The following is a 113,484-nucleotide window of genomic DNA, read 5'->3' on the forward strand; positions in this document are numbered from 1 at the left end:
GCAGGCTGAAAACCTCCTTGTAGGGTTCTTCCAGCGCGTGCAGACACTGGTGCACCGTAAAGGCGGCATCCTTGTCCACCAGCAGCTGCGCGATATCCGGGCTGTCGGCGGCTTTTGTTTCGGCATCTTCCAGCGGGGCGGCGTGCTTTGCGCGGCGGCAGTGGTCGTAGTAGGCGTTGCGCGCCACCGTGAACAGCCACGCCCGCACATCCTGCTTGCCGTCATAGTTTTTCAGGCCGTCCAGTGCCCGGAAAAAGGTCTCCTGCGTCAGTTCCTCGGCCAGCGCTTCGCTGCGGGTAAGCCCCTGCAAAAACAGGCAGACGTCCCGAAAGTAGAGCCGGTAGATGGTTTCAATGTCCATAGTCAGCCCTTCTCAAACACGCCTTGTTCCTGCGTGACCACATCCTCGGATTCGTAAACATAGGTCTGCGTTCCATCCTCTTTTTTCAGGATGAACCGCTCCACCTGCTGACCGTCCCTGTAATAGCGGATCTCGTCGGCGCATTGCACCGTCAGCAGCTGCGTACCGGAGACTGTGATGCTGGTATCGGAAGCTGATGTGCCCAGCAGCCCTTCCAGCGCAGCATGGATGTGCGGGAAGGTATAGCGCATCGCCCGGACGGTAACGGATGGTTTGCCCCAGTTAAAGGAGCCTTCCAGTTCCAGCCGGACGTTTTTGCCCTGCACTTCCAGCACACAGAGGTTGGCCTCGTTTTCCTTTTTGTTGTAAGTCCAGATTTTCGCCTGTTCTGCCGTTACCGGCGTTTTTGCGCCGCCCATCCAGAACACCAGCCCAAAAGCGCACAGCACGGCCAGAACCGCTGCCGCCGCTATGCGGATGCTCTTTTTCTGCAAGGTCTTTCGGATGCCCAGCAGCGGTGCATCCGGCTGGGGTTCCGGCTGCACCGGCACCGGCTTTTCCATCTGTTCCAGCTCTGCACGGCAGGCGGGGCACTCTGAAAGGTGCTGTTCCACCAGCGCACTGCTGGCGGGGCTGGCAAGTTTTTCGGCGTACAGGGGCAGTAAGTCGCGGATCACGTCACATTCCAGTTTCATGGTCATTTTCTCCTTTGCGGGCTTTCGTGTGCCCTTTCACCTCAATAACGCACAAAGAGGAAAAACGTTACAGAAAAACCGCAAATTCACCGGACTGCGGTCTTTTCCCGCAGTTTTTTCGTTCCTTTGAGGAAGAGCCATACCAGCACTCCCAAAAGCAGGCAGATGCCAACGTGCATGGCTGCCATCATATAGTAGCCCTGAAAATCGAACCGCACCGTCCCGGCCATCAGGTAGGGCTGATGCCCCGCTTTGTACAGGGTGACAAAGCAGGAGATGACGTTGTACAGGCCGTACAGCCCTGCCGCTGCGCACACGATGACCCACAGCAGCTTGCTTGTGATGAATTTTACGAACATAATTGCAGCTCCGTTCTCTCTCCGTCCTTGTAGCAGTAGATGCCCCCTGCGCGGGAGAAGTCCTTGTCCACCTCCACGCAGTCGAAGGCGCTGAAGGCCTGTTCAATTTTTTCGGGCGTGCAGACAAAGCCCCGGATCTTCAACGCAGCATCCTCGCCCACCACCTCGTTCCTCAGATGGATCGACCAGTAGCTGCAATTTTTGTCCACCGTCCATTTATCGTGCTGTTCCATGTAGTCCTCAATGACCTTCAGCTGCTCCTCCCCGATATTGGTGCTCAGAGACAGTCTGCCGGTGTAGCGGCCGTAATTGGCGATATAGCACGGTTCCAGATCGAACAGCAGCCCCGAAAGCCCCGACACCGCCCAGACCGAGAAGGTGACCATCTCCCCGTCCGGAATAGCGCGATCCTTCAGGTAGACCGTATGTCCGGTGCGGTTGTCCAGCCCGATCCATGTATGCCCGAAACACTTGAGGAAGGGCTTGGATTCGCTCTTGCCGTCAAAGGTGGTGATGGAAAGGATAAGCCCCTCCTCTTCACAGGGCAGGGTGCGGGCAGCTTTGCCGGCGGCGGCGCTGCACCACAGCCCAAGGGCTGCTGCGCATACCGAGAGCAGCACCGCCCATGCAATGATCCTCTTTTTCAATGCAATTCCTCCTATATGTTACGGCTCAGCCGTTTTCCTTCCAGAACAAGCCACCGGAGGTCTGGAACAGCAGCCGGGGGTTCACGCTCCTGCTGCCCAGCTTGAAGTCCATGGTCAGCTCCTCGCCCAGTGCGCCCACAGCCTGCCCCTTTTCCACGGTCTGGCCCTTGCTGACCGAAAGCTCCTGCAAGCCGTACAGATAGCTGCGCAGCCCGCAGCCGTGGTCGATAACCACCGTGTTGCCGGTAAGCGCCAGATTGCCCGCAAACACCACCGTGCCGTTGGCCGCGGCGCGGCAGGGCGCACCGGGGATGGTGTACAGCTTTGTGGAGTTGGAGCGGCTGCCCTGCTGGCCGTTCGTTACTTTAATTTGCCCGTAGTCCACCAAGGTCATGGAGTCCTCGGCGGGGGGCACAAAGCCGCCCTGCCACTGCTTGGCGGTGGCGGCAGCCTCGTACAGCGGCCAGATGGCACTGCGGAACTGGGCGTTGGCACTGTCCGCAGCGGGCGCTTCGGCCTCTGCCTCCACCGTGCCAAAGTCCTTCGGCAGCACGGTCAGGGTGCGGGTGATGGTCTCGCCGTTCACCGTAATGTTTATCTCGTGCCCGCCGGAGGAGGCGTTATAGGCTGCCGGGATATAGGCACGCCAGCCCTCTGCGGCGCGCACACACTGCACGCCGCCAAGGTCGGTCTCGATGGTAGGCACAGCGTCCCCGGTCATACCGGAGATGCGCACGCCTACCGTGCCGCCCTGCTCCACCCGCTCGGCGGAAAGCTCCACCTCCGCGCTGGCCTGCAGGGTAAAGCGGAAACTGTACCGGTACCAGCCGGTGGGCTTTGCGGGGCGCTCCAGCCCCAGATTTTTGCGCAGCTGGCCGGTGCTGCCGCCCTCGAACTGGGTGATGACCCCGCCCTTGGGCACGCGCCACGCGGTCAGCTCGGCCTTATACTCGCCGTTCGCAGGGAAGAGGAAGTTCTGGTACTCCCCCGCGCTGCCCGCAAACAGCACATCCCCCGCCGCATTCTGGATGGTCAGGGCGGTGTAGCCGGTCCACTCCGGCAAAGAAAGTTCCGGGTGAGCGGTGTACAGCACACCCAGCTTCTGCACACTCAGGGTGGCGGGGCTGGCGAACACCTTATCCAGCTGACCGCCCAGCAGCGGCACTTGCCAGCAGGAGCCGTTGGCTTCCAGCGCCTGCCCGCCGAACTGTGCCGCATCGTCCGGACAGCCGCCCTCGGTGGTAAAGGCATAGCTTACCCCCATCACAGCCGCCAGCAGCACCACCACACCCAGCGCCACACTGATGATCCAGAGCAAAAAACGCTTCATGTTCCTTCTCCTTATGTACAAAAAGGGCGCACCGGGGCAGTCCGTTCAGACAGACTGCTCCGTGCGCCCCGATGTGCTCATCTTCCCGGCAGTTTCCGGTATTTCAGGATCATTCTGCCTCGGTCTCGTCCTCGGCAGCAGCTTCCTCCGGCTCTACGGTTTCTGCGTCATCCTCGCCGAACAGCAGGCGCTCGTATTCGTCCAGTTCCTTCTCGCGGCGGTTCAGGTAAAGTGCCACAGCAGCCAGCGCACCAGCCACAGCAGCCAGAACGGCGATCACAGCGACCAAGCAAGATTTTTTCATAGATTCAGTACACTCCTTTTTGCAGTTGAAACGTTGTTTCAGCTTGATTTTTCCAGCGGGCGTCCCGCAAAAGGATCTTGATGCAAGCGGCACCACTGCGCCGCTTTGTAGCTTTTATTATACCCGCTCCCGTCCAAAATTACAACCGTTGCGCCCCAATTTTCACGCCCCGAAGGTGCTGCGGGGCGCAGTTTGGGCAGTGTGCCGGTTTTGGCGCAGTGCTTTTCGGCAGAATGCCAAAATCACAGCAGCAGCGGCTTATACGCCCGGAACGCCCCGGGCAGGGCGTAGGTGGTGCGCAGCTGCTCCCGGCTTGCCCAGACATAGCCCGCCGGGGCACTCTGCGCCGGAACGCGCAGCTGCACGCCGGACATGAGCCATTCGATATGGGTAAAGATATGCTTTGCGGCGGGCAGGGCGGCGGGCTGCGCCGCGCCGGTGTCCAGTCCCAGTGCCGTAAGCCGCGCCAGCACCTCGGCCTGCAAAAGATGCTCGCCCTCCCACAAGACCGGCTGCCACAGCCCGGCCAGCAGCCCTTTTTGCGGCCGCTGCTGCACCAGAAAGCCCGCCGGGCTTTCCACCAGTGCCAGCGTTACCGGCACAATCTTGCGGGGCTTGGGCTTTGCCTTTTGGGGCAGCTGGGCGGTGGTGCCCGCCGCCCGGGCAAGGCAGAGCGCCGCCAGCGGGCACTGCCCGCACAGGGGCGCGCCGTTGGGCACGCAGACCAGCGCGCCCAGCTCCATCAGCGCCTGATTGTAGTCCCCGGCCTTTTCCGGCGGCTGATGCTCCATGACCCGGGCGGTAAAGGCTTTTTTTACCGCCGGTTCTGTAATCACACCGGGGTCATTATACAGGCGGGAAAACACCCGCAGCACATTGCCGTCCACGGCGGGCACGGGCAGGCCGAAGCTGATGGACGCAATGGCCCCGGCGGTGTACTCCCCGATGCCGGGCAGCGCCCGCAGGGCGGCGTAGTCGGCGGGCAGCTGCCCGCCGTACTGCGCACAGACGAGCTTTGCGGCCTTTTGCAGGTTGCGCACCCGGCTGTAATAGCCCAGCCCCTCCCACAGCTTATGCAGCTTTTCCTCCTCGCAGGCGGCAAGCGCCGGGATATCTGGCAGCTCCTCCAGAAAGCGGTAGTAATACGGCAGCACCGCCGACACCCGGGTCTGCTGCAGCATCACCTCGCTGAGCCACACATGGTAGGGGGTGGGGTCCTCCCGGAAGGGCAGACTGCGGCGGTTCTTGTAAAACCAGTCCAAGAGGGCAGGCGAAATATTTTCCACTTGTTTTGTGCTCCTTGTTGAAAAATGAAGAACAAGAAAGCCGCCGCAGAGGCGGCGGCTTTCTTTGATTACAGTATGTGCGCTTCTCAGAAGCCGTATGCGGTGCGGGGGAAGGGCAGCACGTCACGGATGTTCTGGATGCCGGTGAGGTACATGATCATGCGCTCAAAGCCCAAGCCGTAGCCTGCGTGCTCCACGCCGCCGAACTTGCGCAGATTCAGGTACCACTCGTAGTTGGTCTTGTCCATGCCCAGCTCGTCCATGCGGGCCACCAGCTTGCCGTAGTCCTCTTCACGCTGGCTGCCGCCGATCAGCTCGCCGATGCCGGGCACCAGCATATCTGCTGCGGCCACGGTCTTGCCGTCGGCGTTCTGCTTCATGTAGAAGCTCTTGATCTCCTTGGGGTAGTCGGTGACGAACACCGGCTTTTTGTACACCACCTCGGTCAGGTAGCGCTCGTGCTCGGTCTGGATATCCACGCCCCACTCCACGGGGTACTGGAACTTCTTGTTGTTCTTTTTCAGGATCTCAATGGCCTCGGTGTAGCTGATGCGGGCGAACTCGCTGTTTGCCACCAGCTCCAGACGCTCGACAAGACCCTTGTCGATGAACTGGTTGAAGAAGGCCATCTCGTCCGGGCAGTTGTCCAGCACATAGCGGATGACGTACTTGATCATAGCCTCGGCGTTGTCCATGTAGCCGTTCAGGTCGCAGAAGGCCATCTCCGGCTCGATCATCCAGAACTCCGCAGCGTGGCGGGTGGTAAAGCTCTTCTCCGCGCGGAAGGTGGGGCCAAAGGTGTACACCTTGCCAAAGGCCATAGCCATGGCCTCGGCCTCCAGCTGGCCGGAAACGGTCAGGTTGACCGGCTTTTCAAAGAAGTCCTTGCTGTAATCCACCGCGCCGTCCTCGGTCTTGGGCAGATTGTCCAGATCCAGCGTGGTCACGCGGAACATCTCGCCGGCGCCCTCGCAGTCGGAGGCGGTGATCAGCGGAGAGTGGGCGTAGACAAAGCCGTTCTCCTGGAAGAACTTGTGGATGGCGTAGGCAGCCACGCTGCGCACGCGGAAAGCGGCGTTGAAGGTGTTGGTGCGGGGGCGCAGGGTGGGCATGGTGCGCAGATACTCCATGCTCATCTTCTTTTTCTGCAGGGGGTATTCGTCGGCGGGGCAGTCGCCCAAAATCTCCACGCTCTCGGCGTTCAGCTCAAAGGGCTGCTTTGCCTGCGGGGTGAGCACCAGCTTGCCCTTGATGCGCAGGCTGCTGTACAGACCGGTGTGGATGACTTCGTCGTAGTTTGCCAGCTTACCGGCTTCCAGCACGACCTGCAGGGTCTTGAAGCAGCCGCCGTCCGACAGGGCGATAAAGCCGATGTTCTTGGAGTCGCGGATGTTCTTTGCCCAGCCGCAGACGGTGATCTCGGTGCCGTCCGCCGGGGTGCTCTTGAACAGCGAAAGGATCTCGGTACGTTCCATAGTAGTTCTCCTTTATAAACAAAAAAGACAGCTTTTGCCCTGAAAGTTCAGGGCGAACAAGCTGTCTTGTAATGTCCGCGGTGCCACCTGAATTACCGGATGTGTCCGGTCGCTCACGCGCTCTTTTGTTTAAGCGCTGTCCCTGTAACGCTGGACCTGCGGCGCACCTACTTAACGGCAGACGCACTGCCGTGTTCAGTTTGCTGCTCCCGGGTGTTCGTTCACGCGGCGCACGGGCGCGGCTCTCAGCTGTGCCGCACTCTCTGGGCCGGACGGCCCGCGCTACTTTTCCCGTTCCTTGCATTTGCTGTTTTAAAATAGCACGTTGGCGGCATTTTGTCAACCTTACCGCGCGGCATCGGGGAAAATTCTGTGTTTTTTCTTGTCAGGATGCGCATTCTCTGGTAAAATGGAAAAAAGCGACATTCCGCAAAAACAGATTCTGGAGGAGATCATGAAGCACACACACCGCATCATCCGTCTGCTGACCCTCGCTGTGGTCAGCTGCGCACTGGCCGCCCTGCTGAGCGGCTGCACCAAAGAGGAATTCATTGCCGGGTACAACGAGTTTTTGTTCGGCGACTGGTTCCCCTCTCCCCCAAGCGCCGGGGAGACCACCGCTGCGGAAGGTTCCGCATCGGGGGACTCCGGTCACGTCTACGCCGAGCCCAACCCCGAGTGCGACGCCAAGATCTCGTCGCTGATGAGCGAGCTGTACTCGCTGGAGTCCTCTGCACGGTCGGATGTCAGCAGTGCCATCCAGAGCGCAAAGGATGAATACCACGCTCTGCCCGCCTCTCAGCGGACCTTTGCCAATAAAGTCAGCATCGCCTACAAGCATCTTTCCTCGGTGGAGAGCACCTACGACAGTGCCGTCTCCTCGGTGGTCAGCGAGATGCGCAGTGTGCTGCGGGAGTATAACCAGCCCGAAACCATAGCCGATCAGGCCTGGAGTTACTATCAGTCTGCCAAGAGCAGCATGATCTCCAGCCTTGGCGGCTGATTCAGCCTAATAATGTTTCCACGAGGCCCTGTGCTGCCAGATATCCGGCGTACAGGGCCTCATTTAAGTTGTTGCCGTGCCCGCCGATCTCGATCAGCAGACTGCCGGTGGTCAGGTCCTGATTATAGAACCGGTAGCTGAACAGCACCGGGCGGGTAAGTCCGGGGTATTTTGCTTCCATGCTGCGCTCCCACGCAGCGGCAAAGCGCAGGTTCTGCCGCCATGCGGGCAGCTGCACGCTGGTGCCGTTATCGCACCCGCAGATGATCATCACCTGCGCCGCCTGCCGCCCGTCTATGCTGCACACCGGGGCGCAGCGGGTGCCGTTTTCCCGCTCGATGGCGTCCCGGTGGACGTCCAGCACCACCTTGATGCTGGGGTACTGCGCCAGATACTGCTGCACCACCGCCCGGCTGTTGGCATAGCTGCCGGTGTAGCTGGGGTAGTCGTTCAGGGTCTCGTCGTGCAGGGTGCAGATGCCCGCCGCATTGAGGGTATCGGCCATCACCCGCCCCACCGCGCACATATTGATGCTGCGGTCGGTGCTGCGGGCACCGTCCCCGGGGGTGAACCACAGCCCGGCAGAAAGGCGGTAGTCCTCGGTGGCGTGGGTGTGCATAATGAGCACCTGCGGCGCGGCGCTGTCCTTTTCGATGGCAAAGGGCAGGGGCTGCGCCGCCTCGGCGGCGATGTCTGCCGCCGTCTGCCGGGTGTTATTCTTGATGCTGCCCGCACCGCAGGGGATGTACTTTTCGCCGCTGCCCTGCCCGAACTGCTGCTCCGTCACCGTGCCTGCATCGGCGGGGCGGGCCTCGTCCGGCTGCAGCGCCACAAAATACTGCTCCACCCCGGTCTGTACCGGGGCGGCAGCTTCCTGCGCCGGAGAAGGTGCGGATGCAGCCTCCGCCGCGCTTTCCGCAGACGATTCTGCTGCCCGGCTCTCCACAGCCTGCTGCCCCAGATGCAGCAAAGTCTGCGCGGCGGGCACCGGCGCTGCCAGAAAGGCCGCCAGCACCAGCGCGGCGCTGCGGGCAAAGATGCACAGCGCTGCAAACAGCACCGCAGCCTGCAAAAAGGGCGCTGCCCTGCTCTGCCCCGCAGGCAGACGCCAAGGCTCTCTGCTGCGCATGGCAAGACCTCCTTTCTTCACCCCGTCAGCCAGCAGAGCTGCTGCACGGTAAGGCGGGGCTGCAAAGCGCGGTTGACGCTACCCGCCAGCAGGGCCGCGCCGTGGGCGATGACGCTGTCCAGCGCACGGGGCGTGACCACAAGATCTGCCCCCTCCTGCGCCTGCATCAGGGTGGGGATGCCCGCCGCCACCACCGGCACGCCTAAGGTGTCCCGGGTCAGGTGGCGGGTGTGGTCGGCCTGCGCCGGGTAAAGCCCTGCGTCCGAAAACTGCACCGTGCGCCCCAGCCGCTGCCCCTCGGCGGAGCAGAGACTGTCCACGCAGACCACCGCCGCCGGGCGCAGCTGCCCCACCAGCGCCGCCGCCAGCTGCTGCAGGGAAAGCCCGGTGGCTGCCGCCACCCCGGGCGCAACGGCTGCTACCGGGCGCAACCCCCGCACCGGCGGGGCAGCGCCCGCGCCCATGGTGACAAGGATGCGCTGCACCGTGCGCGGGCCAAGGGCATCGGCGGTGATGCGGCGGTTGCCCACCCCCAGCACCAGCACAGGCCCTTCCGGCGGCAAAAGGGCCCGCAGCTCCCGGGCGCACACCTCGATGACGGCGGCGTCCCGCTCGTCCAGCACGCTGACGCTGGGCATTTCCAACGTAACATACCTGCCCCGGGGGCGGCTGAGCCCCTCGCGGGCGATCTCCACCCTTGTCACCGTGACCCCGCCGTGGCGGGCGGTGGCCAGCCGCACCCCTGCGGGCAGCGGCTGCGTCGCGCCCGAAAACAGCTCGTCGGCCATATCCGTAGTACGCATTTTCCACACTCTCCGTTCCTTTTTGGGGCAAAAGCCCGCTTTCTTGCCGGAAAGTATGGGAAAAATAAAACTTTTCCAAACAAAAATCAAAAAAACGCTTGCGCTGGTACGCGAAATATGGTATCATAGGGTGCGCTGTTATAGGTAGCCAAGGAGGTGGAACGAATGCCTAACATCAAATCTCAGAAGGACCGCGTCGTGCAGGCTGCTGCAGAGCAGGCTCACAACAAGGCCATTAAGACCAACCTGAAAACAGTCGTCAAGAAGGCAGACGCTGCCATCGATGCGAATGCCGCTGACAAGGACGCAACCGTCCTGGCTGCTGTTTCCGCGATCGACAAGGCTCGCGCTAAGGGTGTCATCAAGAAGAACACCGCCAGCCGCAAGATCAGCCGTATGGCAAAGCGTGCTAACAAGAACGCTTGATCGCGCAGTTTGATTGACGAACAAAACCTCTGTACCGGGTAACCGGCACAGGGGTTTTTGTTTTTTCCGCTGTTATGTCCCGCACAGTACGGCAAGGCTTTGCCGCTGCACCGGTTCCAGCAGCTGCTCCGGCGGCAACGGCTGCGGCGGCTCCACCACCCACCACACCGCCCACGCGGCGGGCACGACTGCCGCCAGCATAAGCCCCGGGTACAAAAGTGCCGGCTCGTGCAGCCACGGACTGCCGGGCGGCAGCACCAGCGCCGTGCACAGGCACAGCGCCGCCCACAGCTCCCACAATACGGTCTGTCCGCTGTGTTTCATGCGCCTCACCTCCGTTTTGCCCCCAGTTTACCAGCCGCCGGGCGCAAAATGTGGCGAAACAGCGCGGGCAAAACATCAGTTCTGGTCGTGGCTTTTGCCCACAAGACTGCATACCACGCCGCAGACAAGGCTTGCGGTGATGCCCGCAGAAGCAGCGGTCAGCCCGCCGGTCAGGATGCCGATGGCACCCTTTTCCGCCACGGCGGTGCGCACCCCCTTTGCCAGCAGATGCCCGAAGCCCAGCAGGGGCACGCTCGCCCCCGCACCGGCAAACTCTGCCAGCGGCGCATACAGCCCCACCGCCGAGAGTACCACTCCCGCCACCACATAGCCGGTGAGGATGCGTGCCGGGGTCAGCTTTGTCAGGTCGATGAACAGCTGCCCCACCGCGCAGAGGACACCGCCCACTAAAAATGCCCACAGATAGTTCATTTCAGCTCTCCTTTTCCGGCGCGGTCAGCTCTACCAAGTGCGCCACCGCCGGGATGCTCTCCTTCTGCAAAAAGGTAGTCTGACTCATCAGTGCCCCGGTGGCGAGGAACAGCACCCGGCGGCTGCCACGGCGCAGCAGCTTTGGCAGGATATGCCCACAGAGCACGGCGGCGCAGCAGCCCGCGCCCGAGCCACCGCTCTTTACCCGCTGCTCCTCGGCATCGTAAAGCAGACAGCCGCAGTCCGCGTGGTTTTTCAGCAGCAGACCCTCTGCTGCCAACAGCTCCCGCAGCATCTGACTGCCCACCAGCCCAAGGTCGCCGGTGTAGATGCAGTCGAAATCCCGCAGTTCTGCATGGGTATCAGCAAGATAGTGCAGCAGGGTGGCAGCTGCTGCCGGTGCCATGGCTGCGCCCATGTTGTTGATATCCTTGATGTTATAATCCTGCACCCGGCCAAGGGTTGCGGCGGCAATGCCCACCCCCTGCCCTGCCGGACGCAGCAGGCAGCACCCGGCGGCGGTGGCCGTCCACTGCGCGGTAGGAGTGCGCACCGCGCCGTAACTCAGCGGGGTGCGGAACTGACGCTCTGCCGCGCAGAAATGGCTGGAGGTCATGGCCAGCAGGTTCTGCGCCGCCCCGCTGCTGCACAGCGCCGCGCCCAGCGCCAGTGCCTCCGCCATGGTGCTGCACGCGCCGAACAGCCCCGCAAAGGGCACGCCCAGCTCCCGCAGCGCGTAGCCGGAGGCGGTGCACTGCGCCTGCAAGTCCCCCGCCAGCGCAAGGTCTACCCGCTCGGCGGGCAGAGCCGCCTTTTGCAGGCAGAGCCGTGCCGCCCGCAGCTGCAGCTGCTTTTCGGCGGCCTCCCAGCTGCACTGTCCCAGCCGGTTGTCGGTGGTCAGTTCGTCAAAGCCCGCCGCCAGCGGACCATCGCTCTCTTTTTTGCCGCCAACCGCCGCCTGTGCGGCGATGACCGGCGGGGTATGGAACAACAGGGTATCGCCCCGGCGCTCTGTCATAAAATTTTCTCCTTTTTTCTACAAAAAATGCCCCGGCACGTGCTATACTGGTGCTGCGGCGCTGCAATATCCGGCGGAGCTGTTCCGTATTATAAAGCAGAGGCCCCCAGCAGCCAGAGCACAGCGCCGTACACCACCGCCGCCAGCGTGCCGTACACGATGACCGGCCCGGCGATGAGGAACATCTTGGCCCCCGTGCCCGGCACCCGTCCCTCGGCCTTGAACTCGATGGCTGCACTGACCACCGCGTTGGCAAAGCCGGTGATGGGCACCAGCGACCCCGCCCCGGCCTTTGCCGCCAGCTTCTGGTACCAGCCCAGCGTGGTCAGCACCGCCGAGAGCAAAATCAAGGTGCAGCTGGTCAGGGTTCCCGCCGCTTCGGCGTCCGCGCCCTGCCGCAAAAACAGCTGCCGCAGCCCTTCGCCCAGCAGGCAGATGCTGCCGCCTACACAGAACGCCCAAAGGCAGTCTGCCAGAAGCGGCGAGTGCGGCCCGGCCTTTTGTACCCGCCGTGCGTATTCCTGCGCTGTCATCTTCATCTTCCCGCGCCCCCTTTTGCGGATAGTCTGCCCGGGGCGGCGGGTGCTTATCCTTTTTTTGTGAAAGAAGGTAGATTCTATGCGTTCTTCCCATCACCATAACCATCACGCCCGCCGTCTGCTCTGCCTGACGGCGCTGGCCTGCTTTGTGGCGGGCGGCACCGCCTACGCCTGCACCCGCAAGGCTGCGGTGCCGCAGCTGCCGGAGCTGCCTGCCGAGAGCCTTGCGCAGCCCGCCGAGAACGGCACGCAGCAGAGCACCCTTACCGCCGCACAGGCACAGGCGCTGCTGGACGATCCCCGTATGATCCTTGTGAGCCGCACCCACCCGATAACGGAGGACTACCCTGTCGAGACCAAGGAGTGCGGCTCGGCTACCGCCATCAACAAGACTTTGCAGACCGAAGCCGCCAACGCCTTTCTCTCCATGCAGGCCGCTGCCGCCAGGGACGGTGTGGATGTGCGGATGCAGAGCGGCTACCGCAGCGTCAGCTACCAGAAAAAGCTGTACGACAACAAGACCCAGTACTACCGCAACAAGGGCCTGAGCGAAGCCGCCGCCCGGGAAAAGGCCGCTGCCATCGTCAACCCGCCGGGCTGCTCGGAGCACAACTGCGGCCTTGCCGCCGACCTGAACAGCCCGGAGCACACCACCCTTGACACCGGCTTTGCCGACACCGCCGCCTTCCGCTGGCTGTGCGAGAACGCAGAGCAGTACGGCTTTATCCTGCGCTACCCCAAGGAGGCGGAAAGCGTGACCGGCATCACCTACGAGCCGTGGCACTGGCGCTATGTGGGCGCGGAAAACGCCGCCCTGCTCAACCAGAGCGGCCTGTGTCTGGAGGACGCGGTAGCCGTTTTGCAGCGCATTGCCGCCGGGGAGACCGTGACCGGTTAAAATCCGATGAAAACTACCGGAAAACCCTGTGGGGTACGTTGCAATTTACCTGCTGTTATGGTAAGATAAATACAGTCTGCCCGTGTGCGCGGCGCAGCCCCGCACCCCGACAAACGAATTCAACAAAAGAAGGAATATTTTATGATAAACCGCACAAAACTCTCTGTGATCGCCGTCAGCGCCGTGCTGGCTGTTGCCCTGACCGGCTGCGGCGGCAGCGCTTCCTCCGCGCCGTCCTCCGTGTCCAGCGCCTCCGCCTCTGCACCGGTCTCCGATGCAGCTTCTCCGGCGGCGGATACCGCTGAAAACGGCACCGCCGATCTGGACAGCGCTGTGGAGACCCTGCTGGCTGCGGACCCCATCTCCAACCAGTTCGAGATCGCCGCCATGAACATCGAGTACGACTTCGGCCTGAAGGCCGAGGACGTAGCCGCCTACAAGGGCGTAAAGAGCAACGACAACGGCGACGCCGGCCTTGTGCTGGTGGTGGAAGCCGCTTCCGGCAAGGCACAGGACGTGGTGACTGCGCTGGAGAGCTACAAGCAGGATCAGGTAGCTTTCTATGGCAACTACGCCGAGTTTGCACAGGCACAGAGCAACGTGGAAAACGCCATCATCTCCTCCAAGGGTGACCGTGTGGTCATGGTGATTGCCTCCAACGAGTGCACCGCAGACCTGAACAGTGCTGTGGACAGCGCCCTGAACAGCTGAATCTGATCTTCTGAGCCGGTGCCATCTGCGGCATCGGCTTTTTTCAGTAGAAAGCCCCTGATGAGGGGGATTTCTGCTGAAGCTGCGCCCGCATCCGTCATGCCGCCTTCCCCCGGCCGGGGGAAGGCTGAGTCTGTAATTCCGTGTAAAAAAGGAGGCTGACCCCTTGGTTTTCAGCACCATCATCTTCCTGTTCCGCTTTTTGCCCATCACGCTGGCGCTGTACTATCTTGCCCCCGCAAAACTGAAAAACACCGTGCTGTTTTTGTGCAGTCTGGTGTTCTACTGCTGGGGCGAGGTGCGCTTTTTCCCGGTCATGGTGGCGCTTATCCTCATCAACTATCTCAGCGGCCTTGCCATCGAGCACTTTGATGCAAAGCCCGCGCTGCGCCGCTTTTTTCTGCTGGTAGCGCTCATTGGCAGCTTAGGGATGCTGTTCTACTTCAAGTACGCAAACTTTGTGCTGCGCAGCGTGAATGCCCTGCTGGGCACCGCCTTTGCCGAAATTCAGGGCATCGGCACCCTGCCGCTGGGCATCAGCTTCTACACCTTCCAGACCCTTTCCTACTCCATCGACGTCTACCGCCGGGATGTAAAAGCCGAGCGCAATATCATCGACTTCGGCGCTTATGTGGTCATGTTCCCGCAGCTCATCGCGGGGCCCATCGTCAAGTACCGGGACGTCTCCGACCAGCTGCACGTCTACAAGCACCGCTATAATTTAAAGCAGATTGAAGAGGGCATGACCCTGTTCACCTTCGGTCTTGCCAAAAAGGTGCTGCTGGCGGACGCTGTGGGCGCACTGTGGACGGATATCATCGGGGTGGCAGACAGCCCCTCCACCACCTTTGTGGGTCTGGCAAACGCCTCCACCCCGCTGGTGTGGCTGGGCATCATCGCATACAGCTTACAGCTGTACTTCGATTTCTCCGGCTACTCCCTCATGGGCATCGGCATGGGCAAGATGCTGGGCTTCGACTTCCCTGCAAACTTCAACTACCCCTATATCTCCGCTTCCATCACCGAGTTCTGGCGGCGCTGGCACATGACCCTGTCCGGCTGGTTCCGGGAGTATGTGTATATCCCGCTGGGCGGCAACCGCAAGGGCCTTAAGCGGCAGATTTTGAACCTGTTCATCGTGGAGTTGCTCACCGGCATCTGGCACGGCGCGAACTGGAACTTTATCTGCTGGGGTCTTTACTACTTTGTGCTGCTGGCGGCTGAAAAGCTGTTCTTGCTGCCCTACCTGAAAAAGGGTAAGGTGTGGCCGCATTTCTACACCCTGTTCCTTGTGGTGGTAGGCTGGGCAATGTTCGTGGGCAACGACACCGGCGTGTCCTTCGGGCTGCTGTTCCAGAAGCTCTTTATCCCCTCCGGCGGGGTATCGCCGCTGTATTTCCTGCGGAATTACGGCGTGCTGCTGGCGGTAAGCGTGGTGTGCTGCACCCCGCTGATCGAAAAGCTGTGGGATGTGCTGCGCAAGAACGTGGTCACCCGCTGCGCCGCCATCCTGACGCTGCTGGTGGTCTCCACCGCCTATGTGGTGGGCAGCACCAACAGCCCGTTCCTGTATTTTAACTTTTAAGGAGGCGGGAAGATGTCCAAACACGAGAAAAAGACCTCCTCCCTTTTGCACTACCCGGTGCTGGTGGTGTTCAGCCTGTTTTTCATCGGACTGTTCGCGCTGGATATGGTCACCCCGGACCGCAGTTACAGCGAGTTGGAGAACACTACCCTGAGCCAGCGTCCGGCGCTGACCCAGTTCACCGCCAAGGGGCTGAACAGCTACTTTACCGCCTACACCAAATACGTCAAGGATCAGGTGGCGGGGCGCGACCAGTGGATCAGCCTGCAGAGCGTGGTGGAGACCACTCTGCTGCAAAAGCAGCAGAACGGCGGCATCCTGCTGGGCAAGGAGCACATGATGTTCCCCCGCACCTACGGGCTGCTTTCCAGCGAGGAGCGCACCCTGCCCAAAAACACCGCAGCGCTCACCAGCCTGTGCCAGCGCTACCCGGGCAAGGTGAATGTGCTGCTGGCACCCGCCGCCAGCGATATCTATAAAGAAAACGTGCCCGCAAACGCCCCCCTGCTGGACGAGGACGGCTACCTTGACCAGCTTTCTGCTGCGGTGCAGGCGGCCGGCGGCAGCTTTGTGGACGTGCGTCCCACCCTTTCCGCCCACAAGAGCGAGTATATTTATTACCGCACCGACCACCACTGGACGAGCCTTGGCGCCTACTACGCTTACAGCCAGCTGTGCCAGACCCTTGGCCTTACCCCCTTTGATACCGCCGCCCACACTGCGCTGACTGCCGACGGCTTTTACGGCACCCACTACGCCAAGGCGCGCACATGGAACGCCGTGCCGGACGTGATCACCTACTACGACCTTGCCAACACCCTGACGGTATGGAACGTGACGGCGGCAGGCCAGCCCACCGAGGGGCAGACCACCGGCCTGTACGACACAGAGAAGCTCTCCGTTTATGATAAATACGCCATGTTCCTGCACGGCAACAACGGTTTAAGCCGGGTGCAGGGCAACGGCAGCGGGCGCATCCTTGTCATCAAGGACAGCTACGCCAACTGCTTTGTACCCTACCTGACCGCCAACTACGCCGACATCGACGTGGTGGACTTCCGCAACTACAACTACGGCTTGGACAAGCTGATCGCCGATAACGGCTACGACCAGATCCTTGTGCTGTACAACTTTGACAGCTTCAAGAGCGACCCCTACCTCTACCGCGCCGGGGTACAGGGCTAAACAGCCAAAAGCCTAAATTATTGCAGTCTATTTTCACAAATTTATAGCCGCAATTTCATGCGTCCCGCCAGTTTTTGCACAGATGTGCCAAAACCCCTTGATAAAATCCGACCACTGTTGTAGAATGGCCATATAGAGAACAATGCTCTATCAGCCTTTGGGTATAGACGCCGGGGGATCGGGATGCAATGCGGCATTTCCCTTTGACAAAGGAGTATTGATGATGAAAAAGATGAATTATCCCGCAGATTATGCGGTACTTTCCAACGAAGAAATGACCTATACCACCGGCGGCGGCGCAGTGGATGATGCTGCCAGTCTCGCCACTACTGCCGCAACGGTCGTAGGTGCTGTGGTGCTGGCCTCCAGCTACATCTGGGGCATCAAGCAGGCACGCACATGGCTGCAGCAGGACGGCAACAAGGACGGCAACTTCTTTACCGTGATGGGCCGCGCCACCGATGCCCTTGCCGCCGATATGGGCAAATCCGCCGGCAACTTTGTGCGGGATGCCGTTTCCACCATCATGGTGGTGGCACTGGCTCCCCTGAGCGCCATTCTGCTGGTCGTGCGCTGAGACCCTTTATTCAGAAAAAGCGGTGCGTTTTTGGGTGCACCGTTTTGGATAGCTTTGTTTCAAAAGGAGTGTTATTATGGAAAAAATGATGATGCCCGCGTATTACAACGTCCTGTCCACTGAGGAAATGACCTACACCGAAGGCGGCGCTACTGCTACCATGTCTGAGGCTCTGCTGTGCTGGCTGATTCCTCCGTACGGCTGGTTCAAAGGCGTGACCGCTGTCCGCGACTACCGCCGTAAGAACCCCAACACTTGGATGGAGAAGGGTCTGGATGCTCTGGCTACTGATATGGAGAAGAGCACTGCCAACACCATCCGCGACCTCGCCTGCGCTGCATGGTTCGTCACTTCAACCGCTTCTGGTGTCGGTCTGGTCATCAACGCAGCGATCATCCTGCTCTGATCCATCTTATCTCATAAGACCGGCTCGGAGTACACCAAAGAACAGTCAAAACCACCGGCTGAGCCGGTGGCTTGAGTAAGCCCTAGAAGGGCATAATACTAGCAAAGCCCCTTAAGGGGCCACGAATGGGTCTGCCAACTGCATTCCTGTCTCGTGGCAGGCCCCTCAAGGGGCCCTTTTATTTACGCCTTAGTTTCCTTGCTACCCGTAAACGGGTCCACGAACTCCTTAAGGCTCAACTGATCGGCAATCTGGTCCTGTTGCAGTTGATTTTTAATGTACTCTTGGATTTTCTTTTTGTTCTTTCCTACCGTATCCACGAAGTATCCCCTGGCCCAGAAATGCCGATTGCCATACTTGTACTTCAGATTTGCATGTCTGTCGAAAATCATGAGACTGCTCTTTCCCTTGAGATATCCCATGACATAGGAAATGCTGTACTTCGGCGAAAAACTTATCAGCATATGGATATGGTCAGGGCAGGCCTCCGCTTCAATGATTTCAATACCTTTTTGTTCGCACAACTGGCGCAGTATCTGCCCTATATCCTTTTTGATCTGACCGTAAATTACCATTCTCCGATATTTCGGTGCAAACACTACATGGTATTGACATCTCCACGTGGTATGGCTTAAACTATCTACGTCTTTGTTATCTTTCATTTCAAAGATAAACCTCCCTGTTCCTAGAATGTGGTTGGCAAACCCACACTCTATTCTACGGGGAGGTTTCTCTTTGTCTAGGGCTAAAGCCGTTTTTATTCCACCAGCAAAGCTGGTGGTTGTCGCTCGCTCAAGCTACCCAAAGCAGGCGGAGGCGCTGCCCGAAAGGGCAGCGCCTCCGCTGTTTTTGTAGGGTTCACACGCAAAAAACGGCGGCACGCTCCAATGGAACGCGCCGCCGTTTGGTTTTTATGCGTTGAACATATCCTTCAGCTTTTTGAAGAAGCCCTTACGCTTTTCGTAGTTTTCTTCTTTCAAAGTGCCCTCAAATTTTTTCAGGGCATCGCGCTGGGTCTTGTTCAGCTTTTTGGGGATCTCCACCTCGCACTTGACGTACATATCACCGCGGCCACGGCCGTTCAGGTACTGGATGCCCTTGCCGCGCAGGCGGAAGGTGGTGCCGCTCTGGGTGCCCTCGGGCACGGTGTACTCCACCTTGCCGTCAATGGAGGGTACGGTGACACTGTCGCCCAGCACAGCCTGACTGTAAGTGATGGGCACGGTGACCCACACATCGTAGCCGTCGCGCTGGAACACCTCGCTGGGGCGCACGCTGACCATGACGATGACATCACCGGCGGGGCCGCCGTTGGTACCGGCATCGCCCATGCCGCGCAGTGCAAAGCTCTGGTCGTCGTCGATGCCCATGGGGATGGACACCTCCAGCGTCTTTTTGGTAGCCACCTTGCCGCTGCCGTGGCAGACCTTGCAGGGGTTCTTTACCAGCTTGCCCTTGCCGCCGCAGCGGGAGCAGGGCTGCTGGGTCTGCATTACGCCAAAGGGGGTGCGCTGCTGGCGGATGACAAAGCCGCGTCCGCCGCAGTCCGGGCAGGTCTCGGGGCTAGCACCGGCGGCGCAGCCGGAGCCGTGACACTCGGTGCACTCCTGCTGACGGGTGATGGTAATGTTCTTCTTGCAGCCGTGCACGGCCTCGTCAAAGCTCAGGGTGATGCGCACCCGGATGTCCTGACCCTTGCGGGGGGCGTTGGGATTTGCCTGACGGGACGAGCCGCCGAAGCCGCCAAAGCCGCCGCCGAAGATATCGCCAAAAATGTCGCCCAAGTCCACACCGTCGCCGCCAAAACCGCTGAAGCCGCCGGGGCCGCCGCCGTTCTGTGCTGCGTAGGTGGGGTCAACTCCGGCAAAGCCGTACTGGTCGTACAGCTGGCGCTTTTTCGGGTCCGAAAGCACCTCGTTTGCTTCGTTGATCTCCTTGAACTTTGCCTCGGCGTCCTTATCGCCGGGGTTATAGTCCGGGTGGTACTTCATGGCAAGCTTGCGGTATGCCTTTTTGATCTCGGCATCGCTTGCGCCCTTGGATACCCCCAGCACTTCGTAATAATCACGCTTTTCCTGTGCCATATCCACTCACCTCTCCGGGAACGCCCTCCCCGGGTAACGCCCCGGTCGGTTCCTCCTGTTCAAAAGCTCCCGCTTTGGTCTTTCGCAGCTGTTGTCTGCGCCCTCATCCGTCATGCCGCTTCGCGTCATGCCACCTTCCCCCGTCCGGGGGAAGGCTTTTGCGGCAGCGAGAACTCTTTTACTTATAAACCAGCAAGAGCCGCCCCGGCCTAAACCGGAGCGGCTTTTGCTTTATTGCGCCTGTGCCCGCCGGTTTGGCCGGACACAGCGCTTTGTTTCAGACTTAGACTTCCTTGAAGTCGGCATCCACAACGCCGTCATCGTTGGGCTTTTCGTTGGCTGCGCCTGCGTCAGCACCGGGCTGTGCACCGGCGGCCTGCTGTGCGGCAGCGGCTGCCTGATACATCTTCTCGAACACCTGGCTCAGGGCTTCCTGCTTTGCCTTGATGTCGTCCACATTGCCGGACTGGACAGCGGTCTTCAGGTCAGCAAGCTTTGCCTCGGCATCGCTCTTCACGTCTGCGGGCAGCTTGTCGCCGTTCTCCTTCAGCATCTTCTCGGTCTGGAACACCATCTGGTCGGCACCGTTGCGGATATCGACCTCTTCACGCTTCTTCTTATCGTCGGCAGCAAACTGCTCAGCTTCCTTCACAGCCTTGTCGATGTCCTCCTTGGACATATTGGTGGAAGCGGTGATGGTGATGTTCTGCTCCTTGCCGGTACCCAGATCCTTGGCGCTGACCTTCACGATGCCGTTGGCATCGATATCGAAGGTAACTTCGATCTGAGGCACGCCACGGGGAGCCGGAGCAATGCCGTCCAGATGGAACACACCCAGGCTCTTGTTGTCGCGGGCAAACTCACGCTCGCCCTGCAGCACGTTGACCTCAACAGAGGGCTGGTTGTCGGCTGCGGTGGAGAACACCTGACTCTTGTGGGTGGGGATGGTGGTGTTGCGGTCGATGATCTTGGTGCACACGCCGCCCAAAGTCTCAATGCCGAGGCTCAGCGGGGTGACATCCAGCAGCAGCAGACCCTTCTTCTCGCCGTTCAGAACGCCGCCCTGAATAGCAGCACCGACAGCCACGCACTCATCGGGGTTGATGCCCTTGAAGGGCTCGCAGTTCAGTTCCTTCTTCACGGCGTCGTAGACAGCGGGGATACGGGTGGAACCACCGACCATCAGCACCTTCTTCAGGTCGGAAGCACGCAGACCTGCATCCTGCAGAGCCTTGCGCACGGGGGTCATGGTGCGGTCGACCAGATCAGCGGTCAGTTCGTTGAACTTTGCGCGGGTCAGGGTCATATCCAGGTGCTTGGGGCCGGTAGCATCGGCGGTGATGAAGGGCAGGTTGATCTGGCTGCTCATTGCGCTGGACAGCTCGATCTTAGCCTTCTCGGCAGCTTCCTTCAAGCGCTGTGCAGCCATCTTGTCCTTGCGCAGGTCGATGCCGTTCTCGGTCTGGAAGGCGTCTGCCATCCAATCAATGATGCGCTGGTCGAAATCATCGCCGCCCAGATGGGTATCACCGTTGGTGGCCAGAACCTCGGTAACGCCGTCGCCCATCTCGATGATGGACACATCGAAGGTGCCGCCGCCCAGATCGTAGACCATGATCTTCTGGTCATCTTCCTTATCCACACCGTAAGCCAGAGCAGCTGCGGTGGGCTCGTTGATGATACGGCGGACGTTCAGGCCTGCAATAGTGCCTGCGTCCTTGGTTGCCTGACGCTGGCTGTCGTTGAAGTAGGCAGGCACAGTGATGACAGCCTCGGTGACGGTCTCGCCCAGATAAGCCTCGGCGTCAGCCTTCAGCTTCTGCAGGATCATAGCGCTGACCTGCTGGGGAGTGTACTCCTTGCCGTTCAGGGTCACCTTGTGGTCGGTGCCCATCTGACGCTTGATGGAAGAAACGGTGTTGTCGGGGTTGGTGATAGCCTGACGCTTTGCAACCTGACCTACCAGACGGTCGCCGGTCTTGGTGAAGCCGACAACGGACGGGGTGGTGCGGGCACCCTCAGAGTTGGCGATGACAACGGGCTCGCCGCCCTCCATAACAGCCACGCAGCTGTTGGTAGTACCAAGGTCGATACCAATAATCTTACTCATAATGAAGTCTCCTCTCGAAAGAACAAATCTTGTTTATATGATGCTTATGATGATGTCAAGCGGATGTTATTGCAAACTCCCTTGCGGGAGGTTCGGCTTGTTTATTCGGCCACCACAACGGTTGCATGGCGGATGATCTTGTCACCCAGCTTGTAACCCTTCTGGAAAACGGTGACCACCGTGCCGCTCTCCTGCCCGTCCGGGGCGGGGATCTGCTGCACAGCATTCATAAAGTTGGGGTCAAAGGGCTTGCCCAGCACCTCGATCTCCTCCACATGGAGGGCTTCCAGTGCCTTTGCCGCCTTATCCAGCGTCATGACCACGCCCTTTTTGTAGTTCTCGTCAGTGGTGGGGGCGTTGGCAGCCATATCCAGCGTATCCAGAATGGGGATGATCTTTTCCACTGCATGGGAAACACCGTCGCCAAACTTCTGGTCGGCCTCGCGGGTGGAGCGCTTGCGGTAGTTGTCGTACTCGGCAGCCATGCGCAGCAGCTGATCCTTGGCCTGTGCAGCATTCTTTTCCGCTGCATCCAGCTTTGCCTTAACGGCTTCCAGCTCCCGGGCCTTCTTGTTGAACCAGCCGCCGTCCTTCTTCTTGTCCTCTTCGGTAGCGGCAGCCTCGGCAGCAGCCTGTTCGGGCGCTGCGGCAGCGGTCTTTTCCTCGGGGGCAGTCTCCGGCTGCTCGGTCTCGGGCACCGTGTTCTTTGCTTCTTCGCTCATTCCAGATCCTCCTTATAGATCACAGTCCGCCGTGGTACGGCAGCCTGCGGGGTGTCTTTTCGTTTGCCGCTCATGCCCTCGCCAAGCTGGTCTGCAAACTCGTGCAGCAGGGGCATCAGCTTCTGGAAGGGCATCCGGGTGGGGCCGATCAGGGCAATGGAGCCCCACAGCCCGCCGCCTACCAGATACCGGTCGCTCACGATGCACAGCCCGGGGATCTGCGGTTCCAGATCCTCGCCCAGCAGCACGCTTTCGCTGCGGTTTTCCGGGGGTGCGATCAGGCTTGCGGCCTGTTCCTCGTCGTTCAGCAGGGTAAGGATATCACCCACCCGGCCGTCCAGCTGCGGCCAGTCCAGCAGGTACTGCTCGCCGCCCAGAAATACATGGGGCTTTACGCTGTCCTGCAAAATTGCGGCTGCGGCGCTGACCACCGGCACAAGCTCCGGTGCGATCTGGCCGCACAGCTCGCTGAGCATCCGGGTGGAAAGATCCACCGGCGCCACAAAGGTAAGGTTGCGGTTGAGCAGCGCCGCAAGGGCAGCTGCATTTTCCCGGGAAAGCCCGGTGCGTACCCGCGCCACCCGGGTGCGGACGTAACCGGCGGTGGTCACAGCCAGCACAGCGGCTGCGCTGCGGCCCACCTGCACCACCTCGTAATGGGCGATGCACAGATCCTCGGCGCAGGGGGTGCTGACGGCGGCGGTGCAGCCGCTGATGGCGGCCAGCGCCTTGGCAGCGCCCTGTGCCAGCTTTTCCGGCTCGTGGTCAAGGCTGGCGAACACCGCATCTACCCGGGCGCGGGTAACGCGGTCCAGCGGCTGATCATCGGTCAGCAGGTTGTCCAGATAATACCGGTAGCCCTTGGCGCTGGGCACGCGGCCCGCGCTGGTGTGGGGCTGCTCCAGCAGACCCAGCTTTGTCAGCGCCGCCATCTCGTTGCGCAGCGTTGCGCTGGACACTGCCATGTCAAAGTAGTTTGCCAGCACGCTGCTGCCCACCGGCTCGCCCTCAAGGCCATACAGCGCCACGATTGCCTGCAAGACCCGTTGCTTGCGTGCATCCATCGTCATAGCGCCTGCCTCCTTTTTGTATTGCTTTTGTTTGTTTAGCACTCCTTGTTCCTGAGTGCTAAGACCATTATAACCGTTTTTGCCCTGCTGTCAAGCCCTTTGCAAAAATGTTTATAAAGATTCATAATTCTGTCATAAAGGGGATGTGCGCCCTAGGTGGGGCGGGGCTGAACCCTCTCAGTCACGCCTGACGGCGTGCCAGATTCCCCCTTTTGTCGCTGCGCGACATCTCCCCCCGGCCGGGGGGAGTCTTTCCTCTCAGGGGGAGCCTTTGGCATGGTGGCACAGTTTCCGGCTCAAGCGCAAAGTTTGCGGGCGTGCCCGCTCCCCCTTGGGGGAGCTGTCGCGCAGCGACTGAGGGGCTTCAAATCGGCGGAGCCGGAAAAAACGGTTAAAAGATCTTCACGCCGAACAGGCGTGAATCTTCAGTTTTTTCCGGTGCAGCCCACCCCTTTGGGGTTAAAAGGGGCGAGCAGCCCCTTTTTCGTGGCTCCAGCGCGTCGAAATCGCTGGCACTTTTCTGGTTCTCTTTTGGTGTCAAAAGAGAACATCCCCGGGCAGCAGTGTTTTAGTTTTCCCCCCTTTTTCAGCTATTCGCGCAGTTTTAACCCCCATTCGCGCAGAATTTCTTTTGTTTTTGCCTAGTTTATGGTATATTTATGGTAACGACACCCCGTATAAAACCCACACGAAAGGAGCGAAACTTTATGAAAGCCAAACGCATTGTAAGCATCCTGCTGACCGGCAGTATGCTGCTGTCCCTGCTGCCGGTGTCTGCACTGGCAGCCGCCCCGGTGTTCGATGCACCCGCCCAGACCACGGCCAAAAAGGCTGCACCCCTTGTACAGGAGGCCGACGTCTCCCGCAGCACCGAGGAGGAAGCCGCCACCCGCAGCAGCCGTGATCTGGACGCAGAGAACAACACCGCCGAAAGCATTACCATCGATCTGGACGCCAAAGGCAATCCCACAAGCCAAGGTGACGTTGCCCATTGGTACTACAACGCAACCGCCTTGTTCTTGAACTCCGGCACCTTCACCCTGCAGCCCTCCTCGGAGCCCGGGGCAGCAAGCGCATTGCAGCCGGGTCTCTTTATTAAGAGATCTGCCGAATTTAAGGGCGGCACCGCCGGCAATTGGACCACCAACCGGGGCACCATCTCCGGCGGCACCTTCCAAGGAGAAGCGTCCAACCAGGGCACCATCTCCGACGGCACCTTCCAAGGGGCTATGTCCAACGACGGCACCATCTCCGGCGGCACCTTCCAAGGGGATGTGAACAACAACTACCGGGGCACCATCTCCGGCGGCACCTTCCAAGGAGAAGCGTCCAACCGGGGCACCATCTCCGGCGGCACCTTCCAAGGAGAAGCGTCCAACCGGGGCACCATCTCCGGCGGGACCTTTGAAAAGAAAGTGCTGCTCATGAATGGTGACGCTTCCATCACCATCAGCGACGGCCTGTTTGACGGCGTGGTTGTCAACAAAGGACGTTACGGCTCGCTTTCCATCACCGGCGGCCTGTTTACCAAAGATGTGGATGTATACACCATCAGCACGGGCAATCTTTCTATCACCGGCGGTTATTTTGTGGCAAAGCCTATCATGCCGCAAGGCAGCAACACCGGCTTTGCCACTGTGCGCGATCAGAATGGCAGAACCTTCCAAGTGCCTGTAAATGAAGACTTTTCTGAAAACGGCTACGGAACCCTTTATGTGCCTCACGGTACATCTGAGCAGGCAAACCCCATTACCGTAAAGACCGATACCGTATTGACCGACTGCCTTGCAGACGGCGAATCCATTATGGATAGCGTACAACAAAACGCGGACGGCAGTTACACCATCGAGGTATCCCAGCCGAAGTCCATCGTGCTGGTGACCGCGGAGCCTACACCGCCTACACTGGATGACTCCGAGATCGACTCGGCGTTCTCCTCCGGTGCAGCCGCACTTGGCATCGTGCTGGGCGCTGCGGGTCTGGGTTACCTTACCTATGCCTACGGTTCTTCCCTGTATCTGCACTATGCGCTGCCGGGCGGCTTTATCCCCTCCACCCGTCAGGAGCTGGCAACCGTCCTGTGGACGACTGCCGGCAAGCCCGACCCCGTAAGCACCGCCCTGTACACCGATATCCCCGCTGACGACATCGAGCAGCAGAAGGCTGCCCGCTGGTGCGTAGAGCAGGGTCTGATGTCCGACTACGGTGCAACCTTTGGCCCGGACACCAAGGTGACCAATGCACGCATCATCCGCGCATGGAACAGCCTGAAAAAAGTGCCCGTGACCATTAACTAATCATTTTCTCATTCATCCTTTCATGTACACCGCCGCCCGGCTTGCTTTCACAGGCCGGGCGGCGGTGTTTTTGCGGGTGAAACTCCCTCATAAAAATGCGTTTAATCGTCCCGCCTTACTCCTCCATCTGCTTTGCCAGAAAGGCCGCCGCCACTGCCACGGCCTTGCACTGGGCGTCCTCCGGGCAGGCGGCGCGGTCCTCGGTCAACAGACCCACCGCGCCGGTCACGTCCCCGCCCGCCAGTACCGGTGCGGCGCATAGCAGCACCCGGGGTGCGCCCTCGCAGGGCAGCAGGGTCTTTTCCGGTGCGCCGGGGCTCTGGTAGGGCTTGCGGGCTTCCATCAGCTTTTCCAGCGGCTGGCTGATGCTGCGGTCGGTCAGCTCCCGCCGCCCGCTGCCGCTGACCGCCAGAATGCGGTCCCTGTCGCACACAAAGGCGGTCAGCGCAAACTGGCGGCTGAGCACCTCTGCCAGCTGGGCGGCAAGGGTGTTCACCTCGCCCATGGGCGAGTACTTTTTAAAGATCACTTCCCCATCGCCGGTGGTAAAGATCTCCAGCGGGTCGCCCCGCCGGATGCGCTGGGTGCGGCGGATCTCCTTGGGGATCACCACCCTGCCAAGCTCGTCGATGCGGCGCACGATACCGGTTGCTTTCATTATTTTGCCCTCCTTGCGGTTTCCTTTGTATGTAGTATCTGTCAGCGGCGGCAAATTATACCGGCAGCACATTTTTTGCTTTGCCCGCCGCATTGCGTTCCGGGCGGGGTTCTGCTACAATAAATAGGAATAAACCCAAAGAAAGCAGGTGTCCGCATGGCACACATCCTTATTCTGGGCGGCGGTGCCGCCGGACTGGCCGCTGCGCTGGCGGCTGCACAGGCCGCGCCCGCTGTCCGCGTCACGGTGCTGGAGCGCAACCCCAAGGTGGGCAAAAAGCTGCTGGCTACCGGCAACGGCCGCTGCAATCTGGACAACACCGCCATTGCGCCGGAAAAGTACTTCACCGCCGACCCCGCCGCACTGCGCCCCCTGCTGGCGGCGGTGGATGCCGCCGCGCCGCTGGCGTGGTTTGAGCAGCTGGGGCTGTACACCCGCACCGATGAGGCCGGGCGGGTGTACCCCTATTCCAATCAGGCCGCCGACGTGCTGGCGCTGCTGGAACTGCATTTGCAGCGGCACACCGTACAGCTGCGCACCGGCTGCACGGTAAGCACCCTGCGGCAGAGCAAGGGCGGCTACGCGGTGCAGTTTACCACCGCCGAGGGCGGCACCGAAAGCCTGCGGGCAGATGCCGTTATCTGCGCCATGGGCGGCGCCGCCGGGCCGCAGTTCGGCACGGACGGCTTCGGCACCCGCTTTGCCGCCGACTGCGGCGGGCAGATGCGCCCCCTTTACCCCTGCCTGACCGCCCTGCAATGCGCAAAGCCGAACAAGAGCCTTGCGGGCATCCGCGCCAAAGCCGCCGCCCGCCTGCTGGACGGCGACCGGGTGCTGGCAGAAGAAATGGGCGAGGTACAGTTTACCGACTACGGGCTTTCCGGCATCTGCATCATGCAGCTGTCCGGCCTGCTTGCCCCCGGGCGCAGCCCGAAGCACCCGGCGGTGGAACTTGATCTCTTCCCCGCTGTGCCGGAGACAGAGCTTGCCGCCCTGTTTGCGGCGCGTGCACCGCTGCTTGCCGAGGACACGGCGGCGGCGTTCTGGCTGGGGCTTTTGCACGGCAAGCTTGGCCGCGCCCTCTGGGCTGCCGCTGCCCTGCCGGATACTGCCCCCCACGCCCTGCCCGCAGGCAGCTGGCAGAAGCTTGCCCACACCGCCAAGCACTGGCGGTTCGAGGGGCTTGCCCCCTGCGGCTGGCGGCAGGCACAGACCACCGGCGGCGGGCTTGCCCTGACCGAGGTGGAACCCACCTTCCAGTTCAAGGGCTGTCCGGGGCTGTACTTCGTGGGTGAAACGCTGGACTGCGCCGGCAGCTGCGGCGGCTTCAACCTGCACTGGGCGTTCGGCAGCGGCCTTGCCGCCGGGCGGGACGCCGCAAAGCACCTTTGCAACCGAAAGCGGTAACAAAAAAGGGATCCTGAAGCGCCAGCTGGCGCTTCAGGATCCCTTTTTATTTTTACTCGCCCTTGGAAAGCAGCTTTGCACGCTCCAGCGCGGGGCGCAGTGCCAGATACAGCACCACGGCGCAGGCAGTGGAAGCCACACTGTTCACAAAGGTGACGCCGCCGGCAATTTTGGTCAGCGCCTGTGCCACGGTGTACTCCTGCCCAAAGATGTACACGTTGCGGAAGTAGCCAAGGAAGGGGTCAGTGAACACGTTCAGCAGCAGACCGGAACCCGCAGAAACGATCACCTTGACCAGATACCCGGCGCTGTGACGATCCTGATCCCGCAGCTTGAACACCTTATGTGCCACGGCACCGCAGGTGATGCCGATGATGAACTTGAGCACGAAGGTGGTAATAGCGTAGCCCGGGTCACCGGCAAGGATATCTGCCAGCGCCAGACCGATGGCACCCGCCAGACCGCCGGATACGCCGTCCAGCAGCAGCGCCGTCAGGGCGGTAAAGGTGTTGCCCAGATGGAACGAGGAGCCGCCGTAGAACGGGATGCGGAAGAACAGGTAAGCTACAAGGCTCAGCGCAGCCATCACGCCGGTAAGCGCCAGCTCGTGCACCGTAAAGCGGCGCTTGTACAGCACACTGAAAAACAGGATCAGGATAACGACGACTGCCAGCAGCAGCCACATTGCAGTAGTAGACATGATACTTTCCCTCCAATCGTGCCGATAACCCCACAAAACTACTTGACATTTGGGTGTCCGGCGGGTATGCTCCTATTATACGCAGAACTGACCCCATGAAAATACCCAGAATAAAGTTTTTTTATGGGGTCAGTTTGACGCAATGCCCAGACAGGAGGGACATTCTATGGTACATCTGACCACGGCGCTGGACCCGGCTTCGGCGGTGCCGCTGTACGAGCAGCTCTACCGCAGCCTTGCCGCCGAGATGCGGGCGGGCACCCTGACGGCGGGCACCCGGATGCCCGGCAAGCGGCGGCTGGCGGCGGAGCTGTCGGTCTCGGTGAACACGGTGGACACCGCCTACCAGATGCTGGCAGCCGAGGGCTACCTGACCGCCCGGGAGCGCAGCGGCTTCACGGTGCAGGAGTATCTTGCCCTGCCGCAGGGGGTGCAGCCGCCCGCCGCGCCCTCTGCGCCGGTGGCAGCGCACCCCGCCGACACCGCCCCGCCGGTGCAGTTCGATTTATCTACCCGGGGCGTGGACCCGGGGCTGTTCCCCTTCCGCACATGGGCACGGCTGCAAAAGGAACTGCTCTATTCCGCGCCGGAGCTGCTCACCCCCGGGGATGCCCGGGGCGACGCTGCTCTGCGGCAGGCGCTGGCAGAGTATCTGGCCGAGTACCGGGGCGTGCAGTGCGACCCGGAGCAGCTGGTGGTGGGTGCAGGTCTGGAATATCTGCTGGGGCTGCTGGCACCGCTGCTGCCCGGCCCTGCTGCCGTGGAGACTCCCGGCTACCCCCGCGCCCGGCAGGTGCTGGAAAACAACGGCGTGCCCTGCCGCTGCCTGCCGGTGGACGCGGACGGCCTGTCGCTGACGGCTCTTTCCGCCAGCGATGCGGCGGTGTGCTACGTCACTCCCAGCCACCAGTTCCCCACCGGGGTCACCATGCCCGCCGGACGCCGGGCCGAGCTGCTGCACTGGGCAGCCCGCGCCCCGGGGCGGCGGTACATCATTGAGGACGACTACGACTCCGAGTTCCGTTTCGACACCCGTCCGCTGCCCAGCTTGCAGGGCATGGCGGGCGCAGACGGCCCGGTGGTGTACCTGTCCACCTGCTCCCGCAGCCTTGCCCCGGGCATCCGTATCGCCTACATGGTACTGCCCCGGCAGCTGCTGGGCGCATGGCAGGCCAAGTACCGGCTGTACTCCGGCACGGTAGGGCGGTTTGAGCAGCAGACCTTGGCGCGCTTTATCACCGGGGGGTATTTCACCCGGCACTTAGCGCGGGAGCGCACCGCCTACAAAGCCCGCCGGGATGCGCTGGTGGCGGCGCTGCGCACCTCCTTTGCACCGGAAGAGCTGACCCTTGCGGGGCTGCACACCGGCCTGCACCTGCTGGCGCAGCTGAAAGACCCGCCGCCGGACGCCGCCCTGCGGGCTGCTGCCCGGCAGTACGGGGTGCGCTGTTCCCTGCTGAGCGACTACGATTTGACCGGCACGGCGCATTCTGCCGCCGGGACGCTGGTGCTGGGTTACGGCTCGCTGCCGGACGCGGACTGCGCCGCCGCCGGGGAGAGGTTGAAAAAGCTCTGCACCGCCGCCCGGGAGGCATCGGACACCGTATAGTGTCCGCCTGCCCAGTCCCCGGGCAGGGCGTCGGCGGTGATATCCACCGGCTCGGCGCTGGTGGCTAAAAATTCCAGCGTGCGTTCCAGTGTAGCAAGGTCTACGGCGGTCAGGCTGGTCAGCAGGCTGCTGCTCACCTCCCGCAGACCCTGCGGCAGGGTGGTGGGCAGCAGCTCCAACGCCTGCCGGAAAAACGCATCCCACACCGCCGCCCGGGCGGCGGCGCTGCGCCGGGGCGAAAGAGAAGTGTCGGCATCCAGCGCCGCTAAAAAGCTGTGGGCATCGGCGGCAGAAATGCCCTGCACCCCGGTGCCCTTGCCGTACCGCGCCAGCTGCTCCGGTGTGAGCGCCCCGGTAAAGCCCACCCGCACTGCGCCGTACCGCGCCGCAAGCTTTGTCAGCACCGCCGGGGCGATGGCAAGATAGTCGGTATCCTCCGGCAGAGCGAACACCTCGCTCAGCGCTTCCCGGCAGCGGGCGGGGCCCGCGGCGGCGTAACAGTCCGCAAGAGGGACGTTCTTGCCCCCAAAGGGCACTTCCAGCGCGGCGGGCACCGCCAGCAGATGGATGCAGTTCTGCCCGGCGTTCAGGTAGGCCAGCACAAAGCCCGGGGTCTCGTCTGCCACGCACAGCAGCACGGTGCACCGGTCGGCGGCTTTGGGCAGACGGATGGGCACTCCGCTCTGGCTTTTTGCGGCCTGCCGCAGACTGCTGCGCAGCTGGGCGCGGCTGAGCAGCACTGTGCCGCCCACCAGCGGCAGCAGCACCAGCAGGGCGGCGCACAGCGCCGCCCAGAAGGGACGCCAGCCGCTGCGTTTTGCGTGTTTCATGGCTCTGCCTCCTTTTTGTGCATAAAGCATAGCCCAGCGGGCGACCCTTTATGCAGAAAGGCAGGGATGCTGCATGGATCAAACAGAAAACCCCAACAAAAAAGACCGCGAGGAACAGGAGGACTTCTGGCTGACGCTGGAACCCCTTCCCGCACCCGCCCCCGAAAAGCCCTCCGCACCGCATGAGGAGTAAGGCTGCTGCATAGGATACGGTAAAAAAGGGGGGATGGGATGCCAGAGCGGTTCATGCGGGGAATCGAGGCCGTAAACGGCATCGTGTGGGGGCCAATGGGGCTGGGGCTGCTCTTCGGCACCGGGCTGCTGCTGACGGTGCGCACCGGGGGCTTCCAGCTGCGGCGGTGGGGCTACTGGATGCGGCACACCCTCGGTGCCATCCTGACCGACCGGAGCGTCACCGCTCATACCGCCCGCGAGGAACAGGCCATCAGCCAGTTCCAGAGCCTGTGCACCGCGCTGGCGTCCACCATCGGCACCGGCAACCTTGTGGGGGTGGCTACCGCCATCCTTTCCGGCGGGGCGGGGGCGGTGTTCTGGATGTGGGTCATGGCACTGCTGGGCATGATGACCAGCTACGCCGAGAACGTGCTGGGCATCTACTACCGCCGCAAAGACCCGGCGGGCGGCTGGCGCGGCGGGCCGATGTACTACCTGCGGGACGGCCTTGGCGGCAAGCCGGGGCGGGTGCTGGCGGTGCTGTTTGCTGCGTTCTGCGCGCTGGCAAGCTTTGGCATCGGCAACCTGAGCCAGCTCAATTCCATCGCAGGCAACCTGAAAGCGGCGTTTGGCGTGCCGGAGGCCGTTACCGGCGCAGTGCTGGCGGCAGTGTCGGCGGTGATTTTGCTGGGCGGGCTGAAACGTGTGGCTGCTGTGGCAGAACGGCTTGTCCCCGCCATGGCGCTGCTGTACATCGTGGGTGCGCTCACCGTGGTGGGGGTGCACATCACTGCCGTCCCGGCGGCGCTTGCCGCCATCGTAAAGGGCGCATTCGGGCTGCGCGCCGCCGGTGGGGGCATGGTGGGCTACGGGCTGTCCCGGGCGGTCACTTGGGGCTTCAAGCGGGGTGCTTTTTCCAACGAAGCCGGGCTTGGTTCCTCGGTGATGGTGCACGCGGCTTCCAACGTAAAAGAGCCGGTACAGCAGGGCATGTGGGGCATTTTTGAGGTGTTTGCAGACACCATGGTGGTGTGCACCCTGACGGCGCTGGTGGTGCTGACCTCCGGCTTTGTGGATCTGGACACCGGGCGCATTGCCGCCGGGGCGGCGGGCAGTGCACTGGTGGGGCATGCCTTTGACGCCGTGTTTGGCGCGCTGGGGTCCAAGCTCATCGCAGTGTGCATCCTGCTGTTCGCCTACTCCACCGCGCTGGGCTGGAGCTGCTACGGCTGCAAAGCCGTGGAGTATCTCTTCGGCGCGGGGGCTGGGACATTTTACCGGGTGCTGTTCGTAGCGCTGATGCCGGCGGGCGCAGTGATGCGGCTGGACCTTGCATGGACGCTATCCGACACCTTCAACGGCCTGATGATGCTGCCGAACCTCATCGGCGTAGTGGCGCTGTCCGGCACGGTGGTGAAGATTACCCAAAACTACCTTGCCCGCAAGCTGCACGGCAGCGCCGCGCCGCCGCTGTTGTCTGCGGGTGAGACGATTTAGAATGGCTTCCGCTGCGCTCTAGCCATATTCAGCGGAAAATTATTTTTTATTTCGGGTTTCAGGAAAGTCTGCGGACTTTCCTGAAACCCTTTTTCACGGGAAGGGTTTGGAACGAACTCCCTCAGTCAAAACCTGACGGTTTTGACAGCTCCCTCTGGGAGGGAGCCTTTGGCATGACGGGAAAGTTTCCGGCTCAAGCACAAAGTTTGTGGGCGTGCCTGCTCCCCCTTGGGGGAGCTGTCGCGCAGCGACTGAGGGGCTTTGAATCGGCGGAGCCGGAAAAAACGGTTAAAAGATCTTCACGCCGAACAGGCGTGAATCTTCAGTTTTTTTCGGTGTAGCCCTCTTCTTTGGGGTTAAAAGGGGCGAGCAGCCCCTTTTTCGTGGCTCCAGCGCGTCGAAATCGCTGGCACTTTTCTGGTTCTCTTTTGGTGTCAAAAGAGAACATCCCTCGGCTAGCAGAATCTTTCCCTGCGGAGCGCACACTCTCAATCGTCAGCCCCGCCCCTTGTCCAAAGGCGTGGTTTGTGCTATGCTAGGGGGTACAAGCGATTTTTTGCGCTGAGAGGAGGAACCCCATGGCCGCCGTAAAAACACGGAATACCGCTACCCTTATGACCGAGGGCAGCATTGTAAAAAGCCTGCTGCTGTTTGCCCTGCCGCTGATCTTCGGCAACCTGCTGCAGCAGATGTACAACACCGCCGACAGCATCATCGTGGGCAATTTTGTGGGCAGCAATGCCCTTGCCGCCGTGGGCTCCAGCGGGTCGCCCATCTATCTGCTCATCGGCTTCAGTCAGGGGCTTGCCGTGGGCGCGGGCGTGGTGGTCTCGCAGTATCTGGGCGCGGGCGACCACAAGGAGACCCGCGAGGCGGTGCACACCTCCCTTGCCATTGCGGTGGTCATGGGGCTTTTGCTGACGGTGGGCGGCGTTGCCTGCGGGCGCGCTTTGCTGGTGGCCATGAACACCCCCGCCGAGGTGCTGGCCGATGCCGTGACCTATATCCGCATCTACTTCGGCGGGGTGCTGTTCAGCGTGGTGTATAACATGACCGCCGGCATCCTGAACGCCGCCGGCAACTCCCGCCGCTCGCTGGTGTATCTGGCATGGGCGTCGGTGACCAACATCGTGCTGGACTTTGTGTTCATCGTGGGGCTGCGGATGGGGGTGGCGGGCGCTGCCATCGCTACCGACTTAAGCCAGCTGGTGTCCTGCGTGCTGAGCCTGCGCTTTTTGATGAAAAGCGAGGACGCCTGCCGGGTGGAGCTTTCCGCCATCCGGCTGCACCGCAAAATGGCAGGCCGCATCATCCGGGTGGGTCTGCCCACCGGCATCCAGAACATGGTCATCTCCTTTTCCAACGTGCTGGTGCAGGCCAGCGTGAACAGCTACGGTGCCGCCGCCATGGCGGGCTTTGCGGCCTACATGAAGATCGACGGCTTCAACATCCTGCCGGTGAGCAGCATCAGCATGGCTGCCACCACCTTTGTGGGGCAGAACTACGGTGCGGGGCGTCTGGACCGGGTAAAGCGCTCGGTGTGGGTCACCCTTGCTATTGGGGTCATCTACACCCTTTGCACCGGCGCGGCGCTATTGGCCGGACAGGACGCCATTCTGCACCTGTTCACCGCCGACGAGGCCGTGGTCACCTACGGCAAGCTGGCCATGCGGTGGTTCTGTCCGTTCTACTTCCTGCTCAGCATCCTGCACGGCCTTGCCGGTGCCGTGCGCGGCACGGGTGCCAGCATCCCGCCCATGGTGGTGCTGCTGGTCTCGCTGTGCCTGTTCCGTGTGGTATGGATCCAGTTCCTGCTGCCCTTCTTCTCCGGCATCGAGGGCGTATTCATCCTCTACCCCGTCAGCTGGGGTCTGGGCGCATTGCTCATGATCCTGTATGCGTGGAAGGGTAAATGGATGGAGTATCATACATAACATTTTTACAAACAACGACCCGCCGCACTGAAAGAGATGCGGCGGGTCGTTGTTTTTCAGGTACTCCTGTCGGGGCAGCTTACCATGCAAAGCCCACGGAGTCCATGTCGATCTTCTTTTCCATCAGCCCCAGACGGCTCTCGATGAAGTTGACAGCCATATCCGGCCACTGGGCGATCTGGGTGTAGTAGTCCACATAGCCCTTGGTGCCAGTGCCCAGACCCACACCGTGGGGCGCATCGGGTGCCAGATAGAAGCTGAAATCCTTGAAGATATCCGCGCACTCCGGCAGAGAGGGCAGCATCATCGCACTCAGGCCATCTTTCTGACCCACAACACCAAAGACCGGAGGCAGGTTGGGGTTCTTCGTGAAGTTCAGACCGGTGACGAACAGGCCGTAGATGGGAATCGCCACATTCAGGTCGGCGCTCTCATGGTCCACAGCATCGCAGACGTAGCTGGGGTAGACCTTATCCGGGGTATTCGTAGTGCCGAACTGGTCGGCCACCACCTGCATCACATTCATGCCGCCGGCAGAGAAGCCCACAGCGATCATGATATCGGTCTTGCCGATGTGTTTTTCAGAGGCGTTGTGGCGGATGTAGCGGATAGCACGGGCCAGATCCAGCTGCTGATCCACAGCGGCATAAGGGTTGACGCGGCGCTGCAGCACAAAGGCGTTGTAGCCGTTCTTGTTGAAGAACTCGGCCACCGGGTAGCCTTCCACCACGTTGTTGCGGTGGGTGCTGCCGCCGCCTGCAATAATGATCACGTTGCCCTTCACCTTGCCCTGATCTCGCAGCAGGTACGGGTTCAGGAAGGGACGGAAGCCCTCGTTATCGTAGCAATTTTCCCAGTTGGTGGGCAGCGGAGATTCCACGGCCATCTGATCTCCCCAAATTTCCCAAACGGTGCTCTTGGGGTCCTTGATCTGGCGCAGCGCCTTGCGGGCATTGGTCAGGGCAACACACATATCGTAGTGAGAAGCATTGATGCCGGGCACAGCTGCACCGTCCACCTTCTCGTACTGAGCGCGGGACAGCTTGTGGAACAGCACATAGAACTTGTCAAAATCGCCCCGGAAAGCAGCCGGATAAAAGGCTACCTCGCGGGAGAGACGGAGTTCCTCTGCCACCATGGCCTGCACCTCGGCATCGGTGTGCACGCCAGCGTTTTCAGCAAAGGATGCAGGTGCCATGCCAGCCACTGCGCCCATGGTCACGGCAGAAGCGGCGGAAAGCTTCATAAAGTCTCTTCTGTTCATCATCATTTCTCCTTTTAAATGCAGACGGCTCATTTGTGCAGAACAAAGCCGCCCAAAGCTGTGCAGCAAACGCCCTGCTGCCGGGCCCGATAGACATTCCAGTTGTATCACGCCATCGAAATCCGCACAAATCGTACCACAATACAATGCACTTGTAAATAGATTTTATTGTTTTTGTGCGAAATTGATATATTAGTATGTCAGTTCTTGTGAAAATCAACAAGCATGAGAATGGGTACAAAAAAGGACTGCCATGCACTCTGCACGGCAGTCCTTTTTATCTTATTACAGCTTTTCAAACACCAGAAAGCGGAAAGCGATGGTAGTGGTCAGCTGCGGCAGAGCCGCAAGGCGGGCAGCACCGTCGCGGGGCGTTTTCCAGTAGTAGGGGGTCATGGCAAACAGGGCTTCCAGCTGGGCGGCGGGCACGGTGATGGTTCCCTGCACCTCCCGCTCATCAATGGCGCGGAAGCCCGGGTACTCCACCTGCTGCACCGGGTTTTTGTAGGGCTTTTCGTAGAGCACGGCCTTCATCTGGTACAGATGCTCTGCCCCCGGCACAACGTAGATCATGCGCCCGCCCGGGCGCAGCACCCGGCTGAACTCCTCCTGTGCAAAGGGCGAAAAGCAGTTCAGCAGCACGTCTGCCCAGCCGGTGCGCACCGGCTGGCTGAAGCTGGACGCCACCGCGTACTGCGCGGCGGGCAGCGCCTTTGCCGCCAACCGCACCGCGGGCTTTGCGATATCGAACCCGGCCAGCTGCAGCGGCTTTTCTGCCGCCGCGAACTGCTGCGCGATGCAGCGGTCGTACCAGCCCTCGCCGCAGCCTGCATCCAGCAGATGCAGCGGGGCGTCCTTCGCGGCGGGCACGCCGTGGGCAAGGCACAGCTCCCCCAGCGCCTGCCCGAAGATGCCGTAATATCCGGCGTTCAGGAAGGCGCGGCGGGCAGCTACCATCTCCTTGCTGTCCCCGGGGGCTTTGGTTCGCATACTCTGCACCGGCAAAAGATGCCAGTAGCCCTCCCGGGCGCGGTCAAAACAGTGGCCTTTTTCACATTTCAGATCGTTCTCCCCTTGCAACGCACCGCCGCACAGGGGGCACCGCCACGGGGTAAAGGCTTCGTTCCGGCTCATACTTCTTCGCTGTGATCCTCAATGGGTGCGGTGGCACCGCCGTGGGCGTCCATATACTCCTCAAAGCTGGTATACTTCTGCTGGGGCGGGCGGCGGCTGATGAGCATCAGCCCCGGGTCCTCGTCCCGGGCGGCGGCATTGCGGCCGCGGCGGGCAGGCTCGGCCTTGGGGGCACGGGGTGCGCTGCCGGTGCGGCTCTGGCTACCGGCATTGCCGCGCTCGCTGCGGGCAGGGCGGGCGTTATTGCTCTGGGCCGCAGGGCGGGCATTGCGCTGTTCACCCCGGTCGCTGCGGTCGTTGCGGCGGCTGCCGCTGCGGTTTGCGTTCTGGTTATTCTGGAGCTCCTGTGCGCTGCGGATGGCGGGTGCTGCCGGGGCGGCAGGGATCTTGCGTGCCGGGCGCAGCGGGGTGGCCTCCGGGGCGCTGACAAAATGGGGGTCAAACTTGGGCTGGGCGTTGCTGCCCCGGGCGGGGGCGGCATTCTCGCGGCGGGTGCGGGGCGCTGCCGCCTCCTTGGGGGCGTTTGCGCCCCGGTTGTTGGCGCGGCGGTCGTTGCGGACCCCGCGCTTTGCGTTGCTGTCTTGCATCAATGTTTCCTCTTTTTTCGGTTTTGCAGGCACCGCGTTCTTTGCGGCCTTCGGCTCCTGCTTCGGCGCGGGCGCAGCTGCCTTTGCAGCTTTTGCGGGCGCAGTTTCGGCCTGTTTTTTCGGTGCTTCGGCCGGTTTTTCTGCTTCGGGGCGGGGCTTTTTGCCGCGCACGGGCAGCACCGGGCGCACCGGGGCGGGCACACCGTCCCACGGATGGCCGGATACCACCGGGATCTTGCGGCGGTTCAGCTTTTCGATGCCTGCCAGATACTCCTGCTCCTCCGGGGCGCAGAAGCTGACGGCGGTGCCGTCCGCACCGGCGCGGGCAGTGCGCCCAATGCGGTGCACATAGGTCTCCGGCACCTCGGGCAGGTCGTAGTTGAACACATGGGAAAGCTCGCTGATATCAATGCCGCGTGCGGCGATATCGGTCGCCACCAGCACCCGGGTCTTGCCGGACTTGAAATCCTCCAGCGCGGTGACGCGGGCGGTCTGGCTCTTGTTGCCGTGGATGGCGGCGGCGGGGATGCCCTGCTTGGTCAGGTCCTTTGCGATCTTATCCGCGCCGTGCTTGGTGCGGCTGAACACCAGTGCGTTGACCACCGGCGGCTGCAAATTTTTGATGAGCCACGGCAGCAAAAGCTTTTTGTTGCCCTTTTCCACATAGTACAGGCTCTGCTGGATGCGGTCGACCGTGCTGGACACCGGGTCCACCTTGACAAAGGCAGGCTCGTGCAGGATGCCGGCGGCCAGCTGCTCGATCTCGGCGGGCATGGTGGCGCTGAACATCAGGTTCTGGCGCTGGGCGGGCAGCTTTGCAATGACCTTTTTCACGTCATGGACAAAGCCCATGTCCAGCATCCGGTCGGCCTCGTCCAGCACAAAGATCTCCAAAGCGGACAGGTCGATAAAGCCCTGCCCGATCAAGTCGTTCAGCCGTCCCGGACAGGCGATGAGGATGTCCACGCCCTTTTTCAGCGCTTCCACCTGCGGTGCCTGTCCCACGCCGCCAAAGATGACGGTGCTGCGCAGCTTCAGGTACTTGCCGTAGGCTTCAAAGCTTTCGCCGATCTGCAAAGCCAGCTCCCGGGTAGGGGTCAGGATCAGCGCACGGACAGCGCCCTTGCGGCGGGGTGCGTTGGCGGTGAGCCGATCCAGCATGGGCAGCGCAAAGGCCGCCGTCTTGCCGGTGCCGGTCTGGGCGCAGCCCATCAGATCCCGGCCAGCCAGCACCGGCGGGATGGCCGCTGCCTGAATGGGCGAGGGGGTCTCGTAGCCCGCTTCCTGCACAGAACGCAGCAGCGGGGCGGACAGATTCAGTTCTTTAAATGTCATGGTTCTCCTATTTTATTCTGTGATCTTCCGGCACTCGATGTAGTAACGCTTTTCCTCCGCGTGTCCCATGCTGAAGGTCTTGCGGGGCAGCACACCGCCCATCACAACGCCGCGGAACAGGTCGCTCTTGGCGAAGGGCGGCATCAAAAACGCCACCGCGCCCTGCTTGCACAAAGCGCGCACAGCCGGTTCGTCATGCACATAGTCCACCTTTGCTTCCGGGTGGCGCTCGATATAATCCGAAATAAAATCGTCGATGGTGCCCACGGTCAGCGGCTCGGTGGGGTCCTCAAAGCTGAGCACATTGGCCATGTGGGGGCCTGCCAGCGTAAAGGGCTGCTTTTTGCTGCCGCCAAAGCAGCAGCCTACCATGTTGGAATCGCTCCATGTAATCAGGCTCAGCAGTACAGTGGCGCAGTCCACGTTGAACAGTACCCGGTGGATGGGCTCGATCTCAATAGCCGGGGAGTGCACGTTGCACACCTCTGCCAGACACCAGCGGGCGGGGTGATTTTCTGCCTGCTCCGGGGTCAGGGTCTTTTTCAGCTCCTCCCAGCAGGCTTTTGCGGTAGCCAGCGAATGGTTGCCGTCGCCCACGGCCAGCGTCAGCGGGTCGCGGCGGGTGGCATCGGGGTATTTCTTGTCAAATTCTTCCTGACTGCCCAGCACGGTCAGCGCGTTTTCGATCTGCGCGATGAGGGCGGGATCCTCCACCGCCCAGCCTGCCACATGGCCGCCGCCCAGCATCAGCTCGCCCTCGTACACCTTGGGCAGGCTGTCCTTGTGGGCGGCAATGGGCTCGATGAGGGTGCAGTCCGGGTCATCCGCCAGCATCATGATGTGGGGCGTTTCCAGCGCAGCGCCGGTACGCACCTTCATGCGGGGCGGGATGCGGCTTTCCACGGTGCACTCGCTGGGGCGCACGGTGCATTTTTCGCCCCGGCGGTAGCTGTAAGCCTCCAAGTCCACACGTCCTACAAGACCCTGCCGCACCCGGCCGCTCTGCTCGGTGCGCTCTACATAGATAAAGCCGTCCACCGCCCGGGTGAGCACATTTTTGGCGTAATCCTGCATGGTGGCGTGGATCTTTTCCACCCGCGCGTCGGCGTCTCCGTCCTCCAGATACACCTCCGGCAGGATCAGGTTCAGGGTGCTGGGCGCACCCGCAGCGGTCTTTTCTGCCCGCTGCCAGTAGCTGCGGTCACTGGTGAACTGGTCACAGGCAATGCATCCCCACTGCTCCAGCGGCACCTGCTCCGAAGGCAGCAGGATGTGTGCGGGTGCAAAACAGGTAGTCGGTTTCATAGTCATTTCCTCCCCTCTTTATTGCAATTCAACTTTTTTAATGCAACAGCAACAACGTTGAATTGCATATCGCAAATATGCTGTTTGAATGTTGCGCTAATTTTTGACTTGCGATAAAAGCCGCTTCTCAGCGGAACGCTGCGGTATCGTGCACCACAACGTGCTTCACACCGGCGTCGGCAGCGGCCTGCTCCAGCGCAGCGCGGCTGTCCGCATCCAGTGCGGTGCTGCTGGTGACCAGCAGGTTTTCCATGCCAAGGGACGTGCCGGTGGTGCCAATGGCATCGGTAGCGGCGGTGCACAGTGCGTCCGGGTAGCTGACCCACAGGGTCACGCTGCCTGCAAAGCGGGTCTGCCATGCGGCGATATCCGCCGTCAGCTGGGCGGCGCGTCCCTCCCGGCTCTTGCCGCCGGAGGCACCGAAGTCCTGCTTGCGGGTGATGATATTGGGGAACTGCACCCCGGTAAGCACCACCTGCTCGTAGCCCATGCCCTGCACCTCCTCAATGAGGTCGCCGACATACTGCACCGCGCTTGCGGCAAAGGGGTTCATCCATGCCTTGCCGCCCTTGGCTGCGCTGACGTTGTCCAGCCAGAGGCTGTTGCCATCGTAGTGCACGCCCATGCTGCGGTCGGTGTACACCGACACCGGGTCGGTAAAGGCGGCAAGCTGTGCCGCCGGGATAATGCCCTCCTCCCGCAGGATGGCGGCGATATTGGCCGCATCCACCGGGTTTTCCGTGATGCTCTGGGCAGCGGCTGCCACCCCGGAAGCGTAGTACACCGTGCCAGCGGCGTCCTTCAGAGTGACAAGGGCGTAGTCTGCGCCCTGCTGCTTCAGCTGCCGGGCGGCGGTGCGGATGGCGGCTTCATCGGTCAGGGTGGTCACGTCCAGCTCTGCCCAGCTGCCGCCGGTAATGGCCTTGCCGTCCAGCGGCTTTTCCTCCTCCGGCTCAGACGCTGCCTGCGAAGCAGCAGCGCTGCTTGCCGCCGCAGAGGAGGCGGCTGCCTCGGCGCGGGAAGCGCTTTCGGCCTCTAAGTCCCGATCCTTGACCACGGTATACCAGGTGTGGGTGGCCCAATCCAGCACATGGGGTGCGGCAAACCATGCGGCTGCCAGCACTGCCGCCACCAGCACCACGATGCCGATGCCGCGCTTGACGCGCATTTCACGGCTGTAAAAGCTGCGGTGATAATGCTTGACCTTCTGACGTTTATACTTAGCCATGGTATCTTTTCCTCCCTGTCTGCATTACAGGATGACGGAATGTCCGGTAAAGCCATAGATTGCCAGCGCCAGCACGCCGATATACACCAGCGTGATGGGCAGGCCGCGGAATGCCTTGGGGATGGCTCTGCTGCGCAGGCGGTGGCGCGCCTCGGTGACCAGCAGCACCGCCAGCACATAGCCAAGGCCGCTGCCAAGGCCAAAGCCAAGGCTCTGGCCAAGGGTAAAGGACTGGGTGCGCTCCACCAGCACCGTGCCCAGCACGCCGCTGTTCAGCGCGGCCAGCGGCACGATGCGCAGCAGCTGGGCGCGGCGGGGCAGGCTGCGCAGCAGCCACAGCACCAGATGCTCCGCCAGACACACCACGGCAATGCTGGCAATATACACCAGCGGGCGCAGCTGGGCGCGGTTATCCAGCGGGGCAATGAACCGCCCGGCAAGGAAAGCCACCGGCGCCACCAGCACCTGCGTGATGCACAGCATCATGCCGAACAAGGCGCTGCTGGTGCGGTCGTCCCCCACCAGCTGCACCATGCGGGACACGCCCAGTGCACGGGTAAAGACAGCGTTCTGTGCAAAAATGGCCAGCAGTGCATAGCTGAAAAACACTGCCGAGCTGCTTACAACTTCCTTCACGGTTCGCGGTTCCCCTCCTTCTGGTAGTGCACGGTCAGGGTATCCCGTGCTTCCTTTTTCAGATATTCCTTGCGCTTTGCAGCCGCAGCGCGCCAGATGGCGCACAGGATGCCCAGCACGATAAAGCCGCCCGCCGGCATCTTGGCCAGCGGCAGCAGCGCCCAGCGTCCCACCGGGGCACCAAACACGGTGCCAAGGCTGAGCCACTCGCGCACGATGCCCACCACGAGCAGCAGCAGCGCGTAGCCCACGGTGATGCGCACGCCCTTGGAAACAGCCTTGTGCACTGTCTCCTGCACGCGGCCGAAGCGGTAGGTCAGAAGCGGCTCCACCACCAGCATGGGCAGGTAGATGCCAAGGTTCAAAAGCCCGGTGCCAAACACGAAGTTCAAAATGGGATATGCCGCCAGGTACACCACAGCGGCGCTGGCTGCGTACAAAAGTGCGCGGGGCAGCAGCTTTTTTTGCAGCTGCTCCGGGGTAGGCTCCTCGTCCCGCAGGGGTACAAGGCGGCTGAGCAGGCAGGCCAGCACGCGGGAGGGCACCAGCAGCAGCGTCACCGCCGCCGCCAGCATCAGGCCGTTCTGGCCGGTGGTAGCCACGACCACCAGCGGTGCCAGACCCATGCCCTGCATGACCACCGGGTTATTCAGGAACACGCGGTCGTGATGGGCAAACTTTTCGGGGTCCTTTAAAATCAGTTCCGCAGTACGCTTTTTCATTCCGCAGCCTCCTTTCGTTCGGACGGCAGACGGTGCAGCAGACGGTACAGCCGCTCCTCGGTGCGGTCAATGAGCGCGGACACGCTGTTGACGGCCAGCAGTGCAAAGCAGACGCCGGTCTCGTACACGCCGAAATAGCGGAAGCCCATGGTGGCAGCCCCCACCAGGGCGCCGTACAGGATACGTCCAAGCCGGTGGTGGGCACAGGTGTAGGGTTCGTTGAGCAGGAACACCGCACAGAACAGCACCGCACCGGTGTGCAGCTCGTCCCGGATGCCCTGCAGGCGGGGCAGCAGGCTGCTGAAGAGGGTGCTGTCCGCCAAACCCACCTGACGCGGGAAGAAGAAGGCGATGAGCCCGCAGGTGATCAGAAAACTTGCTGATGCGCCGATGTGCACGTCCTTCTGGGTCCACAGCACAAGGCCGCAGGCCAGAATGACCAGCGCCGCGCCGGTGCCCATGGGGGCGGCAAACTCGCCCAGCGCGATGGCAAGGGCGTTCAGGTTCAGGATACCGCCGCTGCGCAGGGTATCCTCGATGGTGCTGCTCACCGGCACAGCAGAGGCGTTCCACAGGGGCAGCGGCGTATAGGGCTGCGGGTAGCGCACCACCTGCTCCGGCCACGATACCGCCGCCACGGCGTAGCCCACGGCAGCGGGGTTGAAGGGATAGCTGCCGTAGCCGCCAAAGACCTCCTTGCCGATCAATACGCCCGCCAGCACTGCCACCACCAGCACATAGATGTCCACAGTGGCGGGCATGAGCAGGGCGATGATCAGGCTGAAGCTCTCGTTGGAGAGATCTTTATTGGTGTACACCCGATGGCGCAGCAGCGCCACCAGACGGTCGCACAGGTTGCCGGTAAGCAGGGCGATGCCGCACAGCAGCAGCGGACGCGCCCCATAGAAATAGCAGGCCATGCACAGCAGCGGCACACACAGCCAGAAAACGTGCTTATAGTACCGGCCGGTCTTTTGCAGCTGCCGCTCCTGCTCTTGGATCAAAGCTTCATCCATATACGGGCCTCCTTACAGGCTGGCCAGTGCGCCCACAGCCGCAGCAGGGTCGGCGGCGCCGAACACGGCACTGCCTGCCACCAGCACGTCGGCTCCGGCTTCCACGCACAGGGGTGCGGTGGCGGCATCCACGCCGCCGTCCACCTCCAGCAGGTAGGAAAGGCCGCGTGCTTCCCGCTCTGCCTTGAGCCAGCGGAGCTTGTCCAGCGCCGAGGGCATGAACTTCTGCCCGCCGAAGCCGGGCTCCACGCTCATCACCAGCACCAGATCCAGCTGGTCCAGCCACGGTGCCAGCGCCTCGGCCGGGGTGCCGGGCTTAATGGTCAGACCCACCTTACAGCCCAGCGCACGCACGGCGTCAATGGTGGCCTGAATATCATCTTCGCACTCCAGATGGAAATTATACAGGGTAGCACCAGCCTTGATAAAGGGCTCGGCGTATTGCAGCGGGTGGCTGATCATCAGATGCACGTCATAAAAGGCATCCGGCAGCGCCTTGTGCAGGCTTTTGAGCACCGGCACGCCAAAGCTGATGTTGGGCACAAAATGCCCGTCCATCACGTCATAGTGCAGCATCTGTGCGCCGGCGTCCAGCACCATGCGGCAGTCTGCACCCAGCTTGCCAAAATCAGCAGAAAGAATCGAAGGACTTACCATGGCCATAATATTTCATTACGCTCCGTTATTTTTAGCAATTTTTATCCCATGCGTTGCACGTTTTGCAGGGTTCTGCCGGGCAAAAAATACGCGGGCATGGTTATCTTTTAGTTTACATGAAAACGGCCAAAAAATCAAACCCGCAGCCGTTTTTTTCACTGAAAAGTCGTAAATGGCGCAAAAAGTCCATTGCGCGGCAGCATCTCCATGTGCCGCGCAGCTGCCGCCGAAGGCTTGCCATTTTGCAGCAGCTTTCTTTGAAGCAGGACGATTTGGAATGGCCTCCGCTGCTTCCGGGTTGCGGCACCCAGCATCCGCTTCGTGCCTTGGGCGGCACTCGCGTCTTGCTGGCCGCTGCCCCAACAACTCCTCCCTGTTTCCGCCGCTGGCGGCGGTCGTCGTCGTTGCTAGCCATATTCAGCGGAAAATAGATTTTTAATTCCGCGTTTGTCGCACTCTGCGGAGTGCTCCAAACGCATTTTCACAAGAGGGGGTCACAGCGGTAAGCAGAATTTTTATTCCAACAACGCCAAAGCAGCCAGACCGCCCGGGCGGGGCAGTCTGGCTGCGGGGTCTTATTCTACCGGCTTCATGCTGGCGGGGTCCTCTACTGCGCCGGGCTGCCCGGCGGCGTCCGGCAGGCGCTTCATGCCGCCGGGGTTGGGGGAGCAGGTGGGCAGGGTGAACACAAAGCGGCACCACTCGCCCTGCTGACTCTCCACGCGGATCTGCCCGCCGGCCAGATTGACCAGCACCTTGCAGATGTTCAGCCCAAGGCCGGAGCCACGGGCGTGCAGGCCGCGGGAGCGATCCTCTTTATAGAACCGCTCGAACACATAGGGCAGCGCCTCCGGGCTGATGCCCTGCCCGGAGTTCCAGATGGAGATCTCGGCTTCGGGGCCAAGCTTTTCTACGCTGAAGCGGATGGTGCCGCCCGCCGGGGTGAACTTGATGGCGTTGTCCAGCAGGTTATACGCCACCTGATGGATCAGGTCGGGGTCGGCGTAGACCAGCACCTTTTCATCCATGGTCAGGCCTTCCAGCTCGATCATGCCGTCATTGATGCGCTGCTCTGCCGCCAGTGCCACGCCGGTCAGGGTCTCCCAGATATTGAACATCCGGGCGTTCACCTGATACTCGCCGCTTTCCAGCTTGGAGAGATCCAGCATATTCTGGATGAGCCGTGCCAGACGGCCGGTCTCCTCGCTGACCAGCTGCAGGTAGTGGTTCTGCATCTCGGGCGGGATGGTGCCGTCCAGAATGCCGTCCACAAAGCCCTTGATGGTGGTCATGGGGGTGCGCAGTTCGTGGGCGATGTTGCCCATGAACTGACCCCGGGAGTTATCGTTGGACTGGATATTCTCCGCCATCTGGTTGAAGGTGCGGGCAAGGTCTGCCACCTCGCCATCGCCCTCCACGCCCTCCACGCGGACAGAGAGGTCGCCGCCGCCAAAGCGCTGGGCGGCATCGGTCACCTTCTGCAGCGGGTCGGTGAGCTGACGCATCAACAGGCGGGTCAGCACACTGGCGCACAGCAGCATCACACAGGCGGACATGAGGAAGTTCGACCAGAACTGCTGCTTGAAGTCGGTGAGCTGCGCGCCGGAGGAGCACAAAAACAACCAGCCGCTGAACAGGCTCTGGTCGTCGATGGTCTCCACCGCCGCGATATAGCTTTTTTCGGTCAGGGCACCGCCCAAATCGCCGAAAGCGTGGTAGTGCCGGGCGTCCGGGTCAGCCACTGCGTTGGCGCGCTGGCAGATATCCAGCGGCACGGTGGTGGTGGTAAGCTTGTCCGGGTCGGAGGCGATGAGCACATTGCCCTGTCGGTCGGTGAAAAACAGATAGGCCTCGGCGCTCTCGCCGATGATCTCCAGTTTGGTGTTCAAAGCGTCCAGCTCTGCACCCTGCGGCATGGTCTCGCTGTTTACCAGATACTCTGCGGTGCGCTTGGCAACGTTTACCACCTGATCCAGTGTTTCGTAGCGATCCTTCGCAAAATAATTCTTGAACAGCACCCACTCCGAGCAGCCCATCAGCACGATGCCCAGCACCATCAGGGTGGACACCATGGAGAAAAAGGCCGTGGAGATACTTTTACGCATTATTGACGCACCTCGAACTTATAGCCCACGCCCCAGACGGTTTTCAGTTCCCACTTATCGGAAGCACCGGCCAGCTTTTCGCGCAGGCGCTTGACGTGGACATCAATGGTGCGGCTGTCGCCGTAGTACTCAAAGCCCCACACCTCGTCCAGCAGCTGGTCGCGGGTGTACACGCGGTTGGGGTGGGAGGCCAGACAGTTCAGCAGTTCCAGCTCCTTGGGGGGAGCCTCCACCACCTTGCCCTTGACCCGCAGCTCGTAGCTGTTCATATCCAGCCGCAGGTTGTCGAACTCAATAACGCCCTCGGTGCTCTCGGCGGCAGCGGAGGTAGTCTGGCAGCGGCGCAGCACCGCCTTGATGCGTGCCACCACCTCTTTTGCGTCAAAGGGCTTGACCATGTAATCGTCTGCGCCCAGCTCCAGGCCCAGCACCTTGTCAAAGGTCTCGCCCTTGGCGGTAAGCATCATCACCGGAGTGTTGCCCGCCTTGCGGATGCGGCGGCAGACCTCAAGACCGTCCATGCGGGGCATCATCACGTCCAGCAGCACCATATCCGGCTTGACCGCGTTGAACTTTTCCAGTCCTTCTTCGCCATCGTTTGCCACCGTGACCTGATAGCCCTCCTTGGTCAGGTACAGCCGCAGCAGCTCGCAGATGTTGGCGTCGTCGTCCACCACAAGGATCTTTTCGTTTGCCATAGGTATTTCCTCCCCTTTTATGCAGGTTTTTGTTGTATTTGCAGCCCTTCCGGGCGTTTTGGCAGTCTCTTACTCTTCTATTATACGGGACAGTTATGACAAAATAAAGAAGGAAGTGTAGTTTTTTTCACATTTCTGCCCGCGCGGCGGCAAAAAGCCCCTTGGCGCTGCCGCGCCAAGGGGCTTTTGTTACGGTTCTTCTGCCGGGTCGGGGTCTACACGCCAAAGGCGTCGTCCAGTTCCTCCGGCAGGGGGTCGGGGTCTATGCCAAAGGCATCGTCCAGCGCCTCCGGCTGGGCGGCGGGGTCTACGCCAAAGGCATCATCCATGCCCTCCGGCAAGGGGTCAGGGTCTGCGCCAAAGTCAGCGTCAAAACCATCGTCTACCCGCTCCGGCGGGGTATCGGGGTCAGTCGGGACAAAGGGTTCGTTGTCTACCACAGGCTTCAGGTGTTCGGGCTTTTTCCACTGGGCGTAAAGGTCTACCGTATCGCCATCTGCCCAGTCGGTCACGGGCACGCCGTTTACCCTGTACAGTCTGCCTGTGCCGTCCGGTTCTGTGTTCCAGCCCACAAAAACGTAGCCGCCGCGCTTAAACATACAGTTGCGCAGCACAACATCCTCGCCGGGCTGGTAGCGCACGGTCTTTACCGCTTCCTCAAGGGCATCGTCTACGTCCTCCGGCAGGGGGTCGGGGTCAAAACCAAAGGTATCGTCCATATCCTCCAGCAGGGGGTCGGGGTCAAGGTCAAGCGCAAGTTCCTCTGTCGGATCAAAATTTGCATGGTAGCGCAGGGTCAGGGCTTTCTTCGCCGGGGTAAGGCTCGGCCCGGGCATGGGGGTGGTGGAGCCGGGTTTTGTAGTTGAGGTATAGAACATAAACGCCACTCGGACAGGGTCGCCGGTGTAACCATCATCTTTAAGGGCACCTGTGTCCTTATAATAGTGAATCCCTTTTTCCTTTCCGGTCATGTGGCTCGTGTACGACTTTATGCCAGTCTTCATGGCATCGTCGCCAAACAGCTTCGTTATTTCATCTCCCGCCTTGAGCGATTTCAAAATAACAGCATCCATTGCTTGGTACAAGTCAATTCCGGTCATCATATCAACCGTATATTTTGCGCCGTAGTTCAGACCCACCTGACAATGGGACTTTTGGGTCACACCCAAATCGGTTTTGCCATCATTTATCGTGACATCAAACGTTCCAAATTCCAGTTTGCCCGCTTTTGTTGCAATTCCTACAACATCATCTGTACCAGCGATATTTGTGCTAATGACCGACAGCAAATAGCGCCTGCGCTGGATCGTCAGCGTGCGTGTGCCCGTTTTCAAGTCCGCTGCACTGATCGTGCACTCCTGCGTGAAGTCATAACCATGACCATCTTCTGTGTACTGGTCTATCTTCCAAATCTTTCTTTCAAGGTCTATCCCGGTTTTTGTATCGTCGTCTTCTGCGTCAAATTTTGCTTGCTTGGTTGCCTTATCAATTGCCGCCGTTACCTTAGGGTCGGTCAAATCCAGCGTCCAGCCCTTGTCCTCATCCACCGCTTGACCTTCGAGGGTAAAAGAGTAGCCTACCATCGTACCGCCACGCGTGGCAACGGGGCCCGTACCATCGTTCGTGGAGTAGCCCTTTTCGTCCTCAAACTGCACGGTGATATCATAGCCCCAAATGGCGTAAAAATGTTTGGGGGTAGCCGTAGTTCCCCAATTGACCTGCGTTACCGGCGTTCCGGGCTGGTAGAGTTCGGTTTTGCTGGTGGGTTTTTGCTTTGTGCTCCATCCCGCAAACTTCATATCGGCGTGCGTACTACCGTTAAACAAGGCATCGTACTCCGGGAGCACATCGGTCTCCTTGTACTCTTTGGTCACACTGTCCTCAGTGCCATTGTTTTCATGGTAAATAATCGTGTCGTTCCGGAAGCAGGGGTTAAAGCAGTAGCGCTGGCAGTTGCCCGGGGCATGGAAGTTGCCGTCGCCACCCGTAGGTCTTGTATCCGCCTCCTGCGGTTCATCTATCAGCTGACCTTTAAAGATTTTGTACGCCTTACCATCGACCGTTCTATCCTCTGTGGTGCAATCATCGTTGCCGTTTGCAATGACCTTCACGTTTCCTTCTTCGTCTGTATCGTAGAGGTAGCCCGGCTTGGGGTTGTAGAAGCCAATTTCAAAGTTCGTTCCATACGGGAAAGTACCCCAGTAGTCGTCACCGTTCTTATAACTGAACCATTCCGACCAACTGTTTTTCTCATCCACAGAAACGTGGATGTCCAGATAACAGCCAACTCCATCTGCCGCTAACTGGTTGCCGTCTGTCTTGTGTTTAAGAGTTCCATCATAGCCAACAATGCCGTTCACATCCAGCCAGTACCACTTGCGCACAAGGTTCAGGTTGATGGTCTGGGTTTTATGGTTTGCTTCAAAATCCGCTTTGGGGGTCAGGGTGCGCGACAAATCCTCCCAGCAGCGGGTATCTTCCTCCCCCTCTGTTCCGTCAGGTCGGGGGCGCGTCCATACCTCAGAAGTAACAGCAGTTTCCAAAGGCATTCCCCACGCATTTGCACAGCCGTACTCCAAAACATAGGTTTCCTTAGGCTTAGAATTTGCGTCTGTCAGCTGCCCGGTGGCGTCATCGACCCGGTTCGTTGCCGTAACATGGGGCGTATTATTCCTGTTGTTGATTTCCAGCTTCTGCTCATACACGTTGATGGTATAGGTAACGCACTGTTTTACCAAATCAAAAGTAAAGGTAAGCGTATCGGAGTAAGTACCGCTCATGGTAGCTTGGCTGGGGTCTGTCACGTTGACAGAAAGGGGGATGGTTGCTGTGTGAAAGTCCGTAACAGCGGATGTTGCATACATAATTTCATGCGTGCTTTCATCATAATGCCACATTCCTCCGGGCGTGTGTTCCCCACCAGCTTCAATTTTATTTTTCAGCGTATACTCCACCGTGGGCGCATTTGCAATGGCTGCACCCTTTGCGTCATATTTCAGTTTCCAATTATTTGGCGATTCAATGCCGATATTCAACGTGCGGTACTGCTTCAGCTTTGCATTAACTTCCAGCTCACCCTTATTCTCCCCGCTCTCCACCGTCACGGTAGTGGGGATGGTCACCTGATAGCCATTGGTTGCAATATCACCGATGGTGGTGGTGTCCTCTGCCATGGCAACATTCGGCTCGTAGGCAAGCATTTCCTGCTCCGGCAGGGCGGCGAGCACATCGGCAAATTCCGGCGTTTGGGCAAGCGCAGTTCCACCCACCGCAAGGCACAGAGCCAGCGCAAACGCAAGGCCCAGCAGTTTTTTTGCACAATGCTTCATGGTGTATCCTCCTTGTGTGGGGTGGCTGTTTTTTGCCGCAAAAATCAAAAAAGGGGAGAGGGAACATCTCCCGTCTCCCCTTTGGGCTCAGGTATTATTTAGGTGGGGTGGGTTAGGTGGCGATGCTTGCGGTAAACTGTACATTGCCCGTGTAAGTACCTGCCTTCTCGGAAGTGCCAGTCGTTGCCGTAGACAGCTCGAACTTTAACTTTGCCTCAGCGGTGTTTGTGCCAGCCGGAACTGCCAAAATTGTCTTTTCGGTTCCGGTTGTACCGATTTTCCTGTTGAGCGTTTTAACATCGCTTCCAATCGTCGTATCGGTCAGCGTAACAGTATATTTCAACTCAACACCCTCGTCGTTCTTTACACTAAAATCAGTCGAACCCCCTGCCGGTTCCAACGTAATTTTCAAGAACTTACCACTAATAACATTCTTAGTAACAATAACTTTGGGTGCTGTACCGTCAGTACCAGTGGAAGGTGTATTAGTACCATCTTTATCCAAGGTAGTATTGACCTCTCTCTTCTCATTGACGCCTGCATCCTTACCAAAGTCGATCAATGCCGGAACTGTCCACTCATAAGCCTCAGTTACCACGTACTTAACCTCTGTCATACTCGGTCCAGACCCCTTGCTGCCAGGAAGAGAAGTACCAGTCGCAAACACCGGCATTGCGCAGACGGACACCGCCAGAGAGGCTGCGAGGAGCAGGGCGGCCGCTTTCTTCGTCAATTTCATAATCCTTATTCGGCAATGGGGCCCGCAGCTGACGGTCAGCCTTGGATTTGCCTACTCCTTTCACACCATATGGTTTGTTGATCCCCAATTCAGTTCTTTTTTTATTGTCAACACTGCCTGTCTTGCCCACCGCAAGGGGGCTCAGCCCACGGTCAGTGTCAGCTTTACGATGCCGCTGTTGGTCTTGGTGGTGCGGTCCGAAAGATAGGGCTGGCACACCACATAGGCCGGGTACTCGCCGGGGGCAAGGGCGCGGGTCATCTCCATCTTTTGCACATACAACCCGGGCGCTACAAGGCCGGACTGGAACAGCAGCTCGTCGCCGTCCTCTAAATACAACCCAAAGGCGATGTAGTAGCACTCCTCCTTGCCGGTCAGGGTAAGGGTGTACTGCTTGCCGTCATCGGTCTGCACGGTCAGGGTCTTTTCGCCCTTATAGCCCTTGACGGCCTCAATGGTGTACGCCCCGGCGTCGGTCTTTTGGATCTCAAAATAGGCGGGGTCGGCGTCCAGCACCTTTGTTACCTCGGCCTGAATGCCCGCCAAGCGCAGGTAATGGCTCAGTTCTGTGGTCTGGCCGCTGTCCACCACCAGCTTTTCCAGCGTGGTGCCGTCAAGGCTTACCCAGTCCTCGTACCAAAGGTTCTCGGCGGGGTTATGGAACTCGAACCCCTGCGTGATCTTTTTGGTCTTTGCGGGGATGGTAAAGCCGCCCCAGCCCGGCAGGGTGACGTTTTTGCTGCGGTCGATGGGGGTCTCCGGCTTGACGTACTGCGCCTGATAAGTCTCCATGGGCAGCGCGGCTGCTTCGGACGCGCCGTTGGCCGTGGCAGCGGACTTGCCGCCGGACACTGCGATGTAGCCGCCCAGCAGCAACACCAGTACCACCAGCACCCCGATGACTACTCTGCTTGTGTTTTTGTTCTCCATGGGCTCCACGCTCCCTTTCCATCAGAACAATAAAAAAGCCGCCCGACCTTGTGGGCAGCTTTGATGATACGAGCAAAATCCGGCGTGCCCTTGAAAAGAACACACCTGTGGTTTTGGACGATTCCGGTATGCAGAGTATTTCCGCAAAAAAACCGGAAGCAACCGGCTGGCATCATCCGGGAAATGCCCCGAACCTTAGCCCCTATGGCTTTGCGTCCTTGCCTTTCGACAAGTTTGCCAAAAAATTGCCCAATATTTTTAAAGATTGATACGTTAGTTTTGTCGACAATAGTTTATCATACCCCCCCCCGGTGTCAACCGGTTTTACCGGGGTTTTGTTTATATTCTATGTTGTATTTTTCAGTAATGCGGCCGAAAACGTTTACATTTTGATGCTCTCTTTGTTTCATTTCCTTTTTTTGTAAAGTCCGGAAGAAAGTGGCTGGGGAGCCCTTTCAGGCGCTGCGCGCCGGATCTCCCAAGGGGAAAAGGCTCTTGTCCCGGTTCAAGCCGCAAAAATTGATTTCCGTGCCCCTCCCCCTTGCGCTGGCGGGGTTCAGCGCGTATAATGATAGATGTATCGTTATGCCAAAAAACGTGTAAGGAGCGTATTTTATATGAAGTTAGGTATCGTCGGCCTGCCCAACGTGGGCAAGTCCACTCTGTTCAACGCCATCACCTCCACCAAGAATGCGGAGGCTGCAAACTATCCCTTCTGCACCATCGAGCCGAACTCCGGCATCGTGGCAGTGCCGGACAAGCGGCTGGACAAGCTGGCCGAGATCTGGCAGACCAACAAAAAGACCCCCGCCATCGTGGAGTTCGTGGACATTGCAGGTCTGGTGAAGGGTGCAAGTCAGGGCGCCGGCCTTGGCAACAAGTTCCTTGGCCATATCCGCGAGTGCGACGCCATTGTGCACGTTGTGCGCTGCTTTGACGATGACAACATCATCCATGTGGTGGAGGACGTGACCAAGGCCGAGGCCGTGGACCCCATTGCCGACATTGACGCCATCGACTACGAGCTGATCCTCTCCGACCTTGAGGTGGTGCAGAACCGCGCAGGCCGCATGGCAAAAGCGGCCAAGAGCGGCAACAACAAGGGCGCTGCCGCCGAGGCCGCATGGCTGCAGCAGCTGGCCGACCATCTGAGCACCGGCAAGCCCGCCCGCAGCTTCGATTTTGATCCCACCGACACCGAGCAGCAGACCGTGCTGCACGAGATGGGTCTGCTGAGCGCAAAGCCGGTGCTGTACGCCTGCAACGTGGGCGAGGATGACCTGATGGAGGGCATCGAGAACAACAAGTACGTTCCGCTGGTGGCTGCCCGCGCCAAGGAAGAGGGCGCCCGCTACATTCCCATCTGCGCCAAGACCGAGGAGGACATTGCGGATTACAGCCCCGAGGAAAAGAAGGCATTTCTGGCCGAGATGGGCATCGAGGCCAGCGGTCTGGACAACCTGATCACCGCCAGCTACGACCTGCTGGGTCTGATCTCCTTCCTGACCGACGGCAAGAAGGAGTGCCGCGCATGGACCATCCGCAAGGGCACCAAGGCTCCGCAGGCTGCCGGTAAGATCCACAGCGACTTCGAGCGCGGCTTCATCCGCGCCAGCGTCATCGGCTACGATGATCTGGAAGCCAACAACTTCGACTACGCCGCCGTCAAGGCCAAGGGTCTGCAGCGCACCGAGGGCAAGGAGTATGTTGTGCACGATGGCGACGTCATCGAGTTCCTGTTTAATGTTTAAAGGAGTCCACCATGATCTTTGGTATTATGGGCGCTATGCCCGATGAAGTAGACCAGCTGTGTGCAAAGCTGGAAAATGTCACCGTTGAGCCCTACGGCGGCGTGGAGTACCACAAGGGTACGCTGGCCGGCAAGCAGGTGGTGGTGTGCTGCGCCGGTATGGGCAAGGCCAACGCCGCCGCTACCACGCAGGTGCTCATTACCAAGTTCGGCGCGGAGAAGATCATCTTCTCCGGCATTGCAGGCAATATGACCAGCAAGATCGGCATCGGGGATGTGGTCATCGGCAAGACGGTGCTGTACCACGACGCCCAGCTGGATATGATCTGCCAGAACCCGCCGTTCCTGAAGGAATACACCGGCGACCCGGAACTGATCGCCGCTGCCGAAGCCGCCTGCGCCGAAGCCGGGGTAAAGGCACTGGTGGGCAAGATCGCCACCGGCGATTTGTTCGTGGGCGACAGCGAGACGAAGGCCGCCATTGAGGCCAAGTGTGCCCCGGACTGCGTGGAGATGGAGGGCGCGGCGGTAAGCCAGATCGCTGCCAAGAACGGCGTGCCCTGCGTCATCCTGCGCGCCATGAGCGACAACGCCGACGAGGACGGCCACGAGGTACTGGTGGTGAAGAAGTTCAGCATCAGCGAATATGTCGCCACCGCCACTAAGATCGTAGCAGCGATGGTGGAAAAGCTGTAAATTTCCCCAGTCAAAACCACCGGCTGAGCCGGTGGCTTGAGTAAGCCCTAGAAGGGCATAATACTAGCAAAGCCCCTTAAGGGGCCACGAATGGGTCTGCCAACTGCATTCCTGTCTCGTGGCAGGCCCCTCAAGGGGCCCTTTTATTTACGCCTTAGTTTCCTTGCTACCCGTAAACGGGTCCACGAACTCCTTAAGGCTCAACTGATCGGCAATCTGGTCCTGTTGCAGTTGATTTTTAATGTACTCTTGGATTTTCTTTTTGTTCTTTCCTACCGTATCCACGAAGTATCCCCTGGCCCAGAAATGCCGATTGCCATACTTGTACTTCAGATTTGCATGTCTGTCGAAAATCATGAGACTGCTCTTTCCCTTGAGATATCCCATGACATAGGAAATGCTGTACTTCGGCGAAAAACTTATCAGCATATGGATATGGTCAGGGCAGGCCTCCGCTTCAATGATTTCAATACCTTTTTGTTCGCACAACTGGCGCAGTATCTGCCCTATATCCTTTTTGATCTGACCGTAAATTACCATTCTCCGATATTTCGGTGCAAACACTACATGGTATTGACATCTCCACGTGGTATGGCTTAAACTATCTACGTCTTTGTTATCTTTCATTTCAAAGATAAACCTCCCTGTTCCTAGAATGTGGTTGGCAAACCCACACTCTATTCTACGGGGAGGTTTCTCTTTGTCTAGGGCTAAAGCCGTTTTTATTCCACCAGCAAAGCTGGTGGTTGTCGCTCGCTCAAGCTACCCAAAACAACAACAGCCAGACCGGCAGTGCCGGTCTGGCTGTTTTGCGTTTATGTCAGTTTTTGGTCAGATCCTTGGTATACAGGGCGCGGGTGGCGTTGAGCACGGCAATGACCATCACGCCCACGTCCGCAAAGATGGCTGCCCACATTCCGGCAATGCCCAGTGCACCCAGCAGCAGGCACAGCGCCTTGATGCCCAGCGCGAACACGATGTTCTGGTGCACAATGCGCAGGGTGCGGCGGGCAATGCGCATAGCCAGCGCGATTTTGGCGGGGTCGTCATCCATCAGCACCACGTCTGCGGCCTCGATGGCAGCGTCCGAACCCAGCGCACCCATGGCGATGCCCACGTCTGCGCGGGAAAGCACCGGCGCGTCGTTGATGCCGTCACCCACAAAGGCAAGGTTCTCCTTGGGCTGCTTTTCAGCCAGCAGCTTTTCGATCTGGTCCACCTTGTCACCGGGCAAAAGACCGGCGTGGTACTCGTCCAGACCCAGCTGCTGCGCTACAGCCTGTGCCACCGGCTGTGCATCGCCGGTCAGCATGACCGTCTTGCGCACACCGGAAGCCTTCAAAGCGCGGATGGCATCGGCGCTGTGGGGCTTTACCACGTCCGAAATCAGCAGATAGCCCGCATAGCTGCCCTCCACGGCAACGTGCACGATGGTGCCCACGCCGTCCACGGCGGGGACGGTCAGCCCCAGCTTTTTCATCAGGCGGGCGTTGCCGGCAGCAACGGCCTTGCCGTCCACCTTCGCGGTCACGCCATGACCGCCCAGCTCCTGCACGTCCGTGACCCGGGCGGCATCGATGGGCTTGCCGTAGGCAGCTTTGATGCTCAGGGAGATGGGGTGCTTCGACCAGCTTTCCGCCAGCGCAGCGGCTTCCACCAGTGCGGCGTCGGTCACGCCCTCGGCGGGGTGGATGCCGGTGACCTTAAAGGTGCCCTGCGTCAGGGTGCCGGTCTTATCGAACACCACAATACCGGTGTTGGCAAGCTCTTCCAGATAGGTAGAGCCCTTGATGAGGATGCCGCAGGAGGAAGCGCCGCCGATGCCGCCGAAAAAGCTCAGCGGGATGGAGATGACCAGCGCACAGGGGCAGCTGATGACAAGGAAGGTCAAAGCGCGGTAGACCCAGTCGCCAAAGCGGGCGGGCTGTCCCATAAGCAGCAGCACCACCGGCGGCAGAAGCGCCAGCGCCAGTGCGCCGTAGCAGACAGCGGGGGTGTACACCCGGGCAAAGCGGGTGATAAAGTTTTCTGCCCGGGCTTTTTTCATGCTGGAATTTTCCACAAGGTCGAGAATTTTAGAGACGGTGGACTCGCCAAATTCCTTGGTGGTGCGCACCTTCAGCAGGCCGGTCATATTCACACAGCCGCTGATGACCTCGTCCCCGGCGTTCACGTCCCGGGGCAGGCTCTCACCGGTCAGGGCGGCAGTGTTCAGGGCAGAAGCGCCCTCCACGATGACGCCGTCAATGGGCACCCGCTCGCCGGGCTGCACCACAATGACGGTGCCCACCTCGACCTCGTCCGGGTCCACCTGTTCCAGCTTGCCGTCCTCGCCCTCGATGTTGGCGTAGTCCGGGCGAATGTCCATCAGGCTGGCAATGCTCTGGCGGCTTTTGCCCACGGCAACGCTCTGGAACAGCTCGCCGATCTGGTAGAAGATGATAACGGCGCAGCCCTCCACATAGTCGCCCAGTGCAAACGCGCCCACGGTGGCCACTGCCATTAGAAAGCACTCGTCAAAGGGCTGACGGTTCTTGATGCCCTTCAGCGCCTTGCGCAGCACATCCCAGCCCACCACAAGGTAGGGGATGCAGTAGAGCGCCAGCTCCACCGGCATGGGCAAGGCGGGCAAAAGCTTGAGCACGATGACCAGCGCCACGGCGATCAGAATGCGCTCAAGGGTCTTTTTTTGTTTCTTGTTCATAAGCAACGCTCCTCAGTTTGCGGTGCAGCGGATGAAAAACGGGTGGTTTTCCACAAGTTTTTCGGCAAAAAATGGGTATTCCACAGTTTTACCCGCGTTTTCCACACAGTTTTCCTGTAAAAAAGCGCTTTTCCACGCTTCTTTTTCGGTTTTTTCGCAAAGTGTGTTGAAAACCCGGTGGAAATTGTTGAAAAGTGGCGGATTTTTCCACAGAAAAACTCCCCCAGTCCACACCGACCGGGAGAGCTTTGCCGTACATCAGATATCAAAGATCTCGCAGTCGTCCTCTACCTTCTTGCAGGCAGACAGCACGTTCTCCATGGTGTCGTGGGGGTCTGCACCCTCGGCAAACTCCACCTTCATCTTCTGGGTCATAAAGCTGACGGTCGCCTTTTCCACACCGGCTACGGTGTTGGCGGCATCCTCCATCTTCTGGGCGCAGTTGGCGCAGTCCACTTCGATCTTGTAGGTCTTTTTCATAATAAGTACCAGCCTTTCTTTTTCTGCGGGCGTGTGCCCGGTCATTCTTCGATATGGTCCATCCCCATGGAGAGGATGCTGCGCACATGGTCATCGTCCAGTGCGTAGAAAACAGTTTTGCCTTCCCGCCGGAAGCGCACAAGCTTGGAATCCTTGAGCACCCGCAGTTGGTGGCTGACGGCAGACTGGCTCAGCTGCACGGCGTCCGCGATATCCTGCACGCAAAGCTCGCTGTCGTGTAAGGCGTACAGAATTTTGATGCGGGTGGAATCGCCGAACACGCGGAACAGGTCCGCCAGTTCGTACAGCACCTCGTCATCCGGCATCTCCACCGGCTGAGTCTCCTTTTCCGGCGCGGCTTGTTCTAGCCCGGTCATGCTGTCATCCCCTTTCGTTTCGATATATGAGCATCTGTTCATGTGTTCATGATAGCACGCAGACAGCCCCCTGTCAAGCAAAATCCGCAAAGTTTTTTACATTGCCGTAAAATTGCTGAAAATCGCCGTAAAACGCAAAAAAGATGCAATTTAAATTTGCAAATGGGGTGCGGGTTGGGCAGCAGAACGATTTGAAATGGCTTCCGCTTCTTCCGGGTTGCGGCACCCAGCATCCGCATCGTGCCTTGGGCGGCACTTGCGTCTTGCTGGCCGCTGCCCCAACAACTCCTCCCTGTTTCCGCCGCTGGCGGCGGTCGTCGTCGTTGCTAGCCATGTTCAGCGGAAAAATTATTTTTAATTTCGCGTTTGCGGAGCGTAGCGCAGCAATGAAAGCCCCAGTGGGGCTTTTAAGCGGCAGAGCGGTCTGCGTTAGCAGATGGAGGGGCTTTGCCCCGACAAGCTCTGCGGAGCGCTCCAAACGCTATTTTCACGGGAGGGGTCGTAGAGGGAAACGGCATTTGCAGCGCCGTTTTCTGCGAAAGCGCAGCGCTGCGGGCGCTCGCTCGCTCCCCCGGGGGGAGCTGTCGCGCAGCGACTGAGGGGCTATGGATGGAGAAGCGAAAAAAGCGTTAAAGCGATAGCGCCGACTGGCGCAGCGCTAGCTTTTTTGTGCTTCGACTTCTTCTTTAGGATCGTCAAGGGCGAGTAGCCCTTGGCCCGTTGCGGGGTGGGTGGAGTCCAGAGGTAGGGAGGGGGGAGTCGGAACACCCCTCCCTGCCTCTGGCCCAGCGGAGCGTCCCTGCACGCTGCTGGCAGGCAGGAACTTTCCCCGCGGAGCGCTGCGCATTCCAAATCGTCCGCCTTCCGGGTGCTCCCCTGAAAAAATATGCAAAAAATAGTGCATTCCGGTGCGTTTTGTGATATCTTATAAAAGTGTGTAACCACAAATAACACAACTGCGTCCATAGGACGCATAAGGAGGAACTGTATATGAAGTTGGAAACCGGAATCTGCGGCGAGCAGAGCGTGCGCGTGAGCGCAGAGAATACCGCAAAAACCATGGGCAGCGGCACGCTGGACGTGTTTGCTACCCCTGCACTGGTGGCACTGGCCGAAAAGACCTGCTGGCAGAGCGTTGCCCCTGCGCTGGAGGCAGGCAGCGGCACCGTGGGCACCAAGCTGGAGCTGGAGCACACCGCACCCACCCCTGTGGGCATGACCGTGACCTGCCACAGTGAGCTGGTGGCCGTAGAGGGCCGCAAGCTGACCTTCAAGGTGACGCTTGCGGACGAGAAAGGCCCTGTGGGCGGCGGCACCCACGAGCGCTTTATCATCTTTGAAGAAAAGTTTGCCGCTAAGGCCGAGGCCAAAAAGGGCTAAGGATCGTCCGGTTCTGTTTCGTCCAGCCGCAGCGGCGGCAAGTCTGCGGCCAGCAGCTGCTGCTCGGCGCGGGTCTGCGCGTCCTGCAAAAGCTGCACGGCCTGCACGCTGGCGCGGAACAGTTCAAAGTACATGGCCTTGTAATCCGGCACGGTGCACACCCCCTTTGCATTTCTGTGGGTAGTCTGCCCCGCAGCCTGCGCCCCGATACGCCGGAGCGTTTTTCACAGAAAATGACTGATACTTGATATGAGGAGCTTATGAAAAACAAAAACTTATCCTGGGTGGGGGCGTTGTTCGTCTTTGCCCTGCTGCTGTGGTGCACGGCGGTGACCCCCGGCAAGGTGGCCGACCCCGCCACCTACACCTGTGCGGTGTACAGCACCTTCTTTTCCCTGCTGCCGCCGGTCATTGCCATCGTGCTGGCGCTGAACACCAAGGAGGTGTACACCTCGCTATTGGTGGGCATTGCCTCCGGTGCGCTGCTGTATGCCAACGGCAATCTTGAGCTGGCGCTGAACACTCTGTTCTTCAACGAGGACGGCGGCATGATCACCAAGCTGTCGGACTCCGGCAACGTGGGCATTCTGGCCTTTCTGGTGATGCTGGGCATTCTGGTGGCACTGATGAACAAGGCGGGCGGCTCGGCGGCCTTCGGGCGCTGGGCCTCCACCCACATCCACAGCCGGGCGGGCGCACAGTTTGCCACCCTGCTGCTGGGCGTGATGATCTTTGTGGACGACTACTTCAACTGCCTGACCGTGGGCTCGGTGATGCGCCCGGTGACCGACCGGCAGAAAGTGTCCCGCGCGAAGCTGGCCTACCTGATCGATTCCACCGCTGCGCCCATCTGCATCATTGCGCCGGTGTCCAGCTGGGCGGCTGCGGTCACCTCCAGCGTCCCGGCGGGTTCCGGCATCAACGGCTTTACCATGTTCTTGCGTACCATTCCTTATAACTATTACGCCGTCATGACCGTGGTGATGAGCCTGTTCCTCATCTTTACCGGGGCAGAGTTCGGCCCCATGAAGCTGAACGAGGACAACGCCAAAAACGGAGACCTGTTTACCACCGCCGACCGTCCCTATGGCGACGATGTGGACGATGGTAATGATACAAACGGCCATGTCATCGACCTGATCGCGCCGGTGCTGGTGCTGATCGCGGCCTGTATCTTCGGCATGGTGTACACCGGCGGCTTCTTTGAGGGCGTGGACTTCATCACCGCCTTTGCGGACTGCAACGCCTCGGCGGGTCTGGTGCTGGGCAGCAGCATCGCTTTGCTGTTCACCTTTGTATTTTACCGGGTGCGCAGCGTGATGACCTTTCAGGACTTTGCCGCCTGCATCCCCGAGGGCTTCAAGGCCATGGTCAGCCCCATGCTGATTTTGTCCCTTGCATGGACGCTGTCCGGCATGACCGGCCTGCTGGGTGCAAAGTATTATGTGGCAAACCTGCTGGGCAGCTCTGCGGCGGCTTTGCAGTATCTGCTGCCGTTCATCATCTTCCTTGTGGCAGTGTTCCTTGCCTTTGCCACCGGCACTTCCTGGGGCACCTTCTCCATCCTGATCCCCATCGTCTGTCAGGCCTTCCCGGACGGCGAGATGCTGGTGGTGTCCATTGCCGCCTGCCTGTCCGGCGCGGTGTGCGGCGACCACTGCTCCCCCATCTCGGATACCACCATCATGGCCTCGGCGGGCGCGCATTGCAGCCATGTGAACCACGTTTCCACCCAGCTGCCCTATGCCATTACGGCGGCGGCCTGCTCGGCGGTGTGCTACATCATCACCGGCCTTGCACAGGCAGTGCTGGGCAACCGCGCAAGCCTTGTCACCTCGCTGGTGCTGCTGGTGGTAGCCATCGTGCTGGAACTGGCGGTGCTCAGCGTCATCCGCGCCCGCACCCGGGCAAAAACTTCCGGGGATGCTGCGTAAAATTCCGCTATGCAGCGGGGCATTTTCGTGGTATACTAGCCGTATAGCAAGAAAACTAAAGCATTGGAGGCGCATGACCCATGCTGGAAAAAGCTTTTCAGGACGTCTACACCAAATTCAAGCTGCATTTTTATCAGAACGTGTTCCAGCGCTTTGCCACCCGTGAGGCTACCCTGACCACGGTGGAATCCTTCTGCATGGAGGGCATCATGGCCATGGGCGAGCCCACCATTGCGGAGTTTTCCCGCATGATGCAGATCTCCACCCCCAATGCGGCGTACAAGATCGGCAGTCTGGTGAAAAAGGGCTATGTGGAAAAGATCCAGTCCACCACCGACCGGCGGGAGTACCATCTGCGCCCCACCCAGAAGTATATCGACTACTACAACATCAGCTACTCTTATCTGCACACCGTAGTGGAGCGTGCCCGGCAGCGCTTTACCCCCGAGGAATGCGCCAAGCTGGAACAGATGCTTACCATCGTGAGCACCGAGCTGATGCCGGAACTGGACATACTGAAAAAAGGCGAGGACTAAAAACGATAAAACGGCTGCTGCACAAAAACGTGCAGCAGCCGTTTTGCATATCTCGTTACAGCACCATAAACAGTGTGCCGGCGGTGATGAGGGCACAGCCGATGAGGCTTTTGGCGGTAAAGGGCTCGTGCAGCACCACAAAGGCCAGCGCAAGGGTGATGACCACGCTGAGCTTATCAATGGGCACTACCTTGGACGCTGCACCGATTTGCAAAGCGTGGTAGTAGCACAGCCAGCTTGCGCCGGTGGCAAGGCCGGACAGCACCAGAAACAGCCAGCTGCGGCGAGAGATGTCCGCAATGCCGGTCTGGGTGCCGGTGAGGAACACCATGCCCCAGCTCATCAGCAGCACCACCGCCGTGCGGATGGCGGTGGCAAGGGTGGAGTTGACCCCCTCGATGCCGATTTTAGCCAGAATCGAGGTAAGGGCAGCGAACACCGCAGACCCCAGCGCGTAAACGAACCACATGGCAAACGCCTCCTTTTTGCCCCAGTATACGCTTTTGCGCGGCGGAACACAAGGCTGCCAGGAGGAGGACGATTTGGAATGCGCTCCGCGTTTTACGGGTTGCGGCACCCAGCATCCGCTTCGTGCCTTGGGCGGCACTCGCGTCTTGCTGGCCGCTGCCCCAACAACTCCTCCCTGTTTCCGCCGCTGGCGGCGGTCGTCATCGTTGCTGCGCATGGTCAGCGGAAAGAATATTTATAATTTCGGAGCACCGGAGCGTCTGCGGACACTCCGGTGCTCCATTTTCACGAGAGGGGCTGATGGGTTGAAAAATTTTCGCCTTTCTGTACAAACGCACTGAAAAATTGTAGGATAAGAATGGAAAAGACGTCACTTTCACGCTTTACAACTTTACCCAGATAAAGTAAAATAAAAACAGAAGCCTTTCATTCTATGGTGCGGAGGATGCCGCGCCGGATGTTTTTGTGTATAGAGACGCCGGAATTGTGCCGGTGCAGGGAAAGAAACAAGGGAAAGGAAACGAGGGAGCGAAATGGAGTTCAGTCTGGAGCATTTGCAGCCAAAGGAGCGCGCCTCCTTTGCGCTGCGCAGCCTGTACGAGACGGCAGGCTGCCGCAAGTACCACATGGGACGGTTCGAGGAGTACAGCCTGTATCAGGAGAACCGCAGCTTTCTGTCGTCGGAGCAGGTCATCACCTTTACCGATTTGGATGGCCGTCTGCTGGCGCTCAAGCCGGATGTGACCCTGTCCATCGCCAAGACGGCGCAGCCCGCGCCGGGCGAGACGCTGCGGTACTACTACCACGAGAACGTCTACCGCCCCTCTGCCGAAAGCCACACCTTTAAAGAGATCTCCCAGATGGGTCTGGAGATGCTGGGCGCTGTGGGCGAGGCTGAGGTGCAGCAGGCGGTGTGTCTGGCGGCGCAGTCGCTGGCGGCGCTGGGCGCAGAGTGGGTGCTGGAAGTCAGCCACATGGGCTACCTGTTCGGCCTGTTCGATGCGCTGGGCGTGCCGGAAGCCGCCCGGGCGCAGCTGCTGGAAAAGCTGCGGCAGAAAAACGCCCACGAGCTGCGCGCCGCCGCGCTGGCTGCGGGGCTTTCCGAAACGGCGGCAGACGCTTTGTGCGGGGTGCTGGAGCTTTCCGGCGGGTACGCTGCCACCCTTTCCAAGGCGGCAGCGCTCTGCCGTAACCCCGCTATGACTGCCGCTGTGGCAGAGCTGACCGCCCTAGCGCCCACGCTGGGACACGCGGGCGGCAGCATCCGGTTAGACCTGACCTTAGCCGGTGAGATGGAATACTACAACGGCCTTGTGTTTCAGGGCTATCTCAAAGCCCTGCCCCGCCCGCTGCTGAAGGGCGGGCGGTACGATTTACTGCTGCAAAAGTTCACCCCCGGGGCGGGCGCCATCGGCTTTGCGGTGTATCTGGATGAGCTGGACCGGCTGAACGCGATGCCGCCGGTGCAGCATCAGGACACCGGCAAGGTGATGCTGAACGTGGCGCTGCCCAAAGGGCGGCTGGGCGACAAGGTGTATAATTTGCTGGCGGGCATCGGCTACGGCTGCCCGGAGGACTACAACGCCACCCGCAAGCTGGTGGTGGAGAACCCGGCAGCGGGCATCCGGTATTTTCTGGTCAAGCCCAGCGACGTGGCCATCTATGTGGAGCACGGCGCTGCCGATGTGGGCATCGTGGGCAAGGACATCCTGACCGAGGCCGCCGCAGACGTGTACGAGCTGCTGGACACCGGCCTTGGCCGCTGCCGGATGTGCGTAGCCGCCCCGGCGGGCTACCGGGACGACCCCAGCCGCCCGGTGCGGGTGGCCACCAAGTTCGTCAACATTGCAAAGCGCTACTACGCCTCCATGGGGCGGGATATCGATATCATCAAGCTGAACGGCTCCATTGAGCTGGCCCCCATCCTTGGGCTTTCGGATGTCATCGTGGACATCGTGGAGACCGGCACCACCCTGCGGGAGAACGGCTTACAAGTGGTCACCGAGTTCATGCCCATCTCGGCGCGGTTCATCGCCAACAAGGCCAGCTACCAGTTCAAGCACCGGCAGATGGACACCATGCTGGAAAAGCTGCGCGACACCTTGCACAAGCAGGAGGAAGAGAAATGATCAAGCTGTATAATTTTGATGAGCTGAAGCCGGAGGAAATTCTGAACCGGGACATCCGCGCCGAGAAGAATGTGGAGGACGTGGTGGACGCCATCATTGCGGACGTGCGCGCCCGGGGCGACGACGCCCTGAAGGACTACGCCCTGAAATTTGACGGCGCAGCAATCGAAAATTTACAGGTGACGCAGGCCGAGATCGATGAAGCCTTTGCGGGCATGGACCCCTATTTCCTCGAGACCCTGCGGCAGGCGGCGGAGAACATCGAGCAGTTCCACCGCCAGCAGGTGCACAAGAATTTTGTGATGAACGACCGCCCCGGCATCGTACTGGGGCAGAAATATACTCCCATTGAAAAGGCCGGTGTCTATGTGCCCGGCGGCACGGCGGCGTACCCTTCCACCGTGCTTATGGACGTTATCCCCGCCAAGGTGGCGGGGGTGTCCGAGATCGTCATGACCACCCCCGCCGGGAAGGACGGCAAGGTGAACCCGGTCATTCTGGCCGCTGCCGCCACCGCCGGAGTAACTAAAATTTTCAAGACCGGCGGCGCACAGGCCGTGGCGGCGCTGGCCTACGGTACCCAGAGCATCCCGGCGGTGGATAAGATCGTAGGCCCCGGCAACATCTACGTTGCCACCGCCAAACGCAAGGTGTTTGGCAAGGTGGGCATTGATATGATCGCTGGCCCCAGCGAAATTCTGGTGCTGGCAGACGGCAGCTGCAATCCCGCGTGGGTGGCGGCAGACCTGTTAAGTCAGGCCGAGCACGACAGGCTGGCAAGCCCCGTGCTTGTCACCGACAGTGCAGCCCTTGCCAAGGCGGTACAGGCGGAGTTGGAAGTGCAGATCCCGCAGCTGCCCCGCGCCGCCATTGCCCGCGCCAGCGTGGACGACAACGGCAAGATCATCCTCTGCACCGACCTGCACAAGGCCATCGAGGCCTGCAACATCATCGCACCGGAGCACTTGGAGGTCTGCGTGGAGGACCCCTTCGGCGTGCTGAACGAGATCCGCAACGCGGGCAGCATCTTCCTTGGCCGCAATGTGCCGGAGGCGCTGGGCGATTACTTTGCAGGCCCCAACCACACCCTGCCCACCAGCGGCACCGCACGCTTTTCCAGCCCGCTGGGCGTGGACGACTTCGTCAAGAAGTCCAGCTTCATCTACTACACCCGGGACGCGCTGGAAGCCGTTGCACCCCGCATTGCAGACTTTGCCGAGCGCGAGGGTCTGCACGCCCACGCCCGCAGCGTGACCATCCGGTATGAGAAGTAAGAGGAAACCATTATGAGTCGTTTTCTTTCCCCTGCCCTGTCCGCTGTCACCCCCTACACGCCCGGGGAGCAGCCGCAGGATCAGCAGTACATCAAACTGAATACCAACGAAAGCCCCTATCTGCCGTCTCCCCGGGTGGTGGCAGCCGTGAGCGAAGCCGAGGTGGAAAAGCTGCGCCTTTACTCCGACCCCGCCTGTGCACAGCTGCTGCGCACGGCGGCGGCGCATTTCGGCTTGCAGCCTTCCCAAGTCATGCCCGGCAACGGCAGCGACGAGAACCTGTTCTTTGCGCTGCGGGCTTTCTGTGACGAGAGCCACCCGCTGGCCTTTGCGGATATCACCTACGGCTGCTACGGCGTGTGGTGTAGCCTGCTGCACATCCCCACCCATATCATCCCCTTAAAAGAGGACTTCACCCTTGACCCCGCCGATTACCACGGCCTGCACGAGACCATCGTCATTGCAAACCCCAACGCCCCCACCGGGCTGTGCCTGCCCCGGGAGGCCATCGAGGGCATTTTGCGATCGAACCCGGACAGCGTGGTCATTGTGGACGAAGCCTATGTGGACTTTGGCGGCGAGAGCTGCGTGCCCCTCATCGACCAATACGAAAACCTGCTGGTGGTGCAGACCTTCTCGAAATCCCGGCAGCTGGCGGGTGCGCGGCTTGGGCTTGCCATGGGCAACGCGGCGCTGATCGCCGATTTGAACCGGGTCAAGTTCAGCCTGAACCCCTACAACATCAACCGCCTGACCCTGAAGGCCGGGCAGGCTGCGCTGGAAGATACTGCCTACTTTGAAAAGACCCGCGCCGCCATTATGGACACCCGCGCATGGACGATGCAGCAGCTGGCCAACCGGTGCTTTACCGTGCTGGACAGCCGCGCAAACTTTGTATTTGCCAGCACAGAGCGGATAAACGGCGGCAAGCTATACAAGGAGTTAAAGAAAAACGGCATTCTGGTGCGGCATTTTGATGCGCCGCGCATTGAAAACTGGCTGCGCATCACCATCGGCACGCCGGAGCAGATGCAGGCGCTGATGGACGCCGTGGACAAAATACTGGAGGTGTGACAATGGCAGAGCGCATGGTAACGCTGGAACGCAACACCAACGAGACCCAGATCGAGCTGACCCTTGATCTGGACGGCACTGGCCGCTACGAGATTGACACCGGATGCGGCTTTCTGAACCACATGCTGGAGCTGTTTGCCCGGCACGGACGGTTTGATCTGGTGCTCACCTGCCACGGCGATGTGCAGGTGGACTACCACCACACCACCGAGGATGTGGGCATTGCGCTGGGGCAGGCCTTTGCCCGGGCGCTGGGCGAGATGCGCGGCATCTGCCGCTACGGCAGCTTCTACCTGCCCATGGACGAGGCGCTGGTGCTGTGTGCGGTGGATCTTTCCGGGCGCTGCACCCTGAACTGGGACATCCGCTGCCAGACCGAAAAGGTGGGCGATTTTGACGTGGAGTGCGCCAAGGAGTTCTGGTACGGCTTTGCCCGCTGCGTGCCCGCAACCGTCCACTTTGTGCAGTTTGCGGGCGAGAACACCCACCACATTCTGGAAGCCTGCTTCAAAGGCGCGGGCCACGCGCTGGCCGAAGCTGTGCGCATCGACGCGGCACACCGGGACGAGATCCCTTCCACGAAAGGACTGCTGGTATGATCGCCATTCTTGATTACGGGGTGGGCAACCTGTTCAGCCTGCGTTCCAGCTTACAGCAGCTGGGGCTGCAGGCGGTGGTCACCGCCGACGCCGATGCCATCCGCGCCGCCGACCGGCTTATCCTGCCGGGGGTGGGCGCATTCGGGGATGCCATGGCAAAGCTTACCGCCACCGGCCTTGTGCCGGTGCTGAAGGAGCAGGCGGAACAGAAGCCCCTGCTGGGCATCTGCCTTGGGATGCAGCTGCTGTTTGAAAAAAGCTACGAGTACGGCGAGCACGCCGGGCTGGGCTTTATCAAAGGCGAGGTCTGCCCGCTGGGGCCCGACCTCGCGGACAAAAGTCTGAAAGTACCGCAGATGGGCTGGAATGCCTTGCACATCGTAAAGGACGACCCCCTGTTCCGCTACATCCGCGAGGGCGAGTATGTGTACTACGTCCACAGCTACTACGGCAAAAACTGCGCCGAAAGCACCCTTGCCGTCAGCGATTATTCCATCCCGGTCACCGGCGCGGTGCGGGCGGGGCGGGTGTATGGCACCCAGTTCCACCCGGAAAAGAGCGGCGACACCGGGCTCAGAATTCTGAAGGCGTTCAGCGAATTGTAACCCTCTCAGTCAACGCCTGCGGCGTTGCCAGCTCCCCCGAGGGGGGAGCTTTTACACCGGAAACCGTAGGATGCAATAAAGCTCCCCCTTCGGGGGAGCTGGCGAGCGAATGCGAGCCTGAGAGGGTTCGTTTCTAAGGGAGAAACAACTATGCAGCTATTTCCAGCCATTGACCTGCGCGGCGGGCAGGTGGTGCGCCTGACACAAGGCGACTACGACCGCATGACCGTTTACGGGCAGGACCCCTGCGCACAGGCACGCAGCTTTGTGGCCGCCGGGGCAAAAAATCTTCATGTGGTGGACTTGGACGGTGCCAAGGACGGCACCCTTTCCAACTACGACACCATTGCCGCACTGGCAAAGCAGGGCGGTTTGTACATCGAGGTAGGCGGCGGCATCCGCACCGAGGAACGCATTGAAAAATACCTCTCCCTCGGGGTGGGGCGCTGCATTCTGGGCAGCGTGGCGGTGACGGATTTTGCCTTTACCGCCCGGATGCTGCAAAAATACGGCGATAAAATTGCCGTGGGCGTGGACGCTAAGGACGGCTATGTGGCCATCCACGGCTGGAAGGAGGTCAGCGCCGAGCCGGGCGTAGCCTTCTGCAAGCGGCTGGCAGAAGCCGGCTGCACCGCCATCATCTATACCGACATTGCCTGTGACGGCGCGATGCAGGGCACAAACCTGAGCCTGTACCGTCAGCTGGCGGCAGAGGTGCCCGGGGTGGCCTTTACCGCCAGCGGCGGCATCTCCTCCGAGGCAGAGCTGCTGGAATTGCAGCAGATGGGCACGGCAGCGGCGATTCTGGGCAAAAGCCTGTATACCGGCGCGCTGGACCTTGCCCGCTGCGTGCAGCTGGTGCAGGACTGAGAAAGAGGGAGCTTTATGATAACCAAACGCATCATCCCCTGTCTGGACGTGCGCGACGGCCGGGTGGTCAAGGGCACAAACTTTGAGGGCATCAAGGACGTGGCCGACCCGGTAGAGATGGCACGGCTGTACAACGCCGCCGGGGCGGACGAGCTGGTGTTTTACGATATCACCGCCAGCTTTGAGGGACGCGCCCTCTTTACCGATATCCTGACCCGGGTGGCGGGAGAAATTTTTATCCCCCTGACCGTGGGCGGCGGCATCAACACACTGGAGGATTTTGACCGGGTGCTGAAATGCGGCGCGGATAAGGTAAGCGTCAACTCCGGCGCGCTGAAAGACCCCGGGCTCATCCCCGCCGCCGCGCAGCGCTACGGCAACCAGTGCGTGGTGCTTTCCGCAGACGTGAAGCGGGTGAACGGACAGTTCCGGGTATTCGCCAAGGGCGGGCGTGAGGATACCGGCCGGGATGCGCTGGACTGGATCAGCTGGTGCGCCGCCCACGGCGCGGGCGAAATATGCCTGAACAGCATCGACACCGACGGCGTGCGCCACGGCTTCGACCTTGAAATGCTGGACGCGGTGGCTGCCCGGGTGAATATTCCCATCATTGCCAGCGGCGGCGCGGGCAAAAAAGAGGATTTTCTGGAGCTGTTCCACCACAAGGGCATCGACGCCGGGCTGGCGGCGGGCATCTTCCACCAGAAGCTGCTGGGTATCCGGGAGCTGAAGGAGTACCTGAACGCAAGCGGCGTGGAGATGCGGCTGTGAAAACGCATAAAACCCTTGCATTTTTGTCTTGAATACGATAAAATACACAATATCCCCATCCGGGGAGGGAGAACCGTCATGGAACTGAAATTTGATGAAAAAGGCCTGATCCCCGCCATCGTGCAGGATCACTACACAAAGCAGGTGCTCACCCTTGCCTACATGAACGCTGAAACGCTGGCGCTGACCATTGCCGAGGGGCGCACCGTATTCTGGAGCCGCAGCCGTCAGGAGATCTGGCGCAAGGGCGAGACCAGCGGCAATGTGCAACGGGTGGTGTCCATTACCGCCGACTGCGATGCCGACGCACTGGTGGTAGAGGTGGTGAAAGACGGCCCCGCCTGCCACACCGGGGCAGAGAGCTGCTTTTTCAACGAGGTATACGTCTCCCCGGAGCTGAAACAGTTCAGCTGGCAGGGGCTGTATAACCTCATCAAGGGCCGCAAGGATACCCCCACGGAGGGCAGCTACACCACCTACCTGTTTGAAAAGGGCAAGGAGAAGATCCTGAAAAAGGTGGGCGAAGAGTGCACCGAGGTCATCATTGCGGGTGAAAAAGAGGACAAGGCTGAGACGGTCTACGAGATCAGCGACCTTGCCTATCATGTGCTGGTGCTGATGGTCAGCGCGGGCATCACCGTAGAGGATGTGACCCGGGAGCTGGAAAAGCGCCATGTCATCGACCACAAGGTCAAGCAGGAAAGGATGCAGTGAGAAGCCTATGGCAGATTACAGAAAATCCAGCGTACATTGCCACTCTACTTTGTGTGACGGCAAGAACACCCTGCAGGAGATGGCCGGTGCCGCCTGTGCGCAGGGGCTGACCACCCTTGGGTTCAGCGGCCACAGCTACACAAAGCCCGACCGCGAATACTGCATGACCCCCGGCCGCACTGCGCAGTACCGCGCCACCATTGCCAAGCTGAAAAACGAGTACCGGGGCAAGGTGGATATCCTGTGCGGCATCGAGTGGGATTTGCTGAGCGAGGGCACGCCCAAGGGCTTTGATTACTGGATCGGCAGCGCACACCACCTGTACGGCAAAAATACCGGCAAATACTACGAGATCGATTTCCGCCCCGAGGATCTGCGGGACTGCATCAACAACGATTTTGACGGCGACCCGCTGGCAGCGGTGGAAGCCTATTTTGCCGAGGTGGAGAAGATCGCCGCCAAAAAGCCGGACATTCTGGGACATATCGACCTTATCAAAAAGCTGAACGCGGACGGCAGCTTCTTTGATGAGGAATCCCCCCGCTACAAGGCCGCAGCGCTCAGGGCGCTGCACGCCGCCCGGGAGAACGACTGCGTTCTGGAAGTGAACACCGGCGGCGTATACCGGGGCTACCGCAAGGACTTCTACCCCGGCGCATGGCTGCTGGGCGAGTGGAACAAGCTGGGCGGCAGGGCGCTCATCACCGCCGACGCCCACGACACCGCCGCGCTGACCTTCGGCTTTGACGAAGCCGCCGCCGCCATCAAGGCCGCAGGCTTTACCGCCCTGACCGTGCTGACCGTCAACGGGTTTGAGCAGCAGGAATTATAAAAAAGCAGTTGCGAAACACCTACGGTGTTTCGCAACTACACAAATAAAATTTTTTTAAATCGTTTTACCGCAAAAGAGGCCACTGCACAGTTTTTGTGCAACGGCCTCCTTTTTGCGCGAAGAAAGGAACCCTATGACCCAGACGCGACCCCTGAAAACAAACCTCTTTAACCGGAATGCAGACCTGCTGCACGGGCCTATTTTCAAGAATCTTTTTCTGTTCATGCTGCCCATTCTGGTGTCCAATTTATTCCAGCAGCTGTATAATACCGTGGATACCATGATCGTGGGCAACGTGCTGGGCGATACCGCACTGGCTGCCATCGGCTCCTGCGGGTCCATCTACGAGCTGCTGGTGGGCTTTGGCATCGGCATCGGCAACGGGCTTTCCATCGTGGCTGCACGCTCCTACGGGGCACAGGACGAGGATCTGCTCAAAAGGACGGTGGCCGGGGCGCTGGTCATCGGGCTTTGCGCAAGCTTTGTCATTACCACGGCGGGCTTTTTCGGCCTGCGGCCGCTTTTGCAGCTGCTGGACACCCCCGCCGAAATTTTAGAGGACGCCTACCGGTATATCATCGTCATCGATTTGGGCGTGCTGGTGATGTTCTTTTATAACCTGTGCGCCGGGCTGCTGCGCGCCATCGGCAACAGCGTGATGCCGCTGGTGTTTTTGCTCATCAGTTCGGGGCTGAACGTGGCGCTGGATCTGTGGTTCATTGCCGGGCTGGGCATGGGCGTGCAGGGCGCGGCGGTGGCTACCGTCATTGCGCAGGGCATCTCGGTGGTGCTGTGCATTCTGTATGTGATGCGCCGCGTGCCGCTGCTGCTGCCCGCCCGCAAGCACTGGGCGGTGGGACAGCATTTGTACTGGGAGCTGTTCAGCCAGAGCATCTCCATGGGGCTGATGAGCAGCATCGTGTCGGCGGGGTCGGTGGTGCTGCAATACGGCATCAACGGTCTGGGCACACTGACCATTGCAGGGCACACCGCCGCGCGCAAGCTGTTCTCCTTTACCAGTATGCCGCTGATCTCCATGGCAAACGCCGGCTCCACCTTTGTCTCCCAGAACCGGGGCGCAGCCCAGCCGGAGCGGGTGCGCAAGGGAATGCGCACCATGTACCTGTGCTCGGTGGTCATCATGGCGGCAGAGGTGGTGCTGATGCAGCTTTTTGCCCGGCAGTTGGTGCAGCTGATCTCCGGTTCCTCCGCGCCCCTCGTGCTGGAAAACGGCGCACGGTATCTGATGTGGAACGCGCCGTTCTACGCGGTGCTGGGAGTGCTGCTGTGCACCCGGTACGCTTTGCAGAGCCTTGGGCAGAAGGTGCTGCCGCTGTTTTCCAGCGTCATCGAGCTTGTGGGCAAGGTGATCTTTGTGCTGGTGTTCATCCCGCGCTACGCCTACAACGCCGTCATCCTGTGCGAGCCCATCATCTGGTGCTTCATGGCGGCATATCTCGTGGCGGTGTACCGCCGCGACGCCTTTGTGTATCCAAGAAAGAATCAATAAATAAACAAAAACAAGCACCGGAGCGTCTGCGGACGCTCCGGTGCTTGTTTTTATGATGTTTTTACCATGCGGAAGGTCTTTCCGCGCTTAATGCAGTCCAGCAGCAGGTCGTATTCTGCGGGCACTTCACCGATGACGTTTACCTTTTCGTCTGCGGGCAGGTCAGCGCGCACAAGCTGGATCTCGCCGGAGTAGCGCCCGTAGCCGATGTTGTCCATGGTCACGCAGCGGCGGCGGCGCTCCACGCAGTTGTCCGGCTGCACGCTGTTGCCAAAGCAGGAGTAGAGCCGGGATTCCTGATACCGCACAAGCCCCTTGGGCGAGTCCGGGCGGCAGGTAAAGGTGCGGTCGTACAGGGTCTCATAGCCGGGGCGCAGGGCGACCGGCAGGCAGAGCTCGCCGGTGGTGCAGAAGTGCCGGATATACTCCTGCTCCCGCGCGCTGACCTCCGGGTCGCCCGCAAAAATGCCGTCCAGCCCATAGTTCAGCGCCAAGTCCGCAAAGGCCGCCGAGGGGGCAGCGGTGCGGTGGGCTTCCAGCGTGGGCAGACCCGCGTACAGCGGCCCGCGCAGCAGGGCGTCGCCGGGGATAAAGCCGTACACCTGCAAGCCCTCCGCCTGCAAAGCTGCGGTGCTCTCGCGCAGAAATTCCGGGTCAAGACCGGTCTCCGGGCGGGGGTAGAAGTTGTGCATGGCGATGACCGTGCCGCCGCCCGCCGCCAGCTGCCGTGCCACCTCCGGGGTGGTGGTGGAGGCGTTGACGGCAACGGGCAGCTGCTGCGCAAGGGCGCACATCTGCTCCAGCGAGAAGCCGTAATCCAGCCGCAGACCCCACAGGTGCAGCCGCTTTGCCAGCGCGGTCAGGTCGGCACAGCCGAACTGCCGGATGGTCTTTTCCGACACATCTGCCAGAATGCGCCAGCCCTGCGCGGAGAGAAAATCGCACATTTCCTGCACGCGGGCGCAGTAAGCGGCATCAAATTCTTCGCTGATATGCAGTGAGATAAAAACAGGCGCGCCGCCTGCCGCAAAAGCGGAAAGCGACGCACGCTGTTCCTCAAACTGCGTCAGATACACTGACCGTCCGAGTGTTTTAAGCATTGGCAACGTCCTCAACAGAGACCATTGCGTTGGTCACGATAAAGCCCATGATGTAGCAGATGACCAGACCCACTGCGTAGCAGCCAACGGAAGCAGCCACACCGTGAGGGCCGGCGGTCATGACGAACAGAGCCAGCAGACCGGAGGGGCCCCAAGCGGTAGCAGCCACCTGCATGGCCATGACGAAGGCACCGCCGAAGCCGGCACCCAGACCGGCGCTGATGAAGGGCTTGCCCATAGGCAGGGTGACACCGTAGATCAGCGGCTCGCCGATGCCCAGCAGACCTGCGGGCAGTGCGCCGGTGATAACGTTCTTCAGGCGGGTGTTGCCGCACTTCTTAGCCTTGAAGTAGATAGCGACAGCAGCGCCAACCTGACCTGCACCGGCCATAGCCAGAGCGGGGTACAGGGTAACGTAGCCAAAGCTCTCCAGCTGCACGGAGTACAGAGCAACCAGACCATGGTGCATGCCCATAGCGACCATGGGCAGGAACAGAGCGGTGGAAATATAACCGGCAATGATGCGCACGATCAGGATATCGCTCATGCACAGCTTTTCAACCACCCAGCACAGCGCGGTGGAAACATAGCCGGTAGCGGGCATGATGATCAGGATATAGGGCACGAGGCACAGGATCATGGTGATCAGCGGGGTGAACACGATGTCCAGAGATTCGGGCATCCACTTACGCACCCAGCGCTCGATCTTGACAAGGCACCATGCGCCCAGCACAACGGCCAGCACGCCGCCGCGGCCTGCACGCAGGATGGAATCCAGCGGCACAGCCTCGTTGAAGAGACCCAGAATGGAAGAGATCTTGTTGATACCGTCCAAACCGGTGATCATGCCCAGCATACCGCCCAGAATGGGGGTGCCGCCGAACTTTTCGGCTGCGCGGTAGCCGACCCATGCGGTCAGGTAACCAAGGAAGCAGGTGTTCATCAGACCCAGCAGGGTGCTGATCAGAGCCAGTGCGGGGATGTCAGCGTAGTTCGGCACCACCTGACCGATCAGGGAGTTGATGCCGGCGCACAGACCGGAAGCCACAACGCCCGGGATCAGGGGGATAAAGATATCGCCGAAGGTCTTGAACAGCTCCTTGACCTTGCTCTGCTTCTGCCCGGCCTTGACTGCGGCCTTGTTGGTCTGCCAGTCGTTGGCGGTGGAAGCGGCGGCGTCCGCCGGGATGCCCATGTCGCGGCAGATATCTGCGCACTTGCGGCACTTGCCGGGGCCGACCACGATCTCCACATAGCCGGTACGGTCATGCACGATGCCCATCACGCCCTCGATGGCCTTCAGGCCCTCGTCGTCGATCTTGGCGTCATCTTTAACGCGCACCCGCAGGCGGGTCATGCAGTTGGTTGCGGTGAGAACGTTGCTCTTTCCGCCGACCTTCTCCAGCGCCGCGCGGACCAGTTCTTCATTCGTCATAAGTGGGTCCTCCTTTAAAACAGGTGTATATCCGATGCGGCCTTTGCCGCTAAGGAACTTAGAGATATCTTACAGCACTTCCAGCCGGATGGCCTCCCGCACATGGCCGCGGGCCTTTTCCAGCCGCCGGGCGGCTTCTGCGGCATCGCAGTCTGCCAGCAGCATGGTGATGGCGGTCTTTACGCTGCCGCCCGCTGCGTCAATGGCGGCGCGGGCTTTCTCCCGCTCCACGCCGGTGGCGTCAATGACGATATTCTCGGCGCGGGTGTGCAGCTTTTCGTTGGTCTGCTGCACGTCCACCATCAGGTTCTGGTAGGCCTTGCCGGTGCGCACCATAGAGCCGGTGGAGATCATGTTCAGGATCAGCTTCTGTGCTGTGCCGGACTTGAGCCGGGTGGAACCGGTCAGTACCTCGGGGCCGCAATTCACCTCAATGGCAAGCTCTGCGGCCTTGCCGATGGCGCTGCCGATATTGCAGGCAATGGCGGCAGTGTGGCAGCCCACGCTCTTGGCGTAGTCCAGACCGCCCAGCACATAGGGCGTGCGGCCGGAGGCGGCAATGCCCACCACAAAGTCATTCGCGGTCAGGCCGTGGGCTTTCAGATCCTCAACAGCCAGCTCCCGGCTGTCCTCTGCGCCCTCCACAGCCTCGATAAAGGCTTTTTCGCCGCCGGCGATGAGCCCTACCACCATCTCCTTCGGCACACCGAAGGTGGGCGGGCACTCGGCGGCATCCAACACGCCTAAGCGGCCGGAGGTACCGGCGCCCATATAGAACAGCCGTCCGCCTTTTTCAAAGGCTTCTGCTGCCCATGTGACCGCCTGCGCGATCTGCGGCAGGCACTTGGCAATGGCCAGCGGTACCCGGGCGTCCTCCTCGTTCATGACAGTCACGATCTCCAGCGGGGACATCTGGTCCAGCTGCATCGTGCGCGGGTTGCGGGTCTCGGTGGTCATCCCACTCAGATTCAAACCCATATCCTGCACCTCCAGTTTCCGCCGCACCCCTTGCGGCGTGATTGTGACCAAAGTATAAACTTTTTCAAACAAAATGTCCACAAAAAGACTATTTTGTGGTACAATGTTTTATGCAAGCATTGTTTTTGAAATTTTTGCGTACAAGTACGACTTTTTTGTGCAGCTTGTTCAATCCATCCTGAAATACAACAGAGGTATCTATATGCAGAACGTTCTTTTACGCCTGCGGGAGGTGCAGCCCTCCCTCAGCAGCACCGAGCGGCAGATCGCGCAGTTCATTCTGGAAAACCCGGACGAGACCACCACCCTTACCATCCGGGATCTGGCGCGGCGCTCTTTCTCCTCCCCTTCCAGCGTGGTGCGCATCTGCCGGGTCATCGGCTTTCAGGGCTACAAGGAACTGCGCCACGCCCTGACGCTGGAGCTTGCCACCCTTGGGGAGAACGGCAGCCACCGGGAAAAGGACATCACCCCGCAGGACAGCCTGCAGGAGATCGTGGACAAGGTGACCCACAGGAACATCCAGAGCCTGCTGGACACCCAGCGGTTGCTTTTGCTGGACGAGCTGGAGCAGTGCGTGGAGCTGATCGCCAATGCCCGCACGGTGCTGCTGTTCGGCATCGGCTCCTCGCTGTGCGTGGCAAAGGACACCTACCTGAAATTTCTGCGGCTGGACAAGCCCTGCGTGGTCAACGAGGACTCCCACTCGCAGCTTTTGCAGGCGCGCAACGCCACTGCGCAGGATGTAGGCATCGTGTTCTCCTACTCCGGGCAGACCATGGAGATGATCCAGTGCATCAAGGAGATGAAGGCGGGCGGCGCACCGGTCATCGCAGTGACCCGCTACTACCCCTCCGAGGTGGCACAGCTGGCCGACCATGTGCTGTATGTGGCCGCCAACGAGAGCCTGTTCCGCAACGGCGCCATGTCCTCCCGCCTTTCCCAGCTGAACGTGGTGGATATCCTGTACACCGCCTACGCCAGCCGCAACCACGAGGACACCATGCGCCGTCTGGCCAAGACTCATATCTATAAGCCCGGTGACCCGGAGGTGCTCACCCAGCCGTAAAGCGGAAGCCGCGCCGCAGGGTGCAATAACCAAAGCCCCCGGCCTGACAGAGCAGACCGGGGGCAAGGAAGTATCTCCGGGAATGTCACATGGTAAACTGGATGGCGCAGAAGGCAGCGTAGATGCACAGCAGGATAATGCCCTGTGCACGGGACAGCCTGCCGCGCTTCAGCGCGGGAAGGGTCATGATCATCATGACAGCCAGCATGACCGGGATCTCCAGCACAAGGCTGGAATTGATGCCGAACAGGGTGGAACTCTGCGGCACGGTGAAGGGTGCCAGCGTGACGGACATACCGCTGACCAGCACCAGATTGAACACGTTTGCGCCCACGATGTTGCCAAGGGACAGATCGCTGCAGCCCTTGACCAACGAGGTGATGGCGGTGACCAGCTCCGGCAGAGAGGTGCCCAGCGCCACAAAGGTCAGCGCGATGACCGACTCCGGCACGCCCAGTGCCTGTGCGATGAGGGTGCCGTTATCCACCAGCAGGTTTGCGCCCAGTGCGATCAGCACCGCGCCCAGCACCAGCAGCACCAGCGTTTTGGTAAGGGACATCTCTTCCCCGGCATTTTCGGCCTCGGCCTCCGCTTCGGCGGCGGCAGGGGCTTTTTTCATCTGCAATACGTTTGCCACCATGTAAGCCACGAACATGGCCAGCATCACAAAGCCCAGCGGGCGGGTGAACTCGCCCATGGCGTAGGCAGCCACGCAGTAGATGGCGGCTGCGGCAAAGAAGAAGGCTACCGGCACCCGCAGGGTCTTGGGGTCTACCTTGCCCGGACGGACGGCGATGGTGATGGCGGCGATCAGGGCAGAGTTGCAGATGACCGAGCCGATGGCGTTGCCGTAGGCGATCTCCCCATGGCCGGACACGGCGGACATGGTGGACACCATGACCTCCGGCAGAGTGGTGCCGATAGATACCACCGTTGCGCCGATGAGCAGCTCCGGCAGGTGGAACCGCCGTGCCAGTGCCGAAGCACCGTCCACGAACCAGTCGCCGCCCTTGATCAGGAACAGCAGACCGACGATAAATAGCAATACAGGAACCAGCATAATTTTTCTCCTCTGAATTTTCGCGGGGCGTGAACCACAGAACCGGGAACGGATCGCTCCATCCCCGGTTCTGCACAAGATCGGTCAGTTGGCGTTATTTCTGCATGATGTGGATGGCAAAACCGCCGTACTCGCCCTCAAGATACACATTCTTGATGCGGCCGTCCTCAAAATAGGCGGCAGTCTCCATGCGGAAGCGGAAGCCATTTTCCTCCAGCTCCTCCATCGCAGCCTTCAGGTCGGGGGTGCGCATTGCGATGTGGCCGTTCTTGCCCAGAAAGGGGCTCTTCATGCACTCGAAATAGTTACCGGCAAACTCGGACTTCTGTCCGTGGCGGGGCTCCAAGTTGAACAGCTTGCACAGCAGCAGCGCCAGCTGCTCGGCCTCGCCTGCGTTGTCGGTGTTGATGCCGACGTGCTCCAGCTCAAACGTGTTTTTCATTTGGTGTTTCTCCTGTTACTTCATGGGGAAGATCAGCACAGCACCCACCGTCAGCGCCAGCAGACGGATGAAGTACTGCGGAATGGTGAACTTCCAGAACTCGGTGATCTTGTAGTCGCCGGCGCCCATGATCATGGCGGGCATACCGTCAATGGGCAGGAAGTGTCCGCACCAGCCGGAGACCACGATAGCGGCAGCGGCTGCGGTGGGATCCAGACCCAGATTGACGCAGGTGGCAATGGCCATGGGAGCAAAGACGTACACGGTGCCGATGGTGGAACCGGTCAGGGTGGCCAGCACACTGGTCAGGATGCAGAAGGCGAAGATCAGCACGAAGGGGTTGACGTTGGTGCCCAGCATCTTGGCAACAGTCTCGCCGACCAGACTGGTCAGGCCGGTGTTGCCCAGAGCATCGGCAATGCCGATGACGCCTGCGGACATCAGGATGATGGGTGCGCTGATGGAGTTGCGGATCTCGTTGAAGTCCATGACGCCGGAGATCAGGATGACGCCCACGGCCAGACCGGTGATGGCGTAGCCTGCATCACCGATCTTGCTCTGCAGGATCATGCCCACAACGGCGAGCACAAAGCTGAAGTAGGTGATGAGCTCCTGATTCTTGGTCAGAGCGACCTTCTGCTCACCGGCGTGGAGAGCCTCTTCCTTGGCCTCGGCAATGGGGTGGTCCGGCAGGATCTTGTAGGCCAGGATGCACCACACCAGGAAGCCGATGGACAGGCACAGGTTGACCAGAGAGAACTTGACCAGATTGACGTTTGCCGCAACGCCTGCGCTTTCCAGAACGGCGATCACGATGCCGTACTGCAGAGCGGTGTTGAAGGGCAACAGCGGGTGGTTTGCTGCAAAGCCCGCAGGCATCAGAACCCTGGACGGGGGCAGCTGCTTGGAGTAGGGCAGAGTGGACAGCAGGCCGATGACCAGCACATAGTAGGCGGTGGAACCGGTGCCGAACAGGCTGCAGCCCAGCATAACGATGAGGATCAGCAGGACGTAGGCCTTAAAGCCGCCCTTGCTGGCCATGTTGAACATGGTCTGCTTGAACTTGACGATGAAGCTGGTCTTCTGCAGGGCCGCAATGATGGCCATGAAGGATGCCAGCATGACGATGGTGGGGTTTGCGAAACCGCCGAAGGCGGTCTTAATGTCGGTAACGCCGAACACCACCAGCAGCAGCAGCGCCAGCAGCGGGGGTGCACCGAAGGGCAGTTTATCCACCATGATCAGGATGATCATGAGGACAGTCACTGCCAGAGCAATGATCATGGGAAGTGTCATAGAACGTTTCCTCCTTTTTTGTGTCCGCAGTACCTGTTGCGCAAGAGCCCGACCCTTTGCACAATTCCGATGCGGCTTTCTTGATTAAAAGTATATAGTTTTCCGCTGTGCGTCACAATCATTTTTGGGCTCGTTGTGTTCTTTTTTGAAACATATTCAGAATTTGTTCAATTCTTTTGCCGCAATGTGTCGCTTTTTGAAACATATTGCGGTTAGTTTCGGCTGATTTGTTGCTTTTTGAAACAGGACAAAACCAGAAAAAGCCGCCGCACCGTACGGGGTGCAGCGGCTCTCTCTGGAAGAAAATGAAGAATTGGTTGGGATGGGGATAACTTAGTTGGCGCGGCCGGTCATTTTGACCGCATACTTGATGGCGTTGACAAGGCTCAGCTCGTTGCCGTTGCCCTTACCGGCGTGGTAGAAGTCGGTGCCGTGATCCACGCTGGCGCGGATGATGGGCAGACCCAGCGTGACGTTGACGCCCTCCACGGCCTTCCACTCCTGCTTTTCGCGGTCGTAGACAAAGCCCACGGTCTTGAGCGGGATGTGACCCTGATCGTGGTACATACACACCACGATGTCGTACCAGCCGCCGATGGCCTGCGAGAACACGCTGTCCGGCGGGCAGGGACCCACGACACCGGTGATGCCCTCGGCCTTGGCAGCCTCAATGGCGGGGGTGATCTCCTCGATCTCCTCCCGGCCGAACAGGCCGTTCTCACCGCAGTGGGGGTTCAGACCTGCCACAGCGATGCGGGGGTTCTCGATGCCCATATCCTTGCAGGCCTTGTTGGCGATCTCGATGACCTCCAGCACGCGATCCTTCTTGACCCGGTCGCAGGCTTCCCGCAGGGAAACGTGGGTGGAAACGTGCACCACGCGCAGGTCGTGATGAGCCAGCATCATGGTGTACTTTTTGGTGTGGGTGTAGGTGGCGTAGATCTCGGTATGGCCGTCAAAGTGGGTGTAGCCGTCCGACTTTTCGCCGTGGTAGTACTCCAGTGCCTTGTTCATGGCTTCCTTGTTCAGGGCGTTGGTGCAGGTGGCATCCACCTCACCGGCCATGGCAAGCTCAATGACCTTTTTCACGCACTGGAAGGCTGCGTTGCCGCCCTCCACGCTGACCTTTGCTATCTCGAACTTGCTGATGTCCTCGATCAGATCCAGATGCAGCACGTCGATGGTGCCGGGGGTGAACAGGGCATCCGACACCTTCTCGCAGCGGTGGATGACGATGTCCTCGCGGCCAACGAACTTCTTGGCCTGCTCCATCACCTTCACATCGCCCACCACGATGGGGCGGCAGTAGCTGTACTGCTCCGGGTCAGCCAGAGCCTTGATGGTGATCTCCGGGCCGGAACCGGCGGGATCGCCCATGGTAATACCGACAATGGGTTTATTCATAGCAGCCTTCTCCTTGCTTCAGCGCGTTTCAGTGCAGACCCTTGGCCTCGTTCTCTGCCAGAACCTTCTTGATGGCCTCCATGCCCTCTTCCGGCACATAGTTGAAGGGTGCGCGGCACTTGCCAACAGGGTGACCCTGCAGGGCAACGGCAGTCTTGATGATGGTGTTGGGGTTGCCGTACTTGAAGGTCTGCTGCAGGATGGCAATGGCGTCCTGTGCAGCCTGTGCGCCCTCCAGATCCCCAGCCTTGAAGCAATCGTAGATCTTGGCAACGGTCTCCGGCCAGATGTTGGCGCGGCCTGCAATGCCGCCTGCGCCGCCCTCTTTCAGGCAGGTCAGGATAGCGCCGTCGTTGCCGGCCAGAATGGCAACTTCCTTGTCCAGCTCACGGGTCAGGCGGATGTAGGCCTTTAGGTTCTCGATATCGCCGCTGGAATCCTTTGCGCCTACGATGTTCTCCACGTCACGGCACAGTGCCTGCACGGTCTCGGGCAGCAGCTTGTTGCCGGTGCGGGCGGGGATGTTGTACAGGATGATGGGCAGGTTCACGGCCTTTGCCACGGCGGTGTAGTGATCATACAGCTCCTTCTGGGAGGCCAGTGCAAAGCTGGGGGTGATGATGGACAGTGCGTCTGCGCCCAGCTCCTCGGCACGCTTGCTCAGGCGGATGGTCTCGGCGGTGGTGATGCAGCCGGTGCCTGCGTAGACCGGTACGCGGCCCTTTACCTGATCGATGACAGTGGCAAGGATCTCTTCCTTCTCCTGGAAGGACAGGGCGTAGGCTTCGCCGTTGGTGCCCATGGGGAAGATGCCGTGCACGCCGCCTGCCAGCAGGCGCTCCACCTGCTCGCGCAGAGCCTGATGGTTGACCGTCTGCTCAGGGTCGTTGTTCATGGGGGTGATTACGGGAGGGATGATGCCCTTGATATCGCTGGTTTTCATAAGTCTTTACTCCTTTTCTGTTACATGATCTCCTGATACAGCTTGCGTGCGTCGTCGGCGGTAACGGGGCGCATATTGTTCACCAGCAGGCGCTGTACCTGCATACCGGCGTTGACCAGACCTTCCAGATCCTCGGCAGGCACGCCGAACTCCTTGAGGCTGGTGGGGATATCCAGATGCTTGACGATGTGCTCCAGACGGGCGATCATCCATGCAGTCTTTTCCTCCACGGTGGTGCAGGTCTTTTCCTCGTGGCAGCAGCGGTCATAGGCGGCAGCCAGACGCTCGCGCACGGCGGGGTGCTCGCTGTTGAAGCGCATGACCGGTGCCAGCAGGATGGCGTTGGACACGCCGTGTGCAATGTGGTACTTGCCGCCCAGCGGGTAGCTCAGTGCGTGCACAGCGGTGGTGCCGGAAGCGGTGATGGCCAGACCGCCGTAGTAAGCTGCGATCTGCATCCGGTTCTTCTCTGCCATGGCTTCGGGGTCATCGCAGGCTTTTTCGATGTTGTTCAGGATCAGGTCCAAGCCTTCCAGTGCGTACAGATCGCTGAAGGGGTTGGCCTTGTTGCTGGTAAAGCACTCGATGCAGTGTGCCAGCGCATCCACGCCGGTAGCGGCTGCGATCTTGCGGGGCAGGTTCTTGATCATGCGGGCGTCCAGAATGACGTAGTCCGCGATCATGTTCTCGTTGACGATGCCCACCTTCAGCTCCTTTTCGGGCACAGCCACGATGGCGTTGGGGGTGACCTCGGCGCCGGTACCGGCGGTGGTGGGGATCAGCACGATGGGCACGCACTTCTGTGCCATGCCGGGGTTATCCAGCAGCTCCTTCACGCCGTAGGCGTCGGTCACCAGCACGCTTGCCAGCTTGGCAGCGTCCATCACAGAGCCGCCGCCGCAGGCCACGATGAGGTCTGCACCGGAGACCTTGAACTCGTCCACCAGCTTCTGCACAGCCATGTAGCTGGGCTCCGGGGGCAGCTCGTCCAGCACATAATACTCTGCGCCGGAGGCCTTGACAGCCTCTTCCGGCAGGGCGAACAGGCCAGCGCCCTCAATGCCCTTATCGGTGAACATGGCTACCTTTTTTGCGCCGCGTGCCTTGATGATGGCGGTGATATTGTCCATGGCGTTCTCGCCGCCGTAAACTGCGTGCGGCATTTTAAGATTGTACTGGGTCAACATACTGATCAACCTCCTGAATGATGTTCTGATCTATAAAAAGGATGAAAATTCCGAAAAGCTTTTTCAGCGGCTCTGGGCTGCGGTGGGGTTATACAGACCCACGGTCTCCCGCTTTGTGCCCAGAACGTCCTGCTCCGAGAAGCGGACATACTTGATGCCCTGCCGGGTGCGGGCGGCGTAGGCCAGATGCAGCATGCCGTCCCGTCCCTGCATCAGGTAGGGGTACTCGTACTGCTTGTTGTTGGTCTTGTTCTCATCGCCCATGTAGCCCTCGCCGCGCTCCATCCAGCGGATGATGGGGAAGGTCAGGCCGCCGTCCTCCGAGAGCGCCACCGCCACCGGGCAGCGCAGGCCGGGCCATGCAGCCTTGCCGGGCACGGGGTTGGGGGTGCAGGTGGGGTTGTAGGCAATGGCGATGCGGCCGCTCTGCAGCTTGACCGCACTGATGCTGGAGTTGTTGTTGGGCAGCGGGGTGGGTGCGGGCACCGTCCAAGTTTCGCCCCAGTCAAAGGACTCGCTGCGGTGGATGCGGTAGGCTTCGCGGTTGCGCATGAACGCCACCAGATGCCCCGGCTCCAGCTCGATGACATTGGCGTGGACGTGGCCGTTGCTGCCGGGCATCATGACCATGCGCCAAGTTTTACCCTCGTCGTCCGAGATGCGGAAGGCGGTGGGGTCGCCGGACAGACCCTCGGCAGAGTCGGTGCACAGCCAGTTGGCAAAGATCCAGCGGCCATTGGACAGCACCTGAATGGGCTGGCGGCAGAAGGTGCCCTCCTCCGGGAACACGGTAGTGTAGTCGCCCCATGTTCTGCCGCCGTCGGTGCTCTTCTGGCAGCGCACCACGGCGGTGAACTGCATATTGTCCTTGCCCTCTACGCGGTCCAGCTGGGCGGTGTACATCGCCCACACGGCGTTGTCCGGGCCGTAGAACAGCGAGGGGTTCTGCTCGCTGCGGGTGGGGTCGCCGGAGATATCCACCGGCTCCAGCCACTTGGTGCCGTCATGCGGCAGCACCGAGCAGATGATGTGCACGTCTGCGCTGCCCTCATAAGTACCGGCGAACCAGCAGCAGAGCAGATCACCGTTGGGCAGCTCCACCATGGCAGGTGCGTGGGCGGTGGGCCAGCCGCCGGTGGGCAGCAGGGCCTCCAGCGTGCCCATCTCCTCGTTCTCGTACACGGTGCCGTCCCAAGTCAGGCCGGGCAGTTTTGCATAGGTCATGGTCGTTCTCCTTCTGTTACATTTATCTTCTGTTCCAGCCGCAAAGGGCTGTCTGCTTCCATTTTCAATGCTTTGCAATGCGGTCTGCCAGCTCCACCAGCAGATCCTCCTGCCCAAAGCCGCCGGACTTGGTAATAACGTAGCGGGTGCGCCCCTGATAGGCGAACCGCGCCAGCACGATGCCGCTTTCCAGTTCGCACACCGGTTCCAGCTCCCGTGCGCCCACGCTGTTCATGCACTGCAGCAGGGTGTCGCCGCCGGTGAGCAGCAGCGTACCCAGATGTTCGCTGCCGAACAGCGCCCCGAACATCTGCCCGACGCTGCCGGAAATGCCCACCCGCAGGCCGTCCAAGTCAATGCCCCGGGCGGCGGCGTAATCGGCGGTAAGCTGGTTGCCCCCGGCGTCATTGGTTTCAATAATGCAGCGGGGGTTTGCTGCCAGCATGGCTTCAATTTCAGCCAGCGCAGCCTTGCCGTCGGCGCTTGCCCAGTAGCCGGGTTCCAGCTTCTGCCGGGGGGTCAGCCGCAGGCGGGTAAAGCCTGCCTTTTCGGCGGTGTCCATCTGCCGCAGGGTGATGGGGTTCACGCTGCCGCAGAGCACCAGCAGCCGGGGGTCCAGCTGCGGGACTTCCACCACGCTGCCGTCCGAAAGCCCCAGCAGCTCCGGCAGAAAGGCAGCAAAGCCTGCGCAGCCTGCCAGCACCGGGGGCGTTCCATTCTGGAACAGCTGTCGCCCGGCTGCTTCAAGGTCTGCGGCGGTGGCAGCGTCATACACCAGAATGCCGGTCTTGTCCGATGCCGTCTCACCCGGGCGCAGGTTCTGTGCGGGCATGTCGGTCTGCAAATGGATCAGCTTTGTCACCTCAGCGCAGCGCACCGGTTCGAAGGGGTCGATGCCGAAGGGGCTTTCGTTCACCGGCACACCGTCGATGTAATGGACGCCCTTTTTTGTGGTGCGTCCGATCTGCGGGAAGGCCGGCAGAAAGGGCAAATTGCGTGCGCCGCTTGCTTTGAGCAGGGCGGCAAGCTCTGCGCCGATGTTGCCGCGCAGGGCGGAATCCGTCTTTTTATAGATGCAGCCCACGCCGTTTTCCACCGCGCTGCGGGTCAGCCTTGCAACTGCCTCGGCAGCCTTTGCGGCGGACAGATGCCGCGTTTCGGTATCCACCACCAGCACGGTGCTGCTGCACGCGGAAAGGTCTGCCTGCCCCACCACGACCTGCGTGGGGATGCCGTGTGCCGCAAGCTGTACGCCGGTATCCAGCGCACCCGTAAAATCATCTGCAATCATCAGCAGGCGAAGCATTCGTTCGTGCCTCCTCACTTGTTTTTGTGCTTTCATTATGCCGTATCCACCGCGGGAATGCACCCGGCGCAAGCGGGAAAAGCGTTTCATTTTAGCACGTTTTCAATTCTCTTTTTGTTTTGTTGGCAAAAACGTTCTATTTTGAAACCATATTCTGTTTTCTTTTTGAACCAGACCGTTTATAATAGTTTCAAAGAGAAACACGGAGGGACGTTTTATGGTCGAGACTCACACCCGCATTCTGGGCATTGCCCCCTACGACGGAATGCGCACCGCCATGGAGCAGGCGGCGCAGGCCTACCCCAACGTTGAGCTGGAGGTGTACACCGGCGATCTGGAAGAGGGACAGGCCATCGTGCAGCGCATGGCCCCCAACAGCTACGACTGCATTATCTCCCGCGGCGGCACCGCCACCCTGATCCGGCAGGTGACCGACCTGCCGGTGGTGGATATCCATATCTCGGTGTATGATGTGCTGCGCACCATGAAACTGGCAGAGAACTACACCAGCCTGTACGCCATCGTGGGCTTTCCCAGCATCACCGAACCCGCCCACACCCTTTGCAGCCTGCTGAACTTTGATCTGGACATCCTTACCGTCCGCAGTGCCGAGGAGGTGCGCCATACCTTGGAGCGGCTCAAGCAGGGCGGCTACCGGATGGTGGTCTGTGATATGGTCACCCACACCATTGCCCGGGAGATGGGCTTTGACGCCTTCCTGATCACCTCCGGCATCGAGAGCCTGCACAGCGCCATCGATCAGGCGGTGAACATCAGCACATGGTTCGGCCAGCTGCGGCAGGAGAACCTGTTTCTACGCAGCATCACGCAGGAGCAGGGCGGCCGGGTGGTGGTGATGGAGCCGGACGGCAGCCTGTACTATAATAATATGAAGGACATCTCCCCGGAGCTGCACCGCTGTTTGCAGACCCATCTGCGGGAGATCCCCGCCACGGGCAGCTTAAAGTTCTATTACACCGAGCGTAGCCAGCTGTACAGCATCACAGCACAGGTGCTGCTGATGAACAATGTGCAGCGGTATCTGTTCTACTGCGTGCCCTCCCGCATCCCGCTGCATTCCAACCGCCCGGGGCTGCGGTCGCTGAACAAAGGCGAGTGCGAATATCTTTTCTCTAACAGCTTTTACAGCCTGAGCGGTGCCATGGGCACGCAGGACGCCGAGATCAACGCCCTTGCTGCCGTGCGCCAGCCTCTGTTCATCTGCGGCGAGCCGGGCACCGGCAAAGAGCAGATTGCCCGCTACCTCTACCTGCACAGCGCACTGGTAAACCGCCCCCTCGTGGTGGCGAACTGCGCCTTGATGAACGATAAATCATGGGATTTTCTGCTCAACCACTATAACTCGCCCCTGAACGCCAACGGCAACACGGTCTACTTCCAGAACTTTGAGGCTATCCCGGAACAGTGGAGCGCCGAACTGCTGGCTGCCATCGAGGAGACCGGTCTTGCCCGCCGGGTGCGGCTGCTGTTCTCCCGCTCGGTGCGCCCGGAAGAGCCGGTCTCGCCGGTCACCCGCCGCTTTATCGAGCGGTTGGGCGCGCTGACGCTGGAACTGCCCCCGCTGCGCAGCCGGTCGGATGAGATCCCGTCCCTTTCCAGTTTGTACCTGAACAGCCTGAATCTGGAGCTGGGCAAGCAGATCTCCGGCTTTGAGCCCCGCGCCATCGAGATGCTGCGGCAGTACCCGTGGCCGAACAACTACACCCAGTTCAAAAACCTTCTGCGCTCCCTTGCCACCCTGACGAACGGCCCCTACATCCGCAGCAGCAGCGTGGCAGACCTGCTCTCCAAGGAGCGCAGTCTGCGCAGCGCCCCGGCAGCGCACCCGGCGGCGGTGGTCAGCACCGACACCTCCCGCACGCTGGAAAGCATCATCGGCGAGGTGGTGCAGCAGACGGTAGCCGCCCACGGCGGCAACCGCGCCGCCGCCGCCCGGCAGCTGGGCATCAGCCGCACGACCCTGTGGCGGTATCTGGGTAAAATTGAAGCCGGGGAGCCTACCGACCCCACCTGATGCTTTTGACCCTCAACGGGTTCGTTTTCGGTGCTTCATACGGAGCACCGAAAGAGCGTTTTTCAAAAACGTGCAGCCTGCATCCATCGGATGCAGTTCAAGGGCTTGGGTGTTCCCCAACAAGTATTTTGCAACGCAAAAATGGTATATATATACGTGTGAAGACACCTCTTGTTAGCACTATGAGGCTGCTCAAAACGCCTCCCAAATTTGACAATCATTTTGCAAGAATGATCGTCCGTTTTCAAGCTCAACTTGAAGCAGACGGTTGTTTTTCTGCTCGGAAAAGTTCCGAGTTTGCATTCCGTTGCAAACAGAACGAGCTATCCAGCCCTCTCTTTTTACCAAGGTTTCCATCATTTTTTCTCGCAATCTGCCGAAAGTAGTGTGTTTTCAAAACTTTTTGTTGACACGGCTCGATTTTTGTGGTAACCTACTCCAACAATTTAATATAACATATTTACTTAGAGTTCCAGCTCGGCTCCCGAAGGAGCCGGAGCAAGTTTTTAACTTTCTTATCGCTACATAGCAAACCCGAACCAAGGCCATCCCAGAAGGGATGGTCAGGTTCAGGTTGTTGTGTGGCGATTTTTTATTGCCAAATCCAGCACCGCACCTTGACAACCGCATGACCGTCTGCATGGGATACACGGCGATGACCCTGAGAAGGAGATCCGGAAAACGCTGCCGGAAGGGGGCAGGAAGTCCATGCAGGGAGAACGGCTAAACGTTGATTCCCCAGTTACCAGAAAACAATGTGGTCAAATTGACCACATTGTTTTTCCGTAACGCCTCAATGTCGTTGAAAATCAGGTTGCCAAGATGACAACCTGATTCTGACCGTAACGAAATCAGTGGGTCAAAGTGGCCCACTGAAAAAGCCGGATGAGCTGTTCTGCTGGACAGCTTGCCCGGAGCAAGAGTGCAGAGGTGCGGGTCGCCAGTGGCGACCTCAAAAGGCCGCAGGCATTTTGAAGCACCGACCGAGCCGACAGGCGAGACCGCAGCCCTTTGAAGGGAGTCAAGGGGGAACGCCTTGCCCAGTGATTTGATGCTGTGCGTCATATCCTACTGGGTATTATCTGGCGCAAAACGGCGGCAGATTCAGCAACTTCGCTGCTGCGTTCTCCCTGCCAAGATGTTGAAACGGAGGAATGCCTATCTGAAATTAACACGACACAACGGACGAGCCGGAGCACACGGCACTTACAACCCCAAGCACAATGACCGCAGTTTCAACCTTGCCAACAGTGAGCACATCGACCCGGAACGAGCCAAGGGCAACATCTACTGGGACTGCTTTCACGGTTTCCGCTCGGCTCTTGACCCACAAGACCCGGACGATCTGGCGGCAACCTTCTCGGACGTAGAACGGCAGTTCTACGAAACCCACTACACGGCTTTTGTGGAAAGCCAGAACGAGCGTAACGCCAAGATCCGGCACACAGAGCGCAACCGCTCCATTCCCGACCTGCTGTCCAGCCGCAAGACCTGCCCGGAAGAGACCATCTATCAACTTGGAACGCTGGATGAACACGCTTCGGCAGAGGACTTGCTGAGCGTCGTCACAGAGTTCATCGAGGAGTTCAAGGCCAAGTATGGCGACCACGTTCATGTGCTGGACTGGGCACTGCATCTGGACGAAAGCACTCCTCACATCCACGAGCGTCATGTGTTCGATTGCGAGAACAAGTACGGCGAGGTGGCACCCCAGCAGGAAAAGGCACTGGAAGCGCTGGGCTTCGACTTGCCCGACCCGGAAAAGCCCCTCAGCCGCCGGAACAACCGCAAAATCACCTTTGATGCCGCCTGTCGAAAGATGCTGTTCGAGATTGCCAAGCGGCACGGGCTGGAATTGGAGGAAGAAGCGGAATACGGCAGCCGCAAGTATCTGGAAAAGCAGGACTTCATCCTTACCAAGCAGAAGGAGCAGCTTGCCGCCCAGCAGAGCAAGCTGGATGAGCTGACCCTGAAAGTTTCGGATATGGAGACCCTGCTGGAAGATGTTTCGGCTGCGGCCTATGACAAGGCGGTGGAGGTCGTGACCGATGTGGTGCGCACCGAGACCCGGAAAGAAGATATGCGGATGATCGAGGACACGAAGAAGTGGGTGCTGTCCCCGGAACGTAAGGCTCCGCAGACCACGAGAGAATACGCCGCCCATCGGTTGGACACCGTGTTGGACAAGTTTCTCAAGACCATGCAGACCACTGCCACTCACTTGCAGGAAAAACTCCTGAGACCGGAAATCCGGCAGAAAGGCAAGGAGCAGGTCAGGGAGAAAGCGCGGGATTCCGTTCTGCAACTGCTGAGCCGTTTGCAGGCAGAACAGGCACAAAACAAACCAGCGGCACAACCCCGCACACAGGAGGGGCACTCGGAAATCTGAACTCATCGGGAACGTTTGGGGCAGAAAGCTGGCACTTTCTGCCCCGGCACCCGGTTACAAGGAAACGGAGGTCTGCCTATGAATATGAATCGGCCTGACATGACCGAAAATGTGAAATATAAAGATTATACGAATGAATCCTTGCAAATGGACTCGAACCCGGTTACAATGAAAGCGTCCAAAACCCCTGCCATTGAATCTTCTGACCAGACCAAAGCAGCCAAGCACGAACCGCTTGTTTACCGGGTGGAGGAGATTGCCCAACTTTTGGCGATTTCTCCCCGCGCTGCGTACAACCTGTGCAACACCACGAAGGATTTCCGGGTATTGCACATCGGCACCAGCATCCGGGTGAACAAGCAAAGCTTCGACAGCTGGTTTGCAGCGGTCTAAAGGAGGTAATCTATGGCATCTATCATGAAGCGCGGAGATTCCTACTCCGTCCGTTACAAGTACAAAGACCATTCCGGCAAGCCCTGCGAGGGATGGGAGAGTTTCAAGACCAAAAAGGAGGCGCAGGAGCGAAAGATCACGGTCGAGAAAGAACTGCTGGACGGCACATTCCTTGTCCCCGACACCATGACGGTGGAGGAGATGTTGTACAAATGGATTCCGATCCAGTCTACCAAGCACAAATGGTCCCCCAAGACCTACACCCAGTCCGTAGCGATGGTGCAGAACCTGATCGTGCCATATATCGGTAAACGGAAGGTGCAGGAGCTGCGCACCTACGACATCGAGAAGTTCTACGCCACCCTTGCCAAGACCCCCTGCGGGCAGTATGTGAAGGGTATCAAGCAGGATCTGACCAAGAAGCAGAAGAAGCGGCTGCTGTCCAGCACCTCTATCCACGAAGTCCACACGCTGCTGAAAACGGCGTTCTCCTATGCGGTGGAATGGGACTTGATCCACAAGATTCCCCTGCCCCGTGATGCACCCAAGGTCAACATCGAGGAACGCACCATCTGGGACGAGAAAACCATGCTGGCAGCATTGCAAACCATCGAGAACCCTGCCCTGCATCTGGCGGTGCACATGAGCATGATCCTTTCGCTCCGTGAGGGCGAAATTCTCGGCTTGCAGCCGAGTGATCTGGACTTTGATGCCACCGATGGGCGTGGCACCATCTCGGTCAGCAAGACCATGCAGCGAGCCAACAAGGACGCTCTGGAAAAGCTCGACCCCAAGCAGGTCTACTACACCTTCCCGGACAGGCGTGAGGGCAGCAAGTCCTCTCTTATCCTGAAAAAGCCCAAGACCAAAAAGTCCAACCGCATCCTGTATATGACCAAACCTCTGAAAGAGGAACTTCAAGCATGGCTTGAAAAGCTCAAACAGGACGAGCAGAACGCTCCGGAGAAGTACAGCAACTGCGGTCAGCTGTTTCGTCTCCCGGACGGCCTGCCCATCGCGCCGGAGTTGCTGACAAAATGGTACCGCCTGTGGAGAGCCGAGCATCCAGAGTTTGAACAGATCGTGTTCCACGGTCTGCGGCACTTCAGTGCCACCTACCAGCTTTTGCAGTCTGACGGTGACTTCAAGTCGGTGCAGGGCAACACAGGTCATGCAACGGCATCTGTCCTGATGGACACCTACGCCCACACGCAGGACAAGCCCCGGTTGGAGCTGACCGAGAAGATCGAAGCGAACTTCTATTCCCAAGACCTGACCCCGGCAGCACCTCAGCCCCGGCAAAACGAAAAGCCGGCGGCAACAAAAATCTCCGGTAAGGAGATCCTTGAAGCCATCCGGCTGATGGACGCAGACGAACGCAGAGAATTGACGAGAGCCTTGTTCGCCTAACTTCTCTTCTTTTTATGCAAAGGAAAGCAGGCTGTGCAAACCTTGCGCAGAAAAGCCCCCGATTCGGGCAAATGTGCAAACGGTGTGCAGAAAGTGTGCAGCCGCTTTCCTACATAAAGAAAGAACGCCAAATCTTTCGATTTGACGTTCAATATCTGGTGCACCTCGCGCACTCATATCCGAACTTTTCTCCGCTTTCACGGCTTCCCCGAAAGCGACCGTTTCTGTACCTTCCTTATAGTTAAAGGTAATAAGCACCTTATCATCATAGAGATAGATGGCATTGATGAAGGTATCCACCAGTGCCTGCCGCTGCTCCGGCTGGGTCATATCCAGCTTGCGGAAGCGAAGCAGCCAAAAGCGGACGAACTCCTCTTTCATCTTTGGCTTAGCCAGCCGTTCCTCTGCAATGCGGGCTTGCAGTTCTTTTCGCTGATCTTCCAGAGCTTCCAGCCGTTCCTTGGTAGAGCTGGTCAGAATGCCCATCTGGATGGCATTCAGCATATTGGTGATGCCGACTTCCGTTTCCTTCAACTGCTTTTCGTAGATGGGCAGGTCTGTGCTTTCCTGATTTTGCAATTCCATGACTTTGGCAATGATGGCATTCATGGAAGCGTCATCTTCCACCAGCTTCATGGTTTCGTTGACCACCAGATCTTCCAGCCACTGTTTCCGCACGGCCTTTTTATCACAGGTCTTTTTCTTCTTGGCGGCGGCACACTTGTAATAGGTATACATTTTCCCGGTGTGGCTGACACCGCTTTCTCCGAACATCAGTGCACCGCACTTGCCGCAGTACAGCTTGGTGGTGAGCAGATAGCTTTCCTCTGCCTTATGACGGGCAGGGGCCTTTTTATTTTTCGCCAGCTTTTCCTGCACCTTGTTGAACAAGTCCTCTGACACGAGAGCCGGGATCGCATTGGGCTGTACCACATCCCGCAAACGCAATTCGCCGATGTACCGTCGATTACTCAGCATCCGCTGAATGGTGTTATAGGACATCTCCCCGCCCATCGAATTTTTGATGTTGTGTGCCTTTAACCAATCCCGCAGGTCCGTCATGGTCGCACCGTCTGCATACTTCTGGAACGTCTGCTCTACATACGGAGCCAGCAGCGGGTCGGGCTGGTAATGCCGGGTCTCATCGATCATGTAGCCGAACGGAATCGTGCCACCATTATAAATGCCCTTGAGAGCGTTCTCGGTCATGCCGCGCACGACCTTTTCAGACAGGTCAGCCGAGTAGTATTCGGCGTAGCCTTCCAGCACCGATTCCAGAATAATACCCTCCGGGCCAGCCGAAATGACTTCCGTTGCCGATACCAGTTTCACGCCGTTTCGCTTCAGCTGAGTCTTGTACCGGGCACTGTCGTAGCGGTTTCGGGCAAAGCGGTCGAGCTTCCAGACAATGATGATGTCAAAGATGCCACGCTCACTGTCCTTGATCATCTGCTGGAACTGCGGGCGGTTATCGGTCTTGGCGGAGATGGCACGGTCAATGTAATGCTTCACCACCGTGAAGCCGTTCTTTTCCGCATAGGCGGTGCATTCCCGGATCTGACCTTCAATGGATTCTTCGCGTTGGTTGTCGCTGGAATAGCGGGCATAGATCACGGCAGTCATGGCAAGCACCTCGTATTATAAAAGAGTAGTATTTATAGACCGCTCTCCAGCGGTATGCTACAATGTTTAGGATGCTGTGGATTGGTAATTTTCACCTACCGTAAAGACGGTTTATTGGAGGCTCCAACCACAGCCTCTTTGTTGAAATGTTAATCAGTTAGATACCGCCAGACGGTTTATTTAGAACGAGGTTACAAGAGCAAAGAAGTCTGTGGTCCTGAACAGCATCGAAATAAATATGCCGGAGGTATCAAAATGGTTTGTGTTGGAATTGATGTTGCCAAGGATAAGCATGACTGCTGTATTCTTGATTCAGACGGAATGGTTCGTGCTGACTGCTTTACCATCCCCAACAACATGGATGGATTTAAGCAACTGCTTCAAACGATTCGAAACTGTACCCAAAAGTCAGACAAAATAAAAGTAGGACTTGAGGCTACCGGACATTACAGCTACAACATTCTTGGATTTCTTCTTGACAAGGACCTGGCCGTCTATGTCATGAATCCTTTGCACACCAACCTGTACCGAAAAAGTCTCAGCCTTCGCAAAACTAAAACCGATCGTGTGGATGCAAGAACGATTGCAACTATGCTATTGTCCGATGTAGACCTCAAGTCCTACACGGATACAGCATACCACAACGAAGAGTTAAAGTCACTAACAAGATACCGATTCGATAAGGTTCGTGAAAGAGCCAAGCTGAAGCAGTCAGTGTCCAGACTGGTCACGATTCTGTTTCCAGAACTGGAGAAGCTCGTTACCTCTCTCCATATTGCTTCGGTTTATGCGCTCCTCAGTGAATATCCCGGTGCAAAACAGATTTCAGAAATTCATCTCACCAAGCTGACAAATCTTCTTGCAACAGCGTCCAAGGGACGCTACGAAAAAGAAAAGGCCATCCAGATTCGAGAGGCCGCCAGAACTTCCATTGGTTCTGTCATGTCTGCCAAATCTCTAGAATTGAAGCACACCATTAAACTCATTAAGGAACTCACCTCCGAGATTGATGAAATTGAAGATTCGATTCAGCAAATCATGGATGAATTGCATCCACCGATTCTTTCTATTCCCGGAATGGGTGTTCATTCCGCTGCCATGATTCTTGCTGAAATCGGCGATTTCTCCAACTTTGATTCTCCTGACAAAGTCCTTGCTTACGCTGGCTGCTCTCCGTCTACATACCAGTCAGGCAAACTCACAAACTGCTATGCTCACATGGAAAAACGCGGTTCTCGCTATCTGCGATACGCTCTCTACAACGCAACCAAGTACGTCTGCCACTGGAATCCCGTCTTTGCTGAATACCTTGCCAAGAAACGTTCTGAAGGAAAACACTACAATGTTGCCCTGTCCCATGCCATGAAGAAACTCGTGCGGCTGATCTATGCCTTGCAAAAGTCTGGAAAAGCGTATCTTACGGCTGCTTGATTTTCTCCAGAGCCTGAGCGAAATCCAAGAACAACTTAGCTGGCGCAGCGAACCCTTGACAAACCGAAGCATTCAAATGCTATCCTGTTTTTGCGAGGGTTAGCTGGGCTTGCTTTGCTATTCTCTCCGTCGCCCTCGCTGTCCCAAGACCAGCATTTGAATGCTGTTTGTCATGGGCAGCGAATGGTTGACGGATTTTAGGGGATTTTTTCATTTTGGGGCTTGACTTTTAATAGTTAGTCTCCTATTTATACATCATTGAACGGTGGAATGTTCTTCCAAAGCAATGTTTCGTATAATTTATATACCACATTTTGCAATGAAGTGCAATAGAATAATGAAATCAACGAACAGCATTTACTTCTTTTTGTAATAAGATACCCACCGACCTATGGTTTTCGCCATAAGCTGGTGAGCATCTGTTCTTCTTGGTCTATAATCACTGATGGCGCAGTAATGGACATCCCGTCCTTGTTGTATCTGGTTAATTGCAGTTTCGGAGTACAACAAAAAAATGAGACAGGCAACCTTTTTCGGGGAAGTCCATCTCATTTTTTTGTTTTGGCTGTTTTGCAACAGCCCTGTTTAAATCGCTCAAGCTAACCAAAAACAACGGCTGCTTTTCGGAGCAGAGAATTGATTCTGTTAATAGATGCTGTCTTCTGAAATTTCAATTCCAAGTACTCCGAGGATGTCTGCGTTTTTCTGCTGCAAACAGTTCCTGATGGCCTCCTTCAGTTTCTCATCCGTTACCCACAAAGGCATCATTTCACGTGGGATGCATTGATGAAATGCATTTTCAAATTTGGTACACAGTTCAAACAATTCCTCATCCACAGCAGTTTGGGGCATAGAATCGTCCGAAAAAAGATCATCTAAAGTTTCAACAGTCACTCTGTCCGGCCTCCTTTCTGCCTTTTGTCAACGTTCTTCCCAGATGGCACGTTCACGCTGCTCACGGTCATAGGGTTCTGCATTCTTAATGATCGCGTCGAGCATCTGGTTAAATACTCTTACCGAATTGGGGAAAAGTTTGGTCAGCCGTTGCAGCTTGATGCTATCGCCCATACTCGCTTCAAAAAAGTGTGCAAACGCCTCATGCTCCATGGCCCATGCTCTTGCGCAGTATTCTTCGCTATGACCCCATCCACCACGAACATGGCCATTGGTAGCAAAATTTGCGAGATCCGAACAGCTGTGCCACGCTCCCTCGCAAAGATTGCGCACAGCTCTTTTCCTCTGTTCCGGGGTAGAATTATTATAGCATTGAATTAACCTTTGTCCATCACTGACCAACGCATGGTGAAACGCAGCATTTTCCGACATCAAATTTTGATATCTCATGCATACATGATCAATCATGTGCCCCAGTTCGTGGTAGTATGTAGCACCCGCCCCTCGCACGTTCTTCTCATCCTCTGCTGCATTGTAATAAACGCCGTGCTCGGCAGGCGAGTAATGGCTTGGCTCCGGTCCGCTATAATCGCCGTTGAGGATACATAGCTTTTCTGCAAACAAATCAAAGACCTTCCTTGCAGCCGGAACAGCATTCCCATAGCGCTGATCAAGGATCGCATTGTATTTGGGGGAGGAGAAAGGCTTGTCCTGTTTGATGCTCGGTCGTATGCTGGCAGCTGTTTTTGTTCCTGCAGATGCTACTGAAGCAGCCGCTGCTGCCGTTGTTCGTGTAGCACGTCCGATTTGCTCATACTTCTCGACTGTGTCAAGTGTTTTCTTGAGGGATTCTTCCAGTGAACGCAGCTCCCCATAGCTGGCTCGGAGACTTGTGACGCTGTCGAGTACGATTGCATAAAGTCTTCTGGACTGCTGGTCATTCCAGCTATGATTGACTTTATTAAACTGCTGCAGGATTCTTTGAATAAAATACCCGATTGCTTCCCGCGCAGCAGTTGTCTGGTTCAATGCATGACGAACCGCAGATGAGTTTACGTTTGTCATCACGAATCACCCTTTACATTGGCAACAACTCGCTGCAGAAAGTTTCGACCTGCTCTGGTGCAGGGCTGACATACGGTTTGAACTGGAATGTATCAGTAGTACCATTTGTATAGTAAACCGTATTGTCATGCAGCGTGGAAACATTCACGTTATCGATCAGATTGAATGCATCCGAATCACTCAACGCAAACACGATTCTCTCCCTGAACTTGTTCAAAATGTTCATGCCAAAGTGCATAGATTCCTTTACCGTCTGATAATCGCTGGAGCAGATGATAAAGTGGATGCCATAGGCTGCACCGTCTGCAATCAGTTTCTGCAATTTTTCGCTAGCATTTCCCAGCACCCCAGAGGCAGGCTGAGCAGAAGTATAGGAAGAGTCTGCGCCAATGCTGGAGAACGATGCCATCAGATCCGCAAACGGATCTCTTTCCTCTACATTTTGCGATTCTGCCGGAGCCACATCCGCAGTAAGAGACGGCACTTGAGCCAGCAGTGCGGCAAAGGGATCGTCATCCGCAGGCTTCGTGGAGAATCCCGTCGGCTCGACAGGGGAATCCGTCGGTTCTGCAGAGAATCCAGCCAGAAGATCAAGCGTCGGATCTTCCACCACAGTCGGCGGGACATCCACTGCTTTGGGTTCTGCTGGAAACTCTATATACTCCGCCTCATCGACCCGGTCACCCAGCAGCATCGTCTGCATCAGATCCAGGAACTGCAGATTTTTGATGACAAACAGCACCGTATCTCCACCTGTTTTCTTTTTGCGCTGCTGATACTTTTCGTAAAGGTCATGGACAAACTGTACGATATCTGAACGGGTATGTGCAGTGTGCAGTTCTGCTACACCATGCTCGAGGCTTTGATAAAAACTTCCGCAGCGGTCATCTCCCACGATGCTGTCGCCATCCACACAGTACACACACGCCCTGCGGTTCAGCGCAGCCGAGAGCAGGAACAGATTGACCGTCCGATCCATCAGTTCATCATTGGAACCACAGATCAGGACATTATGCTGTTTCTTGCGGTCAAACGTCAGTTCAAACGGGTCATCCACCTTAATTTTTTCGCCCATATGCACAGTGACCGTGCTGGTATCGGCAATACCGATCGACCGTGCAGCAAGATAGTCCAGCATCGGCACAGTGCGGGAGCCCTCGAACACCTGCATCGTGCAGGGAGAATCCGCAAACTTCTCACTGATCTGTTTCAGGTAATACTTTTTGGTTTCATCATTGCAGAAAGCGACCCGCAGGCCAACGTTCGGATTGTTCTCTGTGTAGTCTTCGTTCAGCACAGCGGTTCCGCGGGGTCCTTCCATTTTTTTCATTGCATCCGAGCAATGGGTATCACCAAACAGATAACGAGTATCATCTTCGCCACATTTAAGGCCGACACGGATACGCATCTGCTCGATCGTACCACGATCCAGCGTCAGGGTCGAAATGATTTTGGTGGATTGAGTCGCCATCAGAAGATGCACGCCGTAGGAACGTCCTTCCGTAACGATCTTCTTCGCCAGATTTGCGCACCGCTCTGCCACCTTGCGGTTTGTTCCGCTGTCAAACAAAATCTGGAACTCATCCATGATGACAAGGATACGGGGCATGCTATTTCCGGTATTGGTAACATAGTCTTCCAGCTTTGTATATCCACCGGATCTCTTGAATATATCCGAGCGATTCGCCATCTCCTGGACCAGATTTTCCAAGATGCTCTCGCCGAACTCCTGCAGTGCATCCAGCGCCAGCAGCTTGATGTGCGGCAACCGCTCCGATTCATAGATTTTGAACTCGGTACCGCCCTTGAAATCCATCAGATACAAATTGAGCTGTTCCGGCGAATAGTTCATCATACTGCTCATAATCAGCGTATGCAGCAGGGTCGATTTGCCGCCACCCGTACCACCGCCGATCAGGCCATGATGCGAAGTGCCCTCGCCAAACACCATGCTCACGACCGAATCGCCATCGCCGATGCCCATCGGCAGCTTCAGTACCTTGGCTGTGCTGCCCTGGAACGGTTCCGGCGGGAGGATTTCTTCAAAATGGATGCTCTGAACGCTCAGTTTTTCGACTGCCTTGTGATATTCTACCGCAAATTTTTCCAACTGTCCGGCATCGGGTTTTTCGATCAAACGGACCGAGAGATGATACGGCAGCAGAGCAAAGCCGTTTTCTTTACATTCGATCTGGACACAATTCTTTTCCAGTTCGGCCAGTTTTTCGTCTATGTGGTCATAGCTGCTTGCCACCTCGACCGCAGTATTCCGACACAGAACGACATAGATGCCGCACCTGTTTCCTTTCTGCATAACAGAGGACAGCAGTTCCAGACAGCGAGCGTCCGCATTCAACGGGAAATCATACAGCATGAGCAATGTAATCGCTTCTGTACGTCTTGGATTGTGCGCATTATAATCCAGCAAATCATCATAATCAGGGCGGTCACGGATAAAATCAAGCGTCTGTCCTTCCAGCTCTTTCAGACAGCTCAGCAATTCTTCTGTCCGGGACATCTGCGTGACAGCCCTTTTGTAGGAATCCGGCATTTTATTGACGAAGTTGGACAACATACGGACACTTCCGCCGCCCTCTTTCGGATCAAAGATACAGAAGCGCACTTTGGATGCCGGGCACTTCCGAAGGAAGCCCCAGATTACGCGATATGCTGCACTCTGCATATTATCGTGCTGCGCCTCAGCTCCGATTACCTCCAGATTGAGTGGATGATGGAGATTAAACATCATCGGCAATTCCACACGGCTCATATCAATAGAGTGACCCGGTGTTTCCGCGCGGAAAGCACGCACGATTTTTTTATAGCCGATGCTTTCATCAAAGATTTCGGCCGGATAAGCGATCTGGCCCATGCAGAACAACTCCGGGAAAGTTGTACTTGCCGACTGTTGATCAAATGGCTCCTGAGATATCTGTTTCCATTCAGTAAGGTTCTGAATGGAAACATCCAGCTCTGCATCATCTTTCGCTTCGACCAGCTTGCGGATAAACGGCGAGAACGCAATGCCCCGGTTCTGCATTCCCTCAAAGATAAGCATATACTTACTGAAGAAGCGGTCGAAACCGGCTTTATCCGGCATCGGATGATAAAGCAACGGCAAGCCGCGCTCCGAAAAGCTCTGCTGATCCTGCTTGATGACCGCTGTTAGAGGCTGTATCGTCTGCAGCATCTGCCGGTAGCTTTCCTGACGTGTGCCTGGCTGCGGCGGCGGGCAAATGATCATTGTATAAATGCCGCACCGGCTGCCATTACGCAGAATATTGCGCACATCCGTAAGAATCGAATCGCTGATATTGCGAGGGAAATCATACATCACGAGGCAGCGGACTCGCAGGGTCTCTTCCGGGTGTTCCCTTGAATAGTCAAAAATACTGTCGTACTCTGTTCCGAGTTTGTCCATCAGGGTCGTCTCGATTTCTTCGTTCAACAGCGCCAGTTGTGTAGCGATATCCTCTGCCGTAAAGCAGATCTTTTCACCGAACAGTTCTGGCAGACGCTTGCGAGCATCAAAGAAAGGTCCGACACTGGTTCCACGGTTTTCAGGATCGATCACCGTGATTTCCAACTTTGCCACAGGGCTGCTAGCCAGAACACCAAACATCCATGCATGCGACAGTTGCTTTGCCTTTTCCGGGAAACGAGCGTCCGACATCACAAGGAGTGGTTCAGCTCCTTTACATGCCATCGGAAGCGGAAAGCGGATCACATCGTTAACCATCATATGGGCACAGCGCTTTTTCAGAAGGGACAAAAGCTTTTTATTCTCGACCAGAAGCAAAAGAGGATAATCCGTAAAGCTCATCCAGAGGATTCCATCTGCAAAGTTTTTCCCGCTGTTCACTTTCACTCTGCGCGATTCATAATCCATTCCCGTCTGCGCCAGAAAATCAACAAATTCCTGCGGGAACAGTTCATCCAGCTCTCTCTGCAGCTGTTTTTCATCGCTCTTGTTCTTGATGCTCTCCTGATTATCAAACTCCTGAATCGTAGACAGGAAATTGAGCGCCAGAGTCTTTTGGTCCTGCTCGAACGCTTCCTTTTTCATTGTCAGCTCATCCTGCGTAATTTCCGGCAGCAGTTCACTGACCTCATTCACAAATTTATGCACCGTATTTCTCAGCACAATAAGGCTTTCGTAGTCTTTCTTGCGTTGTGCCGAAAACAAAAAGTGCAGATCGTTGATCAGAAAAGGAAGCATGGACTCACGATATTTTTTTGAAATCTGGCCATAGTCTCTGCGGATTGCCTCGATGCCTTCCATCAATGCAGTATAGTTTCTGTATGCCTGGCTTTCCACACCCGCCAGTTCGGCTTCCTTACGTGTTTTGGTCTTGCTGTAGTACTTGTCAGAACTCATCAGCTGTTGATCCATCTGATCCACATCTTCAAGGATCTTCTGGGCATCCTCAATCATTTTGGCCGACTGACGTGACAGTGTCTCACATTCCTGTTTGTAAGCCTTTTCCCGGCGCGTCTTTTCCGCATTGTTTTCTGCGATGATTCTCGTTCTTTTTGCCTGATATTCTCTTTCCTGCGTGACGAGCCGGGGGTCCCATTTTTCAATGAAACCATTCAGTTCCCCGATCAGAGCAAATACTTCTGCCTGCGTCAAAGCATCCATCGTGTTCTCCTCTCTCTCAAGACATCTTAATGATCTTCGATTTCATACCGACACTGTCCTGGGCACTTTTCCGAATGGAAACCCACCTTGAGCGAGGTGGTGACCTGCAAAGGATAGCTGAATATCTCTACCATTTCCCCGCCGATCTCCGGGTCGCTCGTGTTGCACACCAGTGTGTACTGCTTCAGATCGTTCAGCAAACGAGGCCGGTAGCCCGGCTCCGTCATGTTCAGGATATCAAGGCACAATTTCACTCCGATGCAGGTGATAAAATTGATATCCACTGAGATGCCCGGCTCAAAGCGGACTCCCTCAATATTCTCCTGATTGGAATAAACATGATGGTTTGCCTGCACCCGTGCCGAAAGTTCCGTGCCCTCGCCCAAAGCACATGCGTAGCAGGGCATTCCCCTGTCCGGGATATGATAGAAAATTTCTCCGGCATAGGCACGCTCCCAGAATCCGACCGAGAGAAATGCCGCTCCGTAATAAATGCTTATGCGGTTTGCGTAGACATCTGCTCCACGGTTATCTGCACAGCCCACAAAAACGGTTTCCCCTTTTACACAAAAATCATCCAGCACGGCCTTTGGAATGTTCTGAACGATTCCCTCAAATATCTGCACATCAATTTGAGGATTGATATTCAGCAACTTACGCTTCAGTGCATTTATCTTAAGGTCTCCGACATCCTCAATACCACACTGGTGCCGACAGATATTGTGGTATTCCATTACATCCGGGTCAGCAAGCAGAAAATGGCCCACACCGGACCGGGCAAGTTCCATTGCTACGAGGCTTCCAACTGATCCACACCCCAGAATCACTGCCCGTTTGTGATCCATTTTATCCGTTTCTAAAATACCTTTGTTGCGGGAAAATATATTTTGGTGCAATTCATAGGGTTCCGCATTGATTGGTTTTCCGTCAAAATAGAACTGAATTTTTTCCTGTCTTGCGACCCCGCAAAAACCTTTGGCGTTCGGCTCAAAGCCTTCCGGAAGGATCTGCCCCAAAAACTCCCCACGCTCTGAGAGCTCCGGCGGAAAAATATTGAAGATAGCAGTGTCCTTGAAATATTTTCCTCTCACTGGCCCCGGGTGTGCTTCCCTCATCTGCGCCGCCGAAAGGAATACCGTCTTTTCTATTTCTTCCCCAAAAAAATTTTCCAGCATATCAATTACCCTTTCTCACGCCAAACATAACAATACGTCTGGCAATTTCCTCCATTCGCCCATTTTCTTTCGGTGACTTGCCATCTGATGTGTCATGTGCATCATTCCATGCTTTCTCCAAATCTCCGGAATGATAATAAAACACCTTTTCACGCCATGCTCCCAGCATTTTATTTTCCGTCAGGTCTGTAAAACGCACAGCTTCGTTCTCGTTATTGCTTTTCGGCAAAAGCCATAATGTATTCTCATTCCATCTGACCCGAACAGAGATATTTTTCTCCTGCAAAAATTCCAAATCAGCATACAAGAGATCAAGCATCCGAGTCATCTGTTCCTCCGAGACCACTTGCTTCATGCCCATAGCCGGTGCGGTAATCTGCATATCAAGGTAAGACGATACTTCTTCCATGAAATTCTCGATGGATTTTTTGTTGGATGTTCCTCCTGCTTCAGAACGACCACATTTCCGCCGCATAAGAGCAAGTGAATCTTCTACCGAACGATACTTTAGAAGCTCTTGCGGAAACCGTTCATTTCCTATCTCATAGGAAATGCGCCGATAGTTCCGATATGTCTGTCCCACATGATAGACCGTCATACGGAAATCCGGATCAAGATTGACCAGAACCGAGATTGCTCCCTGCGGCCGCATGGACGCATAGACGTGATTAGTTTGATCGTCCGTCCCCGAGAACTGGTCAAAAGACCCCGGATGACGATGCCACAGCCCAATCAGTTCCAACCGTTCCTGATAAATTGCAGCGACCTTGTTAATCAGGTGCTGGACATACGGCTGATCGTATTCAAAATATGCGACTTCAAAAATCGAATTCGGACCGGGGTCGATGGACTCCACAACATACCATGTATCCCCGATCACTTTGCCAAGGAATAGACCGCCCGTTTCTGTCTGTATCTTTTCTGCCGTCTCTGCCATGACTGCCGCTATCGCCCGCTGCGAAAAGACCACTTCCATCTGTTCACACCTCATTCGAAACAAAAACACTCATCACCCACCGACGTGAGTGATGAGTGTTTTTCAATACTCAATAATTGCCTTCAAGCGCAACATCATCGCTGATTTCGCCATTCATCCACATTTCGCACAGAAGGATCCATTTACAGGCCCAGCTGAGAGAGGATGCAGCCGAAGTCGAACGTGTCATACCCGTCTTGAAGTATTTCGGATCTGCAGTACAAATAAAATATTCTTCATTACGTCCGAAATTATCCCGATAGATATGCGGCAGACCAAGACCGAAGCCATGTCTTACACAATTTTCGTAGCTGCCATATGTTTCCTCAAGGATCGGCATCATGCGGGTCGCTATATCCTTCAGCCGCGGCTGTACCGGAAGAATCTGGATCGAACCGCCATATTCCGATGCGCCTGCATGAGGATGATCATTTTTATAAATCAGCATCAAATCCCAGACCATACCGTCCGGACCAGCGGGCTGCACTTTGCCACGCCAGTACAGTCTGCCGGAACCATCAGGAAGCTGATGAATCGTAAACGACGGAAAGAACTTGTTCATGGCCTGGACTTCTGCCCGATAGAGGTCGGGATCACTCTGATACCAGTAAAATGCCATTGTTACTCCCTCCTGCCTTAAGCAAGCTTACCCTGCGGGACCGAAATTCCCGGACGGGTAGGATCATCCGATTCGCCCGGCAACTGAACCTGACCCGTGGGCGAGACCATAACGGTTTCACCGCTATGAATTGCTTCCTGCAATGCACGACGACGTGCAGCGACCACATCATTGTTATCCATACTGTATTAACCTCCTGCTGAAACAAGTCGTTTGGCGCGACAGTATTTTTTGTCCTTGCCAGGCGATCAGGCTGCAAAGCTGCGGATGATCTCGCCGTTCTCGGCGATCTGAGTAGTGCATCTGCTGACAAATGCCTCTGCTTTTTCCTCGCCCTGTTCCTGAACCATGCGAGCATAAGAGTTGTTGTACAGCTCGCTGCCTTCATTCATCAGATCTGCCAGACTCATACCGCGATTTTCATTCATCACACGGCTATATTCCATACGATCCCGGATGCACTGCAGGGCAGAACTGTCCTTTTCCAGACAATCTGCCGTCTGAGCCATATAATTGCGGTAGTAAAGAATCTTTTTGACCGTTTCAAACAATGCCATAATCGCATAGAGGAAGAAACAGAAGATAAATTTAAACAGACCGACGCAAATCGAAATCACCATGTTTCCCGTGGAAACAAAGAACCCCGGAATTGCTGCAATGAAGCGGTGGAAAAAGTTACTCGCGCTGCCGCCGATCGCTGCACACAGTACCATATAAAGAAGTGCACCCATGATGCCACCGCTCAGCCCCCAGATGAATCCAATCACACCACCGATTGCACATCCAACCAGACACTGCGTATACTGTCCATGGATATAATTATGGTTTTTCTGCAGTTCTTCCACATTATCCTTCACGAGCTTTGTAGTGCAGTCATAGCACAACATCTTTCCTGCATATTCACCACCAGTCACACCAAAGGAATCGCAACAATAGCGGCACAAATTCTTGCCGCACCGTGCGCAGTGGCCTACCACCCTCTCTTCCGGGTGGTAGTAGCATCCCGGATCCATGTTGGATGTCGTAGGGGGTGTAAAAGTCTGCGCCTTCTTGCTCTTACCATCAACTCCCACCTTTGGTGCATCACCTATAGGAGGGTTGAACGTCGGAATATCATTTTCCGTCGTCATTTTCTTGTTTTCCGCACTTGTGAAATCGTTCAGATCCATTTTTGATTCCTCCATAATGATTTTGTTTTATCCATTAAACTGGTGGCTCTGATAACTCCGTACCAGTTCCTCCAGTTGTTTCAGCTTTTCCTGTTGCTTTTTCAGGTCCGCTGTCGGTGATTTGACCAACCGGGCAATCTTTTGCATCACCTGATTGTAAGCCACCGCCTGGTTATCGTTCCAATCTGCCGAAGGACGGAAATTCGTGCTAATCTTTTCACTGAGCGTATCCAGATTACGCACTGTATCCGCAAGCGTCTTTTCCATGTCCTGAATAGCAGAAACGGATGCGTTCATTGCCATTATATCCAACCTCCTTTTTATAAACCGACATCAGGTCTCATATTTTTCAACCAAAGCCGCAAGCTCCTGCAGCCACTTTTGACAGCTTTCAAGTTGGGGGATTGGCTGCAGAATTGCAGTGCAGCTATCCTCGACGATTTGTCCAAGATTTTTGTACTGCTCATCCTTCCATCCAGAGCCAGCACTCATATAATCACGCTGGAGCTGCTGAGCTGTAAGCTGCAATTCATGTGTACATACGCCGCAGGCATTGATTCCGTTTTTCAAATCCTGAATCTTGACTTGTGCGCTTGCCAAAAGAAACACATCCTTTCATTTATCTATCGAATTTACTTAGCAATACTGCATATAAAGTTCCACGCATTGGATGCAACTGTCTACAGACTGCATCGTGACCTGCCCCTGCTGTGCTGCCTGCGCCTGAAATACTTGCATCGACTGCTGATACTCTCCCAGTGCGCTGGACAAAATGCTCATCTGCTGTTGCAGACGTTCCAGTTTACCCTGATACTGCTGTAGCCGTCTCTTCTGGGATGCAAGTTCCTGCTCTGCACGCGCTTTCTGGCTGCGCTGCCATTCCTCTTGCTGCTGAAGCCGAGCCTTCTCCTGTTCCATTTCTCTTACAGCATTTTGAATCTGTGAAATATGTTCACGGCATCGCTGTAATTCCGCTTTCAATTGCCGAATACGCTGTGCAATCTGGCTCTGTCCATTTTCATCACTTGTTGAGACGTTTCCAATCTTCCGCAGTTCCTCTTGAATTTTGGCTACACGCTGTTCCAGCGTTCCAATCGTCTCACGTGCTTCCTTCCCCTGTAGCTCCAGTTCCTGAATCATTCTCTCGCTCTGCTGAATCGACTGTTCCAGTTCCTGAATCTTATTTTCCAGAGTTTTAACCCTCTGCGTCAGTTCTTCGACTGTCTGCCTGGTCTTATTCACAAACTTCGATGCATCGCTTTGACAGGACTGATTATGATTTGTAACGGTATAGGACATCGGCGCAGCTTGATTTTTGAAATCCAGTAGTGCCTGCTTTACTTTTTTGAGACCTTCTACTGAAACTTGTGTCATACAGTTTCCTCTGAACTATTTCTCAGTATTGTTCTTGGGATATTTCAAAGAACCGTTCTGCCGCCTGTGCTGCACGGTTGCCACTATCCAGCACACGTTTTGACTTTATGGAAAGTCCCTGAATCGACCGAAACAACATCTGGTAGTTCTGATCTCCCCATGAAATAGATGCCGCTCTGACCCCCTGCACCATATTCTGCACTGCGCCGGAAAAGTTTCTCAGATCCTGACGGATCACTTGTGCCTGATTTGATTCCATCGACGTTTCCCCTCTTTATAATCGCCTTCAGCAGTTTCCATTAGAATTTCTGCCTGGAATTTTCCTATGCCATTGACAGAATGTTTCTGTACAATTCGACCTTTTATTTTATTCTACCACATTAGTTCTGTACTATCAAGCCGTTTTTAACCAAATCGAGGCTTTCTATCTGGAACATTTAAATTCAATTCCCTGTATGCTTTCTGATGAGGTGAAAAAATGTGGACTATGCAAGCTTCCTTCGGCAACGAATCACAGAACTTCGCATGAAACGCAATGTTTCAGAGTATCAGATGAGCCTAGAGCTAGGACAAAACAAAAATTATATTCAAGGAATAAGCTCCGGAAAAGCACTTCCATCCATGACGCAATTCTTTAATATATGTGATTACTTTTGCATCACTCCAGAGCAATTCTTTAGCGACCACGATCGACCAGAGCTAATCGATGCCATCTCAGAGGGAATACAAGAGCTTTCCGACGCAGATTTAGAGCTTCTCCTTCTCTTCATCCGTAGATTGCAAAGAAACATATAGTTACAATATGGCTTTTGGAGCATACTACACAAATAAGTCCTACTACCACCGCTTTACCACAATAAATTTTGCAAAACCATCTTGACGCGCCTACACTTCCATGATACCCTTTATTCCAAATCTTGCTGAAAGTGGTGGTTCTCACCGTGATAACCACCACTTTCAGCGGATGATTGCCCGGAAAGAACGTACCGCCCCGCAACACACCCGATTCATTTTGCCGCCGATTCACCCCGACAAAATCATCGCTGCGCTGCGTGGGCGGTATTTTTCTTTTGTGGGGAACGTACCTTGAAAACTTCATGAGCCGACCGGACGTGATACCGGCTTTATAGCCAACGCCGCTGCACAAACAGGGGCAGGAACTTCGTTCGGAGCAAACGGTGACCCCATTACATAAGCAGCGGAACTCTCTACTTATTTTTGCGTCTTAACAATTCGGAAACATTTGTTGATGAAGCGTTTTGAGCGCAGCGGTAGAGGGCAAGAACCGTCCCGTGGCCACAAATTTTCAATTCTTGAAAATTTTGTGTTCCACCGGGACTTCACTTTTCAAACTCTTGCGAGTTTTCAAAGTGATCTTGTTGGGGCGTGCCTGCCCCAAACCCTGCTCATCATCCGTGCCTTGCGGCACGAATGGAACGGCGTGTCGTGCTTTACATAACTTCACCGAGGAGTTATCGAACAGACAGGAGGTACAATGACCAAAACGAATGTTCAATCGACCCCTAGCAATTCCCAGCACCACGACACGCCGAACAACAAAACGCACGTCATCAAGTTCCGTGTGACAGCGGAGGAAAAAGCGTCACTGGAACTCACTTGCAAACTCCTGAATCTCTCCCTCTCCACTTTTATCCGCCGTGCCATCCACAACGTCAAGATCGAGAAAACGGTCATCGTTGCCGGTGGTGGCGAAGAAACCCTGACCGCTGTTTCCACTTTGCTTGCTCAGTGCAGCAAAGTGGGCACCAACCTCAACCAACTTGCAAGGCACTTCAACTCCGGCGGTGCAGACACCGAGCAGATCCGGGCGAAACTCCTTGACGAACTTGCAGACCTGACCGCATTTCGGCTGCACGCCGAGAAAGTTCTGGGTGAACTGTATGGCAACGCTCAAGCATATCGCCTCTAAAAACTCGGACTACACCGCCATCGAAGCGTACCTCGTTTACCAGCACGATGAATTTTCCGGCAAGGTAATTCTAGACGAACAAGGCCGACCCATGCTGCGGGAATCCTACCTGCTCGACACCCTTGAGTGCGGCGATTTCTCGTTTGCTACAGCCTGTCTGCTGGCAAACCGCAAGTATGGTAAGAACACCCAGCATGGTGATATCAAAAGCCACCAGTATATCATCAGCTTTGACCCCAGAGATGCAGCCGACAACGGCTTGACCATGGAAAAGGCACAGGCACTTGGCCTGAAGTTTTGTTCTGAAAATTTTCCCGGTCATCCTGCCATCGTCTGCACTCACCCGGATGGGCACAACCATTCGGGAAACATCCACGTCCACATCGTGATTAGCAGCATCCGAACACGAGAGGTGGAACGCAAGCCCTATATGCAGAAGCCCCGTGACTGGCTAGAGGGCATGAAGCACTCCAGCACAGCCCAGACCATGCGGCACTTGCGTGTTGAGGTCATGGAACTGTGCGAGGGTGCCGGACTGTACCAGATTGACCTGCTCAACGGCTCGAAAGAGCGCGTGCGCGAAGCTGAGTATTGGGTGCGCAGACGCGGCCAATTGAAACTTGACCGTGAAAACGCAGCCCTTGCCGCAGCTGGACAACAGCCCACGCAGAAGAAGTTTGAAACCGTAAAAGATACCCTGCGGAAACAGATTTCTTCAGTGCTGTACCGTGCCACGAGCTTTGAAGATTTTTCTGATAGGCTTATGCAACAGTATGGCATCACGGTTAAGGAAAGCCGTGGACAGCTTAGCTATCTGCCCGCTGGCAGAACCAAGTTTATCCGAGCGAAACATCTCGGTGACAAGTTCGATAAGGCAGCAGTGCTTGCCACGTTGCAGGCAAACGCCGAACGCAAGCCCATGGCGCAGTTCAAGCAGGATACCATCGGGAAACTGATCGACATCCAGTCGAGGATGACCGAGGGCAAGGGCATCGGCTACGAGCGTTGGGCGAAAAAATACAACCTCAAAGCTATGGCACAGACCTTGATCCTCTTGCAGGAAAATGGTCTGCTCAACGAGGACGCACTCGACCAGAGAATCGCAGAGCTTGACACCAAGTTCCATGAATCACTGACCGTAGTGAAAGACCTCGAAGGTCGCATGAAAGCCAACAAAGAGCTGCGCTATCACGTCGCAGCCTACACCAGCACCAAGAACATCGCACAGCAGTTAAAAGCTGCAAAACAACCCACAGCCTTTGAAGAACAGCACCGTGCAAAGCTGACAGCGTACCGGGCAGCAACAGCCTATTTCAAGGCAAACAACATCACCAAGCTGCCCAGCCCGAAAAAGCTGGAATCCGAGTATGCGCAACTGGCATCCGAAAAGGCAAAGTTCTACGAGCAGTACAAAGAAGCGAAAGAAGAACTTCTCAAACTGCAAACGGCAAAACAGAATGTTGCGTCCTTTTTCCGGGAGGAAGAACAGACGCAGCAGGAGAGATAAAGGAGTGTGCGTATGATCAATCTGAAAATTGACCCGGAGTTCCAGTCCCAGATTCCCCCTCTGACCGATGATGAATTCAAGCAGCTTGAAGAAAATATCTTGAAAGAGGGCAAGCTGCTCTCTCCTTTGATCGTGTGGAATAATACACTTGTTGATGGCCACAGCCGTTATGCCATTCTCCAGAAGCATCCTGAGATTTATTTTTCCACTATGCCGCTCCGATTTGAGAACCGCGAAAAAGCCATTGCGTGGATTTGCCGGAATCAGTTGGGACGGCGAAACCTGAGCCCCGAACAGAAACGCTATCTGCTTGGGAAACAGTATGAAGCTGAAAAGAAAGCTGCAAAAATCTTTCGGGGTAATCAGTACACTTTAGCAAAGAAAAGTGGTGGTGATCACGGTGATAACCACCACTCTGGAAAGAAAACCTGTGACCGGATCGCAGAGGAAAACGGTGTCAGCCGTGCCTCCGTTCTCCGCGCCAGCCACTATACACGAGGCATCGACATCGCAGACAACCTCTCTCCCGGCATCAAGCAGAAAGTCTTTTCCGGCGAAGTGAAGTTTACCAACGAAGAAATGTCCAAACTCGTGCAGGCAAGTGCCGAGCATCGTTCAGATGTCCTTGCTCAAATCCTGCATCCAGAGGCATTGGAAGTGTTGGAATCTGCCAGCGCAGAATTTGAACCTGAAAAAGCAGAACCCGTTCCCATGCCCACACCACAAACAGAAGAATTCCGGTGCTATCATGTACCGGACGAGTTTATGAAGGTTTACAAATCCTTGAGCCGTGCGACCGAAATGATGAAAAACTCATGGAAGAAAACGCTCAAAAACAATCCCAGCTATTTCACTGACCCGGAAAAGCAAAAGGTTCTCCGCTTCGCAATGCAGAGGCCTGCTAACTACCTGACTGAAATCGAAACCTATCTGGAAAAGGCTCTTGCAGAAGCCCTTGAAGAAGAAAAGACAGCATAACAGCAGACACCTGTAAGCCATCAACGAGCCCCCAGCCGCAAGTGCAGGGCGGAAAGCATCCGCGCCCTTGCTAAAAATTGGAACTTTGATTTTCTCGCCCGACTTTGCTGCGGTGGGACGATCAAAGGAGCGTGCGTTTGAACAAAAAGAAAAAGTCCACAAACACTTCCCCTTATCCCGATGAAGTCATCGACCGTCTGGCACGGGCATTCTACCCGGCCATCCTTGCCTGCTGGAACAGCGAGGAAGGCCAAAGAGAATTTGCTGCGTGGCAGGCGGAACAAGCTCATCACGCCACCAGTAAAGAAAAACAGAGCGTTCCCGACGGGGAACGCCCTGTTGTACATATCGTTATCGTATGTGGATTTTGGCAGGGTGTGTCCTATTCAGGGGCGCACCCTGTTTTTGTTTTGCCCTTAATCTTCTAGCCCATGGCTTCCAGCCATATTCTTCAAATATTCCTCCGGGTCACCGTTCAGAATCAAATCGGCATAGCCTAGCGGGTCATTGTAGATGAGGTAGTCCAGTTCTGACCGCTGTGCCATGGTAACATCCAGCGCATCCTCAACTCCGGTGCAGTCGATGGAGATTTTTCTCCCATCCCGGAGCAGCAGTTCCACGCAGCCGGTGTCCATGTTGAATTTGCAGGTTCTTTCATCGTACTTCATATTCGTGTCCTTTCCGCCTTACGGCACTCTCACAGTGGTCTGTCGTGCTTTCTTATGATAAGGTCTAGGACGTTTTTCGATGGAAGCAAGGGATTCGTTCTGTTTTCCAAAGAATACAAAAAATCCGAACCCTTCTCCTATTGGAAAAAAGTTCGGATTTTGTTGTTGTGGTGCACCTCCAGGGACTCGAACCCTGGGCCCACTGATTAAGAGAGCAAGCCGCCGGTTCGTCTCAATTTCTGGAAGTTTCGAGTCATCGTTATTTTAGAACAAAGCAACGTGATTTTTCGCCCGGTAATTTCTGCATCCCTTGTCGGATTTTGCACCGAGAAGCACCCTCTGCACGTTTTGAAACCGTGCAAAATCCGTGCAGAAACCGTGCACTTACTTCCCGACAAATAAAATCACCCTATCCCCCACCGGCTTGACGGTATTGGTTTGAGCGGCCGCACACCAAAATCAAATCCAGAAGGGGCATTCAGCATCACGCCGTAATCAGAGCCATGAGGTAGAACTCCGTGGGAGTTTCATCTTCTGTGGGCAGAATGGTGATCTCCACGGTATGGGTCTTCTGCTCACCATGGTGGAGAATGGGCTGGAGATACAGGCAGTCGCCCCAATCCTCATCGAAGTTGCCGTCCAGCACAGCGGCGTGGGCGGTGTCGCCATCCAGCACCAGCTGTGCCCGCAGCGCCGGGCGGCGGATGGTCTTGCGGTACTGTACTGCAATGCAGGAGGCATCCACTTCAAAGGTAATCTTATCCCCGGGCTTCTGACCGACCCAGCCGT

At 58.0% G+C, this 113,484-nt stretch carries 110 protein-coding genes and 1 riboswitch (2 of these 111 running past the window's edge); of the genes, 41 read left to right on the plus strand and 69 right to left on the minus strand.

The genetic code is table 11. The features are described from left to right. The 8 genes from MTP43_RS13300 to asnS all read right to left on the minus strand — a co-directional run. On the minus strand, window positions 1-361 hold the 5' portion of the coding sequence (locus MTP43_RS13300; RefSeq protein WP_249234897.1) for an RNA polymerase sigma factor. 125 nt of this gene lie to the left of the window's left edge; 361 of the gene's 486 nt are visible here — the first part of the coding sequence; it begins with the start codon at window positions 359-361; its stop codon lies beyond the left edge, outside the window. Between the two features lie 2 nt (window positions 362-363). Then, window positions 364-1,056 (minus strand): zf-HC2 domain-containing protein, encoded by a 693-nt coding sequence (locus MTP43_RS13305; protein WP_249234898.1) that lies wholly within the window; start codon window positions 1,054-1,056, stop codon window positions 364-366. Window positions 1,057-1,142: 86 nt separating this feature from the next. Next, entirely contained in the window at window positions 1,143-1,415 is a 273-nt protein-coding gene (locus MTP43_RS13310; protein ID WP_249234899.1) for a hypothetical protein, read from the minus strand. Next, window positions 1,406-2,062: a hypothetical protein gene (locus tag MTP43_RS13315; protein WP_249234900.1), complete on the minus strand. Its 657-nt coding sequence runs from the start codon at window positions 2,060-2,062 to the stop codon at window positions 1,406-1,408. The genes MTP43_RS13310 and MTP43_RS13315 overlap by 10 nt, the downstream gene beginning before the upstream one ends. Before the next feature lie 25 nt (window positions 2,063-2,087). Continuing rightward, the gene (locus MTP43_RS13320) at window positions 2,088-3,392 is read right to left on the minus strand and encodes a murein hydrolase activator EnvC family protein (protein WP_249234901.1); all 1,305 of its coding nucleotides are present in this window, start codon (window positions 3,390-3,392) and stop codon (window positions 2,088-2,090) included. A 109-nt stretch (window positions 3,393-3,501) separates the two neighbouring features. Continuing rightward, entirely contained in the window at window positions 3,502-3,696 is a 195-nt protein-coding gene (locus MTP43_RS13325; RefSeq protein ID WP_005925310.1) for a hypothetical protein, read from the minus strand. A gap of 242 nt (window positions 3,697-3,938) precedes the next feature. Continuing rightward, complete coding sequence (gene mutY / locus MTP43_RS13330; protein ID WP_117530020.1) at window positions 3,939-4,982, minus strand: A/G-specific adenine glycosylase; 1,044 nt, start codon at window positions 4,980-4,982, stop codon at window positions 3,939-3,941. An 86-nt stretch (window positions 4,983-5,068) separates the two neighbouring features. Beyond that, window positions 5,069-6,457, minus strand: a complete 1,389-nt coding sequence (gene asnS, locus MTP43_RS13335) for an asparagine--tRNA ligase (protein ID WP_112121453.1) — start codon at window positions 6,455-6,457, stop codon at window positions 5,069-5,071. A gap of 454 nt (window positions 6,458-6,911) precedes the next feature. Between asnS and MTP43_RS13340 the strand changes: the two genes are divergently transcribed. Next, entirely contained in the window at window positions 6,912-7,460 is a 549-nt protein-coding gene (locus tag MTP43_RS13340; protein WP_236131566.1) for a hypothetical protein, read from the plus strand. Window position 7,461: 1 nt separating this feature from the next. Here MTP43_RS13340 and spoIIP read toward each other — a convergent pair whose 3' ends face one another. Both spoIIP and gpr read right to left on the minus strand, forming a co-directional pair. Next, on the minus strand, window positions 7,462-8,589 hold the full coding sequence (gene spoIIP / locus MTP43_RS13345; protein WP_113621580.1) for a stage II sporulation protein P: 1,128 nt from the start codon (window positions 8,587-8,589) through the stop codon (window positions 7,462-7,464). Between the two features lie 17 nt (window positions 8,590-8,606). Then, on the minus strand, window positions 8,607-9,392 hold the full coding sequence (gene gpr, locus MTP43_RS13350) for a GPR endopeptidase (protein WP_113621581.1): 786 nt from the start codon (window positions 9,390-9,392) through the stop codon (window positions 8,607-8,609). A gap of 165 nt (window positions 9,393-9,557) precedes the next feature. On the opposite strand from gpr, the gene rpsT reads away from it, so the two are divergent. Beyond that, entirely contained in the window at window positions 9,558-9,818 is a 261-nt protein-coding gene (gene rpsT / locus MTP43_RS13355; protein WP_005943554.1) for a 30S ribosomal protein S20, read from the plus strand. Window positions 9,819-9,890: 72 nt separating this feature from the next. Here the strand turns inward: rpsT and MTP43_RS13360 are convergent, their stop codons facing one another. The 4 genes from MTP43_RS13360 to MTP43_RS13375 all read right to left on the minus strand — a co-directional run bounded on the left by MTP43_RS13360 (window position 9,891) and on the right by MTP43_RS13375 (window position 12,131). Further along, the gene (locus tag MTP43_RS13360) at window positions 9,891-10,142 is read right to left on the minus strand and encodes a peptidoglycan synthetase (protein WP_113621582.1); all 252 of its coding nucleotides are present in this window, start codon (window positions 10,140-10,142) and stop codon (window positions 9,891-9,893) included. Between the two features lie 75 nt (window positions 10,143-10,217). Continuing rightward, on the minus strand, window positions 10,218-10,574 hold the full coding sequence (locus tag MTP43_RS13365) for a SpoVA/SpoVAEb family sporulation membrane protein (RefSeq protein WP_113621583.1): 357 nt from the start codon (window positions 10,572-10,574) through the stop codon (window positions 10,218-10,220). 1 nt (window position 10,575) lies between these two features. Continuing rightward, window positions 10,576-11,592, minus strand: coding sequence for a stage V sporulation protein AD (locus tag MTP43_RS13370; RefSeq protein WP_113621584.1), 1,017 nt, complete (start codon window positions 11,590-11,592; stop codon window positions 10,576-10,578). 89 nt (window positions 11,593-11,681) lie between these two features. Further along, on the minus strand, window positions 11,682-12,131 hold the full coding sequence (locus tag MTP43_RS13375; protein WP_113621585.1) for a SpoVA/SpoVAEb family sporulation membrane protein: 450 nt from the start codon (window positions 12,129-12,131) through the stop codon (window positions 11,682-11,684). 79 nt (window positions 12,132-12,210) lie between these two features. Here MTP43_RS13375 and MTP43_RS13380 point away from each other — a divergent pair, with 79 nt between their 5' ends. From MTP43_RS13380 to MTP43_RS13405, 6 genes are all read left to right on the plus strand, one after another. Then, a complete protein-coding gene (locus MTP43_RS13380) occupies window positions 12,211-13,029 on the plus strand; it encodes a M15 family metallopeptidase (RefSeq protein ID WP_113621586.1) in 819 nt (272 codons plus the stop codon). 141 nt (window positions 13,030-13,170) lie between these two features. Beyond that, the gene (locus MTP43_RS13385; protein WP_044960549.1) at window positions 13,171-13,740 is read left to right on the plus strand and encodes a DUF4358 domain-containing protein; all 570 of its coding nucleotides are present in this window, start codon (window positions 13,171-13,173) and stop codon (window positions 13,738-13,740) included. Window positions 13,741-13,906: 166 nt separating this feature from the next. Beyond that, the gene (locus MTP43_RS13390) at window positions 13,907-15,325 is read left to right on the plus strand and encodes an MBOAT family O-acyltransferase (RefSeq protein WP_005925267.1); all 1,419 of its coding nucleotides are present in this window, start codon (window positions 13,907-13,909) and stop codon (window positions 15,323-15,325) included. Between the two features lie 12 nt (window positions 15,326-15,337). Further along, on the plus strand, window positions 15,338-16,510 hold the full coding sequence (locus MTP43_RS13395; RefSeq protein WP_005925265.1) for a DHHW family protein: 1,173 nt from the start codon (window positions 15,338-15,340) through the stop codon (window positions 16,508-16,510). 223 nt (window positions 16,511-16,733) lie between these two features. Then, the gene (locus MTP43_RS13400) at window positions 16,734-17,087 is read left to right on the plus strand and encodes a hypothetical protein (protein ID WP_015537615.1); all 354 of its coding nucleotides are present in this window, start codon (window positions 16,734-16,736) and stop codon (window positions 17,085-17,087) included. Between the two features lie 76 nt (window positions 17,088-17,163). Next, complete coding sequence (locus MTP43_RS13405; RefSeq protein WP_005925259.1) at window positions 17,164-17,493, plus strand: hypothetical protein; 330 nt, start codon at window positions 17,164-17,166, stop codon at window positions 17,491-17,493. Window positions 17,494-17,675: 182 nt separating this feature from the next. On the opposite strand, the gene tnpA (MTP43_RS13410) is transcribed toward MTP43_RS13405, so the two are convergent. The 5 genes from tnpA (MTP43_RS13410) to hrcA all read right to left on the minus strand — a co-directional run bounded on the left by tnpA (MTP43_RS13410) (window position 17,676) and on the right by hrcA (window position 23,479). Beyond that, entirely contained in the window at window positions 17,676-18,155 is a 480-nt protein-coding gene (gene tnpA, locus MTP43_RS13410; protein ID WP_055185423.1) for an IS200/IS605 family transposase, read from the minus strand. A 249-nt stretch (window positions 18,156-18,404) separates the two neighbouring features. Continuing rightward, window positions 18,405-19,577, minus strand: a complete 1,173-nt coding sequence (dnaJ, locus tag MTP43_RS13415; RefSeq protein ID WP_005925256.1) for a molecular chaperone DnaJ — start codon at window positions 19,575-19,577, stop codon at window positions 18,405-18,407. A gap of 283 nt (window positions 19,578-19,860) precedes the next feature. Then, entirely contained in the window at window positions 19,861-21,687 is a 1,827-nt protein-coding gene (gene dnaK / locus MTP43_RS13420) for a molecular chaperone DnaK (RefSeq protein WP_005925254.1), read from the minus strand. 101 nt (window positions 21,688-21,788) lie between these two features. After that, complete coding sequence (locus MTP43_RS13425; protein ID WP_112121468.1) at window positions 21,789-22,409, minus strand: nucleotide exchange factor GrpE; 621 nt, start codon at window positions 22,407-22,409, stop codon at window positions 21,789-21,791. Then, a complete protein-coding gene (hrcA, locus tag MTP43_RS13430; RefSeq protein WP_044960542.1) occupies window positions 22,406-23,479 on the minus strand; it encodes a heat-inducible transcriptional repressor HrcA in 1,074 nt (357 codons plus the stop codon). The genes MTP43_RS13425 and hrcA overlap by 4 nt, the downstream gene beginning before the upstream one ends. Before the next feature lie 276 nt (window positions 23,480-23,755). Here hrcA and MTP43_RS13435 point away from each other — a divergent pair, with 276 nt between their 5' ends. Next, a complete protein-coding gene (locus MTP43_RS13435) occupies window positions 23,756-24,124 on the plus strand; it encodes a hypothetical protein (RefSeq protein ID WP_154265766.1) in 369 nt (122 codons plus the stop codon). A gap of 62 nt (window positions 24,125-24,186) precedes the next feature. Continuing rightward, a complete protein-coding gene (locus tag MTP43_RS13440) occupies window positions 24,187-25,776 on the plus strand; it encodes a hypothetical protein (RefSeq protein WP_117527769.1) in 1,590 nt (529 codons plus the stop codon). Window positions 25,777-25,891: 115 nt separating this feature from the next. Here MTP43_RS13440 and MTP43_RS13445 read toward each other — a convergent pair whose 3' ends face one another. Next, entirely contained in the window at window positions 25,892-26,434 is a 543-nt protein-coding gene (locus MTP43_RS13445) for a stage V sporulation T C-terminal domain-containing protein (RefSeq protein WP_044959831.1), read from the minus strand. A gap of 156 nt (window positions 26,435-26,590) precedes the next feature. On the opposite strand from MTP43_RS13445, the gene MTP43_RS13450 reads away from it, so the two are divergent. Beyond that, window positions 26,591-27,841, plus strand: a complete 1,251-nt coding sequence (locus MTP43_RS13450; RefSeq protein ID WP_005921485.1) for an aminoacetone oxidase family FAD-binding enzyme — start codon at window positions 26,591-26,593, stop codon at window positions 27,839-27,841. Window positions 27,842-27,893: 52 nt separating this feature from the next. Here MTP43_RS13450 and MTP43_RS13455 read toward each other — a convergent pair whose 3' ends face one another. Beyond that, the gene (locus tag MTP43_RS13455) at window positions 27,894-28,541 is read right to left on the minus strand and encodes an ECF transporter S component (protein ID WP_238057081.1); all 648 of its coding nucleotides are present in this window, start codon (window positions 28,539-28,541) and stop codon (window positions 27,894-27,896) included. 166 nt (window positions 28,542-28,707) lie between these two features. Here MTP43_RS13455 and pdxR point away from each other — a divergent pair, with 166 nt between their 5' ends. Then, on the plus strand, window positions 28,708-30,150 hold the full coding sequence (gene pdxR / locus MTP43_RS13460) for a MocR-like pyridoxine biosynthesis transcription factor PdxR (RefSeq protein WP_005921483.1): 1,443 nt from the start codon (window positions 28,708-28,710) through the stop codon (window positions 30,148-30,150). Here pdxR and MTP43_RS13465 read toward each other — a convergent pair. Continuing rightward, window positions 30,057-30,980 (minus strand): hypothetical protein, encoded by a 924-nt coding sequence (locus tag MTP43_RS13465; RefSeq protein WP_044959828.1) that lies wholly within the window; start codon window positions 30,978-30,980, stop codon window positions 30,057-30,059. The two genes, pdxR and MTP43_RS13465, sit on opposite strands and share 94 nt — an antisense overlap. 231 nt (window positions 30,981-31,211) lie before the next feature. On the opposite strand from MTP43_RS13465, the gene MTP43_RS13470 reads away from it, so the two are divergent. Both MTP43_RS13470 and MTP43_RS13475 read left to right on the plus strand, forming a co-directional pair. Further along, the gene (locus MTP43_RS13470; protein ID WP_117527771.1) at window positions 31,212-32,651 is read left to right on the plus strand and encodes an alanine/glycine:cation symporter family protein; all 1,440 of its coding nucleotides are present in this window, start codon (window positions 31,212-31,214) and stop codon (window positions 32,649-32,651) included. Between the two features lie 578 nt (window positions 32,652-33,229). Further along, the gene (locus tag MTP43_RS13475; protein ID WP_005921479.1) at window positions 33,230-34,585 is read left to right on the plus strand and encodes an MATE family efflux transporter; all 1,356 of its coding nucleotides are present in this window, start codon (window positions 33,230-33,232) and stop codon (window positions 34,583-34,585) included. A gap of 79 nt (window positions 34,586-34,664) precedes the next feature. Here the strand turns inward: MTP43_RS13475 and MTP43_RS13480 are convergent, their stop codons facing one another. The 15 genes from MTP43_RS13480 to MTP43_RS13550 all read right to left on the minus strand — a co-directional run bounded on the left by MTP43_RS13480 (window position 34,665) and on the right by MTP43_RS13550 (window position 52,270). Beyond that, window positions 34,665-35,849: an alpha/beta hydrolase gene (locus tag MTP43_RS13480; RefSeq protein ID WP_015537600.1), complete on the minus strand. Its 1,185-nt coding sequence runs from the start codon at window positions 35,847-35,849 to the stop codon at window positions 34,665-34,667. Between the two features lie 285 nt (window positions 35,850-36,134). After that, the gene (locus MTP43_RS13485; RefSeq protein ID WP_005921476.1) at window positions 36,135-36,983 is read right to left on the minus strand and encodes a putative RNA methyltransferase; all 849 of its coding nucleotides are present in this window, start codon (window positions 36,981-36,983) and stop codon (window positions 36,135-36,137) included. Then, a complete protein-coding gene (locus MTP43_RS13490) occupies window positions 36,980-38,905 on the minus strand; it encodes a DEAD/DEAH box helicase (protein WP_117527773.1) in 1,926 nt (641 codons plus the stop codon). The genes MTP43_RS13485 and MTP43_RS13490 overlap by 4 nt, the downstream gene beginning before the upstream one ends. A gap of 12 nt (window positions 38,906-38,917) precedes the next feature. Further along, window positions 38,918-40,210, minus strand: a complete 1,293-nt coding sequence (locus MTP43_RS13495; RefSeq protein ID WP_117527775.1) for a DUF1015 domain-containing protein — start codon at window positions 40,208-40,210, stop codon at window positions 38,918-38,920. Between the two features lie 127 nt (window positions 40,211-40,337). After that, window positions 40,338-41,438 carry a putative glycoside hydrolase gene (locus MTP43_RS13500; protein WP_117527777.1) on the minus strand — a complete coding sequence of 367 codons (1,101 nt, stop codon included), beginning with the start codon at window positions 41,436-41,438 and terminating at the stop codon, window positions 40,338-40,340. Window positions 41,439-41,462: 24 nt separating this feature from the next. After that, the gene (locus tag MTP43_RS13505) at window positions 41,463-42,074 is read right to left on the minus strand and encodes an Rnf-Nqr domain containing protein (RefSeq protein ID WP_117527779.1); all 612 of its coding nucleotides are present in this window, start codon (window positions 42,072-42,074) and stop codon (window positions 41,463-41,465) included. Next, on the minus strand, window positions 42,071-42,796 hold the full coding sequence (locus MTP43_RS13510; RefSeq protein ID WP_129873221.1) for an Rnf-Nqr domain containing protein: 726 nt from the start codon (window positions 42,794-42,796) through the stop codon (window positions 42,071-42,073). The genes MTP43_RS13505 and MTP43_RS13510 overlap by 4 nt, the downstream gene beginning before the upstream one ends. Further along, complete coding sequence (locus tag MTP43_RS13515) at window positions 42,793-43,812, minus strand: RnfABCDGE type electron transport complex subunit D (RefSeq protein ID WP_113621595.1); 1,020 nt, start codon at window positions 43,810-43,812, stop codon at window positions 42,793-42,795. Before MTP43_RS13515 ends, MTP43_RS13510 begins: the two co-directional genes overlap by 4 nt. 12 nt (window positions 43,813-43,824) lie before the next feature. Beyond that, entirely contained in the window at window positions 43,825-44,475 is a 651-nt protein-coding gene (gene rpe / locus MTP43_RS13520) for a ribulose-phosphate 3-epimerase (protein ID WP_113621596.1), read from the minus strand. Between the two features lie 9 nt (window positions 44,476-44,484). Continuing rightward, entirely contained in the window at window positions 44,485-44,832 is a 348-nt protein-coding gene (locus MTP43_RS13525) for a hypothetical protein (RefSeq protein WP_147350013.1), read from the minus strand. A 212-nt stretch (window positions 44,833-45,044) separates the two neighbouring features. Next, on the minus strand, window positions 45,045-46,574 hold the full coding sequence (locus MTP43_RS13530) for a sensor histidine kinase (RefSeq protein ID WP_113621598.1): 1,530 nt from the start codon (window positions 46,572-46,574) through the stop codon (window positions 45,045-45,047). After that, window positions 46,574-47,272 (minus strand): response regulator transcription factor, encoded by a 699-nt coding sequence (locus tag MTP43_RS13535; protein WP_005921458.1) that lies wholly within the window; start codon window positions 47,270-47,272, stop codon window positions 46,574-46,576. The genes MTP43_RS13530 and MTP43_RS13535 overlap by 1 nt, the downstream gene beginning before the upstream one ends. 215 nt (window positions 47,273-47,487) lie before the next feature. Continuing rightward, window positions 47,488-50,601, minus strand: a complete 3,114-nt coding sequence (locus MTP43_RS13540; RefSeq protein WP_005921455.1) for an InlB B-repeat-containing protein — start codon at window positions 50,599-50,601, stop codon at window positions 47,488-47,490. Between the two features lie 112 nt (window positions 50,602-50,713). Continuing rightward, the gene (locus tag MTP43_RS13545; RefSeq protein WP_005921453.1) at window positions 50,714-51,340 is read right to left on the minus strand and encodes a hypothetical protein; all 627 of its coding nucleotides are present in this window, start codon (window positions 51,338-51,340) and stop codon (window positions 50,714-50,716) included. A gap of 141 nt (window positions 51,341-51,481) precedes the next feature. Next, on the minus strand, window positions 51,482-52,270 hold the full coding sequence (locus tag MTP43_RS13550) for a hypothetical protein (RefSeq protein WP_005921452.1): 789 nt from the start codon (window positions 52,268-52,270) through the stop codon (window positions 51,482-51,484). A 154-nt stretch (window positions 52,271-52,424) separates the two neighbouring features. Next, window positions 52,425-52,519, minus strand: a riboswitch (cyclic di-GMP riboswitch). Between the two features lie 368 nt (window positions 52,520-52,887). On the opposite strand from MTP43_RS13550, the gene ychF reads away from it, so the two are divergent. Continuing rightward, window positions 52,888-54,021, plus strand: a complete 1,134-nt coding sequence (gene ychF, locus MTP43_RS13555; protein ID WP_005921447.1) for a redox-regulated ATPase YchF — start codon at window positions 52,888-52,890, stop codon at window positions 54,019-54,021. Between the two features lie 11 nt (window positions 54,022-54,032). Next, a complete protein-coding gene (locus tag MTP43_RS13560) occupies window positions 54,033-54,716 on the plus strand; it encodes a 5'-methylthioadenosine/adenosylhomocysteine nucleosidase (RefSeq protein WP_005921445.1) in 684 nt (227 codons plus the stop codon). Window positions 54,717-54,863: 147 nt separating this feature from the next. Here the strand turns inward: MTP43_RS13560 and tnpA (MTP43_RS13565) are convergent, their stop codons facing one another. From tnpA (MTP43_RS13565) to MTP43_RS13580, 4 genes are all read right to left on the minus strand, one after another. Next, window positions 54,864-55,343 (minus strand): IS200/IS605 family transposase, encoded by a 480-nt coding sequence (tnpA, locus tag MTP43_RS13565; protein ID WP_055185423.1) that lies wholly within the window; start codon window positions 55,341-55,343, stop codon window positions 54,864-54,866. Window positions 55,344-55,536: 193 nt separating this feature from the next. Next, a complete protein-coding gene (locus tag MTP43_RS13570; protein WP_005922580.1) occupies window positions 55,537-57,420 on the minus strand; it encodes a heavy metal translocating P-type ATPase in 1,884 nt (627 codons plus the stop codon). A 258-nt stretch (window positions 57,421-57,678) separates the two neighbouring features. Further along, entirely contained in the window at window positions 57,679-57,900 is a 222-nt protein-coding gene (locus MTP43_RS13575) for a cation transporter (protein WP_044960190.1), read from the minus strand. A gap of 41 nt (window positions 57,901-57,941) precedes the next feature. Next, window positions 57,942-58,277: an ArsR/SmtB family transcription factor gene (locus tag MTP43_RS13580; RefSeq protein WP_015537587.1), complete on the minus strand. Its 336-nt coding sequence runs from the start codon at window positions 58,275-58,277 to the stop codon at window positions 57,942-57,944. 990 nt (window positions 58,278-59,267) lie between these two features. Between MTP43_RS13580 and MTP43_RS13585 the strand changes: the two genes are divergently transcribed. Next, window positions 59,268-59,657 (plus strand): thioesterase family protein, encoded by a 390-nt coding sequence (locus MTP43_RS13585; protein WP_005922594.1) that lies wholly within the window; start codon window positions 59,268-59,270, stop codon window positions 59,655-59,657. On the opposite strand, the gene MTP43_RS13590 is transcribed toward MTP43_RS13585, so the two are convergent. Next, window positions 59,654-59,809, minus strand: coding sequence for a hypothetical protein (locus MTP43_RS13590; RefSeq protein ID WP_154252423.1), 156 nt, complete (start codon window positions 59,807-59,809; stop codon window positions 59,654-59,656). The genes MTP43_RS13585 and MTP43_RS13590 overlap by 4 nt on opposite strands. A gap of 108 nt (window positions 59,810-59,917) precedes the next feature. Here MTP43_RS13590 and MTP43_RS13595 point away from each other — a divergent pair, with 108 nt between their 5' ends. Together MTP43_RS13595 and MTP43_RS13600 are read left to right on the plus strand one after the other, a co-directional pair. Beyond that, window positions 59,918-61,591, plus strand: coding sequence for a Na+/H+ antiporter NhaC family protein (locus MTP43_RS13595; RefSeq protein ID WP_097785711.1), 1,674 nt, complete (start codon window positions 59,918-59,920; stop codon window positions 61,589-61,591). An 80-nt stretch (window positions 61,592-61,671) separates the two neighbouring features. Continuing rightward, a complete protein-coding gene (locus MTP43_RS13600; protein ID WP_015537585.1) occupies window positions 61,672-62,127 on the plus strand; it encodes a MarR family winged helix-turn-helix transcriptional regulator in 456 nt (151 codons plus the stop codon). 55 nt (window positions 62,128-62,182) lie between these two features. Here MTP43_RS13600 and MTP43_RS13605 read toward each other — a convergent pair whose 3' ends face one another. Further along, window positions 62,183-62,596: an EamA family transporter gene (locus tag MTP43_RS13605; RefSeq protein ID WP_015537584.1), complete on the minus strand. Its 414-nt coding sequence runs from the start codon at window positions 62,594-62,596 to the stop codon at window positions 62,183-62,185. 532 nt (window positions 62,597-63,128) lie between these two features. Between MTP43_RS13605 and hisG the strand changes: the two genes are divergently transcribed. From hisG to MTP43_RS13655, 10 genes are all read left to right on the plus strand, one after another. Then, window positions 63,129-64,724, plus strand: a complete 1,596-nt coding sequence (hisG, locus tag MTP43_RS13610) for an ATP phosphoribosyltransferase (RefSeq protein ID WP_097783280.1) — start codon at window positions 63,129-63,131, stop codon at window positions 64,722-64,724. Continuing rightward, window positions 64,721-65,998 carry a histidinol dehydrogenase gene (gene hisD / locus MTP43_RS13615; protein ID WP_097783279.1) on the plus strand — a complete coding sequence of 426 codons (1,278 nt, stop codon included), beginning with the start codon at window positions 64,721-64,723 and terminating at the stop codon, window positions 65,996-65,998. The genes hisG and hisD overlap by 4 nt, the downstream gene beginning before the upstream one ends. A gap of 12 nt (window positions 65,999-66,010) precedes the next feature. Beyond that, the gene (gene hisC / locus MTP43_RS13620; RefSeq protein WP_097783278.1) at window positions 66,011-67,072 is read left to right on the plus strand and encodes a histidinol-phosphate transaminase; all 1,062 of its coding nucleotides are present in this window, start codon (window positions 66,011-66,013) and stop codon (window positions 67,070-67,072) included. Window positions 67,073-67,074: 2 nt separating this feature from the next. After that, window positions 67,075-67,671 carry an imidazoleglycerol-phosphate dehydratase HisB gene (gene hisB / locus MTP43_RS13625; RefSeq protein WP_097783277.1) on the plus strand — a complete coding sequence of 199 codons (597 nt, stop codon included), beginning with the start codon at window positions 67,075-67,077 and terminating at the stop codon, window positions 67,669-67,671. Then, window positions 67,668-68,276 (plus strand): imidazole glycerol phosphate synthase subunit HisH, encoded by a 609-nt coding sequence (gene hisH / locus MTP43_RS13630; RefSeq protein WP_005922610.1) that lies wholly within the window; start codon window positions 67,668-67,670, stop codon window positions 68,274-68,276. Before hisB ends, hisH begins: the two co-directional genes overlap by 4 nt. 150 nt (window positions 68,277-68,426) lie before the next feature. Beyond that, entirely contained in the window at window positions 68,427-69,146 is a 720-nt protein-coding gene (gene hisA, locus MTP43_RS13635; RefSeq protein ID WP_005922612.1) for a 1-(5-phosphoribosyl)-5-[(5-phosphoribosylamino)methylideneamino]imidazole-4-carboxamide isomerase, read from the plus strand. A gap of 15 nt (window positions 69,147-69,161) precedes the next feature. Continuing rightward, entirely contained in the window at window positions 69,162-69,917 is a 756-nt protein-coding gene (gene hisF, locus MTP43_RS13640) for an imidazole glycerol phosphate synthase subunit HisF (protein ID WP_005922614.1), read from the plus strand. A 78-nt stretch (window positions 69,918-69,995) separates the two neighbouring features. Continuing rightward, window positions 69,996-70,631 carry a bifunctional phosphoribosyl-AMP cyclohydrolase/phosphoribosyl-ATP diphosphatase HisIE gene (gene hisIE / locus MTP43_RS13645; RefSeq protein WP_005922616.1) on the plus strand — a complete coding sequence of 212 codons (636 nt, stop codon included), beginning with the start codon at window positions 69,996-69,998 and terminating at the stop codon, window positions 70,629-70,631. 7 nt (window positions 70,632-70,638) lie between these two features. Then, window positions 70,639-71,463 carry a histidinol-phosphatase HisJ family protein gene (locus MTP43_RS13650; protein ID WP_113621600.1) on the plus strand — a complete coding sequence of 275 codons (825 nt, stop codon included), beginning with the start codon at window positions 70,639-70,641 and terminating at the stop codon, window positions 71,461-71,463. A gap of 133 nt (window positions 71,464-71,596) precedes the next feature. Continuing rightward, window positions 71,597-72,973 (plus strand): MATE family efflux transporter, encoded by a 1,377-nt coding sequence (locus MTP43_RS13655; protein ID WP_249234902.1) that lies wholly within the window; start codon window positions 71,597-71,599, stop codon window positions 72,971-72,973. A gap of 50 nt (window positions 72,974-73,023) precedes the next feature. Here MTP43_RS13655 and MTP43_RS13660 read toward each other — a convergent pair whose 3' ends face one another. The 3 genes from MTP43_RS13660 to murQ form a co-directional block, all read right to left on the minus strand. Further along, window positions 73,024-74,073: a MupG family TIM beta-alpha barrel fold protein gene (locus MTP43_RS13660; protein WP_249234903.1), complete on the minus strand. Its 1,050-nt coding sequence runs from the start codon at window positions 74,071-74,073 to the stop codon at window positions 73,024-73,026. Then, on the minus strand, window positions 74,066-75,508 hold the full coding sequence (locus tag MTP43_RS13665) for a PTS transporter subunit EIIC (RefSeq protein ID WP_005922626.1): 1,443 nt from the start codon (window positions 75,506-75,508) through the stop codon (window positions 74,066-74,068). Before MTP43_RS13665 ends, MTP43_RS13660 begins: the two co-directional genes overlap by 8 nt. Window positions 75,509-75,577: 69 nt before the next feature. Beyond that, on the minus strand, window positions 75,578-76,486 hold the full coding sequence (gene murQ / locus MTP43_RS13670) for an N-acetylmuramic acid 6-phosphate etherase (protein WP_015537575.1): 909 nt from the start codon (window positions 76,484-76,486) through the stop codon (window positions 75,578-75,580). 202 nt (window positions 76,487-76,688) lie between these two features. Here murQ and MTP43_RS13675 point away from each other — a divergent pair, with 202 nt between their 5' ends. Next, entirely contained in the window at window positions 76,689-77,555 is an 867-nt protein-coding gene (locus MTP43_RS13675) for a MurR/RpiR family transcriptional regulator (protein ID WP_249234904.1), read from the plus strand. Between the two features lie 85 nt (window positions 77,556-77,640). Here the strand turns inward: MTP43_RS13675 and MTP43_RS13680 are convergent, their stop codons facing one another. The 8 genes from MTP43_RS13680 to MTP43_RS13715 form a co-directional block, all read right to left on the minus strand. Beyond that, the gene (locus tag MTP43_RS13680; protein ID WP_097783273.1) at window positions 77,641-78,615 is read right to left on the minus strand and encodes a calcium/sodium antiporter; all 975 of its coding nucleotides are present in this window, start codon (window positions 78,613-78,615) and stop codon (window positions 77,641-77,643) included. A 94-nt stretch (window positions 78,616-78,709) separates the two neighbouring features. After that, a complete protein-coding gene (locus MTP43_RS13685) occupies window positions 78,710-79,057 on the minus strand; it encodes a hypothetical protein (RefSeq protein WP_005922633.1) in 348 nt (115 codons plus the stop codon). A gap of 15 nt (window positions 79,058-79,072) precedes the next feature. Then, complete coding sequence (locus MTP43_RS13690; RefSeq protein WP_249234905.1) at window positions 79,073-80,353, minus strand: SLC13 family permease; 1,281 nt, start codon at window positions 80,351-80,353, stop codon at window positions 79,073-79,075. A gap of 333 nt (window positions 80,354-80,686) precedes the next feature. Further along, window positions 80,687-81,757: a 4-hydroxythreonine-4-phosphate dehydrogenase PdxA gene (gene pdxA, locus MTP43_RS13695; RefSeq protein WP_015537572.1), complete on the minus strand. Its 1,071-nt coding sequence runs from the start codon at window positions 81,755-81,757 to the stop codon at window positions 80,687-80,689. A gap of 28 nt (window positions 81,758-81,785) precedes the next feature. Continuing rightward, window positions 81,786-82,700 (minus strand): 4-hydroxy-tetrahydrodipicolinate synthase, encoded by a 915-nt coding sequence (gene dapA / locus MTP43_RS13700; protein WP_005922637.1) that lies wholly within the window; start codon window positions 82,698-82,700, stop codon window positions 81,786-81,788. A gap of 20 nt (window positions 82,701-82,720) precedes the next feature. Continuing rightward, window positions 82,721-83,887, minus strand: coding sequence for an iron-containing alcohol dehydrogenase (locus MTP43_RS13705; protein ID WP_005922638.1), 1,167 nt, complete (start codon window positions 83,885-83,887; stop codon window positions 82,721-82,723). 63 nt (window positions 83,888-83,950) lie between these two features. Next, window positions 83,951-85,111, minus strand: coding sequence for a sialidase family protein (locus tag MTP43_RS13710; RefSeq protein WP_097783270.1), 1,161 nt, complete (start codon window positions 85,109-85,111; stop codon window positions 83,951-83,953). A 64-nt stretch (window positions 85,112-85,175) separates the two neighbouring features. Then, a complete protein-coding gene (locus MTP43_RS13715; protein ID WP_117527711.1) occupies window positions 85,176-86,417 on the minus strand; it encodes a four-carbon acid sugar kinase family protein in 1,242 nt (413 codons plus the stop codon). Between the two features lie 217 nt (window positions 86,418-86,634). Here MTP43_RS13715 and MTP43_RS13720 point away from each other — a divergent pair, with 217 nt between their 5' ends. From MTP43_RS13720 to MTP43_RS13735, 4 genes are all read left to right on the plus strand, one after another. After that, entirely contained in the window at window positions 86,635-88,452 is a 1,818-nt protein-coding gene (locus tag MTP43_RS13720; protein ID WP_005922643.1) for a sigma-54-dependent transcriptional regulator, read from the plus strand. A 1,048-nt stretch (window positions 88,453-89,500) separates the two neighbouring features. Next, complete coding sequence (locus MTP43_RS13725) at window positions 89,501-90,841, plus strand: hypothetical protein (protein ID WP_080545298.1); 1,341 nt, start codon at window positions 89,501-89,503, stop codon at window positions 90,839-90,841. 78 nt (window positions 90,842-90,919) lie between these two features. Next, complete coding sequence (locus MTP43_RS13730) at window positions 90,920-91,234, plus strand: helix-turn-helix domain-containing protein (protein WP_097785696.1); 315 nt, start codon at window positions 90,920-90,922, stop codon at window positions 91,232-91,234. A gap of 12 nt (window positions 91,235-91,246) precedes the next feature. After that, window positions 91,247-92,644, plus strand: coding sequence for a site-specific integrase (locus MTP43_RS13735; protein ID WP_097785695.1), 1,398 nt, complete (start codon window positions 91,247-91,249; stop codon window positions 92,642-92,644). Between the two features lie 12 nt (window positions 92,645-92,656). Here the strand turns inward: MTP43_RS13735 and MTP43_RS13740 are convergent, their stop codons facing one another. Further along, window positions 92,657-94,267 (minus strand): recombinase family protein, encoded by a 1,611-nt coding sequence (locus MTP43_RS13740; protein WP_249234906.1) that lies wholly within the window; start codon window positions 94,265-94,267, stop codon window positions 92,657-92,659. Between the two features lie 255 nt (window positions 94,268-94,522). On the opposite strand from MTP43_RS13740, the gene MTP43_RS13745 reads away from it, so the two are divergent. Then, window positions 94,523-95,698, plus strand: coding sequence for an IS110 family transposase (locus MTP43_RS13745; RefSeq protein ID WP_113620654.1), 1,176 nt, complete (start codon window positions 94,523-94,525; stop codon window positions 95,696-95,698). 645 nt (window positions 95,699-96,343) lie between these two features. Here the strand turns inward: MTP43_RS13745 and MTP43_RS13750 are convergent. The 12 genes from MTP43_RS13750 to MTP43_RS13805 all read right to left on the minus strand — a co-directional run bounded on the left by MTP43_RS13750 (window position 96,344) and on the right by MTP43_RS13805 (window position 107,871). Next, window positions 96,344-96,592, minus strand: coding sequence for a hypothetical protein (locus MTP43_RS13750; RefSeq protein WP_242983527.1), 249 nt, complete (start codon window positions 96,590-96,592; stop codon window positions 96,344-96,346). A gap of 27 nt (window positions 96,593-96,619) precedes the next feature. Continuing rightward, window positions 96,620-97,657 carry a hypothetical protein gene (locus MTP43_RS13755; RefSeq protein WP_154265869.1) on the minus strand — a complete coding sequence of 346 codons (1,038 nt, stop codon included), beginning with the start codon at window positions 97,655-97,657 and terminating at the stop codon, window positions 96,620-96,622. 13 nt (window positions 97,658-97,670) lie between these two features. Next, the gene (locus tag MTP43_RS13760; protein ID WP_249234907.1) at window positions 97,671-102,299 is read right to left on the minus strand and encodes an FtsK/SpoIIIE domain-containing protein; all 4,629 of its coding nucleotides are present in this window, start codon (window positions 102,297-102,299) and stop codon (window positions 97,671-97,673) included. Window positions 102,300-102,325: 26 nt separating this feature from the next. Next, window positions 102,326-103,474 (minus strand): ThiF family adenylyltransferase, encoded by a 1,149-nt coding sequence (locus tag MTP43_RS13765; RefSeq protein ID WP_113993275.1) that lies wholly within the window; start codon window positions 103,472-103,474, stop codon window positions 102,326-102,328. Between the two features lies 1 nt (window position 103,475). Next, on the minus strand, window positions 103,476-104,450 hold the full coding sequence (locus MTP43_RS13770) for a Mov34/MPN/PAD-1 family protein (protein WP_242983526.1): 975 nt from the start codon (window positions 104,448-104,450) through the stop codon (window positions 103,476-103,478). A 70-nt stretch (window positions 104,451-104,520) separates the two neighbouring features. Next, window positions 104,521-105,069 (minus strand): hypothetical protein, encoded by a 549-nt coding sequence (locus MTP43_RS13775; protein ID WP_005922670.1) that lies wholly within the window; start codon window positions 105,067-105,069, stop codon window positions 104,521-104,523. Window positions 105,070-105,086: 17 nt separating this feature from the next. Next, window positions 105,087-105,251, minus strand: coding sequence for a hypothetical protein (locus MTP43_RS13780; protein ID WP_005935912.1), 165 nt, complete (start codon window positions 105,249-105,251; stop codon window positions 105,087-105,089). Window positions 105,252-105,317: 66 nt separating this feature from the next. Continuing rightward, window positions 105,318-106,238, minus strand: a complete 921-nt coding sequence (locus tag MTP43_RS13785; protein ID WP_240143126.1) for a hypothetical protein — start codon at window positions 106,236-106,238, stop codon at window positions 105,318-105,320. A gap of 27 nt (window positions 106,239-106,265) precedes the next feature. After that, window positions 106,266-106,541, minus strand: coding sequence for a hypothetical protein (locus tag MTP43_RS13790; protein WP_005922676.1), 276 nt, complete (start codon window positions 106,539-106,541; stop codon window positions 106,266-106,268). A 30-nt stretch (window positions 106,542-106,571) separates the two neighbouring features. Beyond that, window positions 106,572-106,847: a hypothetical protein gene (locus MTP43_RS13795; RefSeq protein ID WP_113993272.1), complete on the minus strand. Its 276-nt coding sequence runs from the start codon at window positions 106,845-106,847 to the stop codon at window positions 106,572-106,574. A 27-nt stretch (window positions 106,848-106,874) separates the two neighbouring features. Continuing rightward, on the minus strand, window positions 106,875-107,612 hold the full coding sequence (locus MTP43_RS13800; protein WP_249234908.1) for a hypothetical protein: 738 nt from the start codon (window positions 107,610-107,612) through the stop codon (window positions 106,875-106,877). A 22-nt stretch (window positions 107,613-107,634) separates the two neighbouring features. Then, window positions 107,635-107,871 carry a hypothetical protein gene (locus tag MTP43_RS13805; RefSeq protein ID WP_005922682.1) on the minus strand — a complete coding sequence of 79 codons (237 nt, stop codon included), beginning with the start codon at window positions 107,869-107,871 and terminating at the stop codon, window positions 107,635-107,637. 221 nt (window positions 107,872-108,092) lie between these two features. Between MTP43_RS13805 and MTP43_RS13810 the strand changes: the two genes are divergently transcribed. The 6 genes from MTP43_RS13810 to MTP43_RS13835 all read left to right on the plus strand — a co-directional run bounded on the left by MTP43_RS13810 (window position 108,093) and on the right by MTP43_RS13835 (window position 112,455). Beyond that, window positions 108,093-108,407: a helix-turn-helix domain-containing protein gene (locus MTP43_RS13810; protein ID WP_035394935.1), complete on the plus strand. Its 315-nt coding sequence runs from the start codon at window positions 108,093-108,095 to the stop codon at window positions 108,405-108,407. A gap of 454 nt (window positions 108,408-108,861) precedes the next feature. Next, window positions 108,862-109,071, plus strand: coding sequence for a hypothetical protein (locus tag MTP43_RS13815; RefSeq protein WP_249234909.1), 210 nt, complete (start codon window positions 108,862-108,864; stop codon window positions 109,069-109,071). Between the two features lie 36 nt (window positions 109,072-109,107). Next, on the plus strand, window positions 109,108-109,542 hold the full coding sequence (locus MTP43_RS13820; protein ID WP_249234910.1) for a plasmid mobilization protein: 435 nt from the start codon (window positions 109,108-109,110) through the stop codon (window positions 109,540-109,542). After that, the gene (locus tag MTP43_RS13825; protein ID WP_249234911.1) at window positions 109,514-111,049 is read left to right on the plus strand and encodes a relaxase/mobilization nuclease domain-containing protein; all 1,536 of its coding nucleotides are present in this window, start codon (window positions 109,514-109,516) and stop codon (window positions 111,047-111,049) included. The genes MTP43_RS13820 and MTP43_RS13825 overlap by 29 nt, the downstream gene beginning before the upstream one ends. Before the next feature lie 12 nt (window positions 111,050-111,061). Further along, the gene (locus MTP43_RS13830; protein WP_113993390.1) at window positions 111,062-112,027 is read left to right on the plus strand and encodes a hypothetical protein; all 966 of its coding nucleotides are present in this window, start codon (window positions 111,062-111,064) and stop codon (window positions 112,025-112,027) included. 131 nt (window positions 112,028-112,158) lie between these two features. After that, window positions 112,159-112,455 (plus strand): transposase, encoded by a 297-nt coding sequence (locus tag MTP43_RS13835; RefSeq protein ID WP_249234912.1) that lies wholly within the window; start codon window positions 112,159-112,161, stop codon window positions 112,453-112,455. Here the strand turns inward: MTP43_RS13835 and MTP43_RS13840 are convergent. Together MTP43_RS13840 and MTP43_RS13845 are read right to left on the minus strand one after the other, a co-directional pair. Beyond that, window positions 112,444-112,695: a DUF6061 family protein gene (locus MTP43_RS13840; RefSeq protein WP_015538116.1), complete on the minus strand. Its 252-nt coding sequence runs from the start codon at window positions 112,693-112,695 to the stop codon at window positions 112,444-112,446. The genes MTP43_RS13835 and MTP43_RS13840 overlap by 12 nt on opposite strands. Window positions 112,696-113,179: 484 nt before the next feature. Continuing rightward, window positions 113,180-113,484, minus strand: partial view of an SGNH/GDSL hydrolase family protein gene (locus tag MTP43_RS13845; RefSeq protein ID WP_005922696.1) — the end only. Its footprint extends 775 nt past the window's final position; the window shows 305 of its 1,080 coding nt (coding positions 776-1,080); its start codon lies off the right edge, out of view; its stop codon occupies window positions 113,180-113,182.

It is taken from the genome of Faecalibacterium sp. IP-1-18 (assembly GCF_023347355.1).
Classification (GTDB): domain Bacteria; phylum Bacillota; class Clostridia; order Oscillospirales; family Ruminococcaceae; genus Faecalibacterium; species Faecalibacterium prausnitzii.

Bases quoted from the DNA above. Each gene is read 5' to 3' on its own strand.
- MTP43_RS13820 (WP_249234910.1), top strand. From the start codon at position 109,108: ATGACCAAAACGAATGTTCAATCGACCCCTAGCAATTCCCAGCACCAC.
- MTP43_RS13715 (WP_117527711.1), bottom strand. From the start codon at position 86,417: ATGCTTCGCCTGCTGATGATTGCAGATGATTTTACGGGTGCGCTGGAT.
- MTP43_RS13510 (WP_129873221.1), bottom strand. From the start codon at position 42,796: ATGAAAAAGCGTACTGCGGAACTGATTTTAAAGGACCCCGAAAAGTTT.
- pdxA (WP_015537572.1), bottom strand. From the start codon at position 81,757: ATGAATAAACCCATTGTCGGTATTACCATGGGCGATCCCGCCGGTTCC.
- MTP43_RS13745 (WP_113620654.1), top strand. From the start codon at position 94,523: ATGGTTTGTGTTGGAATTGATGTTGCCAAGGATAAGCATGACTGCTGT.
- MTP43_RS13385 (WP_044960549.1), top strand. From the start codon at position 13,171: ATGATAAACCGCACAAAACTCTCTGTGATCGCCGTCAGCGCCGTGCTG.
- MTP43_RS13530 (WP_113621598.1), bottom strand. From the start codon at position 46,574: ATGCGTAAAAGTATCTCCACGGCCTTTTTCTCCATGGTGTCCACCCTG.
- MTP43_RS13405 (WP_005925259.1), top strand. From the start codon at position 17,164: ATGGAAAAAATGATGATGCCCGCGTATTACAACGTCCTGTCCACTGAG.
- MTP43_RS13495 (WP_117527775.1), bottom strand. From the start codon at position 40,210: ATGAAACCGACTACCTGTTTTGCACCCGCACACATCCTGCTGCCTTCG.
- MTP43_RS13800 (WP_249234908.1), bottom strand. From the start codon at position 107,612: ATGACACAAGTTTCAGTAGAAGGTCTCAAAAAAGTAAAGCAGGCACTA.
- hisC (WP_097783278.1), top strand. From the start codon at position 66,011: ATGAGTCGTTTTCTTTCCCCTGCCCTGTCCGCTGTCACCCCCTACACG.
- MTP43_RS13765 (WP_113993275.1), bottom strand. From the start codon at position 103,474: ATGCTGGAAAATTTTTTTGGGGAAGAAATAGAAAAGACGGTATTCCTT.
- MTP43_RS13305 (WP_249234898.1), bottom strand. From the start codon at position 1,056: ATGAAACTGGAATGTGACGTGATCCGCGACTTACTGCCCCTGTACGCC.
- MTP43_RS13340 (WP_236131566.1), top strand. From the start codon at position 6,912: ATGAAGCACACACACCGCATCATCCGTCTGCTGACCCTCGCTGTGGTC.
- MTP43_RS13675 (WP_249234904.1), top strand. From the start codon at position 76,689: ATGCAGAACGTTCTTTTACGCCTGCGGGAGGTGCAGCCCTCCCTCAGC.
- MTP43_RS13830 (WP_113993390.1), top strand. From the start codon at position 111,062: ATGATCAATCTGAAAATTGACCCGGAGTTCCAGTCCCAGATTCCCCCT.
- murQ (WP_015537575.1), bottom strand. From the start codon at position 76,486: ATGGGTTTGAATCTGAGTGGGATGACCACCGAGACCCGCAACCCGCGC.
- MTP43_RS13370 (WP_113621584.1), bottom strand. From the start codon at position 11,592: ATGACAGAGCGCCGGGGCGATACCCTGTTGTTCCATACCCCGCCGGTC.
- MTP43_RS13720 (WP_005922643.1), top strand. From the start codon at position 86,635: ATGGTCGAGACTCACACCCGCATTCTGGGCATTGCCCCCTACGACGGA.
- MTP43_RS13500 (WP_117527777.1), bottom strand. From the start codon at position 41,438: ATGGCTAAGTATAAACGTCAGAAGGTCAAGCATTATCACCGCAGCTTT.
- MTP43_RS13755 (WP_154265869.1), bottom strand. From the start codon at position 97,657: ATGACAAACGTAAACTCATCTGCGGTTCGTCATGCATTGAACCAGACA.
- MTP43_RS13360 (WP_113621582.1), bottom strand. From the start codon at position 10,142: ATGAAACACAGCGGACAGACCGTATTGTGGGAGCTGTGGGCGGCGCTG.
- MTP43_RS13375 (WP_113621585.1), bottom strand. From the start codon at position 12,131: ATGAAGATGACAGCGCAGGAATACGCACGGCGGGTACAAAAGGCCGGG.
- hisH (WP_005922610.1), top strand. From the start codon at position 67,668: ATGATCGCCATTCTTGATTACGGGGTGGGCAACCTGTTCAGCCTGCGT.
- MTP43_RS13740 (WP_249234906.1), bottom strand. From the start codon at position 94,267: ATGACTGCCGTGATCTATGCCCGCTATTCCAGCGACAACCAACGCGAA.
- MTP43_RS13455 (WP_238057081.1), bottom strand. From the start codon at position 28,541: ATGTCTACTACTGCAATGTGGCTGCTGCTGGCAGTCGTCGTTATCCTG.
- MTP43_RS13790 (WP_005922676.1), bottom strand. From the start codon at position 106,541: ATGGCAATGAACGCATCCGTTTCTGCTATTCAGGACATGGAAAAGACG.
- MTP43_RS13365 (WP_113621583.1), bottom strand. From the start codon at position 10,574: ATGAACTATCTGTGGGCATTTTTAGTGGGCGGTGTCCTCTGCGCGGTG.
- MTP43_RS13585 (WP_005922594.1), top strand. From the start codon at position 59,268: ATGAAGTTGGAAACCGGAATCTGCGGCGAGCAGAGCGTGCGCGTGAGC.
- hisG (WP_097783280.1), top strand. From the start codon at position 63,129: ATGGAGTTCAGTCTGGAGCATTTGCAGCCAAAGGAGCGCGCCTCCTTT.
- MTP43_RS13545 (WP_005921453.1), bottom strand. From the start codon at position 51,340: ATGAAATTGACGAAGAAAGCGGCCGCCCTGCTCCTCGCAGCCTCTCTG.
- MTP43_RS13730 (WP_097785696.1), top strand. From the start codon at position 90,920: ATGAATATGAATCGGCCTGACATGACCGAAAATGTGAAATATAAAGAT.
- MTP43_RS13310 (WP_249234899.1), bottom strand. From the start codon at position 1,415: ATGTTCGTAAAATTCATCACAAGCAAGCTGCTGTGGGTCATCGTGTGC.
- MTP43_RS13380 (WP_113621586.1), top strand. From the start codon at position 12,211: ATGCGTTCTTCCCATCACCATAACCATCACGCCCGCCGTCTGCTCTGC.
- rpe (WP_113621596.1), bottom strand. From the start codon at position 44,475: ATGGCCATGGTAAGTCCTTCGATTCTTTCTGCTGATTTTGGCAAGCTG.
- MTP43_RS13575 (WP_044960190.1), bottom strand. From the start codon at position 57,900: ATGAAAAAGACCTACAAGATCGAAGTGGACTGCGCCAACTGCGCCCAG.
- MTP43_RS13685 (WP_005922633.1), bottom strand. From the start codon at position 79,057: ATGAAAAACACGTTTGAGCTGGAGCACGTCGGCATCAACACCGACAAC.
- dnaJ (WP_005925256.1), bottom strand. From the start codon at position 19,577: ATGGCACAGGAAAAGCGTGATTATTACGAAGTGCTGGGGGTATCCAAG.
- spoIIP (WP_113621580.1), bottom strand. From the start codon at position 8,589: ATGCGCAGCAGAGAGCCTTGGCGTCTGCCTGCGGGGCAGAGCAGGGCA.
- hisA (WP_005922612.1), top strand. From the start codon at position 68,427: ATGCAGCTATTTCCAGCCATTGACCTGCGCGGCGGGCAGGTGGTGCGC.
- rpsT (WP_005943554.1), top strand. From the start codon at position 9,558: ATGCCTAACATCAAATCTCAGAAGGACCGCGTCGTGCAGGCTGCTGCA.
- MTP43_RS13325 (WP_005925310.1), bottom strand. From the start codon at position 3,696: ATGAAAAAATCTTGCTTGGTCGCTGTGATCGCCGTTCTGGCTGCTGTG.
- MTP43_RS13665 (WP_005922626.1), bottom strand. From the start codon at position 75,508: ATGACGAATGAAGAACTGGTCCGCGCGGCGCTGGAGAAGGTCGGCGGA.
- ychF (WP_005921447.1), top strand. From the start codon at position 52,888: ATGAAGTTAGGTATCGTCGGCCTGCCCAACGTGGGCAAGTCCACTCTG.
- MTP43_RS13425 (WP_112121468.1), bottom strand. From the start codon at position 22,409: ATGAGCGAAGAAGCAAAGAACACGGTGCCCGAGACCGAGCAGCCGGAG.
- MTP43_RS13450 (WP_005921485.1), top strand. From the start codon at position 26,591: ATGGCACACATCCTTATTCTGGGCGGCGGTGCCGCCGGACTGGCCGCT.
- MTP43_RS13515 (WP_113621595.1), bottom strand. From the start codon at position 43,812: ATGGATGAAGCTTTGATCCAAGAGCAGGAGCGGCAGCTGCAAAAGACC.
- dapA (WP_005922637.1), bottom strand. From the start codon at position 82,700: ATGAAAACCAGCGATATCAAGGGCATCATCCCTCCCGTAATCACCCCC.
- MTP43_RS13775 (WP_005922670.1), bottom strand. From the start codon at position 105,069: ATGGCATTTTACTGGTATCAGAGTGATCCCGACCTCTATCGGGCAGAA.
- hisD (WP_097783279.1), top strand. From the start codon at position 64,721: ATGATCAAGCTGTATAATTTTGATGAGCTGAAGCCGGAGGAAATTCTG.
- MTP43_RS13805 (WP_005922682.1), bottom strand. From the start codon at position 107,871: ATGGAATCAAATCAGGCACAAGTGATCCGTCAGGATCTGAGAAACTTT.
- MTP43_RS13465 (WP_044959828.1), bottom strand. From the start codon at position 30,980: ATGAAACACGCAAAACGCAGCGGCTGGCGTCCCTTCTGGGCGGCGCTG.
- MTP43_RS13825 (WP_249234911.1), top strand. From the start codon at position 109,514: ATGGCAACGCTCAAGCATATCGCCTCTAAAAACTCGGACTACACCGCC.
- MTP43_RS13680 (WP_097783273.1), bottom strand. From the start codon at position 78,615: ATGCTGGTTCCTGTATTGCTATTTATCGTCGGTCTGCTGTTCCTGATC.
- tnpA (WP_055185423.1), bottom strand. From the start codon at position 55,343: ATGAAAGATAACAAAGACGTAGATAGTTTAAGCCATACCACGTGGAGA.
- MTP43_RS13445 (WP_044959831.1), bottom strand. From the start codon at position 26,434: ATGAAAGCAACCGGTATCGTGCGCCGCATCGACGAGCTTGGCAGGGTG.
- MTP43_RS13710 (WP_097783270.1), bottom strand. From the start codon at position 85,111: ATGACCTATGCAAAACTGCCCGGCCTGACTTGGGACGGCACCGTGTAC.
- MTP43_RS13770 (WP_242983526.1), bottom strand. From the start codon at position 104,450: ATGGAAGTGGTCTTTTCGCAGCGGGCGATAGCGGCAGTCATGGCAGAG.
- MTP43_RS13600 (WP_015537585.1), top strand. From the start codon at position 61,672: ATGCTGGAAAAAGCTTTTCAGGACGTCTACACCAAATTCAAGCTGCAT.
- MTP43_RS13535 (WP_005921458.1), bottom strand. From the start codon at position 47,272: ATGGCAAACGAAAAGATCCTTGTGGTGGACGACGACGCCAACATCTGC.
- MTP43_RS13470 (WP_117527771.1), top strand. From the start codon at position 31,212: ATGCCAGAGCGGTTCATGCGGGGAATCGAGGCCGTAAACGGCATCGTG.
- pdxR (WP_005921483.1), top strand. From the start codon at position 28,708: ATGGTACATCTGACCACGGCGCTGGACCCGGCTTCGGCGGTGCCGCTG.
- MTP43_RS13570 (WP_005922580.1), bottom strand. From the start codon at position 57,420: ATGAACAAGAAACAAAAAAAGACCCTTGAGCGCATTCTGATCGCCGTG.
- MTP43_RS13320 (WP_249234901.1), bottom strand. From the start codon at position 3,392: ATGAAGCGTTTTTTGCTCTGGATCATCAGTGTGGCGCTGGGTGTGGTG.
- MTP43_RS13595 (WP_097785711.1), top strand. From the start codon at position 59,918: ATGAAAAACAAAAACTTATCCTGGGTGGGGGCGTTGTTCGTCTTTGCC.
- MTP43_RS13480 (WP_015537600.1), bottom strand. From the start codon at position 35,849: ATGAACAGAAGAGACTTTATGAAGCTTTCCGCCGCTTCTGCCGTGACC.
- gpr (WP_113621581.1), bottom strand. From the start codon at position 9,392: ATGCGTACTACGGATATGGCCGACGAGCTGTTTTCGGGCGCGACGCAG.
- MTP43_RS13605 (WP_015537584.1), bottom strand. From the start codon at position 62,596: ATGTGGTTCGTTTACGCGCTGGGGTCTGCGGTGTTCGCTGCCCTTACC.
- MTP43_RS13655 (WP_249234902.1), top strand. From the start codon at position 71,597: ATGACCCAGACGCGACCCCTGAAAACAAACCTCTTTAACCGGAATGCA.
- MTP43_RS13705 (WP_005922638.1), bottom strand. From the start codon at position 83,887: ATGTTGACCCAGTACAATCTTAAAATGCCGCACGCAGTTTACGGCGGC.
- MTP43_RS13840 (WP_015538116.1), bottom strand. From the start codon at position 112,695: ATGAAGTACGATGAAAGAACCTGCAAATTCAACATGGACACCGGCTGC.
- hisF (WP_005922614.1), top strand. From the start codon at position 69,162: ATGATAACCAAACGCATCATCCCCTGTCTGGACGTGCGCGACGGCCGG.
- MTP43_RS13485 (WP_005921476.1), bottom strand. From the start codon at position 36,983: ATGAGCCGGAACGAAGCCTTTACCCCGTGGCGGTGCCCCCTGTGCGGC.
- MTP43_RS13580 (WP_015537587.1), bottom strand. From the start codon at position 58,277: ATGACCGGGCTAGAACAAGCCGCGCCGGAAAAGGAGACTCAGCCGGTG.
- MTP43_RS13735 (WP_097785695.1), top strand. From the start codon at position 91,247: ATGGCATCTATCATGAAGCGCGGAGATTCCTACTCCGTCCGTTACAAG.
- dnaK (WP_005925254.1), bottom strand. From the start codon at position 21,687: ATGAGTAAGATTATTGGTATCGACCTTGGTACTACCAACAGCTGCGTG.
- MTP43_RS13690 (WP_249234905.1), bottom strand. From the start codon at position 80,353: ATGACACTTCCCATGATCATTGCTCTGGCAGTGACTGTCCTCATGATC.
- MTP43_RS13395 (WP_005925265.1), top strand. From the start codon at position 15,338: ATGTCCAAACACGAGAAAAAGACCTCCTCCCTTTTGCACTACCCGGTG.
- MTP43_RS13760 (WP_249234907.1), bottom strand. From the start codon at position 102,299: ATGGATGCTTTGACGCAGGCAGAAGTATTTGCTCTGATCGGGGAACTG.
- MTP43_RS13440 (WP_117527769.1), top strand. From the start codon at position 24,187: ATGAAAGCCAAACGCATTGTAAGCATCCTGCTGACCGGCAGTATGCTG.
- tnpA (WP_055185423.1), bottom strand. From the start codon at position 18,155: ATGAAAGATAACAAAGACGTAGATAGTTTAAGCCATACCACGTGGAGA.
- MTP43_RS13785 (WP_240143126.1), bottom strand. From the start codon at position 106,238: ATGGATCTGAACGATTTCACAAGTGCGGAAAACAAGAAAATGACGACG.
- MTP43_RS13490 (WP_117527773.1), bottom strand. From the start codon at position 38,905: ATGACATTTAAAGAACTGAATCTGTCCGCCCCGCTGCTGCGTTCTGTG.
- MTP43_RS13540 (WP_005921455.1), bottom strand. From the start codon at position 50,601: ATGAAGCATTGTGCAAAAAAACTGCTGGGCCTTGCGTTTGCGCTGGCT.
- MTP43_RS13550 (WP_005921452.1), bottom strand. From the start codon at position 52,270: ATGGAGAACAAAAACACAAGCAGAGTAGTCATCGGGGTGCTGGTGGTA.
- hisB (WP_097783277.1), top strand. From the start codon at position 67,075: ATGGCAGAGCGCATGGTAACGCTGGAACGCAACACCAACGAGACCCAG.
- MTP43_RS13650 (WP_113621600.1), top strand. From the start codon at position 70,639: ATGGCAGATTACAGAAAATCCAGCGTACATTGCCACTCTACTTTGTGT.
- MTP43_RS13560 (WP_005921445.1), top strand. From the start codon at position 54,033: ATGATCTTTGGTATTATGGGCGCTATGCCCGATGAAGTAGACCAGCTG.
- asnS (WP_112121453.1), bottom strand. From the start codon at position 6,457: ATGGAACGTACCGAGATCCTTTCGCTGTTCAAGAGCACCCCGGCGGAC.
- MTP43_RS13660 (WP_249234903.1), bottom strand. From the start codon at position 74,073: ATGCTTAAAACACTCGGACGGTCAGTGTATCTGACGCAGTTTGAGGAA.
- hisIE (WP_005922616.1), top strand. From the start codon at position 69,996: ATGGAACTGAAATTTGATGAAAAAGGCCTGATCCCCGCCATCGTGCAG.
- MTP43_RS13475 (WP_005921479.1), top strand. From the start codon at position 33,230: ATGGCCGCCGTAAAAACACGGAATACCGCTACCCTTATGACCGAGGGC.
- hrcA (WP_044960542.1), bottom strand. From the start codon at position 23,479: ATGACGATGGATGCACGCAAGCAACGGGTCTTGCAGGCAATCGTGGCG.
- MTP43_RS13780 (WP_005935912.1), bottom strand. From the start codon at position 105,251: ATGGATAACAATGATGTGGTCGCTGCACGTCGTCGTGCATTGCAGGAA.
- MTP43_RS13815 (WP_249234909.1), top strand. From the start codon at position 108,862: ATGAAGCGTTTTGAGCGCAGCGGTAGAGGGCAAGAACCGTCCCGTGGC.
- MTP43_RS13400 (WP_015537615.1), top strand. From the start codon at position 16,734: ATGAAAAAGATGAATTATCCCGCAGATTATGCGGTACTTTCCAACGAA.
- MTP43_RS13435 (WP_154265766.1), top strand. From the start codon at position 23,756: ATGGTGGCACAGTTTCCGGCTCAAGCGCAAAGTTTGCGGGCGTGCCCG.